Here is a 103,726-nt window from a genome sequence, read left to right as displayed (position 1 = left end):
CCTGACCATCTTGCCCCCTCATGGCGCCCTGGTCAGCGAAGGTCATCGTCACTGCTTGATCGTCCTGTCTCGCCCTGCTTCACATCAAAAGGACTCATATGTCCGTGTCTCGCAGGAGTCTGACAGAGAGGGCTCGCGTCGCGACCAGACGTGCGCGGGCAGCCCGTCCCAGACGACCATGATCGACCAGCCCAGCCGCTGGTGCGCCGCACTCAGTAGAGCGGTGAAATCCCCCGGCCCGAACCCCTTCGCCTCCCCTCTGCGGCGATGATAGGTGATCCTCCGATACATCACCGCGTGCGCGTTCCCTGCTCCACTTCCAGCCGCTTCAGTTGCTCATCGCTGCCGGCATCTGCTGCTAGGCCTGTGAGAGGACAGGGCGGCCTTGCCGCCCGCCAGCCAGGCCCGACGCCACTCACACGCCGACTTGCGGGTGATGCCCAGCAACTGGGTCACCTGCGGCTCACCCATTCCTCCGGCGAACATGTCCGCAGCCCGAAACCGCAGCTCCTCACGCTGCGACCGAGCCCGGGCGGACAAGCCCCCGCTTCTGTCCGCGTATCTCATACCTCCAGGTCTACACCCACATGGACAACGCACCGGAATCGGCCCCAAGCACACCGTTACGCCGAGATTTCAACCTCAGTAAACGCGCTGCAAGCGATCGCATGCTTGCTTGATCGTCCCGCACTGAGTTGGTATCGACGTCCCTCGGCCGCAGATGCTCGAGCCGGCTGGGCATGCGGTACTTCTTGACCGACCAGCTATTCAGCTCGGGAATGACCGGCTGACGGCGGATTCGGGACTGGCATCACGCTGGAGTATGGGAACGGTTGGACCAAGTGCTGCCCGCCGACCGTATGCCACCTCCGCCAACTCGAACCCCTTGGTTGCATCGTCGCCACCCAACCTGCCGCATAACCAGAAACCCCCAAGATCAGGCGCTATGGTGAGGGAAGATCGAAAATCCTTTTAAAGGGAATCTATGACTGAGTTGAAGACTCGCCCCCTGACGGTGGTAGGCGCTGCCCTCGACGCGCTATACGTCGAGAAGCCGTCGGCCCTCTACCGGACCTCGTTCGACCCGCGGGGCAGCGACGGCGGTGACCTGTCATGGCCCAGTCATGACAGGCTCGGCCTTGCCGACTGTCTACGGACTCAGGCGCAGCCTCCGATGACCGTCCCGCTCGACGAGCAGCTACGCCTGTCGTGAATGAGCGGAAGCGCCGGGCACTTTCGAAGTCGTCCGACTATCTTGATGCGCTTGCGACGACGCTGCGAGACCTCGGTGGGGCGACGACGATCCCTCACGAGCTCACCCAGAACGCCGACGACGCTGGCAATGCCACCATCATCAGATTCACGGTGACCGACGACGCACTCACGGTTTGGAACGATGGCACCTTCACCGACTGCGGAGAAGACGGCGACAAGTGTTCATGGACAAAGCGGTGTGACCTTCATGCCTTCCGCCGGTTCGCCGGACGTACGAAGGCGGGCGACGCATCCACAACTGGAGCTTTCGGGGTTGGCTTCACCTCGGTCTACCAGATCACGGATGCTCCCGAGCTTCTGTACGGCGATGAGCACTGGATTCTTGACGAAACTGCCCAGGAGGATCAACGCCTCCGATCATGCGACGAGCAGTGCACCAGAGCGCACGGAGGGCCAGGAACAACATTCGTTCTACCATGGGCCCGCGCCGCTAGCCCACTTCGGAAGAAACTCGAAGTCCCGCCAGTAAGTGACGACACGATCGCGGAAATTGAGACAGCGCTCCTCGATGATGCTCACGCCACGGCGCTGTTCCTGCAGCACGTGACCAGCATTGAACTCGAAACCTCGCGCGGTAGGTTCTGCATCGAGCGCGAAGATGTTGAGGACGGAGTGGTCGTCCGCGATGCGGTCTCCAGCACGTGGTGGCTTACCATCCAGTCGGACTTCCAGGCGGATGCTCGCCCATTGGTGGAGCGTGCAGCTGGCCTCATCCATCGGGAGCGGCCCACGAGGGTCACCATCGCGGTGCCGCTCGGTCAGAGCATCAACTCCGGTGTGCTCTACGCCACGCTACCGACTCAGACTCCCAGCGGGCTGCCCGCCAATGTCAATGCTGCCTTCTTTCCCAGCACTGACCGGAAGGCAGTCCGCTTCGAGTCCTCCGGGTATTACTCGGAGTGGAACCGCGCAGCGATCTCTGCGGTCGCACGAGGCATAGCGGAGGAAGCAGGCAGGGTCGCTGAGCGACTTGGCTTGCCAGCGTTCTGGGAGTTCCTTGGCGGCATCACGGATCTGGGCCGCGGAGCAAGCATCGATCAACCGAACCACTCTGCGACGTATCTCAGTGCCTTGCGCCAGGTGGTCCCGGGTCTTCCCGTCGTCGATACGATCGGCGGCACACGTGCGCTGCCGAAAAACGTGCTACTTCCGGCAGAGTCAGAGCTCTACGAGTCTGGCGAGGCGCTGGCCAAAATTGGCCTGCCGATAGTTGCGCGGCACCTGCACCGACGCCTGCACACGAACAGTGTGTACACGGCGTATGGAATAAGACTGCTGACTGGCCGGGATGTCGTCGAGCAACTCCGCTCCGAAGGCATCATCGAGGCGTTCAACCTGTCAGATGGCCCGCTCGACCGCGATGAACTGATCCAGATTCTCGACGCGCTCAAGCGCCTGCCAGGAAAGGTTGCCAACGTTGATGGCATCGGAGATGTGGCGATTGTTCCTTGCCGCAATGGCATGGTCGCGCCGCCATCTCAGGTCGTGTGGCCGACAACGGAGGACGATGGCACGCTGTTCGAGGTGTTGGTCGACGATCTGCTGATTGCGGATGTGGAGACGATCGAGAGGCACTGCCCGGGGCTCCGGGAGGCATGTTCGCCCCTGGACGTCGCGTGTGCCGCACGCATCCTGCAGGGCGTAGACCCCGAAGCACTCGGCGCATTTTCTGACAACCTTCTCGAATGGCTGAACCTAAACCTGGTGGGGATCACCAACCCCACAACTCGTCAGAAGGTCGCCGAGCTTCCGATCTTTCCAACTGCCTCCGGATTTGAGCCCTTGACGAAGTTGTCACTTCCGAACGACTTCCGCGACCCGATTGAGGTCGCGAGCCTGGTGGTACACACAACAGCACGCGACTACCACAAACTTCTGAGCACGCTCGGCGCGCGGCCGCTCGACATCGTCGATTACATCCGCCTTCATGCTCTCCCTGCAGCAGAGGCGGGGAGAATCGCCATCAGCCAGGCGAGCGAACTTCTCAAGCTCATCGCCGTTCACCAGGAGGAGCTCGCCGGACTCCGGGAGAGCATTGCATCAGCCGCGCTCGTGCCCTGTACCGACGAGCAGCTACGTCCCGCACCGGCGGTACACCTGCCGTCCTGGGAGATATCGAAGCTGGCGCCCGCTCTGCCCGTCGCACTCACTGCTGGCGTAGCTACCGCTGTCTTGGACTGGCTCGGCGTGCAGAAGATACCCTCCAATCATGCCCTTGCCGCGGCGGTCCAAAGGCTTGCCCTCGCAGACGAATATTTAGACGCCTCTGTCGTCGAGGCGGTGTTGCGGACACTCCAGGCCCAGGACGACCTGCCGAAGAGCCCACCTGAGTTTCTGACCGCGCAACGATGGCTTCCACTCAAGCGCGGCGGAAGCGCGAAGCCCAGCGAAGTGCTGCCCACCAACGCACGCCAGTTGTACGGCGTTCAGGGCAACGAACTCGGGCTGGCCGCAGACCTCCAAATCCGCTACTTCGCGCAACTGATCTGGCTTGGCATGCCGTCGGTTCCGCCGGTCGCGATAGTTGTGGCTCACCTCAAACATTGCGCAACCGCCGAGAGTGAGATGAACCCGGACGTCTACCGGGTGCTGAGCAACAACGCGGATCATCAGGCCGTAAAGCAATTGCGCGGGACGCCGTGTGTCTACGTCGGTCGAGGACGTTTTGTTGTGCCAGAAACCGCGTTCTGGCAGCAGTCGCCCTTCGGTAGGTGGGGCACAACAATCCCTGAAATCTGGCTTCCGTATAAGCCATTCTTCGACGTCGTCGGCGTGAAGCACGAACCCGGACCGACCGAGATCGCGGCCGTACTGCGATCGATCCTTCATGAATACGGCACAGACCAGGTGGACCAGGATGGGGCAGAAGCCATCCATGGCTGCTGGAGCCGGCTGTCTGAACTCCTGGAGCATGCCGAGGCCAGCAGCGTCCTTTCAGCGCTGGGGCGCATGCGCTCAACCCTTGATCCCCGCGGACTCTTGGCGCGGCCGGATCAACTGTTCTTCGAGGACAGCCGAGCACTTCACAAGCGTTTCCCGCGGCTCGCTCACAACGTGATCCCGCGTGTTCATGGCATCTGGCCGGCCCTTGCCGAAGCCGGAGTGCGGCGGGTCGAGGAACTTATCAAGGCCAAGTTGGTTGACGTCGATACCCGGGTCGATGCCGAGCTCCCCAGCAGGATCGCTGGTCGTCTGAGCGCTCTCCGGCGGGTGTTTGACGACGAGCAGGTCCTCGATGAGCTGCAAGAACTCACGATCCTGCGCGCAGCCCGACTTCGGGTTTCCTACCGCGCCGAACTTTTCGGCTACCCGCATGAGATCGACCCGGAGGATGCCGACGCGATCTACCTGCCTGACGAGGACTATCTCGTGTATGCGGACGGGGCGTCGGACCGCGCACTCGCACGAGAACTTGCCCGGGCCATCGCGCCCGACGACGACCCCGGTCCACTCGCCATGCGGCTTGAGCCCATCCTGAGTGCGACCTCGCCTCAAGAGGCACACCGCGCACTCGATGACTTCGGTATCGCGAAACTCGACACGACCGAGCATGAAGCCTCATGGAGCCCCACGGCAGACGTAGGTGACGACGCCATCGGAGCCGAAGACTTCGTGGACGATGCGCTGACGGATGCTGACGCCAAGGACAATGTAGGTGGAAGCAGCTACGGCGAAGCCGTGGAGTCAGAAGGAGACGAGGCTCCCGATGAGAAGGAGAACCGCCGCGGCACGGGCATGGGCGGCGGTGGTAGCGGTGGCGGCGGCAGGGGAACGGGCGAGCGAAGGCGCAAGGGAGGCGGATCGGATACCCGAACCGGGCGACAGACTCGCCTGCGCTCCTACGTCGTGGAGACCGACGAGGATGAGGGCGATCGCGGAGCCGTTGGCGACGAGGCTCCAGACCTGTCACCGATCGACATGGCCGGCGTCGCGCGCGTACTGGAGTACGAGCGCAACTGCGGCCGCGGTCCCCATGAGATGGCGCACAGCAACGCAGGTTTCGATGTCGAGTCGTACGACAAGCGCGGCGACCTCGTGAGACGGATCGAGATCAAGTCGACGGGCGGCCAGTGGTCCATCGCTGGCGTCATGCTGTCGCGCCGCCAGCATCAGCAGGCGGTCAAGGATGGAGACCTGTTCTGGCTCTACGTCGTAGAGAACGCGCAGGGCGATGATTTCAAGATTTACCGCATCCAGAACCCTGCGAGCCGGATCGACTACTTCGGATTCGACGGTGGATGGAAGGACGTGGCGGAGCCGGACATCGAGCGCAACGAGTCAGGAACCCCGAGCGCCCGCTCGACGAGAGGGCTGCTTGGTCAATCGCTGGGATACTCACCGACTGCCAATTAACGTCAACGTCCCGTCGCCGCGCGTCGGTCTCGCTTCGCCTTCATTGGCACGTCTCGGCAGAGTTCGGCCAGGTCGCACTTGCCGCACTGCTCGCTCCAGATGGACAACCGAGGGAGGTTGTTGTCGCGCAGTGAGTCTCCGGCTTCCTTGATCCGTGCACGCACACCGATGAGCAGCGGATCCTCGACTTCTTCGCGGATCGTCTTTCCCTCTTCATCGAGATTCAATACCTCAATGAGATCCGCGCGCTCACCCGTCAGCTCCTCATAGCCCACCACGTAGACGTGCAGCTGATCCCGGGTCACGTCCTCGTCCTGAGCTCGAGCCGTCGACTTGAAGTCGACGATCGCGAGCTCGTTGGTGTCGAGTCTGCGTACGAGGTCGATGCGGCCATCGACGATGATCCCCGGCGCCACGTGCACCTGGACCTGCTTCTCACTGTGCACTGTCTGCGTGAGGTCAGTCTCATGGTCCCTGAGGTAGCGCTGGACTGCCACGACGGCCGCGCGATGGAGGGTTGCCTTGAGCTCGGGGTAGGCATACGGAGTGTGTAGATGCCGGATGACAAGGCCCTCAGCCTCGGCAGGGGAAGCCAGATCGCCGTTGATCGCCCGCTTGTGGATCTCGGCGAGCGCGTCGTGGAGGCCCTTCCCGTAGCCGAGTGCCTCGTGGAGGGGCGGGTTGAACCCATAGAGGAATCGAAGCTTGAACTGGTAGGGGCACTCGAAGAGGTATTTCAGTTCCGAGAACGACAGCGTGACGTTGGGAGTTTCGTGCCGAGCCTGCGGTTCAAGCCGTAGCGCATCTGCTCGGATGCCCTGGTCTCGGGTCGAGAACCACTGCTGGGCCGCGCAGTGGTCGAAGAAGACCGACCGCTTTCTGTAGAGCTGGTTCGGCCCCGGCGAGAAGGAGACATACAAGTATTTCTGAGCACGCGTCACCGCTACATAGAACAGTCGCGTCTCGTCATCGAGCGTGCCCTTGTATCGGTCGGCGTCCCCCACGGCGGTCTCGGGGATGAGGTGGAACAACCCAAGTCCCCCTTGTCGCTTGGCCGGGAAGCGGTTCGCACGAAGACAAGGCAGGAAGATGGCCGGCCACTGCATGCCCTTTGCCTGGTGGACTGTGGTCAGCGTGACGGCGTCTGGCGTCGCGTAACCTACGTCTGCGTCCGACTCCGCGTAGTACCCGGGCGCCTGATGCTCAAGCCAAGCGGCGAACGCCTCGTACTTCTGCTTGGGGTCGATGTTGAAGTAGATCTGCTCGAAATCCGAGATCGCCTGGCTGAACTTGCCCAGTTGGTAGAAGACCAGTTCGCGTCGAACAGGCTCTCCTGGAAGTGTCTCCTCCCGCAGACTCAGGGCTTCCATGAACTCGAGGTAGAGACGCTGAATGTTGTACACGCCCCAACGCTCGCCGCGGTTGAAGTCACGCCCTTCGTCCAGCAGCGCCATTGCGCCGGCCCAGTCTGCGGTTGACGGAAGAAGCTTTGCGTCCGCCCAGAGATCGCGAAGGTTCGAAGCAGTCATCAGCCCAGCCATGTAGCGGAAGATGCCGACAACTGCCTGGATTTCGGGGCTGTCGAAGAGCCGATTCAGACCCTTCACCACATAGGGGATGTCACGCTGGCGCATCTCCTCCACGAGAGCACCAGCGTCATTCGCGACCGAGCGATAGAGGACCGCGAAATCCGACCACGAAAGTCCCCGTACTTCCCCGTCCGAGGTGTCCTGGAAAGCGAGACCCCTCATGGCCTTAATACGGTCGCAGATCCATGCAGCCTCGTCGTTCTCGTCGGTAAACTCGCGCGCGATCATGTCGCCCCGCTGCCACCGTTGATGCCCAGCCCGGACCATCGCCTTGGGAAGTCGCTTCGCGTCCGGAATTCGCTCGGCGACGGACCGGCCGACTTCGACGATGCCTTCACTGGACCGGAAGTTCTCGGCCAGCGTGACCTGGCGGACGCCCTCGTACCTATCCTTGAAGGTAACGATGTTGGAGACTTCGCTCCCCCGCCACTGGTAGATCGTTTGATCGTCATCACCCACCACGCAGAGGGTGGCGCCGAACTGGGTCAGGCCGCGGACCAGCCGTTCCTGAAGCGGATTCACGTCCTGGTACTCGTCGACCACCACGTATCGGATGTCGTCCCGAATGTGCTGCTGAACGACGCTGGCGCTCTCGTCTTCGTCGACGTCACCCTCAAGGAACTGGACCGCCAAGTGGATCATCTCGGTGAAGTCGAAGTAGGCATGCCCATAGAGGAGTTTCATATAGTCCTCGAAGGATGCCACCACACCGACTGGGACAAGGTCCCAGTCGACAGTGTCTTCCCGTAGAACACTCGTAGCCTGCAGGAAGAGCCGCGAGTGCAAGAACCGCCGCAGGTACGGCGTGCCGCTGGAGAGCGTCGGACAGACCGTTAGGCCCGACTTGCGGCTGTTGCGGTCGACGAACATCCGGGAAGTGATCTCGGTGAGGACCGAGAACTTGAAGGTCTCGGGGACCAGTCGCTGAAGGAGGTCCAGCGCATACCCGTGCATCGTGCCGACGTACATCTCGGCAAGACCGAACGTCTCGAGGCCTTCCTTCTCGAGGATCGAGAGGATGCGTTCCTTCAACTCGGCTGCGGCCTTCTCCGTGAACGTGAAAGCGATAAGGTTCCGGGGCTCTATGCCCGGTTGGGCAAGGATGGCAGCGATCCGCTGTGAGATGACTTGTGTCTTGCCCGAGCCTGCACAAGCGATGATCTGCAGCGGCTCGTCTAGGCAGGTAATGGCTTCGGCTTGGGCCTCGGTGTAATTAGGCAAGCGACTCACCCGGGGTTGTGAACTCATGGAGGGCGGTGGCCAATCCCAACGGCCCCCGGCAATTGTCTGATTCGGCGGTCATCATGCATGGCAGGATTAGAGCGCTTCGAAGCGTCCCTGCTCTGGCATCAAGTAGCCCGCTGTCTGGAGGATTTTCGCCAGATGGATGTTCTCCCCACCCGGGTACAGATCGTCGGCGTGGATGGGAGGAAGCAACGCACGCAATGCCCGAGTAGCGCGTAGGGCGAGGTCGGAGGCGACTTCGCCATCGAGTTCGATGACCAGGGTGCCGTATAGGAGAACATTCCACTGCTCCCATTCATCCGCTTCACTCTCGCCGAGGATGTCGACGTTGACCCGTCCGCGTCGGGCCAGCAGGAGGAGTTCGCACATGTCGGGCAGGTACTTGAGAGCATAGGAATAGCGAGCATCGAGGTTGGAAGAGCCGAGACCCGGTGCTGTGATCCGGAGGTCGAGCAGATCAGGGACACTGGCGTCGACCGATAGGTTTGCGCCTCGCTGGACCAGCAGAGCCGCAGCGGCGTCCCTCTGTTGTCCATCCTTCGTGGCAAGGCTCCACCAAGGCAGCGGTCCCCACACCCCGCGTGCCGTGTTGTTCTCGCTGAAGCCTGAGAAGGGGGGATCCGCCCAGCCGAGGTACGCCTTCAGGCAGCCGTCTTGGAACTGTTCGTCGGCGGTGCGTTCGCGGATCAGATCACACTCGAAGGCGCTGAGTCCCTTCAGCGTGTCGGCGGTCGATTCCAGATGATCGCGGACGAACGAGAGAGCGCGAGAGACTGCGCCTGCTAGAGCGGAGTCCAAAGACGTTCCGGCCAGGGTGTTGCTCAGGAGTCGCTCGGCTGCTCGACTCCGTACGAGATCGTCTCCTATCTCGAACAGATGCTGGATAGCGTTGGGATCCCAGTACAGCCGGTCGAACCACAAGTTCGCAGCATGCACCACCGTCTGGTGAGTCAATGAGCCGGCGGCGAGGTTCCGGGCGCGGATATCCGGCTCGGCCTTCAGACGGTTGAGGAGGTTCTGGTAGTCCTTCAGAGGATCGGCGGGCAGAGAGCTCAGGCCCTGAAGCACCCGCACGTCCTTCACACCCCAGAATTGAGTGAGCTCCTGCTGGATCTGCCCAGGAGTTAAGCTCCGACTCCGTTCCGCTGCCCAGTGCTCCAGGAGATGGAGATAGACGTCATCCGGGGGCAGTGGCAGTAGCGCGCCGTTCACCGGCGAAAACCGGCCTCTGAATCGGGTCTGCCGCCGCACGGCTTTGATCAGCTTGTCAAGGTCTTGCTGTTCCGGATAGGGAGTGGTGAACAGGTGACTCTCGATCAGCAGGGCGCCGATCTCAGATGCCCGGTACCCCCTTCCGTCGAGCATGGCAACTCTCGCACAGAGCAATGACCAGGCCAGCTCTGGTTCGCCCAGATCTGGTCGAACGCTGGGGACCTCAGACCGGAGTAGAAGGTCGCTAATAAAGGCTGCGAACCACTCTCTGCGGAGTTTGTCCAGATTCAGATCAGTCACCCGTCCTCCTTCGTACGGCATACGGATCACCTCGGGTACATGAGCCCATGATGCTCGCAAGATGTCTCACATGGTTGAGAGGATCTCCGCGACGAACCTGGAGACGCCCGTCTCCATCCTGCGGCCGTTTCGACTGATCCAGTGATCACCGTACACAAGGACTACTGCATAACGGGCGCGAGTCAATCCGACGTAGAACATCCGTCTTTGCGACGCGAGTTCTGAGGAAGAGGGTTCATTAAACGGACTGCAGCGGGGTATCAGGCTGTCCACGAGTCCGGGAAGGATGACGACGTCCCACTCCCGAGCCTTCGACCCGTGATAGGTCGCCAACGTTACCTTGCCGACGCGGACAAACCCGGCGGCATCATTCACCGTCATGCCCTGCACAGTCCCCGCGGCGTGGAAGGCCTGCAGTGCCTGCTTGTCGCGCTGAGCCAAGCTCTTCGCAGCAACAAGTTCGAGATCGAGCGCCTTCGATAGGCGGGACACCCATCCTGCGAGCGGCTCGTCAGTGTTGACCCGGTTGACCACGGCCACAAGGTCCCGGCTCACGGCATAGTGCGCTGTCTCGGTCAGTCCGCCCGCGACTCGAAGACGGTTGTATTCGTATATGAGTTCGTTGATGGTCCTCGGCGGGGCCGCATCATAGTCACTGGGTTGTGGACCGAAGACAGCGCGAGCCGCGCAGTCCCTGATGAAATCGGCGAGATTTCCTTCGGGGAGACGCCCGTCCTTGTCGTGGATGTAGTCCACGGCGTTCATATGGAACTCTTCCAGCAAGGCGTCCAGAATCGGGCCCTTGCTTGGATAGAGCACCGCGATGCGGTGGGCGGGGATGCCCCCCGCCGTCAGTTCACGGATCTTCCTCACCGCGGCGTGAGCATGGTGGGGAATGTCGCCTTCAACGTAGATGTGTTCGATGAGGCCAGGATCATTCCGGTTTGGGTCAGCGTGATGTGCCCGCTTCTCGTCGAGCGTGACATGGCTGGCCGCGATGATGGCCTGGCCGCAGCGGTAATTGGTACTAAGAGTGCCCGCGTGAAAATCGGGCCGGGCTGCTAGCTCACGCAGGTAGCGAGGGTCTGCACCAAGGAAGCTCATGATTGTCTGATCGGGATCGCCGAAGGCCGCGATCTTGACGCCCGCCTTGTCATGCATGTGAAGCACGAGTTGATGCAGGACAGGACCCAGGTCCTGGTACTCATCCACTATCAGCCAGGGGTATCGAACAGCCACTAAATGGGATACCCGAGGACTCAACTGAAGGATCTGCAGGGACTTGGCGACCATCGAGTCGAAGTCGAACCAGCCTCGCTCCAACAGCTTTTCGTCGAACCGGCGTGCCACCTTCACCATCGCGTTGTTCTCATCCACCGCTTCGCCTGCGGCAATGGTTCTCCGAATACGAGTGAAGATCGTCTTATCTGTAGTCGATAGATGGAGATCGTCAAGGCAACTCTGAAGAATGTTGTTCCACTCAGTGGTCCCGCTCTCGATCACCGAGTCCGGTCCAATGCTCGGAACCCCGAGCATTGGACCGTACGGGCGCAGGATGGCGTTCAAGCACCAGCCATGTACTGTCGCCGAGTTCAGTCTCCGGCCGGACTGAACTCCGAGGACGGCCAATCGATCGGTCATCTCACGGGCAGCGGGACGTGTGAAGGTGATGGCCGCGACGCCCTGCCATCTGGGCACGTGGGCTTCCAGCAGGTAGCCCACCTTGGCCACGAGCGTCCGCGTCTTGCCGGATCCTGGGCCGGCCTGCACAGCAAGGTTGCCGACATGCAGTGCCACATCACGCTGTTCGTCGTTCAGGCGGTCAAGCTCGGCGGCGAGTGCAGGGCTGAGAGTGTTCGCGGTCACGCCATGGCCTGTTCGGTATCGTTTGCCGCAACAGGAACGGGCAAGTCGAGGCCTCCTCCACGGACATGCCAGGAGATGCGGTCCAGTGCCGCGAGGAGGTAGCCATACGATCCCATAGTCAACAAATGTGCAGCCGTTCGATCAGGGGTAAGCACCTCACCCTCCTGAAGAACCAGCGGACATGCAGCGACTACATTGAGAATCTGGGCTGTCGAATCTTCGACGTGTTCCGCCAGTCGCTGCGCGAATCGGCCCTTACTGACGTGTTTGATCCGGCGAAGGAGCTCTTCGTAGCAGATGCTGGCAGCGGCGGCTTGACGACATAGGAGCATCAAGGAGACCTGGTGAGCGTGCACCCGTTCATCGAGGCGGAAAAGCAGAGCGGCCACCACGTCAAACGGGCGTATGAGCTGCTACAGGTCTCCCGAGCCGCCTTCTACGCTCGCCGCACCGCCACCCCCGGCCCGCGTTAGGTCCGCGATGTGACGTTGATCGAGCGGATCACCGAGGTTCATCAGCGCTCGCGCGGCACGTATGGAGCTCCGCGCATCCACGCCGTCCTGCGCAGTGAGGGTGGAATGGTCCCGGTTCCGGCGCCTTCACTAGACCAGAGCGCTACTCAGCCACTATCGCAACCGTGGCCCCGCCGTTCCAACGAATCTACGAATGTAGTACCGGCGTATCGCCCGCCGACGCGGTACCAAACGCGCCATCGTCGCCGTCGGCCGCTCCCTGCTGGCCATCATCTGGCACTTGCGGTCCATGGGAAGTTGCTCATTGCTGCGGCCGTCAAACTTGACTGGCACCGATATGGACCAAGATCCATATTTGTCGTAGCATAGCGCTTTTCAAGCACCTTGATTTCTTTCCGTGACGGAGGTAGACCGGCGTGCCCTCTGGCGGCGACTACGAGCAGGCTGTACGTGACGCAGTGTCAACGTTTGGTCGTGAGGTGAAGCCGAAGCTCAAAGGCGCCGGGTGGCCCGAGGACCAATTACGCGGCCCACTGGAGAACCTCGCGCGAGCAGTCGGCCAGGCCCTTGGCCTGAAGGTCACGTTGACCGGCGAAGTCCCTCTCGTCGATCTCGATGCTCGGCCCGACTTCGCCGTCGATGTAGCCGGTGCCCTGACTGGTTATATAGAGCTGAAGAAGCCGGGACTAGGAGCCGACCCGACGTCCTTCACTGGACGTAACGCTACTCAATGGCAGAAACTCGCCCTCTTGCCTAACGTGTTGTATACCGACGGTAATGAATGGGGTCTCTACCGCAACGGGCAGCGTGTGGGAGATCTTGTCCACATGGCTGGCTCAGTGCGATCCGCCGGAGACCGCCTGGCGCCTGCAGGCAGCGATCTTGCTAGCCTTTTGCACGAGTTCCTCACTTGGGAGCCCCAGCCGCCACGCACCATTGGTCAGCTCGTTAAGGCCGTTGCGGGTCTGTGTCGACTCCTGCGTCAAGAGGTCGCACGCGCGATCAGCTTGGAGAAGTTGGGTAAACGCCCGAAGGAATTCACGGTTCTCGCCGAAGACTGGCGACGTCTCCTTTTCCCCGAGAAAACCGACGAACAGTTCGCTGACCAATACGCTCAGACCGTCGTCTTCGCCATGCTCCTAGCTCGTGTCGAAGGTATCGGCTTCGAAGGCGACGACATGCATGGAATTGCTACCAAGCTCGGCAAGAAGCACTCCCTCATGGGCCGGGCACTAGACATCCTGACCGACAACCCTGTCGAAGAGCTATCAACCACCCTCCACACTCTCTTGCGTGTCATCGGCCCAGTGGACTGGTCACTTCTCGACGACGGGTCTGGGGACGCCTACCTGCGTCTGTACGAAGACTTTCTCCAAGTCTATGACCACGAGCTACGTGAGAAAACCGGCTCCTACTACACGCCGAACGGTGTGGTCGATGCCATGGTTAGGCTCACGGACGAAGTACTGAAAAAACATATCGGCGTCACAGGCGGTTTCGCATCACCCGAGGTCGTGGTCGTCGATCCGGCGATGGGAACTGGAACGTTCCTCCTCAACGTGCTCGAGCGCGTGGCTCAAATGATCGAAACAGATGAAGGCCCCGGATCAGTCGGGCCTCGCCTACGCCAAATGGTCAGTACTCGACTGGTCGGATTCGAGATGCAGACAGGCCCCTACGCCGTTGCGGAACTACGCATGCATGCCACGCTCAAGGAGCACAAGTCCCCCACCCCCGCCGATGGCTTGCGCATGTACGTCACTGACACCCTGGAAAACCCCCGTGACGACTTCGACTGGCTCCCGTCCCTGTACCAACCGATTGCTAAATCCCGGCGCCAGGCCAACAACGTTAAACGCAACGAACGAGTCATGGTCGTCATCGGCAACCCTCCACATGACGCTGTCTCCCGTGGCGCCGGCAAGTGGGTGGAGAAGGGGGATTCCAAGTCCGGAGAGGTGGCGCCAATGGAGGCCTTCCGCTCACCAGGAAACGGCAAGTACGAGTCGAAGATGTCGAACCTCTACGTTTACTTCTGGCGTTGGGCGACTATGAAAGTGTTCGATCTCCATGACGATGCACCTTTCGGCGTGGTCGCCTTCATCACCCCGAAGGCATGGTTGAAAGGACGCGGATTCGCCGGCATGCGCCGCTACCTGCGTGAAACCGCCGATGCAGGCTGGGTGATCGACGTCTCCCCTGAAGGACAGCGACCTGGGGTCAATACCCGCCTGTTCCCGGGGGTTGCCCAAGAGCTGTGCATCGCCATCTTTGTCCGTACTCGCAAAAGCAGGCGCGAACCCGCCATCGTCCACCACCTTAAAATCGAAGGCCATCGCAACCACAAGTTGGCTAGACTTTCGGCGCTGAAACTCGCTGATAAGCACTGGCGTCGCTGCGTCACCAACTGGGAAGCCCCCTTTCTTCCACCCGGTAGCGATGTATGGGAGTCCAGTTTTCGGTTTGAGGACCTGATGCCCTGGTCGTCACGTGGAGTGACGCCTGGCAGAAAATGGGTCTATGCTCCTGACAAGGCGACGTTGTCCAAGCGCTGGCAACTCTTTCTTACTGCCGACACTGAAGGACGCCGCGCAATGCTCGGAGAAGCCAGAGACCGGACGGTGGACAGCGTCGTCGACACGTTGCCGGGTATTCCTTCTCACGGTAAGACGACGCTTGCCGAAGAATGGCGCTCTCACCCTGAGCCGGTGAGAGTAGGATACCGCTCCTTTGACCGCCAATGGATTATCCCTGACAACCGTCTGATGGCGGTTGGTCGTTCTGATCTGTGGAGGGTTCGTGGCCCTCGCCAGATCTACGCCGTTGAGCAGAATGCCCATGCCGTCACGGGCGGCCCTGGCCTGGTCTTTACGGCGCTCATTCCCGACATGGACTACTACAATCTCCGCAGTGGATGTACGCGCCCCCTCTACCGTGATGCGGAGGCCACTACGCCAAACATAACTCCTGGCCTGCTTGGCTACTTATCGCAGATGCTCCAGCTCCCGGTGCAATCCGAGGATTTGCTGGCTTACATCGCTGCTGTCGCGGCTCACCCCGCCTACAGCGAGCGCTTCCGGGACGATTTGGAGATCCCCGGAGCGCGTATCCCCTTGACGGCCGAACCGGCGTTATGGAACCGCGCCGTTGAACTGGGCAGGCGCATCGTATGGCTGCACACCTATGGGGAACGGTACGTTGACCCGACCGTCGGTCGGCCAGCCGGCTGTCCGCGACTGCCTGTGGAAGACCGACCCTGGTGCTACGAGGAAATCCCAGACACCACAGTAGGCATGCCAAACGAGAAACTTCGGTACGACCCAGAGTCGGGAGATCTGTGGATCGGCGCGGGCAAGGTAGGCCCCGTACCCCCAGAAGTGCGGTACTACGAGGTGTCCGGCATGAACGTCTTGGACAAGTGGTACGGCTACCGCAAGAAAGAGCCCGCAGGTAGGACACGCCTGCCACTCGACTACGAGGTCTCTCCCCGTTGGGCACCGGAATGGACAACCGAATTGCTTGAGCTTCTCAATGTCCTGGGACTTCTGGTTCGCGAAGAACCCGCACAGCGAGACTTGCTTACCGCCATCTGCGATGGACCGCTTATTACGCCCGCTAACCTGACAGAGCGGGGTGTACTTCCCGTGCCACCTGGTGTTGCAGGAGTGCTATAGCGAGCCGAGGATTAGGGGGCACTATTCTTTCCTCCTGAGCTCACAGGGAGTACAATCGCATCCCGACGGGTGTGCTCCGTGACCTGTGGCCATCCCCGCGCAGCCTGGGCTGGTCCATCGTCGAGAACCAGCCCGACGTGTTTTCGCTGAATTCGCGCAAAGGGATGGTCTTAGTTAACCAATGCTCCGGCGCAGTGTCCTCCACGTGGTGAGTTATATCTTGCGCGATGGCATAAAAGGTGCCCTTGGGGTGAGCGGCGTAGCGGCCGGTGAGAGTTGCAAGCTTACCTTCCTATAATAGCGGAAGGTGATCCTTAATGTGCCCTTTGGGTCGAGGCCTTAGCGCCGATCATTACAAATGCAACATTTCTCATGTAGCCGCGGTGAGTCATTCGCCTTAATCTTGACTGCGAGACGTAGTAATTACGGTAAGGGAATCCGTTCGAAGGCGAACTCCTCCGCTCGGAGCAGTTCGCGTTCCACGCTTTCGGCGAGGTTCCGGTTGTCGATGAGGACGCCGAACTCGATGTTGGAGTATTCGGCGCTCCAAGAGAAGTTAGCGCTGGTCGTGAGCAGGAACCGATGGTCGACGATGATGAATTTGGCGTGGTTGCGTATATAGCCGCCGTCGAACTCCTTGCTCCTGAACACGAGCCCAGGCCGCAGGTGGGCAGCAACCTGGGCTGTTGTCGGCCCCCGGCGGGGCCACTGGTCGGCTGCCTGGGTATCGAGATAGACCAGCAGGCTGATCTCGGGCCGCTGAGCCGCCCGGTGGAGTGCTTCCCACAGTCCGGAAGAGCGCTGGAAGTTGAAGGTCGAACAGGTAACGGACTGCCGGGCGCCATCCACCAAGTGGGTGGCCGAGCTGGTGAGCGGTCCCGACTGGGCCAAGTGACCAGGCATAGTCCACACCGGGGCGACGCTGGTGGCTGCTGACCGGGCGCCCTCGATGGCCCGTAGCGCAGCTACCGCCGAATCCGGACCGATCCGCTGCAGAAGAGCCCGGATCTCAGCGCGGTGGGCCTGTGGGAGCACACGGAGTGCGGCGGTCATGGTGTCGCCATCGTTCAGCCGGTCGGCGATGCCCTTGGCCTCGGTGGCGGTGAGCTTCTGTCCCAAGTTCCGCGCCGCGCCATTGTCAGTCCCCACGGCCGAAGAAGCCAAGGTCGCTTCCCCGCAAGTTCACGAGGAACCTACGGTCGAGGAAGCGGTTGGCCCGTTCACAGGAGGTCTCCGATGCCATCACGCAGCAGTGGCAGGCGGCTCCGTGCAGGAAGTCCTCCGGGTCCTGGGGAGTGCGCGTGGCGCAGATTGGGTCGGAGGAGCACCGGGTGGCCCGGAACAGTGCGTCGCGGACGACGCGAGCGAGCCGGGCCGGTTCGCTCAACTGGACCAGGCCGCCGAGGGTTCCATCGCTGTCGGACGCCGTTGTGCAGATCAGCAAGCCAGCGGCAGCGGCGCGACCTTCGGCTTCCGGCCAGGCATATAGCCGCTCGCTGAGGCTGGCAGCCGAGTAGCCACAGGTGAGGGCCAGCTCGCGAATGAGGACGTGGGCTAGGGTATGGACCAGCCAATATCGCGGCGGTTTCAACCGGGTGTCCGGATCGATGTTCTCCGCAGTTTCGGAGAAGCGGCGGTAGAAGTTCCGGCGATGGGCTTCCCCATGTGCTGCCCACTCGGCGGTCTTGTAGATCTGCTCCTCCCAGCTGGCGATGGCGGCTTCGTCGAGTTGGAGGAAGATGCCTTCACCGCGGTCTTCGGTGGCGACGGTCCATTCCGGGCGGGGAGCGCGGGTGAGTGGGACAAGCCGGCGGGGCAAGTCGCCAACGCGATCCATGGCATCGATCCGAGTGAAGCCGACGAGGGCGTTGACCTTGCGGAGTCGTTCGATGGCGAGGACACGGGTGATCTCAGGCCGCACCTCGGGGGCGAGGTCTCGTTTGGAGAGCGTCAGGCCGCTGACAGGGTCCTCATGGCGCGCTCCAAGCGGGTCCTTCTGGAGGTAGCGCCACTCAGGGACGAGTAGGTCTACCGGGTCCCAGGTCCGAAGCCGCTCTTCCTGCTGCTCGGTAGTGGCGGGCGGTTCCGCGGCTAGGGTGACGACCTGCGCGAGCGTGTCGTCGTTGAGATCGGTGACGTTGACCTTTCCGTCGAGCAGATCGCGGAGAATATCAAGGTTGTTGCGATATTTCAGGAGCTTGTCGCCGAGAGCGATACGGATCCGGTCGGCGAGATCGCCTTCCTGCTCTTCCTGGGATTCCGGCATGACGATGATTGACTGTGTGGCGGGAAACCACAAGTTGGAGGCACCGACGAGAAGCAGGCGTGCCTCATTACGGCAGCCGCCCGGCTGGAAAGCATCTAGATGCGGGTGGCGTCCGCGGCACTTCGGCAGGTTCAACGCGCCCTGATCGCCCTGAGCCTGGTTCATGGGACGGCTCAGCCCGCAGGAGGCACACCGGATGGTCGCGGTGGCACCCCGTCCCGCCGTCCGGTCGATCATCTTTAGCGCGGGGAACTCCGCCTCGGCGCACGGCTTGCCGCGATGTACCCACAGGTCGTAGGGGAATTCATCCAGGTGCCCGTCCACGCACGCGAGCAAATAACGGGCCGGTACGGCAGACCGCCGCGTTGCCCGGCGGCTCTTGTCGCTCATCCGGCCGGTGCACCTGGCGTGTTCGAAGCAGGCCAGGTCGGCCCGGTAGGGGTGGGTGTTGGTGTAGGCGAAGGAGGCTAGCGGCGCTAGCATGTCACAGCCGGTGCACCGCAGCCACTGCGGGAAAACGCGGGCTGGCACTCCGAGGTCGTTGCCCTCGTTGGACATACTGAGCTTCTTCGGCTGCCATGGAAAAGGCCGGAGTTGCACATTGGGAGAACGCAGCAGCATGCGCACCACCTCGCGCAGCCGCGGAGCGCGGATCTCTGGGATGCCATCCCGCCGTTTCCAGATCCGATCCCAGTCGTCCAACCCGGTCGGCATAATCGTGAACTGCGGCAAGTCCATGATCGAGCCTGGCCCATAGGTGTAGATCAGCGAGGAGGGTCGCCCCGAGCCGACCTTGGCCCGGTTGTGCTTGACCCCCTTCTCGTTCTCCCGCTCGGCGTCGCCGAGCGGATCGACCGCAGAGGCAGCGTCGTAGATGAAGGAGGTGTTAGTCGTCATCGCTGCCTCCGGGCATGTCCCATTGCGGCGCATCTAGCGGCGGAATGTAGAACAGGTTCTCCTTAATCGGGCTGACGAGCAGGTTGATCTCCGGCTGAACCTCGCGCATCGAGTTGGCCACCACGAACGGCGCAGCGTCCCGGCTATCGGTGACCGACTGGGTGTTCTCCGCGCTGATCATCAGTGGCCCGTGCCGGGCATCGTCGAAGACCCGCTCATAGACCAGCGTTTTGCGCAGGTCGGCCAGATACTTCCGGCGATCGATCCACTGGGAGAGACGGTTGCTCAGCCGGTTCCTGGCTAGCTCCGCCCGGTCCTCGCCACCTGCCAGCTGAATGCGGGAGATCAAAGTGTCGATCACGTTGTCCACGAAATCCCGGTGGCTCTCGATGCGGCCCGCGCCGTCCTCGGGGGACAGCCCGGACGGCTGCGGCGCTTGGAGGACGCGTGCAGCGCTCACCAGTACGCCGTCTAGCCCGCGCTCCATCGAGGTGATCGAGAACGGCGTGACCGACAGAGCCTCGACCTGCGCGTAGAAGGTCTCGTGATAGTGGCGGAACTGCTCGTAGTGCGCCAGGTCGCGGGGGCGGGCCCAGTTGCCTAGGGTGACCACCAGCCCCGGACGCTTCGGGTCCCGGCCGACACGCGAAGACGCCTGGATGTACTCAGCGGTATTCTTCGGCTGGCCGACCACCATCATCAGCCCCAGCCGGGTCACGTCCACCCCGACCTGGAGCATCGAGGTCGCCAGCACCGCGTCGAAGGGCGCAAGCTCCCGTTTCGGGGTCGGCTTGCCCGCTTCTCGGAGCTGCCGCAGTTCACGTTTTCCGGCGGTTGAATCAAAGACCGGGTTGAAGGTCAGCGCCATCTGGTCCAGAGTCGAGGTGATGTTCGAGCTGGCCACCCGGGCGGTTAGCTCGGCGATATGCAGGGCCCCGAAGTTCGTCCCAGTACGGCGTGGCAACAGCGACCACGGTCGCCCCTTGGCCAGCGCGGTCTGTACGTCGTCGCCCATGTAGCGGGCCATGCCGGCCAGTTCTCGGGTGGCGCTGAAGTATCCGACCAGCGTCATGTACGGGTCGGCCGCCTCACCGGACCGGTCCAGAAGCAGCTGTCCGGCGGCCATCAGCACTTCGGCCACTCGGATTTCCGCCGTGGTCAGCCGGATCCCGGTGGTGCTCAACCCCACGTAGCGGCGGCCAGGGTGCTTCTCGGAGATCTCCGCTTCCTTGGAGAAGAATGTGTCACCTGCGTCTAGCACCTGCGGCGGAAAGATCGTGACATCCCGCCCATACAGGGCACGGACCTGCTCCGGGGCGTTCCGAGCAGTAGCCGTCGAGGCCACGACTAGCGGCCGCACGGCACGCCCATCCGGAGTCCGCCAGCTCATGAGAACATCGATGGCCACCTCGAACAGGCCCACCGTCGTGCCGAGCGCCCCGGTGATGAGGTGGAGCTCATCCTGAATGATCAGATCCGGTGGCCGCAGCCGGGGCGCCGGCCGGACTGAGGCGGCTGAGAGCCCGCCCTTCTTTGGGTGCTTATTGCCGTCCTTGATGTCGCAGTGCGGGTAGTCGGGGTGGACGAAACCGTGCCGGTCACAGCGGCGCGAAACATAGCCGAAGAGGGATGCGGCCTCGCCCTCGCGGGCCAGCCGGGCGAATTTGTCGACTGTGGCGATCACGAAGGCCGGAGCCAGCCGGTAAATCTCCTCATCAACAGTGAGTACTGGTAGCCCGTCGCCCATCTCGCCACCCTCGGCGAACGGGCAGCCGGACAGGTCGTCCCCGCAGAACACGTAGACCCGGCGGGTGGCCGCGTTGGCCCGTACGTTCTGTGCGTTGATCTTGCTGCCGCACCAAGGACAGCGCTGGATTTGCAGCACGGTGAGCCGGTAGCCGTGGCCCTCGTTGGCCTTCTTTAGCTGGTATTCGGCCTCGTCGAAGCGTTTGGGGCTGACGTCGGTCCCTACCCACAGGCCGATCCGGAACGGCTCGTGGCCCCAGGTGGAGGGGGCTTTGGCACGGGCCATCTCTGCGGCGCACATCAGTGCAGTCGCCCGCTGGAACTGCTGGGCGGTCAGCAGCCGGAGCGTGTACCGCATGAGCACTGCGGTCCCCGCGCTCCCGTCCAGTTGCCCGTCCAGGGTGACGAGCAGTCCCTGCCGCCTGCGCACCGCGAATGTGTAAGCGGCCAGGCCCAGGTATGCCTCGGTCTTGCCACCACCGGTCGGGAAAAACAGCAGTTGCGCCTTGGCCAGGTCACCCGAACGCCGCTCTGCCGCCGGGTCGGTCAGCAGAGGGAGCTGCATGAGGATGAAAGCGAGCTGGAAGGTACGCCAGTGTGCGTACTTCTCTCGGGCTCGTACAGCTTCGCGGGCGCTCTCAATGCTGAGCTTCGGGTTCGCCGCACGCTCCGCGGCCACCTGGGACTGGATGCGCTGATCGGCCATGACCTGGTTCATAAACCGGAAGCAGCGCAACGCCTCAGCGTCGGAGAGCAGGTGCTCAAGGCCATCGTCGAGCTGGCGCTGAACCTTTCGCGCTTCGCTGACCGCATCCAGCGCCTCATCGCGCAGGTGCTCCGGGAGATAGGTTTCGGTACGGCGCTGCTCCCGATCCAGCCAATCAGCGTATTCCCGGACAATGGGTTCGAGTCCGGCACGCAGCTTGTCAACGCCGGCTATGGCCAAGTCCTCCATACTTAGCAGGGCGTCGCCGACCTCCTCGGCGGTGACCTGCGGGGTCTCGCAGGCAGGCAGCCAGGTCGTCCAGACTTTGCTGGCCCGTCTGGTCCCTTTCGCGACCTTCCAGTCCACCGAGCAGGTACGGCCCACGGCGAATTCGAGCCGGTTGCGGTATTGCAGATTGAGCCTCCGGAGCTCGTCGTCCGGCTCGGGCCTGGTGTCGGTCAGCACGTCGCGGACCGGTAGGAAGACCTCGGCGCCGTCCGCGTGAACGGAAATCTGGGTCTGGTAGAGCCAGGCGTTCACCGGAATCTTGCGCGGCGTCACCTTGTCGTTGCAGAGGGCGATCTCGATAAGGCGGCGGCCTTCCTCGTGATCGTCATACCGATCGATCCGGAGGACCACTTTGTCTTTGAGGGCGATCGTTGTCGTCTGCTTCGGATCGAGATCGTCGACCTTGATGACGTTCGTGATCTCGATAGGGGTCCGCTTGAAGCGGCGGAGGTTGCTCTTGTCGTCTTCCGCGTTCTTGATCGGCTCGTAGACGCCCCATGAGGTCGTTACTGTGAACGCCTCCAAGTCGAACGGGACCTGACAGCGCAACCCCATCGACGCCGGAATCATCAGCCCGCGCTGCTGCGGCTGATCATCGACGTCGTCATCTTCCGACCCGGTGCTGCTGTCGTCCACAGCGGTCACCGGCACGCCTCGGCTCTCCTCAGCGTCCAGCGCGCTCCCCACATCGGTCCCGGTCTCGCCAGAGTCGGCGTCCTGAGGATCGTCCGCGCCTTTGAGTAGCTTGACGGGAGCGATCCGGCCGATCAGATAGGCCGAGTCCGGGACACCGTCCAGGATCTCCTCGGGCCCGCCCGCAGGGCCGAGAATTTCCCGCTCCAGGATGTCAACCAGGTTCTCCCGGACCGTCCAAGGCCTGCCGTCAGGCTCATGAGCCAGCCGGAAGGTCTTCTGCTCGGCATGCGGGAGCTGGGGAGTATTCACTGGTCGTAGTCCCCCTCGTCGTTACTCTCGGCCAGCGGGGGATTCTCAGCCTCCAGTGCGGCCCGGCGTAGATTTTCTGCCAGTAGCCTATCGAGGATCTCCACGCGAGCGGCGGGATCGACCGTCCACCGCGTCATCTGCCGGTAGGTGTGGAACCCATGGCCCAGCGGTAGATCGCTCCAGCCGTAGGCGTCCATCACGGCCTGATCGAGCTCGACATGGATCTCCCGCATTCGGGCCGCATCTCGGTCGGCGGCATTGGCGATGTCTGGGTCGTTGACCGCGTTGTAGAGCTTCGTCAGCCCGAAGTTGCGCCGTAGCATGATCTCTCGCCGCTCGGTGTCCAAAATGCGGCTTGCCTCGATGAGATGATCAGTCGTCTCCGGGCGGGGGAAAGTCTCAAATACATCAGAGGGAGTGTAGCGGGGATCGTTCCGCATTCCGGATCCATATTTGATCGCCCAGGTCTGGTGCAGGCTAGACGAGAGCACCGCTTGATCCGCGTACGAATCCGTCGCGAAAACCACGATCTGTTCGCTTGTAACCACCCCCGCCTGGATTCGCTGCGGCATCACCGTCTTGCTCACCCGTGCGATGACGAGCACCTCGTCGAGCTTCTTGATGGCCTTCCGCATTCCCGGACGCTTCTCCGCGTATTGCCACCATCTATCTCGCAGAGCTTTGCGGTTTACCTTTTGACGTTCACCTTTCACTCGCTCAAGCAGGCGAGCGTATGGCAAAGGATACAGCTGAGCTGTGATCTCACTGCGGTCGTAGAAATCGATAACCCACCGTGACGGTGACATGTCGGGGCGAGAATTCAGATCCTCGCCGCCGAGATAAGGGAACAGCACTTCGGCGTTCTTTTGGTCAACCTCGATCCAGGCGGTTGCCTCGTCAGGTTCCAGTACAAAACCCATGCCGAGGACTATGCAGCCCTGGAACGCGATTCCGGCGTTCTCCGCGAGCTGGACGGGATTACCGTCGACGCGTCCGGCGGGTTCCAAGAGTGTCGAGATTTGTGTCGCCACGATGTCGTCCGAGACGCGCGCCACATTCGCCGGGACCCGTTCACGAGTGCCCCATACGGCGGCATACTCAAGGTTAGCGTTGGCCGACGGCCAGGACCGGCTCTGTATTGACCGGGTGATGGTGAACCCGTCGGCGACCATCCGATCGAGACCGACCTGTCGAGTGTCACCTTGAGCGACGGTATTGGTGGCGATGAGACCGAGATTCCCGCGTGGGGTTAGCAGCGACATGGCCCGCAGCAAGAAATAGCCGACCAGGTCTGCGCTGCCTTTAGTGCCACTCGCGAGCACGTTGACGAACCAATCGCGGATGTTGGTGCCCATGGCGCCGGTGAGCTTCTGCCCGCCGAGGAACGGCGGATTACCGATGATGGCGTGGAAGCCGCCGCGTTCCATCACGTCGGGCACGGCTAGGACCCAGTGGAGGGGCTTCCAGCACTCGTAGTCGGTCAGGACGGTCGGAGTGAGCCCAGTCTTAATGATCGTGTTGAGCATGCCGCGGTCCGGCTTTTCACCGGCTGCCGCGAAGAGGGCGCCGCTGTCGTTGGGGTCGCCGGGAGAGGCCTGTTCGACCGCGATGCGCAGGTTCTCGTATGCCTCGCGGAGTTGCTTGCCCGGCTTACCGCCCCACCGTAGTCCGGCCGCCACGACACCGTCGGCGATATCGGTAAGGTCGGTGACCAGCTTTTTATAGTTGTCCCACAGCCGCTGTTTCGTCGTTGCAGAGCGTTGGGGGTCGGCGTCGTTGACCTCTGTGGCGAGCTGGCGACGGAGTCGGCTTGCTTGGGCGAGCACGTCGTCGACGTTGATGCCCAGCAGTGACATCTGCTTGTTGGCGGCGTCAGGGTCGATGTGAAGGAGCTTGAGCTGACGGACATCGGTCAAGCCGAGCAGCGAGTTGCCGTGCAGGATCTTGTCGTCGACGAAGGAAAACGGCAGCTTCGGGTTGAGCGAAACGAGCCAGAGCGAGAGCTTGCACATCTCCACAGCCATCGCGTTGATGTCCGCGCCGTACAGACAGGTCGCGACGACTGTGCGGATCGCGTGAGTCTGCAACTCATGTGGCGAGCCGTATGCGACGCTCTCACGTTGCCAGGCCTCAATCAGGTGCTTGGCCAGGTAGCGTGCGGCGGCGACGAGGAACGCGCCGGAACCGCAGGCGATATCGGCGACCTTCAGGTCGAGGATCCGGTCGGAGGAGACCGGACGCCACTGGTCCTGGTCGGCGGTCTGGTGCGGTCCCGGCTCAAAGACCAGCGGCTCCAGGGCGTACTTCACCACGTCCTCGGCAAGGGCGCGCGGGGTGTAGTGCGCGCCTGCCGAGGCTCGTGATGGGGTCTCGATGACGAGCATGCCGCCTGGCTGGACGACGAACGGCCGGTTGCGCAGGTCGCGGCGGATGAGGCCGATGAACGGGCGGAGCCGTTCGCGCAGGGCCTCATCCTTGGTGAGGTCGCGCAGCGCGTTCTCGGCGTCCTCGACCTGGTCGCCGGTACGAATCGCCTTGGCCAAAGCGGCCTTGGTGGGCGGCTTGGCGGCGGGCTGGTTCTCCTTGATCCAAGCCAGGAGAGCGTCGGCCAGGGCGGTGTCGGTCGTCTTGGCCGCGGCGAGCGACTCCAGGACGGCCAGCGAGATCTCCGGCTCCTCACCCGGGCTGCCGATCAAGCCGACCGTGGTCTCGGCCGCTTCTTCGCAGGAATAGCCGAGCAGGCCCTCGTAGATGTAGCCGATCTGCTCGACGTCGATGTCCCGGAACGAGATCCGCCGCGCGGGCTGGCCCTTGATGTGCGCGATCTGGACGGCGCGCAGCACCTCCAGCATGACCCGGTCGCTGACCGTGATCGCGAGGGGTCCCTGCTCAGTGCGCTTGGTGAGGAAGGAATAGCGCTTGGGGTCGAAGAGAGATCCACCGTAGGCAGGCAGGCGCAGGTCCTCGAAGGACGCGCCTTGGTAGAGCGCCTGCCCGGTGGCCAGCAGCCGATGCCACGCCAAGTGGGTGGCGTCGAGAGGCTCGGTGCCTTCGTCGCGGGCCCGGGCATCGAGGATATCCAGTTCGTCGCTAATACCGTAACCCATCGTGAAAAGGCGGCTCTGCGGGAGCAGGCCACGCTCCTCAGCGAAGAGGAGGAAGACGACCCGCATCATGACGGTGACGGCCGCCTCGTAGACATCGGCGCGCTTGGCGGGCAGCGGATCGGGGACGCCGCAACGCTTGGCGTCAAGTGCCGCCTCGGACATCGCTTGCACAAGGAGCTCGACGGCTCGCCGTACCTGCGTGCCCAGCGCCTCCGTGATCTCCTCGGCTGCGGCGACGGACTCGCCGAACAGTTCGCTCAGCCGGTCCTCTGGCTTACCCGCAAGCAGACGGCGCCGCTGGAGAAGCTCGATGAAGGCGTTGCGGACCTCGGGCTGACTGATCCAGTCGTGGGCGTCGACGATGCCGGAGGCGAGCATGGTCTTCTCGCGGGCGCTGGTGATTGCCCACCACCGACCGTCGGTCACAACGCCGATCGGCACGCCTGCCGTACGGAGCAGCTCCTCCATTCGGTCGATGGGGCTGGTCGCCCAGCCGTCGCCCATGGGGTCGCGGAGGAAGTCGACTGGGTCGACGACCAGGACGAGCGCCCCGGTTACCTCCCCGTGGACGAGTGCTCCTGTGGCCCGGATGGTGATCGTGTGGTCAGGGGAGCGGACCTCAGGCCCGGTCGGTCCGGCGAGGTATGTGTCACCCCAGCCCAGCACATCACGTAGGACGGTCTCTACCCAGGAGCCCCGCTCTCTCCGATACAGGTCGAGTGAGGCGTCGTCCCGGTTGCGGTCCCAGTTCTCCCACGCCTTCTCGAAGGCGGGTTTGGCGTCCTTGAGCGCGGCCAGGGCGTCCGGGCTCGGCTGTGGGATGCCCTGCGGCCAGACCCGCTTGAGGGGCGGCACCGCCAGGAACGGGCCGTCGGCGTCGACCAGCTCCAGCCAGGACCGGTGCAGGTCGGCCGTGGTGGGGACGTGCTTGCGCCTCATGCGTGGATCCTTCCGGCCTCGGCGTCCTGCGGGGTGAGGGCGAACACGATGGCGGCGGCCGATACGTGCGGTTTGATGTCGGCGTAGCGGTCCTCGATCGAGGTGATCTCGCGCCGCTCCTCATCATCCAGGCCGGCCAGCCGGTCCTCCATGGCCCGCAGGTCGATGCGGCGCTGGCGCTGCTGGTCGTCGGTGAAGAGCTGGTCCTCATCCTGGCGGCGGATCTCGGCTGCGAGCCGGTCTCGGGATTCATGCAGGTTGACGCGGAAGGCGGCGAAGATTTCGCGAACCCGGGAGACGTCGGCGTCACGGCGGGACTGGAGCGCCTCGGTGACCTTCACCTGCCGGGACTCGGCCTTACGTTCCATCGCCCGCAGCAACCGGGAGCGCAGGTGTCCTTCGTCGGCGTTCCAGATCTCCGTGAGGATGGCGCGGACCGGCTCGTCAGCGAGTGTGAGGTTCTCGACATCCAAAGCCCCGTCGAGGACGTTCTCAACCTTCTCCTCAGACAGAGCCTGGCCGCGGACCCGGATACCAGTGAGGAAGACCTCCTCGTGCAGGCGCAGCCCGCCGCGGCCGACCAGAACGAGCCGGGAGACCGCCGCCACGCAGGACTGCTCCAGGTCATCCACGATGACCGCGGTCACGCGGTGGACGGGCGAGTCGACGCTGAACAGAGTGCTGCGCAGGACCCGAGCAGACCGCTGCATGAGGGCGTGGCCAAGGTGGATGTGGACGAGATCGGAACGTTCCTTCGCGGCCTGGTCGTCAAAGGTAATCGGGCGGAGCTCGCCCGGCTTCAGCCGGGTGTCCAGGCCACGGAGCGCGGGCTGCCAAGCCCGACCAAGGCTGGGGACCTGGAAGACCTGCGCGTCGGTATCGACGTCGCCGATTTCCTTCAGGGGTGGCTGCGCGGTGATCGCGAAAGCGGCGTCGACGACCCGGCGGGAATTGGCCGCAGTCAGGTGCATCTCCTCCTTGCGCTCCTCATAGGTGCTAGACAGCTGGGTGAGCTGCCGGTTCAGCTCCATGCCGCCGGCCAGGGCCCGGTTGATGATGGCGTTACCGTCATCCGGGGCGACCTGCCGCTTCTTCCGCGAGGCGCCGGTCGGGCTGAAGTGATTCTGGATCTCAGCGTCGATGACCTGATTGACCGAGCCGAGGTCATGGGCGACGTTGCCGATCTTCTCCGCGATCCGCCGCATGAAGTCCATGTCAGCGGCATAGGTGGTGGAGTCCGCTGTCGGGGCGAATTGGTAGATCTCCGGTGCGTGGTGCTGACCGTACCGGTCGATCCGGCCGATGCGCTGCTCCAGCCGGGAGGGGTTGAACGGGATGTCGAAGTTGACCAGCCGGTGGCAATGGTCCTGCAGGTCGATGCCTTCGCCCGCAGAGTCGGTAGCGAGCAGGACCCGGACCTTGTGTTCTGGAGTCGGGGGCGCGGTGAAGCGCGCGCGGATCAGCTCCCGCTCCTCGGCGGGTGTGGACCCTTGGATGATCTCCAGGACGTCCTTGTAGCCGCGCTGAGTGAGGACCCGCGCGATCCACTCCAGGGTGGCCGCGTACTCAGTGAAGACCACCACCCGCTCATTGCTCCATGTGCCAGCGGGACGACAGATACCGTCCAGAAAAGTAAGCAGGGCTTCGAGTCGGGAGTCGGGCCGGTGCTCATAGCGCTGACCCCACTCGATCAGGCTCTCGATCTCTCCGGCACTCGCCGCGATCAGCGGGTCGGAGCCCTTGCTCCGGCGGAGCGTGGTGAACTCGGGCTGCTCGATCCGTCCCTCTTCCTCGTCAGACTGCCCGCTGCCTAGCACTTCCTGGTAGTAGGAGTCGTCGTCCTCGTCCAGGTTGAGCGGGCGGCCGGTGGCGCCAGAGCTCTCGTACTGCTCCAGGGTTAGGGCGAATGACCAGGGGCTGGAGATAAAACGCTTCTTCAGCAGCATGGCGACGATGTCGCCGGAGCGGCCTTTACCGTTGGCTCGGGCGCTCTTGGTGAGGATGTCGTCCAGCAGCGCGAAGTGCCGCTGTTCCTCTTCACCCGGGGTGAAGGGCATCTTCTTGAGCTGGCGGCGTTTAAAGGCCTTGTCCTTCAGATCGGTCTTGAGCCGGCGGACAGTGACCTCACGCAGTGCCCGTTCGTCCAGGTTCGCGCCGCGGGTGAACCGGCGGCCGTCGATCATCTCCAGGAGGGCTGTGAAGGACTCCGGGTAGCCGTTGTGCGGGGTTGCCGAGAGGAAAAGGCGGTGCTCGCACTTTTCGGCCAGGGCCTTGGTGGCGAGAGTCCGCTGACTGTCCACCGCGTACCCCCGGCCACCGGTCACTGCGGTGGGACCGGCTGGGGCGACATGGTGGGCTTCGTCCACGATGAGAACGTCGAAGGCGAACTGCCGTGTTGTACCCGGGTCCCGCACATTGGCGAACAGGTCGCGCAGGAGTCGTTGCGCGCGCAGGGACGGAAGCCAAGCCATGCTGACGATGACGCGGGGGAAGAGCCGGAATGGGTTGGCGTGCAGACCGTGGGTACGTTTGACGTGGGCCATCAGGTCGCTGTTGACGATGACGAAGTCCAGGCCGAACTTCTCCCGCATCTCGTCTTGCCACTTTAGGGCCAGACTCGGCGGGCAGACGATGATGACCGAGCGGGCCCGGTGGCGCAGCAGCAACTCCTGGACCACCAGACCGGCCTCGATCGTTTTGCCGAGGCCGACGTCGTCAGCGAGGAGTAGGTTGGTGCGGGCCGACTGCAGGGCACGGCGGAGCGGTTCGAGCTGGTAGGCCTCGACGTTGGCGCCGCTGCGGAAGGGCGCCTGGTAGGAGTTGGCGTCGGCCGAGGTGACCGCGCCCCACCGGACCGCGTCCACGAATGCGGCCAGGGTGTTGGGGTCGTCGAAGGCATCCAGGCTGATCTTCTCAGGGAGACCTTGGTCAGGGGCGACCGTGTGGCCGACCTCTAGCTCCCAGACGACCGCGAGTTCTTCGCCGAGTCGGTCCTCTTCCAGCGATTGGAGGCCCACGACGTGCGTGAGACCTGCCGTCCCCTCATCAGCGGGGCTGCGGGGCAGTCCCTGTTGCTGGACGGAGGTCACTGCCCACATCGACCCGCGCACGTTGACCACCTGGCCGGCGACCGGCAGCGGCGGCATCCGGTCGAGTGATCTCCGAACGCCAGTGTCGACCGCCATGTCCGTCTCCTTGTCCCCATGGGCCACCCGCTGCGCTTATCTTGGCGATTCTTTTCGAAAATCGCAAGACGCTTGATAGTCTGCCGATGTGTCTAGCATTGCCGACCGTGTCCGGCAGCTGATCGAGACCTCTGGCCTCAGCCAGCATGTCTTCGGTCGGCGGATCGGGCTCGATGATTCCAAGCTGTCCAAGTCGCTCGGTGGCACCCGCCGATTCTCCTCTCTCGACCTGGCTCGCATCGCCGACGAGTTCAAGGTAAGCGTCGACTGGCTCATCACCGGCGAGGAGCCACCTCTGGTAGTGGCCGCCAGGACGACCACCGGGCAGGCCAGCGAAGCCCTGGATATAGCTCGGCGGTATAGCACGATGCGCGCCGACCTTGCCGCGCTTGGCTACCAGCAACCCTGGGTGCCGCCGGATGCGGACCTTAGATTCGGGAGCTACCTCGACCGGGCGCGACGCCTTGCCGACTTTGCTCACGCCACACTCCGCGAGGAGAATCTTTCGATTCTAGACCGAGATCTCCTCTACTTGGCGGAAAATGTTTTCGGTGTCGATGTTGCCTTGGTTGAACTCGGCACAGGTTTCGACGGTCTGGCGGTGTCCTCCGAGGAGGTGAAGCTCATCGTGCTGGCGACCACCCGCGTGCCCGCGCGGCAGCGCTTCACCCTCGCCCATGAACTGGGCCACCTGATGGCCGGGGATGATCAGGCGGTGCACGTCGATCGAAATGTCTTCGACAAAGCACAGTCGCGTGAACCAAGCGAGCTACAGGCGAACGCCTTCGCCTCAGCCTTCCTCATGCCCGAAGCGCTCCTCCGTGAGCGTCTCAAACAAGGCGGACTCTCCGAAAAGACCTTCGCCGAACTGGCCTGTGACCTACGGGTGAGCCCATCCAGCCTCGCCATCCGGCTGTCCCAGCTCCGGATCATCGACTCTGGCGGAGCCGACCGGTACAAGCGCATGACCGGCGCTGACGCTGCCCGGCTCGCGGGCAAGGGTGAGTGGTATGCCCGCTGGGTGACCGAAACGGGGACACCGCGCCCGCCTGGCCTCCTGCTTCGCGACACCTATTCCGCATATGAGACCGGTCAGGCGACGCTCCGGCCGTATGCGAACCTCCTCGGTGAGGATGTGGACAGCCTGCGAGCCGCGCTGGAGTCCAACGAGGGGACGCCAGCCGCCTTATGACCACCTACCTCTTCCCCGACAACACCATCCTGTGCAACTTCGCCTGCGTTGACCGGCTAGATCTGCTGGAGGTAACGCTCAACGGCCGTGGACGGTGGACCGAGGCCGTCGCCTATGAGGCATCCCGGTCGGCTGTGCACCTCCCCGCTCTCGCATGCCTGAACGCGAACGGATGGCTCGGCGAGCCCATCGAGATCGACGACCCGGACGACGCCCACAAGATCGAGTCTATCCGCCGCGTGGTCTTCGGCGGTGACGATCTATTCCCCCTCAAGCACCTGGGTGAGGCCCAGTCCTGCTACGTCATCAAGAACTGGACTGAGCTCACCGGCTCTTGGTGGATCTCCGACGATCGAGAGTCTCTGCGATATGCCCACTTTCAGGGCATCACCACACGCGAGACGCTCGACATCATGACCATGGCCGTAGGCAACGGGGATGTCGAGGCCAAGGATGGCTTCACCCTTATGCAGAAGATGAAGTCGCACGGCCGTCACCTCCGAATGCCCTGTTCTTGGCAGGATTTGGGAGGGTGAGAGCAAAGGGCGTTTCGTTGTCCGGTGGCTCCCGGTCGTTCTTCCTTCGGTGCGTCTCAAAACGGGCACGGCGGCGACTCGAGCCCTAATATCCTCCTTGTGACGGCAGCCGAGGACTTCTACACCTTCTGCAGGACGGTCGAGGCCCGTTCGCAGGAACATCGCCAAGCCATGGACATCGCGCTGGAACGGGGCTGGTGGGCGATCGCTGGTAGCGTGCTGCGCATGGAGCTCGACTCCATGATCCGCGTTATCTACCTACTGTACAACCCGGATGTGCGGGACCGTATTTTGGCATCCTGCGTTACCGGCAAGGGATTTACGGACGACCGAGGCCGTATTCCTGATCGAAAGATGATCGATGTCGCTACCGGCGACAAGGGCTGGGTAGATGCTGTGTATAGGTTCGGAAACAGGTTCGTGCACCTGACCGACGCACACGATTACGCAGAGGTAGATCCCTTCCAGTCGTACGAGCATAAGGATGAGGTCATCAAATACCTCAACCAATACCACGGAGGCAAGCTGTCTGGTCAGCCGCTGGATGACAGCTCCACATTGCGCGACATCGCTGCGTATGCCCCGCATGTGCTGAACAAGATCACCAGGAACCTGGATATAAACATCGAACGCCTGCGTGACGAGGTCAGTCCTCTCAATGAGGGGCTGGTGTAAGCCTACGAGCGCAAGCCGTTGAACAGCCGCACATCCTATGGGGCCTGGTCCCTGGCGCCAGCGGAATGCGCAGGTCAGCCCTGCTTGCGCGGTGGGCCGGGGCGAAGCCCCGGACCTTCGATCGCCCTCAACCCCGTGCGGTGACCAGCCACAGCGCGATCGGAACCCTGTATCGGTGCAATGGCCCGCCCCTAGCTCAGCTACGACGACGGGAACTTACTGGAAACCATCCGAGCAGGGGGATGTTCTCGACGTGCCGTAGCCGACTGATCTCCGTGACGGTGGCCAGTGGGACAAGGTAGGAGGTAGTCGACGCTCAGTCGGCATGACGAGGAACGAAAGGAGCGACTCTCGCTGCCGTACAGCGGCTTCTGCTGGCATCGGGCGCGCCGGGCGGTGCGTGCCCGGACCGGCCGAAGAGCCGCAGCCGGGCACGCTTGCCGACCGGCGCGCCCGGCGGGCCGCGGAGCGGACCGCCTTTAAAGACGAACAGATAAGTTACGTTCGATCTTGAAGAGGGCTGATCATCAGGTCATCTGAGCTGCGGGTTCAGCACTGTTCCAGACGCGTTCGAAGCTGTCGAGGTAGGTCGTCGCGGTGCTGTCGCTCTCGGTGTGTGTCAGGTAGATGACGGGCGCCTCGGGGGCTCGGGTGCCGTAGGCGTGCAGATTGACCAGAAGTTCGTCGTCTGCTCGGTAGATGGAGTTGTAGAGGACGGTGCGGTGGAGTCGGATCTCGACTCCGTCGATGCCGTGCAGTGGCCGATAAAGGGTGAGGGTGTTCTTGACGCGGGCGGCCATGACGTCGCCGCCGGTGCCCTCCTCGTCTCCGCGGGCCACCACATGAGGACTGTTGGGGTCGCCGAGCAGGATGCGTACCCTCACCCCGGCGGTTGCCCGTTCAGTGAGGATGCGGAGTAGTCCGGCGTCTTCGGCGAGGAAGAGTCCGCTGTAGACGAGGATGCCGATCTCTGTACGGGCGGAGTCGAAGAAGGTGCGCCAGGTGTCGGCCGGCACGCTCCACCGGTGTGGATAGACGGCTTTGATCTCGTTGGGAAGTCCTCGGCGCTGGCGCATGGTTTCGGGCCAGAGGTCGTCTTCGGTGACGTGGAGGAGGTCGGCGACCGCCAGGCGGTGGCGGGGGTGGGGGATGCGGCCGTTCAGCCAGCGGCCGACGGTTTTGGGGTCGACGGTCAGGTGGGTGGCGATGTCGAGGGGTTGCAGTCGTGCCCGGATGAGGGCATGGCGGAGGTTCTCGTTCATGGGATTCCCTTCCGTGACACGGTCGCTGCCTGCGACGCTAACACGAGACGTCCCTAGACGTCCCCGAGTTGCGGTGTCAGAGAAGCACCCTTGAAGACGAAGCTCATCGGCACAGAGCAGACCACCCAGGCTCTGCCCTTCACACCGATGGGAGCTCAAAGTTCATGACCACTGCCCGAGAGCGACAGCGCGCCTACCAGCAAGATCTTCTCACCGCCCTGGACGGCGAACTCAAAGCGCGGGAGATCACCACCGTCCTGATCGTGGACGGCAACGGACACCCCTGCCTGGAGGTCCTCGACCGGCACTTCCGCACGCGACGCGTGTACGTGCACACGGTCTTCCACTGGTTCTACTGGGGCGCAGAGCACGACGAGCGCATCTCGTCGCTGCACCTGCTGAAGGCCGCTGAACGAATCGTCGAGGTCGCGGATGAGGGCTGGCGCGAGGGAGAGCAGGGCACGCTCAGCATCGACCTGAACAAGATCGCAGACGCCTACCGCTGCTGATCTGATGACTCCCAAGACGAGTAACTGGCTGACGGGTGGGCGGGTTCATCACCGGCTCGCCGATCGCATCCGCGCCCAGATCAGCGCGGGCGAGTACCCGCCGGGCAGCGCGCTGCCCTCTGAGTCCGCACTGGCCGCGTACTATCGGCTGGCCCGCTCCACCGTCCGGCGAAGCTTGGCCGTCCTGGCGGACGAGGATCTGATCATCACGCTGCCCGGTAAGGGCCGCGTGGTCACCGGCCCCGAGGGGGAGCCCCGTGCGGCCTACCGGTATCAGGCGATCGCCAACGAGCTGCGGGCACAGATCGGGACAGGGACGCTCGCGACGGGCGCCAAGCTCCCGAGCGAACTGGCACTGTGCAAGCAGTACGGCGCATCACGCAACACGGTCCGTCAAGCTCTCGACGAGTTGAAAGACGAGGGACTGATCATGTCCCGGCATGGCAGGGGCCATTTCGTCCAGACTGTGCGAGATTAAGACGTCTTGGGACGTCTCGTTTCGCGCTCTGGATTCACCTCGGGGATTGGCGTCTATCGTGGGCCGCATGGGACAAGCTGAGTGGGCGCGTGACCTGGCGCGGCAACTGCTGGAGAAGTCGTTGCCGCGCCGGTGGGCACACACCCAGGGAGTAGCCGCGCGAGCCGAGACACTGGCACCGATCCTCGGGAAGGAAGCCGATCTGCTGACCGCCTCGGCCTGGCTGCACGACATCGGATACGCGCCCGAGCTGGTCGACACCGGCTTCCATCCGCTGGATGGCGCCCGCTACCTACGCGACGTGCACCAGGCCGATGACCAGCTGGCCCGCCTGGTCGCGCATCACTCGTGCGCGGTCTACGAGGCGACCGAGCGCGGCCTGCTGGAGGTGCTGAATACCGAGTTCGATCGGGAACGTCCGGAGCTGGTGGAGGCGCTGACCTACTGCGATATGACCACCAGCCCGGACGGTCTCGTCTTGGACGTCGATGCCCGTCTGGCGGAGATCCACTCTCGGTACGGTCCTGAGCACCTGGTCAGCCGGTCCATCAGCAACGCGACCCCGTGCATCACCTCGGCCGTGCGAGCGGTTCAGGCCGCGCTAACCGATGTACGGTCCAGCGGCGCCGGCTAGGTAGTGGCTGAGGCGCAGCCGCATCGACCGATCCATGGTCAGTGACTCGACCTGGTCGCGGGGCACCCACCGCACTTCACGGGATTCATCGCTCGGGGTGGGCTCGCCGCTGATCGGCCGGCCACACAGCACGATGGAGAATTCCTGGCGGGCCTCGCCGTTGGAGGTGTAGAGGATGACGTGCCTGGGGTCGGTGTAGGTGCCGACCAGGCCGGTGATCTCGCAAGTGATCCCGGTCTCCTCCAACGTCTCCCGGATCGCAGCCTGAGGCAGGGACTCGCCCAGGTCGATCGCTCCGCCGGGAACGGCCCAGTTGTCGTTGTCGGTGCGGTGGATCATCAGGATGTCCCCGGCGTCGTTGACGACCACGACGTTCACCGAGGGGACCAGACTGTTGGGCGCGGGCGCTGAGGGGTCGTCGTAGAAGTCCAGCCGGCGGGCCATGGCTCAGGACTCTACCGGGGTGGCCCGGTTCCAGACGGCTTCGAAACTGTCGAGGTAGGTCGAGACCATGTCGCCACCGGTGACCTTACGCAGGTGCATGACCGGCGCATCCGCGGCGAACCTGCCATAGACGTGGGTGTTGACCAGAAGCTGATCGTCGCCGCGGTAGATGGAGTTGTACAGGATGGTGTCGTGCAGCCGGACCTCCACCCCATCACGCTGCCTCAATGACCGGTAGAGCAGGAGCGCGGTCCTAATCTGAGCGGCCATACCGTCGTTGAGGCCCTCGTCCGCGCCGCGCTGGGCGACCTCTGCGCAGTCGGGATCTCCGAGCAGGATCCGCACCCGCACGCCCGCCTCCGCCTTCTCGGCGAACAGGCGCATGATGCCGGTGTCCTGGGCGATGAAGATGCCGCTGTAGACCAGCACACCGATCTCCCGCTCGGCCGCCGAGAACAGACGTCCCCAGGTGTCCTTGGGGACGGCCCATCGATGCGGGTAGACGGTGACGATCTCGCTCTCGGACACCGCCGCCGTCTGTTTGAGGATCAGCGCGCCCGGCCACAGGTCGGCTTCCTCCAGACCGAGGAGTTTGGCGACCGCGAATCGATGCTTTCGGTACGGTATGCGGCCCTGGGTGATCCACCGTTCCACAGTCTTGGCGTCGACTCCGACGGCCTCGGCCAGCGCGTCGACCGTGGTGCCGTGTTCGAGCAGGGCCACCCGTAACCGCTCGTTCGCCATCTCACCTGCCCGTAGGAGGGGACGTTCAGGGACCTGGCAATCGTAGACCGGACGTCCTGAACATGTCCCATCCTGTAGTGATCTCGTCCTGACTCTCTGTCGCACTCTCGGTATCGCAAGGCACCACGACAGCGACCGAGAGGAGAGACAACAGTGATCAACTACATCCGGCCGATCGACGAGACCCCCGCCTGCGGGTGCGGCGCACTTTTGGAGGAGGGGCAGTTCCTGTGCCGCAAGTGCCGGGCGCGGGACCGTTGGATGCGGCGTCAGGGAGCCAAGCGCAGGACGACCAAGCGGCGCGAGGAGACACGGCGTCCAGTCGGCCGTCCGCGCGACATCACCCGGGCGGGGGTGAGCTGGACGTGACCGCGATCCCACTGATCATCGGCCTCGTGCTCGGCGTGGCCGTGTTCGTCGGCTACGTGTTCGTCCTGATCGGGATGTGCCAGGAGGACCGGCGGATGCGCCTGGGCGATGCTCCACCAAGCTGCGCCGCAGGTCTGGCCCGGCGGGTGACCGGCTGCCACGTGCGGGGGTGACCCCGCTACTGACGGTCGGCCAGCGTCGACTCGACCCGGGCGAGCCGCTCCGACAGGTCCCGGATCGTGGCGCGAATCTCAGTGAGGTCATCGGAGGCCGGTGGGGCCGGCGCAGTGTCGTCGCGAACGAAGACGCCCTTGCCCTGCTGGCCGATGACCAGCCCTTCGTTCCGTAGGACTCCGACGGCGAGCTTCACCACGCTCAGCGAGGCGTCGTAGGCGGTCGCCAGCTGTGTTGTGGACGGCAGCGGATCACCGGGCGCGAGGGAACCGCGCCGGATCTGGTCACGCAGGTCGTCGGCGATCTGCAAGTAGCCGGGTCGCCCCGTGTTCTTGACCATCCATCCCTCTTCTGTCGCCTGTGTCCCTAGTTCAGCACAGACACGCGACCAAGCCAACCACGGGAGCATTGACAACCAAGCCAACTAGGTTAACTATGTTGAGTGAGACGAAAGAAGGAGGCACACCCATGCGCACCATCCCGATCCCCGTCGACACCCACCGGCTCCGCTTCACCTGCGTCAAGGCCGCCCGTCCGCGCATCGTCGACCAGGACACCGGCAAGATCAAGACCGACAAGGACGGCAACAAGGTCTACGAATCCGTCCTGCTCGCCGAGGACGAGTTCGGCCGGATCGAACTGGTCAAGGTCGGAACCTCCGGAGAACCGCCGATCGCTCCCGGTCAGGACGTGGTGCCGACCGCGATGGTCGGTTACGTCTGGGAGATCCCGAGCAACGGCTCCTCTCGCTGGGGCATCAGCTACAAGGCCGCCTCGATCGTCCCCGTCTCCGGTGTGCCCCAGGGAGGCGACTTTGCCTAACTCCCTGCGGCTGCTGCTCATCGCCCTGTTCTGCGCGGCGGTCATCCTCTACGCCTGGCGGCACTTCCACCACCGGTCTTTCTGGCTGGTGGCCGGCTACCCGCTCACCGCGATCAGCGTCCGGGCAAGCTGGCGCAAGGTCGCCCTCGGCTGCGGCCTGACCAAGAAACGAGCACGCTGGTGGTTCACCCTCACCCCCGGCTCGATCGTATCCACCGGCACCGTGAAGGTACGGCGACGCTTCCGCCGGGTCGCCGTCGACACCAAACCCTGGATGTGGCTCCCCCGCCCGACCCGGCACGGCTGGCGCGTCACCCTCCACCTGCTGGAAGGGCAGATCCCAGGCGACTACAGCCAAGCCGCGGAACGCCTCGCGCACTCCTGGCGGGTGCATGCCGTCCGGGTCTCCTCCCCCCGCCCCGGACGGGTCGTCCTAGCCGCCACCATGCGCGACCCGCTCATCCGGATCGATCGGCTCCCACCGTCCGACGAACTACTCAAGGTCACCGTGGGTCGCCTGGAGACAGGCAAGCCCTGGGTGATCGACTTCCGGACCGTCCCGCACTGGCTCAATGCTGGAGCCACCCAGTCCGGCAAATCGAACCTCGCCAACGCGCTCATCGTCGGCCTGGCCCCGCAACCGGTCGCGCTGGTCGGCTTCGACCTCAAGGGCGGCGTGGAGTTCACCCCGTACGGCTGCCGCCTCTCAGCGTTGGCCACCTCGCGCGCCGAGTCGGTCGGCCTGCTCGACGACCTGGTAGCGCTCATGCTGGAGCGGATGGGCCTGTGCCGCGCGGTAGGAGCCCGCAATCTCTGGCAACTCCCTGCGGCGGTGCGGCCGGTACCGGTCGTGGTCCTGGTCGACGAGCTGGCCGAGCTGTACCTGATGGCCGACAAGAGCGAGAAAGACGAGATCGCCAAGACCTCGACGGCACTGCTGCGCGTGGCCCAGCTCGGGCGGGCCTTTGGGATCTACCTGTTCTGCTGCGGCCAGCGCATCGGCTCCGATCTCGGTCCCGGTGTCACCGCGCTGCGCGCTCAGTGCTCGGGGCGTATCTGCCATCGGGTCAACGACCCGGAGACCGCAACCATGACCCTCGGCGACCTCGACCCGGCCGCACTGATCTCCGCCCGTGCCATCGCCGCCGAGACACCCGGCGTCGCCATCGTCGCCGCCCAGGACGGCCAGTGGTACCGCGCCCGCTCCTTCCACGTCTCCGAGCAGGCAGCCGAACACGCCGCCCGGATGTACGCCGACCTGGCCCCCTCCTGGGGCGAGATCACCGCGAGCGCCCACACGACCGAGATGAACACCTGCGACCTGGACGAACTCCTCAACGCCTGAAAGGGGGAACACGATGCGACGCCTTGCCTGCTGGCTGCTCGACTCCGGGCCGGTCCTGGTCCTGGCCGTCATCGCAGGTGCCGGATCGTTCACCCACATCCGCGACACGGCCACCGAGCACGGACAGTCCGGCTGGATGGCCTGGGCTATCGCCGTGTGCGTCGATCTCACCTGCGTCATGGCCGCCCGCGAACGCCAGCGCGACAAGAAGACCGGACGCGTCCCGGACGGCTGGATCTCCTGGCCAACTCTCGTCCTGATCGCCGGGATCCTCCTGTCCCTGGCCGCAAACCTCAACCAGGCCGACCCCACCGCCTGGGGCTGGATCACCGCCGCGACCCCGGCCGGCGCCTTCCTCGTCGCGGTTTCCATGCTAGAGCGCCGTGCCTCAGCTCCGTCCCCCATCCCGCAGGTCGTCCCCGAGCCGGTCCCCACGCCTGCCCCGATCGTCGAGATCGAGCAGGACAATCCGTCCTCAGAGCTCCTCGACTACGCCCGCCGCGTGGCCGAGGAATACCAGACCGCGCAGGGCAGGCCGATCAGCCGCGACACCCTGCGCGCCCGTCTGGGCGTATCCCACCAACTGGCCTCCGACCTGCTGCGCACCCTGCGTACAGCCCCGGAAGCCCCGTGAAAGGAGAACCACTCATGTCCACCTCCACCGACTCCGAGCGCCGTACCGCCTTCATCTGCGGCCTGCGGGACCTGGCCACCTTCATGGAGACCAACTCCGCCGTCCCCGTCCCGACCGACCCGACGATCATCACCTACTACCCCGAGCAGAACACCGACACCGGCCTGCGCGCCGAGGTCGACCGGATCGCCGCACTGTGTGGCACGAAGGTCGACCCGCGCCTGTTGCCGCACGGCCTCTACACGGTCGCCCGCTGCTTTGGACCGATCCATTTCGAGGTGACGGCGATCCTCGAAGCCGCCCGAGACGGTGCCACCGGTGAACCGCCCCATGGGTTCTGATCCGCCCGACGAGCGGGTGACTGCGGCTGAGATCCCGCCCAAGCGGTGGCGGTGCTGCCAGTGCGGCGGCACCGGACTCGACAGCCTCGGCATCACCTGTGAATCCTGCGATGGCCTCGGCTTCTGCTGAGAGTCGTCGGCGCCCCCGGCCTGGCCGTACATCCGCCAAGACGCCTGCCAGGTCGGGGGCCATCCCCTCTCACCCAACGAGTGAAAGGAGGTCTCCATCTTGCCCGCATCCACAACCAACACGCACGCGATCACGGGCATGATCGCCCGCCTGCATGACCCGAACTACTCCCGATGGGCCGCCCAGATCCGCGCCACGGGCGGCTGCCGCCAGCCGATTCACCTGCGGGGCCGCGTCGACCACCTCGACCGGGCCACGGGGGAGCTGCTGTACCGCTACAGCACCCGCACCGAACCCGACGGCGTCCTGCGCGTCCCGTGCAAGACGCGCCGCGCGTCCCGCTGCCCGGCCTGCGCTGAGGTCTACCGCGCTGACACCTACCAACTGATCCGCGCGGGCCTGGCCGGAGGCAAGGGCGTCCCCGACACTGTCACCGGCCATCCCTGCCTGTTCGTCACCCTCACCGCCCCCTCCTTCGGCGCCGTCCACACCCAGCGGGAGAAGAACGGTAAGACCCTGCCCTGCCATGCCCGGCGCGATGCGGCCACCTGCACGCACGGGCACGTCATGTCCTGCACCGCCCGGCACGGCTCTGACGAGGCGTGCCTGGGCGAACCGCTGTGTGTCGACTGCTACGACCACGCCGGAAGCGTGCTGTTCAACGCCCTCGCCCCGCAGCTCTGGCGGTATTTCACCGATGCCCTGCGCCGCCGCGTCGCCAAATCCTCCGGTCTGACGTTGCGGGAGTTGCGCAAACAGCTGACGATTTCCTTCGCCAAGGTCGCTGAATACCAGCGTCGCGGCGTCGTCCACTTCCACGCCGTCATCCGCCTCGACGGCCCGGACGGACCCACCTCGCCGCCTCCGGCCTGGGCGGCGGCCGACCTGCTGGCCGACGCCGTACGGCATGCCGCCTCGGCCGTGTCCGTGACCGTCCCTGCCGTCGCCGACGAACCTTCCCGCGTGCTGCGCTGGGGCACCCAGGTCGACACCCGGCCGATCACCATGAACGGCGACCTCTCCGACCAGGCCGTGGCCGGCTATATCGCTAAGTACGCCACCAAGGCCGCCGAATGCGTCGGCACCCTCGACCGACGTATCAACCCCCTCGACGACCTGACCGCCTTCAACCTCCGCGAACACCCCCGCCGCCTCATCGCCGAATGTCTGCGCCTCGGCGCCCTCGACGAACTGGCCGACCTGCGACTGATCCAATGGGCCCACATGCTCGGCTTCCGCGGCCACTTCTCCACCCGCTCCCGCCACTACTCCACCACCCTCGGCGACATCCGAGCCGACCGCACCGCCTACGCCCGCGACGAGGCGATCACAACCGGCCGACTGCCCCTCTTCGACGAGGACACCGTCCTCGTCATCGCCGAATGGGAGTACGCCGGAAAGGGCTACTCGCTCGGTGACGCCCTCCTCGCCGCTGCACTGACCGGCATGGCCTTACCTACCTCGCCGACAAGCGGTGGAGGTGATGCCCGATGAGGCGGCGTGACGAGCTGCTGACCGTTCCCCAGGTCCTCGACGAACTGGGCGGGCTCTCTCGCCGGACGTTCTACCGCTGGCGCGAGCTTGGCCACGCGCCCAGGTGCATCAAGCTGCCCAACGGAGAAATCCGCGTCTGGCGGAGCGACTTCGCGACCTGGCTGGACACCCTCCGGGAGGCGGCATGAACGTCTCGTATGACGTGAAGATCTGGGATCTCCGCCGCAAGTCCTCGGGCAAGACGCTGTCCTACATCGTCCGGTGGAAGGTGGGGCCCAAGGAGAAGTCCAAGACCTTCAAGACCAAGGCCCTCGCCGAGAACTTCCTCTCGGACCTCCGGCAGGCTGCCAAGAAGGGGGAGCCGTTCGACCTTGCGACTGGCCTTCCCGAGTCGATGGCCACCTCAGAGGCTGACTCCGGGCCGACCTTCTTCGACTTCGCACGGTCGTACATGGCGGCCCGCTGGGTCCACTCGGCGGCCCGGACCCGAGAGACGATGACGTACGCCTTGTTGTCTCTCGTCCCCGTGCTCACGAAGGATCTTCCGGGCAGGCCCGATGATGAGGACCTCCGCGCGGTATTGCGGGAGTACGCCTTCCTGCCCGACCGGCGGCGCGGCGAACTGCGGCCTGAGCACAAAGCGGCGTTCAGCTGGCTTGAAGCGGCATCTCTGCCTCTCGTCGACCTGTTGGAACCGGTCACGATCCGCTCAGCCCTCGACGCGATCGCCCTCCGTTTCGACGGCGAGCCGGCGGCAGCCAACACGGTACGGCGCAAGCGGGCCGTACTCCATCACATGATGGAGTACGCGGTGGAACTCAAAATGCTGTCTGCGAACCCGCTGCACGCGGTGAAATGGAAGCCTCCGAAAGCCACCGGGACCGTTGATCCTCGGACGGTGGTCAACCCGGATCAGGTGCGGGAACTGCTCGATGCCGTGAAGCACGTGGGTTGGACGCGCGGTCCCCGGATGGTGGCCATGTTCGCCTGCATGTACTATGCGGCGCTCCGCCCGGAAGAGGCCTCGGGGCTGTGTCGGCAAAACTGCGATCTTCCCGCTCAAGGCTGGGGCCTGATCACCCTGGAGAAGGCACGTCCGCAGGCGAACAAGCGGTGGACGAACTCGGGGGAGACCCATGACGAACGCGGTCTCAAGCACCGAGCCAAGGACGACACCCGGGAGATCCCGATCCCTCCGGTCCTCGTCGCGATCCTCGGCGAGCACATCGAGAAGCACGGTGCCGAGAGGGACGGCAGGCTCTTCCGCACGAGCAAAGGCCGACCTTTCTCCTCCTCGGCGTACTCCTCCATCTGGCAGGAAGCTCGACGGTTGGCGTTCACTGTCGAACAGATTGCTTCTCCGCTGGCGGCCCGCCCGTACGATCTTCGGCACGCCGCGGTTTCCCTCTGGCTGAACGCGGGAGTCCCGCCGACCGAGGTGGCCCAACGTGCCGGGCACGGGGTTGACGTGCTTCTCCGCGTCTACGCGAAGTGCATCGAGGGTCAGCGGGCTCGTGCCAACGGGCAGATCACCAAAGCTCTAGAAATATGATTAGACGTACTTGAAGGAGCTTCAGAAACTCTGCGCCCCTTGACATTCCTATCTATGACGACTTTCAAAGCTGGCATGCCCGTGCATCTAAGATGGGACTATAGGCAATATTTTTCGCAGGTAACGGTCTCGCTGCGCTGGATCTGTGAGAGTATCTGCGATACGGCTTATGCGGACCTGGGCATCTGCGCGTAGCCAGCTAGCGGTTTCTTGATCGCCTGCGGCTTCCAGTATATCCGCAGTATGGAGGAAGATTTCTTCTGTACGCAGCGCGGGAAGATCTCCCATCCGTTGGAGAATACTAAGGCTCTCCCGAGCCAATGCCGCGGCGGTCTCAATCTCGCCATGCAGGCTATAGATCCTGCTGGATAGGGACAAGGCCGCGATCTCGCTCCGGACCATGCCCGTTCGCCGGGTCTCCTCGATCGTGTCTCCGGCCAGTCGCAGGGCCTCGTCCAGCAAAGCCGGATTGGTGTCACTCAGCAGGACTAGCACCTCGGCGTAGAGATTGCGAACGATAGGAACCAGGTTGAGCAGCCATGTTTGCTCAGTTTCCCGCCAGGCCTCGGTAAGTATCGGCCGGCAAGCGTGTCTGCGAGCCGGGTCGCATGCCATCAGCTGAGCGAGGAGAGCGCTGTTATAGGCGTGCCAACCACTAGGCCCACCTCGGTCTTCCTCGAATGCGAGTGCTTCCCGTAAGAAACTCTCCGCCGAGTTTGAATCCCTCATGGCCGAGTGCAGTTGGGAAAGATAGTTGAGCGCAATGGGGAGCTCCGCACGAAGCGGATCTTCGCGAAGCCGTTCCACGCAGGCGGTGAGATGCTCTAGCGCCGTACCGAAATCTCCTGCGTCGAAGAGATTCACCCCGAGCTGCATTTCGGTGAGGTTGCGGGCATGACGAAGAATTGGATCCGACGGATCGTGCAGCCGAAGGCCGGTCTCGTAGAGTCGTTGTGCTTCTTGGAGCACCGCAAGGCCGTCATTCAAATCGCGTTTGGACAGCTGGCGTCCATGCTCGGCGAGAGCGACGAAGAGCGCCAGAGGATCATCGGTGCCTCGGGCGAGTTCTACCGCTTGCTTTAGCTTCTCCAGTGAAGGCACCAGTCCTTGGGTATGCAGAAGGACTTTGCCATGAAGCATGACTGTCCGAGCGGTCAGTGCGGGGTCGCCGCAGCTGCGAGCCGCTGTCTCCGCCTGTGCGGCCAGTCCTTCCAGGTCATCGCCCTTGGGACGCCGCCGTGTGTGCCAGTGCACCTCTGTGAGGTTGAGCAGAAGCTCTATGGCTTGTGCCAGTAGACGGTCTCGGTCAGCAGTGTGATCAGGTAAGCGCTTGATCTCGTGAACCGCGAAACGACAAAGTGTTTCAGCCTCGGCGAAGGATAGGCCGTTGACCGCTACGTCCCGAGCCAGCTTGAGGTGCTCAGCTCCAGAAGCTGGGTGCGGGGCGCCCGCGCGGAAGTGGCGGGCGTAGTCGAGCCGGACCGCCAATGGAAGCTCATCGCCAAACGCCATGAGCGCTTTGGCAATCCGTGTATGGCGCTGCCGGCACCGGTTGGCGCTTTGCTCTGCGTACAGCTCCATCTGGAGCAGAAGGTCGTCGAACTGATAGCGGTCGGTGTTGGGTGCCCAGTCAGGATTCGGCAGCGCTGTGATGATTCCGTGCTTTCGTGATAGCCGATGTAACTGATCCTGAACTTCCTCTTCCTCTCGATCAGTCGTCCGAGCCACCACTGATGCTAGGAAGGTCACTCCCTGGCTGGCTGACGCAACTAGTAGTTCTCGATCAGAGGTCTCTAGTCGCTCCATCGAACGCCGCACCGCACGGCGCAAGACGGTTGGTAGCGGACCATCGAGTCCACCATCGGTACCGATCAGTGGCAGGAATTGAGCGACGTAGGCAGGCCGTCCACCAGTGAGTCGGTTTAACTGACCTAGAACCGCCGGGGACACGGGGCCGTCATAGTGAAGGCGCACGAGTTCAGCCACGGCGTCGTCCGATAGACCGCCAAGCGTGGTCCGCTCCAGACGCCCCCGAAGGTGCCACTGATCGAGTAGCTCTCTGATAGACGAATCGCTATCCCGGTCCGTTCCATGAGCCAGAACAAGGCCTACTGGGCTGCCCCAAAACTCCTCCATCAAGTGATCGAGGACCAGCAGGCTACTGGGATCGATCCACTGCACATCATCGATCAGTACTAATGTGGGCCCTTTTTCTGTCAGGGCACCCAGCAGTGCCGATGCAAGACCATGCGCTGCGCTTTGCCTGTATGGCAACAGACTGTCGCCCTGTACAGATCCGGAATCAATGGCTGATCGGGTAATTTGCATTGCGGCCGCAAGCGCCGGACCCACTGCAGGCAATGTACCTACGATATCTGGCAGGTACTGCACTGTCGCTTGCTTGATACGACGGGCGGCTCTTGGTGGTTGAAGAGCATCGAAGAGGGCCATCACAGGCCCGTAGGCGTTGGCCTCACCCACAAAAGCTTGACACCTAGCACGAATCACTCGGAGCGCCGGTTCCGTCGTGCGTTCCTGTATCTGACGTGAGACCTCATCGAGCAGAGCGGACTTGCCGATTCCGAGCGGACCTTCGATGGCCAGGGCCCGGCTCTGTCCTCGGTCTACGCTCTCGGCCAGCTCCATCAGTGCGCCGATATATTCCACTCGATCAACGAAGGTGCTGATTTTCACATCTCTCCCAAATGCCGGCTGCAGTCTTTCAGTGGTGCCATAGGACTCAAGGAGATAGGTGTCGTGGGCCTGATGTTAAGCGACTCGATGATCAATGCCAAGGTAGGCTCAGAAGTCGGTGATTTCGGCCGTTCCTATTATTTTTATTTAGGTGTGCAGGTGAGGCTCACGTTCCAAGATCAGGTATTCACCAACTTTCGTGAGCTCGACCTCGAGCATCACGCGTTCCGCTGGGTCGACATCAAGCGCTTCCGCCTGTTCTGGCCGGATGCCGATGACGTCCACCTTCTGGCAGAGCTGATCGGGCATGAGCAGTACAGGGACGACTGCGCCGGAGGAGGAGTCGAGGCCGGAGGGCTCCGCCAGGGTCCCTACTGGCTGCGAAACCTGAGCCCAACCGCATACGCGCACATCGACGAGGCGGGCGCGAAGACCCTTCTGCTCGGTTGGGAGAGACAGTGCGGCCCACTTCCTGCGGCCCTGTCCGGCCGGCTGAAGTGCGAGGTTCGCCCGCTGGTCGCAGAAGCCACGGGAAGATACCGGCTCAAGGATCTCGGTTGTGAGGTCTTTCACGACTGGGGTGGGGTCCACACCGACTTTCACGAGCTGATTCTCATCGATCGCGCCGCAGGGACCTTGTCGCTCTTGGTCACTGCTGATGACTGAAGCGCAGGACTCAGTCAGCTCTTCGCTCTGACGGTCTGAGACGTTCTCAACCAGATGGCCTGGTGGAACGCCGTCAAGATCAACCCGTGAATAGACCGTGACCAGTGAGTCAGGGCTGCGTTCGGTGGCCTACGGCTGCACACGGCGGAAGCCGCACCCGAGAAGAACTCCCAGGTCACACGGCAAACTACAAGGTCAACTGTGTGCCCCCGGCATGATTCGAACATGCGACACCCGCTTTAGGAGAGCGGTGCTCTATCCCCTGAGCTACGGAGGCAGGGGCTCCTAGTAAGAGTAGCGAAAGTAGCGAGTGGTTGCGCGCCCGAAGGGGGAGTTGGGGGCGGACGGCGGGTTATCGGTTCGCTGGCCCGGAGTAATAAGGGGGGCAAGTGGGCGGGTGTGTGGCGTTGGGCGAGGTTAGCGTCACGGTCTGTGATCGATAGGCGGCGGAAGCGCATTCGCGGGCATCGAGCCCTGCGACCGGTGGTGCTGTGCGGTGCGATGCTGGCGCCCGCGCTTCTGGCCGGGGGGTTGCTGGTGGCCGAGCTCACCGGGTACGAGGCCGCTGTCCAGCGGGCCGACGCCGGTGCGGAGCCTGAGGGGCCTGGGGAGGTCGAAGAGGGCGGGAGGGCCGGCGGAGTCCGGGAGAACGAACGGGCGAGAGAAGCCCAACGGCCCGGAGAGACGGCCGGAGCCGGGGAGGCTCGGAGAGCCGAAGAGGCTGAAGAGGGCGAGGAAGCCGAGAGGCTTGACGACGGTGAGGCCCTCTGGGTGGGGGACGGGGAGCGCCGGGGATTCCGGGAAGGCGGGGGAGCCTGGAGAGGTACGGCGTCTCGGCTGAGGGCCGGCGAGCCTGTGGAATCGCCGGACGACGAACCGCAGGGTGAGCCGCAAGGAGCTGCGGGGACACCGGCAGAAGCGGAAACACCGGCGGAGGTGGGAACGCCGACAGCGGTGGAGACACCGCGAGAAGCAGGGACGCCCCGAGAGGCGGAGAGGCCGCGAGAGGCGCGAGCACCGGAAGAAGTAGTGGCCGTGGTGCCGGTCGTGGTCGGATCCGTACGGAGCCGGGTGTTCGGGCCGAGGCTGATGCCTCCGCCGTTGCGGCCGGAGCGGGTGTACGGGGGATGGATGCCCGTCGCGGCGAAATCAAGGGTGCGCGACACGGACCCGGACGAGGCCGGTTGGCAAAGTAACCCGAGCGGGACTGATGGTGCGAGTGAGGCGGAGGTGGTCGTTCCCATCACACCTCGCCCGCAAGCCTCCAGAGGCCCGCGGAAGGTGGCATCTCCACCCCCTGCGGCACCTGAGCCTCGGGCGCGTCGTACGCCGCCACTCGCGCGACCTGAGCCCCGCGACGAGTGTTCGGCGGAGTGGAAGGGGACGTGGCTCTGGGGGGTCTGCAAGAAGCACGCGCGGCAAGAAGCCTGACTTGTCCGGTCCCCAAAAGGGGTGTTCGGCGCATAACGGCTGTGGAGAGCTGGCCCGTTCACTTGGTCAGCTGTAGTAGCGTGCGTGCCTGGCCCAGGTCACGAGTTCGCAAACGGAGGGGTCGAACGTGCCACCTCGTCGATCAGCGGGTCTGATCGCCGTCGTCGCGACGCTGACGTCCCTCCTGCCGGGATCCGCTGTCGCGCAGCGAGCGCCGGCGGAGGTTCAGACCGTCGTCGCTGCGGATCCGGTGAATCTCACCGAGCTGCGTCGTGAGGCGGAGAAGGCCGCGAAGGATCTGGAGGCCGCGACCAAGGCCCTGGAGCAGCGGCGGACCCAGATCCGCAACTCGGAGAAGGAGCTCTCCGCCAAGCTGCGGGAGCTGCAGACGGCCGAGCGGGCCTTCGCCCAGGTACGGCAGCCGCTGTCGGACCTCGTCGGGATCCTCTACCAGCAGCCCTCCGGTGGGGACCTGGCCGGCTTCTTATCCGGCGAGTCCAACGCCGACACCCTGCGCGCGATGGCCGGCCTCACCCAGATCGTCGCCGAGCGCGACCGCATCCTTGAGGACAGCAGTCGTCTGCAGTTGGAACGGGAGCGCCTGGCGGGTGAGGCGCAGGAACTCAGGGCGGGCAACCTCCTCGCGGAGGCGCAGATGGGCGCCGAGATCGGAACGCTCAGGGTGCGCTCACAGAAGATCGTGCAATCCCTCACCAAGGCCCTGGTGAAACTGGGCGTCAAGATCGACAAGAAGGGGCGCCCGGCTGCCGGGTGCGACCCGACCAGGGCGACCTCGATGAGCGAGTTCCCCAACGGGCTGATTCCGCAGGCCTACCTCTGCCCGCTCCAGCAGAGTGGCAACCAGTTGCGGGGGGACGCCGCACTCGCGTTCATCAGCCTCAACGAGGCGTACAAGCGGCAGTTCGGCAAGCCGATGTGCGTGACCGACAGCTACCGGAGTCTGGCCGAGCAGCAGTCGGTCTACTACCGCCGCCCTGGCCTGGCGGCGGTCCCCGGCCGCAGCAACCACGGCCTGGGACTCGCCGTCGACCTCTGTGGAGGCGTCGAACGCTTCCGCTCAGCCGAGTTCAACTGGCTGGAGGCGAACGGCAAGAAGTACGGGTGGATCCACCCCAAGTGGGCCTATGTCAGCCCCTTCGAGCCCTGGCACTGGGAGTACGACCCCGAGATCGGCTCCCTGCTTTAAAGGGTTCAACGGTTTCAGGGACAGCTGTCCCTGAAACCGGCGGTGCTTGGCGTCAGGTCAGATCTTTCCGTTGCGGATGCCCGCCAGGAAGTCGTTCCAGGCCGTGGGGGAGAAGGTCAGTGCCGGGCCGGAGAGGTCTTTGCTGTCGCGTACGACGACGAGGCCCGGCAGGTTGGTTGCTACCTCGACGCAGTTGTTGTTGGCTCCACTGAGGCTGGAGGTGCGGAACTCGGCGCCGGACAGATCAGGGGAGATCATGGTCGCTCCTCAACGCGGTGATGAGCGCCGCGGATTCTTTGGGGGACAGGCAAACCTCGGTAAGGCGCTCAAACGTCAGCATAAGTTGCTTGACCTGCTCGCTGTCTTCGACGTACACCTCGCCTGCTGGGCATTCGGCGTAACCGAGATCCGGATCGTCATCGAACAACAGCACTGAGAAGGTCCCCTCCATGCCGCCGTGCGCACCGACCTCCAATGGGAGCACTTGGACCGTGATGTTCGGTTGTTCCATTGCTTGGAGGATGTCGCCAAGCTGACGGGCCATGGTGTCGGGAGCTCCCACGGGATGACGCAAAGCGCCTTCGGCGATAAGGGCGTGCAGTGTTGTGTGAGCACCGAACAGGCTGGTCTTGCGCTGCATGCGGGCATCGACACGGCGTGCCAGCTCAATGTCTGACCGATCGGGATGACCTGCTCGGATGATCTCTCGGGCATACTCCGGGGTCTGGAGCAGGCCGGGGATCAGTAGCGGTTCCCAATGCCGGATCGTCCTCGCTGCCGCCTCGAACTCGACGTACGACCCGGTGAACACGTCCGAGTAGGCCGTCCACCAGCCGCGTCGGGCGACTTCACGGGTGAGCTGCATCATGGCCTCGGTGGTCGCCGTCTCCACGCAGTACAGGTGGCAGATGGCCGCCACGTCCCCGGGCGCTGGAGCGATCTTGCCGGTCTCGAAGCGGTTGAGCTTCGACCTGGACCAGCCGAGTTGTTCAGCGGCAGCCTCGGTCGTCAGGCCGGTGGTCGCACGCAGGGTGCGCAACTCACGGGACAGACGTCGCAGGCGGACCGTGGAGTACTTCATGCGGTCAGTTTGCCGCAGGTCAACCGCCTCTTCTCGCTCAACGCAACAAATTTGTGAGATGGGATTGTCAGCGTGAGATTCTCACGGCATCATGATGCTGGTCACATAGGGTAGCGAGGTTCGAACTTATGGTGACGGGCTTGCGTCCGTGTCACCGCAAGCAACCTTGATACAAAAAACGGACCCGCCACCGGTCTTGCACACCGGTGAAACGGGTCCTTGATCAGGAAGTGAGTCCTGACCCGTGAACAACCCTAGTGCTCCGGTGCTCGACCGGAGTGTGGTGAGCGGCTGCGGCTGTTTCGCCGATGCACCGCCGTTGCCGATGGGGTGTGCCGCCTGCGGGCACGCTCCCTACGCGCACGGTTGCCCCGGCCGGCCCGCCGATCACGAGTACGCGCAGCCCTCGGGCGCCTTGATGGACATCCGCCTGGAGGTCCGTCGTACGGGGAACCGCTCCATGCCCTGCTTCGAGCCGCTCGCCCCCGCCTGCCCTGCCGAGGTGATTCTCTCGGTGCCCGCCCAGCGGCCCGCGGAGCAGGTCCAGGTCCAGGCCGAGGTTCAAGCCCAGGCCCGGGCTGCGGAGGACATCGCGCCGGTGGCCGTTCAGCGTCTTTCCCGACTTCACGAGTCCTGTCCAACCCACCGACTCCGGTCAGGCGCCGGGCGGCCTCGCGCGGCCCACCCGAACGTGCTCCACCCGAACGCGTCTCACCCGAACGTGCCTCACCCGAACGTGCCTCACCGGAACGCGTTCTGCTCGAACGCACCACACCCGAACGTGACCCGCCCGACCCGGACACCCCCGCCCTTCAACCCCGAGCGCCGCCCCAAGCGAACAACCGCCCGCACCCCGTGCCGCGCGGCGCTCACCCCGTCTCCGTACCGGCCGCCCGGCCCGTACGGCTCACCCCTCCGTGTTCTCGCCCGTTCCACAAAGCGGGCCCGTCCACCGCTACCAACGACCGGACGGGCCCTTGATCGGATGGAGGTCCAATCAATGAACGATGGTAGGTCCAGCGCCCCCGAACCGGCCATCCCCGGCTGGCGGCTGATCCTGAGTGACGCCGGACGGCTGTGGGCCAGCCGCGAGGAGCCCTTCTCGTCGATCGCGTTTCACGCCGGAGCCGAACGGACCGTCGACGCCGACACCCTCGACGCCCTCCAGGCTGAGACCGACAGGCAGGAGAGCATCGCGAGGAAGGCCCAGGAGCAGGCCGCGGGATGGGGGATCTCGTGATCCGCCGCCTTCCGAACAGGCGGGTCTCCGCTCGCGGGCGTCACCGTGACGGCCTGATCGCCACCCCCGTCCCCCACTACACCTGGGACCACCAGGCGCGCGCGGAGGCGGCGCTGCTGCAGGTCACCTGGCCGGGCTGGGCCGTACTCTACGGCACCGGCAGCCGCCTCTTCCACGCCATCGCCACCTGGCCCACCCCGGAACCGCTGCTGCTCTGCGACCGGACCGTCGAGGGCCTGAAGACTCAGATGCGCGAGGCCGAGATGACCGCGATCGTCCAGCGCTGGGCGATCACCGGGACGACCGACCGTCCCTGAGCGGGTACGGCGGCCGGGGCAGGTCCCGGCCGCCGTACCCTCGTCGGCCGTCGTGAGGTTCACCCTGTACGGGAGTCGATCGTGATGGGGAACCGTCGGGAGACCCCCTGTGCGTGAGTCAATCATGACGGAGGGCCGTCGGGAGACCTCATCCCGCGCGGGGACCGATCGTGATGGAGAGCCGCCCGCCGGCCTGGGCGGAGGCCAACTCGGTGGCCTGGGCCGGCGTGGTGGCCAGCACGACGAGCGCGCCCCGCTCCGACTCCCCGGCCGGGGTGGCGAGGACCGTGACGTCCTCGGCCACGACGGTCGCCGGGGCGGTGCCCTCCCACGCCGAGGTCGCGGCGAGCACGTCCACCACGTCACCCGGCGAGAGCAGGCGCGCGGTCTCGGGATCGGCGACCCGTACGGGGGTGGCGACCGTTCCCCGGCCGTGGGCGGCCAGCAGGCCGGGGCCGAGCAGGCGGACGTCCGTCAGCGGCTCCCCTCGCCTCGCGGGACCCGTCAGGACCTTTCCCGCGAACGGCGTGCCGGGCCTCAGGACGCCGTCGGGGACCGTACCGGGTCTCAGTGGAGCCGGTATCAGGTCGGCCGCCCCCAGCACGCCTCCGGACAGATCCCTCGCGGCGACCAGGACGGTCACCGAGGCGGTGTCCTGGCGCAGCGCGAGGATGGCGCAACCCATCGCCGAAGCGGCGACGACGGTCGCGATGAGACGGTGACGACGGCCGAGGAAGCGGCGCAGAGCGCGCATGGCTGACTCCAGGAGTGGGGAGTCGGGCGGCGCGGTGCCCGCGATGGGTGGGATCGCTCCGCGAAGTGGCGGAGTGGCGGTGGACCAAGGCCAGGCCGCTGCGGCCCGGCGCGACTACGGCCCGGCCGCCACGGCACAGCACGGCACGGTCAGCCGGGGAGCTCGAAGGGGAGCTTGAGGCCGTCCAGGACGTTGGGGCAGGGGCAGGTGCGTTTTTCCGGGAGGGCGGCCACGACGTCGCCGATGAGGGAGCGCATGCGGCCGACATTGGTGGCGAAGAAGGAGAGGACCTCCTCGTGGGTGACCCCCTCACCCGCCTCCACCCCGGCGTCGTGGTCGGTGACGAGGGAGAGCGTGGTGTAGCAGAGGGCGAGCTCGCGGGCGAGGATCGCCTCGGGGAAGCCGGTCATGCCGACGATCGACCAGCCGTTGCCGCTGAACCAGCGGGACTCGGCGCGGGTCGAGAAGCGCGGACCCTCGATGACGACGAGGGTGCCGCCGTCGACGGTCTCCCAGCCCTCGGCGGAACGCGCGGTGGAGATGGCCGCCGCACGGCCCAGAGGGCAGTAGGGGTCGGCGAAGGAGACGTGGACGACACCGCCCTCGTCGTAGTAGGTCTGCGGGCGGCCGATGGTGCGGTCGACGAGCTGGTCGGGCACGACCAGGGCGCCGGGACCGATCTCGGTACGCAGGGAGCCGACCGCGCTGGGGGCGAGAACCTGGCGGACGCCGAGGGAACGCAGCGCCCACAGGTTCGCCCGGTAGGGGATGCGGTGAGGTGGGAAGCGGTGGTCGCGACCGTGGCGGGGCACGAAGGCGACCGAACGCCCTCCGATGCGGCCGACGGTGACGACGTCGCTGGGCGGGCCGTACGGCGTGGTGATCTCGACTTCTGTGGCGTCGTCGAGCAGGGAGTAGAAACCAGAGCCGCCGATGACCCCGATGTCCGCGCGAGTGACCATGAAGCTGAGGCTAGCGCCACGAACCGACCCCTGAGGACCCCCGATGACGGCCTGTGGATAACCGAGTTCGCCGGGTAATCATCGGGGGTTGAAGAGGCTGAGGGGGTTGAGGGCGGGGAGGGGGTGAAAGGGCTGGGGACGGGGGCAAGAGGGCTGGGGAACGGCTCCGGGCGGGTGGCTCAGGAAGCCGCCGCGGCCGTGCTGCTCGCGGCCTTGGCGGGCTTGGAGTCCGACGAGGTCGAGGAGCTCGAAGAAGACGAGGACGACGAGTCGGACGAGCTCGACGAGTCGGAGGACTTCGAGGAGCCCGAGTCCGAGGAGCCCGAAGCGCTCGACGAGCCGTTCGCGGAGGCCACGGTGCTCGACGACGACGATCGGCTGTCGGTCCGGTAGAAGCCGGAGCCCTTGAAGACGATGCCGACCGCGGAGAACACCTTGCGCAGGTCGCCCGCGCAGCTCGGGCACTCGGTGAGAGCATCGTCGGAGAACTTCTGGACGATTTCGAACTGGTGGTTACAGGCAGTGCAGGCGTACTGGTAGGTGGGCACGCTCTCCTCCTCGTGTGATCCGCGCCGATTGGCACTCTAGTGGCGCGACTGCTAATGGTATGCAGCTGACAAGCTTAAACGCGAGCCGGAGTCCTCGCATTCCGTAGCCCGATTCCCATCAGATGTGACCGAATTCGAGGCGAACCCCCTGGTCAACAGGTCTATCGGGGTATCAAGTTCCCTGTTCGCCGTACCATCCGGCGAGCTTGCCCCTGCGGCTGATCGCCCGCATCCGGCGCTCGACCACGTCCCGGCAGGCGGCCGTGGCCACGACGAGGAGCTGATCGTCGACCCTGATCCTCGTGGAGTCGGCGGGGACGAACGAACGGCCTTCCCGCACGATCAACGTCACCTGGGCGTCCCTGGGCAGCCGCAGCTCGAAGATCTCCACGCCGTGCAGCTTGGACGTCGGCGGCACCTTGACCTGGAGCAGGTCGGCGTTGAGCTCCTCCAGCGGCGCCGACTCGACCTCCAGGTCACGGGCCTCCTCCGGCCTGGTCAGCTTGAGGAGTTTCGCCACGAACGGCAGCGTCGGCCCCTGCAGCAGGGTGTAGACGATGACGATCACGAAGACCTCGTTGAACATGAACTTGGCGGTGCCCTCGGGAACGGAGTCGGCCGCCCACGGGATGGTCGCGAGCACGATGGGCACCGCGCCGCGCAGCCCGGCCCACGACAGGAACGCCTGTTCCCGCCAGCCCAGCCGGTCGATGCGGAGCAGCCGGGTCAGCAGCGAGGAGACGATGATCGACGCGGGGCGGGCCACCGCGACCAGGATCAGCCCGGCCACCAGGCCGGGCACGATCGAGGACGGCATCTCGGAAGGGCTGGCCAGCATCCCGAGCATCACGAACAGGCCGATCTGCGCGAGCCAGGCCACGCCCTCGGCGAAGCCCCGCGAGGCCGCGCGGTGCGGCATCTGCGAGTTGCCCATGACCAGCGTCGCGAGGTAGATCGCGAGGAAGCCGCTGCCGTGGAGCAGCACGGCTCCCGCGTAGGCGACGAACGCGAGCGCGAGCACCGCGATGGGGTACAAGCCGGAGATGGGCAGCGCGATGCGGCGCAGCGCGTACGCGCCGAGCGGGGCGACCGCGAGGCCGACGGCGGCGCCCACCGCCAGCTCGAAGAGCACGTCGACCAGCGCCACCCCCAGGCTGGGAGAGGCGGCGGTGCTCAGCAGCATGACGGCGATCACCGTGGGGGCGTCGTTGAAGCCGGACTCGGCCTCCAGGATGCCCGCGAGGCGCGGCGGCAGGGGCAGGCGGCGCAGTACGGAGAAGACGGCGGCGGCGTCGGTGGAGGCGAGGATCGCGCCGAGCAGGAACGCGGTCCGCCAGTCCATGTCGAGGATGAGGTGCACCGGGACCGCGACGGCCGCGATGCTCACCCCCACGCCGACGGTGGCGAGCACCAGGGAGGTGGGGATGGCCTCTTTGACGTGGCTCCAGGTGGTGGTCAGGCCGCCCTCGGCCAGGATGATCGCGAGCGCGATCATGCCTATCTGCTGCGCGAGCTGCGGGTCCTCGAACTGTAACCCGAACCCGGTCTCGCCGACGATCAGCCCGAAGCCGAGGAAGATGAGGAGGCTGGGCAGTCCGCTCCGATGGGCGACGCGCACCGCGACGATGGCCGCGATGACGATCCCGGCACCGAGAAGCAGCCAGACGTCCAGTCCCATCTGGCCCCCTCTCTCACTCCGGGGACCATTGTGTCGTATTCGAAAAGGCCGTCACGCCCTTGCGGCGGCGGTCCTGAAGATCCCCGAGGGGGTCGCGGCGTAGCGGACCGGGACGTCGTGGGGCTCGGCGGGCACACCCTCGAAAGCGCCCTCGAAAGCGCCGTCGAGAGCATCGTCGAAACCACTGTCGCGAGCGCCGCCGAGCAGCTCGCCCTCGTGGAGCAGCGCCACCGTCGGCACGTTCGGGCCGACCCTGGCCAGTGCCCGGTCGTAGGAGCCCCCGCCCCTGCCCAGCCGTACGCCGGTGGAGACGTCCACCGCGAGCGCGGGCACGATCACCAGGGCCGCGGTCCTGACGGCGTCGACCCCGCGCCTGGTGTCGACCGGTTCCATGATCCCGAAACGGCCGGGGGCGAGGGTGTCCGGGCCGTCGTACACCGCCCAGTCGAGATCGTCGTCGTCGCGGAGCACGGGCAGGATCACGGTCGCGCCGTGTTTCCACAGGGCGAAGACGAGCCCGTGCGTCGCGGGTTCGGTCCCGATCGACCAGTAGCACGCGACCAGCCCGGCCATCTGGACCCAGGGACGGTCCAGCAGGGACTCCCTGATCTGGACGGAGGCCGCATGCCGCTGCTCGTCGGACATCGAGGCGCGTGCCCCCTCGATTGTGGTACGCAGCGTCTGCTTGTCCACAGGTCCCTCCACTATGGTTTTGGTTATGGCCGACTTCGAAGCTGTGACGAAAGCCGTCGTTCCCGCAGCGGGTATGGGCACCCGTTTTCTCCCGGCGACCAAGGCGACGCCCAAGGAGATGCTGCCCATCGTCGACAAGCCCGCGATCCAGTATGTCGTCGAGGAGGCGGTCTCCGCCGGACTGCTCGACGTCCTCATGGTCACCGGGAAGAACAAGCGTTCCATCGAGGATCACTTCGACCGGGCCCACGAGCTCGAGGAGATCCTGGAGGCCAAGGGAGACGACGAGCGACTCTCCCAGGTGAGAGAGCCCGCCGACCTGGCCATCCTCCACTACGTACGGCAGGGCAAGCCACGCGGCCTCGGCCACGCGGTCCTGTGCGCCAAGCAGCACGTGGGGAACCACCCCTTCGCCTGCCTGCTCGGCGACGACCTCATCGACCCCCGAGACGAGCTCCTCAAGCGCATGATCGAGGTGCGTGGCACGTACGGCGGCAGCGTGATCGCCCTCATGGAGGTCCCCCAGGAGCAGGCCTCCCTGTACGGCTGCGCGGCCATCGAACCCACCGGCGAGGACGACGTGGTCAGGGTGACCGACCTGGTGGAGAAGCCCCCGGCGGACGAGGCACCGTCCAACTGGGCCATCATCGGCCGGTACGTGATCGACCCGGCCGTCTTCGAGGTCCTGGAGAACACCCCGCCGGGACGCGGCAACGAGATCCAGCTCACCGACGCCCTGCGGACCCTCGCCGGGCGCGGCAGCGACCAGGGCGGCCCGGTGCACGGCGTGCTGTTCAGAGGCCGCCGCTACGACACCGGTAACAAGATCGACTATCTGCGTACGGTGGTGCAGTTCGCCGCCGAACGCCCGGACCTGGCGCCGGAGTTCATGCCCTGGCTCAAGGAGTTCCTGGCCTCGCGATGAGTTCCATGAAATCAGTCGACGACCACCTTTCCGACATCCTGGGCACCGTGCGGGTACTCGCCCCGCTGGAGTTGGAGCTGGAACGGGCACTGGGCACCACGCTGGCCGAAGAGGTCACGGCCCCGATCCCGTTGCCTCCCTTCGACAACTCCGCGATGGACGGCTACGCCGTGCGGGCCGAGGACGTCGCGGACGCCCCGGTGACGCTCCCGGTGATCGACGACATCGCGGCCGGAGACGGCCGAGTGCAGGCCATCGGCCCCGGCATGGTCATGCGGATCATGACCGGGGCCCCGATGCCCGCCGGGGCCGACGCGGTGGTCCCGGTCGAGTGGACCGACGGCGGCACCGCGCAGGTCACGATCAGCCGCCCGGCCGAGAAGGGGAACGCCGTCCGCAGGTCCGGAGAGGACGTGCGGGCGGGTGACGTCGTCCTGCCGGAGGGCACCCCGATCGGGCCCGCGCAGCTCGGGGTGCTCGCCGGTGTCGGCCGCCGCAGGGTTCTCGTACGGCCACGCCCGAGGGTGGTCGTGATCTCCACGGGGGCCGAGCTGGTCGAGCCCGGCCTGCCCCTGGGAGACGGCCAGATCTGGGAGTCCAACAGCTTCACCCTCGTCGCCGCCGTCCGCGAGGCGGGCGGCGAGGGCTACCGGGCGGGGATCGTCGGCGACGACGCCGCAGAGTTCCTCGACCAGCTCGACGCGCAGCTCCTGCGAGCCGACCTCGTGATCACCAGCGGCGGCGTCTCGATGGGGGCGTACGAGCCCGTCAAGGAGGCGCTCGGCCCGCTCGGCACGGTCCGCTTCGAGCGGGTCGCGATGCAGCCGGGCATGCCCCAGGGCTTCGGCGTGGTCGGCGAGGACCAGATACCGATCTTCGCGCTGCCCGGTAACCCGGTCTCGTCGTTCGTGTCGTTCCTGCTGTTCGTCCGGCCCGCGCTGCGCAAGATGAACGGCCTGCCCGATGAGCCCACGCCGACCGTACGGGCGGTCACCACGAGCCCGATCCGCTCACCCGCCGGCAGGCGCTCCTACCTGCGCGGCGTGCTCGGCCGCGACGGTACGGTCGGCCCGGTGCGCGGGCAGGGCTCCCACCAGCTCGCCGCCCTCGCAGCGGCCAACGCGCTGATCGTGGTACCCGAGGACGTCACCGAGCTTCCCGAGGGTGCGGACGTGGAGGTCATGCCCCTGTGAACGAGCGGGAGCGGAGCTTTTGAACGAGCAGGACCGTGGAGGTCACCTCTCCCCGAACGAGCGGGAGTGGAGCCTTCTGAGAAGCGGGGAGCGGAGCGAAGTGACTGGATTCACCCACATCGACGAGACCGGCGCGGCGCGCATGGTGGACGTCTCGGCCAAGGACGTCTCCCTCCGTACGGCGACCGCGACCGGCAGGGTGCTGCTCTCCGCCGAGGCCGTGGCGCTGCTGCGCTCGGGCGAGGTTCCCAAGGGCGACGCGCTCGGCACCGCGCGGATCGCCGGGATCATGGGCGCCAAGCGGACCCCCGACCTGATCCCGCTCTGCCACCCCATCGCGCTGCACGGGGTGAAGGTCGAGCTGACCGTGGCCGACGACGGCGTGGAGATCATGGCGCGGGTCAAGACCGCCGACCGTACCGGCGTCGAGATGGAGGCGCTGACCGCGGTCTCCGTCGCCGCGCTCGCCCTGATCGACATGGTGAAGGCGGTCGACCCGGCGGCCGTGATCACCGATGTCCGCGTCGAGGAGAAGACGGGCGGCAAGACGGGGATCTGGACCCGTCCCTGAGAGACCGGACCCCCGAGATCCTGGGAGAATGACCCCATGAGAGCTCTGGTGATCACCGCGTCCAACCGGGCCGCCGCGGGGACGTACGAGGACACCTCGGGGAAGCTGCTCGCCGAGCTGCTCGCGGCGGCCGGGTGCGACGTGGACGGCCCGAGGGTGGTCCCCGACGGCGATCCGGTCGAGGCGGCGCTGCGCTCGGGGGTCGCCGAGGGGTACGACGTGATCGTCACCACCGGCGGCACCGGTCTGACCCCCGCGGACCTCACCCCGGAGATGACCCGGCGGGTGATCGACAGGGAGGTCCCGGGCATCGCCGAGGCCATCCGCCACGTCAACCGGGACAAGGTGCCCACCTCGATCCTGTCCCGTGGGCTCGCCGGGCAGGCCGGCGGCACGTTGATCGTCAACCTGCCGGGCTCCTCGGGAGGGGTACGCGACGGTATGGGGGTGCTGTCTCCCGTGCTCAGGCACGCCGTGGACCAGATCAGGGGAGGAGATCACCCCCGCTGACCCGTCTGCCCGGCTCACATGGCACGACGGGCACTCTTGGGGGGATGATGGAGGGCGTGGATCGACTTCGTGGCTGGCCGGTGACCCTGACGGAAGGCCCGGTAGGACTTCGGCCGCTGCGACTGCGGGACGTACGCGTCTGGCGGGAGTCGCGGCTGCGCAACGCGAACTGGCTCCGTCCCTGGGAGCCGAGCAACCCGGAAACCCCCCTCTTCAAGACCGGTCTCGGTCCCTACGTCTCCATGGCCGGAACCCTGCGCAGGGAGGCCAGGCAGGGGCTCGCGCTGCCGTGGGTCGTCACCTACGAGGGCGCCTTCGCGGGGCAGCTCACGGTGGGCGCCATCGTCTGGGGTTCGGCGAGGTCGGCCCAGATCGGCTACTGGGTGGACGGCGCGTTGGCCGGTCGCGGGATCATCCCCACCGCGGTCGCGCTGGCCGTCGACCACTGCTTCTTCACCACCGGGCTGCATCGTGTCGAGGCCAATATCCGCCCAGAGAATCACGCAAGCCGCAGAGTGGTTGAAAAGCTAGGTTTTAGGGAAGAAGGGGTCAGACGTCGACACTTGCACATCGATGGCGCCTGGCGTGACCACATCTGTTACGCGCTCACGGTCGAAGACGCGCCAAGAGGGCTGCTCGTACGGTGGCGACGGGACCGTGAGGCAGCCGCCCACGGCGGCACTCCCCACGAAGAGGTTTGAAGATCTCGCGACACACCGCATCGAATGCTCGTCAAATAGTGACACGCGGTCTTACGGTGCGTGACATGAGCAGATTGAGGACGCCGGGAGACCACCCGTGTCCTCACGCTGCCCGGAGGTGGTCGTGAGCAGCGGCGTCGTTCTCTATCTGGCCATTGTCGTCATGTGGCTGTGCGTGCTCGTGCCCATGTGGCTGCACCGCGACCGCAACACCCTCGTCGAGACCCACAAGGACGCCGAGCCGTACGCCTACGACGAGCGGGTGATCGACGAGGACTCCGCCGAGACCCTCGCAGAGCCCCTGCCCGTCCCCTCCGCAGACCCGTCCTCTCCGCCCCCTTCGCCCTTGAAGGAAGACGACGCCGCGTCGTCCGGCGCCGAGGAGGTGCGCGCTGCCGAGGATGCCCCTGCGGGCGCCCAGGCCGCATCGGAGCCCGCGGCCTCCGGGGCCGCGGCGACGCCCGTCGGACCCTCGACAGGGAAGCCCTCGACCGGCAGGGCCGCCACCGGTGGCGGTGTCTCCGAGCGTCGCCGTGCGGAGCTGCGCCGCAGGGGCAAGCAGGTGGCCAAGCGCAGGCGCCTCACGCTCTGGTGCGTGCTGCTCCTGCTCGCCTCCGTGGTGACGGCCGCCGTCCAGGTCATCCCCTGGTGGGGCGTGGCGCCCTCAGTGGTGCTCCTGGGGATCTACATGGCCATCCTCAGGGTCACGGTCCAGATCGACGTCGAGCGGCGCGCAGCCATCGCTCAGGCCCACGCGGAACGTGCCAAGCGTGCCCGCCGCCGCGCCGCCCTGCTGGAGGCCCAGCGCCCCGTGGCCGAGATCATCGACCTCGCCGCGCACCGCGACGAGCTCTTCGACCAGTACGCGGAGACCCCCCGCCGCGCGGTCGGCGACTGACCCGCGCTCCGGATGGCGCGAGTGCTCTCGGAAGTTTGCTAATCTAGTCCACGTCTTGGGGATGTAGCGCAGTCCGGTAGCGCACTTCGTTCGCATCGAAGGGGTCAGGGGTTCGAATCCCCTCATCTCCACAAGACGAAAGGCCCGATTCCAGATCATGGAACCGGGCCTTTCGCCATTTCCGCAGGTCAGGTCCACCAGTCTCGTTTGGGCAGCCTGAGCCACGTGGCGGACGAGCCGATGATCGGCCCGGCGTGGGCCAGGCGCAGATCTGCGCCGGCGCAGCAGAACGCCACGGGGTGGCCGCGGTAGAGATAGGCGGCGAGGATCTCCTCGGCAAGAGCGTCAGTGGGAACGGTGTAGGCAACGCACGGTTCCCAGGCCGTGATGACGGCGCCGTCTCGGGCGACGTCTCCGCTACTGCCGCCCTTGGGATTGGCGTACATGCTGTAGCAGACCGTGCCCGGTGAGACGCGCTTGATGACGCCGGGAGTGGACGCGGTGTTTCCCCAGGGTTGGGTGATGACGCAGCCGCCCGGCACGTCCGTGATGCCGATGATCAGATCGGCGTCCGGGGTGTTCCACCAGGCCTCGTAAAGCGCTTCTATGTCCACGTCGTCGGCAGGTGCGGCTTCCAGTCGCGCTGTCGCCTCGGTCGCGCTGACGTCGGCCACGCAGGCCAGGCTCAGGCCGTCGTAGTAGAGGTCTCCCAGCGCGGGGATCAGACGTCCGGCTTCGGCCACGGCGGCTGCCTCGGCTTCGGACAGACCGGCATCCGGTGAGGGGAGGGGGAAGAGGTGGGGAGTGGGGCCGGCCAGGCTGAGGCGGCCGGGGGACCAGCCTGCCATCATGGGGCGCCACGGGTCCGCCCCGGCGGAGACGAGGGCTCGGGCGTTGTCCGTGCGGCCTTCGAAGACGGCCATCCACAGGGCAGTGCGGCCTCGATTTTCCGCGTCGACGTCATCGACGCGCGTGGCCAGCTCGGCGACCACTTCAGGCGAGCCGCGATCAGCCGCGGCGTGTAGCGGCTTTTCGAAGACGGGCACGTCGGAGTTCGGATCGGCACCCGTGGCGAGCTCGGCGCGGACCAGGTTGAGATCCGTCCAGTCGTTGACGCCCCACCATCTGACATCGTCGGTAGCAGCCATGACCCTCCTTGAGCGAACATACGGGACGTATGAACACCGATCATGACGTGCGAGGCCGACACATTCAGGCCGGTGCCGCGGTCGGTCTACGGAGGGTGCCCTCCGGCGGTCATGGCCATACCGGCCTGTGGGCGGCTGGGAGAGTCAGCGAAAAGTCAGCGAACCCGCTGACACGAGGGCGCACCGTCAATCAACGGACGTCATCGTCACAGCACCTGACGGCACCTGACGGCATCCGATGACCGGAAGCGGGACGCCCCACCGGGGTTCGCATCGAAGGGGTCAGGGGTTCGAATCCCCTCATCTCCACAGGGGGCCGTTCTCGAAACGGCTGGACTGAAGTTGACGGGATCCCGTCTGATTATCGCGATCGGGCGGGGTCTCGTCGTTTCAGGGGTTTCCGAATCGGGTTCGCCCTGGTTTGGGAGCTGCGGAGCAGGGGTCCGGGAAGGCCCGGGTGATGTCAGGGCGCTGGTGGAGGCCGAAGTTCGCGTCGCTGGGCATGGCGAAGTCGACGCCGGGCTGGGTGTTGCGACACGGTGATCTGAAGTGCGGGTTATGGGACGGGTGGTGGCCTGCTCCGGCCCGTGAGCGGTGAACCTGGGGAAGCGAAATCCGAGTGCACGCCGGGATCTCCACCGGTCACTCTCTTTGAATGCAAGAACACGCCGCGGAGCCGGACCCGCTCTCGTTTCCCTCGACTCAGCTACTGGGCTTTCCCGCGGATGCGCGGGTGCTCTTCGTCAACTGCGACGACCTGGGCATGCACCACGACATCAATATTGCGGTGATCGACTCCATCGAAACGGGAATCGCCACGTCCTGCAGCCTGATGACACCCTGCCCGGCCGCGCACCACGCCATGCAACTGCTCAGCCGGCGGCCCGAGATCCCCTTCGGTGTTCACCTCACCTTGGTCTGTGACACGCCCCACTATCGGTGGGGACCGCTGGCGTCGAAAGAGAGGGTTGCCTCGCTGCTCGATGAGCAGGGACTGCTGTTCACCGCCACACCCGCCGGACGTGCCGCGCTGCTCGCCGGCGCCCGCCTCGACGAGGTCGAGATCGAGTTCCGAGCACAGATCCAAGCAGCCTTCGACGCCGGGCTCAGTCCGACACATTTGGACTTTCACTGCTTGGCCGACGGTGGCCGCGACGACATCTTCGACCTGACTGTCGCACTGGCCGCAGAACACGGCCTGGCCGTACGAGCCTGGTTGCAACCCGCGCGGCAGAAGATCCGCCAACAAGGCATGCCTGTTATTGACCACCCTTTCCTGGACAGCTTCTCCCTCTCCACCGACGAGAAAGGGGCCCAGTACTCCCACCTGTTGCGCGACCTACCGGCTGGACTCAGCGAATGGGCGGTACACCCAAGCCTGGGCACCCGCCAGACCCGCACGATCGACAGCGGCTGGCTCGTGCGGCGAACCGACTACGAATTTCTCACCTCGGCGGCTGCCCGCGACCTCCTCCATCAGCACAACATCACCCTGATCGACTCCCGCCTGATCCAGCAGGCCTGGTCACGCTCCAGCCGCCCCAACCGATAGTGGCGGGAAGCGATCGGGAGTATCGTGTGAACATAAAATCACATTGTTCATATGGAGATGCTATGCCACCGGCGTTCTCCGAGGAGGAGCGGGCGCGGATCACCGAGCGGTTGCTCGACACCGCTACCCGCCTCTTCTCGACCCAGGGCCTGCGCAAGACGTCACTGGAAGAGCTGACGACCCCTGCGGGCATCGCCAAGTCCTCGATCTACGCCTTCTACGACTCCAAGGAGGAGCTCTACTTCGAGGCCATGCTGCGGCAGTACGAGGGGGTGCGGCGGCGCGTGATCGACGAAGGGCTCAACCGCGGTACCGACACCCGCGACCGCCTGCGGCGCTTCCTGCGCGCCACGGTCGCCGAACTCGACACCAACCCGCTCTACCGGCGGCTGATGTCCCACCCCGAGGAGATGGCCGTAGTCGCCGCCAAGCTCACCCCCGAGCGGATGGCCGCCGCCGGGGGCGGCCCGATGGCCGAGCTGCTCCAGTTTCTCGGCACCCATCTGGAAGGCGATCCGCAGGTACTACTCGGCGTGCTGCGCGCGGTCCTGCTGACCCCGCTGTACGCCGAACACCTGGGCGTCGACATCTATCCGGCCGTGATGGACCGCCTGATCGATGCTGTCACGGAAGGGCTCACCTCATGCTGAACGACCTGCCGTACCTGTCGGCCGGCAAAGGACCACCCCTGGTCGTCCTGCTCTACACCCCGCAAGCGGCCAACCCGAGAGGTTTGGCACGCTGGTCCACGATGCGGCTGGTGCAACCGTTCACCGAACATTTCACCGTCTACGTCGTCAATCGCCGGCCCGGGCTGCCATCGGGCACGACGATGGCCGACCTCGCCGCCGTCTACGCACAGGCGATCAGAGGCATCTCTGAGGGCCCGGTGAACATGCTGGCCATCTCCACCGGCGGATCCATCGCCCTCCAACTCGCGGCCGACCATCCCGGCCTGGTCGACCGCCTCGTCCTGGCCGGTACGGCCTGCACCCTCGGCCCCATCGGCAGGCGAGCCCAGCGTGCCTACATCGAGCGCTCACGCCAAGGCAGGCGGCCGAGCCCCGCGCTGGCCGAGGTCGTCACGGAATCGACGATCGGCCGAGGCTGCTCGAAGGCCTGCTGCGGCTGTCTGACAGCGGTCACCAAGACCACACCGACGCCGTCGTCGTCCTCGACGCCGAGGATGGCTTCGACCTGCGTGAACGGCTGCACGGCATCAAGGCGGTCACGCTGCTGATCCAGGGTGACAGGGACCTGGTCTATCCGCTGGCACTGGCCCGGCAGACGGTGAAAGGCATCCCGGACGCCCAGCTCGTCGTCTACCCGGGCCGAAGCGACAGCGGCACGTTCACCGACCAATGGTTCGCTCCGGACGCCTTGGCCTTCCTGACGGACAGTTGATCAACGCACGCTGAACCCCCGAGGGCTCGGCTGGGAAAAGATCACGGCCATCTCGGGAAGCGATCTTGAAGCTCTGCCTCGACCGCAGATCACACCCGCTCGTGAACACCCCACAGGGGGCCGTTCTTGAAACGGCTGGACTGAGGTTGACGGGATCCCGTCTGATCATCGCGATCAGACGGGATCTTGTCGTTTCAGGGACCTCCGAATCGGGTTCGTCCTGGTTTAGGAGTCGCGGAGCAGGGGTCCGGGAATGCCCGGGTGATGAGGTCGCTGGTGGAGGTCGGAGTTCGCGTCGCTGGGCATGACGATGCCGGCTCTGGGCTGGGTGTTGCGACCAGGTGAAGCGTTCTTGCTGCCATCAGCGTCCAGGGCCTTCGGCCTAACGTCACCGAGCGCTACTCGACTTCAGCAGGTTGTTCTGGCCTGACCGACAGGCATTCATGACCACCAGATGTGCAGCACTCAGGGGGAAGCTCAGTCTCTGAGAAGGAACGCAGAAAGCCCGAGTCCGCAGAACTCGGGCTTATCTGTCAATGACCTGCCGCAGCGGAAGGAACCCGTTAGGCGACGCGGGACACCGGTGCGGTCCAGGTGTTGCACGCGGCAGGGGAAGCGCTGGCGAAACCTCGCTGCAGCCAGGCGGCCCGGTTCTTGCCCGTGCCGTGACTGCGTTCCTTGTTGACCTTCTCATCACCACTGCCCCGGTAGTGGTCCACGACCTCCTTCCAGTCCTGGTCCCGGTAGTTCTGCGACGACCAGACGCTGGCCATGAACACCGCTCCCAGGCAGTCGGCCTGCAGTTCCAGACGGCGGCTCTGCGCCAGCGCCTGCGCCTTGCTGCGGGCAGGCATTTCTTTGTAGGCGGTCCACATGCCGGTGAGGTTCTGTACGTGGTGGGCGTACTCGTGTGCGATCAGGTGCAGCATCACCGGGTCGGCCGGTGCTTTGACGGCGTAGTCGCTGATCATGATGACCAGCCGCTGCTCGCTGGTGCAGTAGCGGCCGGTGTTGTACCTGCTCCATGCTGACCCACACGCGCGGCCGGGTTTGGTCATGAACTGGATTGTCGGCTTCTTGAAGGCCAGGCCCGTCTTCTTCAGCTGCTTGGACCATGAGGCGTTCAAGCAGCCCAGCATCGCCGTCAGGTGCTTTTTCGTGGCGGCGACGCTGCCGGAGGCTTCGGGGTGCTGAGCGCAGGGCAGCGTCAGTTTGCCGCTGCGATACAGCGGATTATGGGTCAGCGCCTTGGTGCCGGTGGGAGCCGGCGTGCCGACACTGGCGTCGGCTTGGGCGGTGCCGGTAAGCAACAGGCCAACCAGAACCCCGGCCAGCAGGGCGATATGGGGGGTACGCATGAAGCAGAACTGTATAGAAGGGGCGATAAACCCTGGAGCCGAAAGGTGCACCGTTCTTGATTCCATCCCGATGGATCGTCGGGAGCAAGCACCGCACGCTCCTCACTGGAACCGGTCAGCGGGGCATTGAGCAGCCGTGCATACCACCTCGCGTCGTGTTGGCTGACCTTCCGATTGAACATCGAACACCGGGATGTGTAACTCGCTTAGCGAGATGACGATGGGGGTCCCGGCGGTGACGGGGAGCGCTTTTCCGCCTTCCGACGCTGCCGGTGTGGAGAAGGCCGGCCTCGGGCTTGCCGACGATCTGGACAGTGTCGGCGGCTGCCTACGCCCGCCCTGACGTGCGGGCGCACCCACATGTCCAAGCCGCCCTCCATGAGCAGGTGCCTGCCTGCCCTTCGGAGTCGGCATACGGTACGGACTGTTCACTCGCGGTGTCCCCGCAAAGGAGGAACATTCCATCTGCCCCGTCACCGGCAATCGCCTCCGGGGCATCACCTGATCGCGGCCTGACCACTTCGACGTGCTCGGTGCGGGAGACGTCGAAGTCGAACGGCCATGTCAGTGACTCGGCGGCCGCCGGAGTGTGGTGAATGAGGTCGAGAAGGAGGTTCGGATGCGCCACGGTGAGCACTCTGACAACTCGCTGCTCCTCGACTTCAGGGAAACGATCATCTTCATTTCGGGAAGCGATCTTGTAACCCCCTGTTCCGCCCCGGATCACCCGTACTCGTGAACACCCCATAGGACGAAGGACCCGATTCCAGATCATGGAACCGGGCCTTTTTGCTGTTCAGAGGTTATGAGGTCGCCTCGTTCTCCGGGGGGCGTACGGCCTCCGAAGGAACTTCGCGGACCGGGATCAGCGAAAAGTCGACGACCACCGTGCGAACCTTGTTGATGTCAGGAGGAGAACAGCCTCCAGTGCCCCTCGGACACGACGTCGACGGTGCCCTCGGTCACTCTGATGGCGGTCTCGTCGTCGATCGCATACGCCGGACCTGAGATTCCGGCCGCCCATCTTTCCGCGTCGGCCATGGTGTTCTCCGGCAGGAGCTCGTGATCCAGGTGCGGGAAGATCGAGAAGTCGACGATGCCCAGTGTGCTGTCGCTCCCGGCAGGCGGTTCCCAGCCGACGAAGGTCTCTCCGATACGGGGGGTCATCACCATGCTTCCGGCGCTCAGTCCCACCCAGACCGTCTCGCGCAGCGACGGCAGGAGATCCGCCAGCCCCGACTGCCGCATCCAATGGCACAGGTACAGGGCGTCGCCGCCATTCACCAGCAGGACGTCTGTCTCTCGGACCCAGGAGACCCAGCGTCCTTCGTCGATGCTGGGCAGCGCGGTGAGTTCCAGCACTCCCAAGGACTTCCAACCCAGCTCGCACATGGGGGTGGAGGACTGACCGCTGATGAAACGCCATGCCCCACCGGGATTGCCCTGGGGGTGCCCGTAGCTGGCGGTGGGGATACAGAGGGCGTTGGAGTCGGCGATCGGTTTGCCCAGTAAGTCGACCAGCGCGCTGTGGATGCTCGGGTTCTTGACGCCGGCGGAGGTGAGAAGAAGCTTCATGCTTGCCCCCTGTACATAGCGGTCATGACGCTCTCGTCGAAAGTCGAGAGATCGGTGCATAGGAAGGTTGATGCGGTGTTCGGTCGTGTTGAGCTGTTCACAGAGCTCTGGATCGTGGCTGACCGGGCAACCGCTTCAGGCGAGCCGCGCTCGGCTGCTTGGTGGAGAGGGCGTCCATGGAGGTCTGTTCCCGAATTCGGGTCGGCGCCCGCGTCGAGCTGGGCACGGAGCAGAGCGAGATGCGTCCAGCCGTTCCAGCCCATGCCGGACTATCCGGCTCTGTCGGTGACGTCCATGGCACTCCCTGGGAGGATGTATTAATACGAGCGCTGATCATGCCGTACAAGACTGACAAATTCGGGCCGACCGCGGGAAACGCAACTTCCCGTAGCCATGGTCGCCCCAGGTCGGGCGGCTGGGCGGAGTCCGCTAAAAGTCAGCGAACCGGCTGACACGGGAGCGCAGCCGGGACCGATGGACGTCATCGTCGCGGCATCTGACGACACCGAACGGCATCCGTTGATCGGAAACGGTGCGTCCCACCGGGGTTCGAATCCCCTCATTTCCGTGCTCCCCCCAGCTTCAGTTGGCCATCGCGCCGGCGCGGATCCGGATACAGGTCGGCGAACAACCTCTCGGCACCGCCCGCAGCCATTTGCTCGGCCCGATGGACGACATTCGCATCGAGTACGGCCCGCATCCGTGACCAGTGTGGCGCGGTGAGCCGGTCATGTGCCGCACGCAGTTCCGCGGCGATCGCACGCGGTCCTGCCGCCGGCTGTTCAGCGAGCGCGGCGGCCGGGGCGGAGAGGCCTTCGCCGAACAGGCGCCGGAGGCTGATTCGCACTTGGGGTGCGGGTGTCCTGCGCAACACGGCAAGGTCGTCGTCGATGGACGTCCCCGAGCCGAGCAGGGCAGGAACGAGGAACTCCGGCCAGTTTGGCCGGTCGCTGACGATCAGCGGCCATGTACGTGAGAGATCCAGGGGATCTCTGGCGAGCTCACCCGCCGCCCGCCGCAGCTACCGCAGGTGGAGCGGGTTCCGATCAAGATTACCCAGCTGCTGCAGGCGGGCCACAGTCTCCGACAGCGGCGAGATCGCGAACCGGGTCGCCGCCAACTATCTCGACGTAGTCCAGCTCGGCCGCGAACGGTCCGTCGTCGTGCTGGAATCGCAGCGTGTTCCATTTGTGGTCCAGCTTTAGGGTGGCCGACGCGTGCGACCAGGTTGTCCAGGTGGGGCTACCCGGATAATGCACTACGATCTTGCGCGAGCCATTCACCGTCAGGTACTGCCGCGCGTCGCCATCGGCGGCGCTATACCGCACGTTCACCTTATAGATGTCGGCCCTGGGCGCGTACACCTTGATTTCGACCCAGCTGTCCGGGTAGTTCAAATGGCCCATCGAAGCGTTGTTCGATGCGTCGTCGATATTGTAAAGGCGTCTGGCATTGTTGCAAGAGCCGTCCTCAGCCTCGTAGCGGACCGACGCATCTGATACGACGGCCAGGGCGATCAGGGTGGTCACCACGACAGCCGACACGGTCGTGATCAGCAGGACCGTACGACGTCGCGGGCCACGGGCGTGGGCGGACTCTGCCTGGCCGGACCCCGGTGTCCCCGTGGTGGATGCGATGTCGTCGACGGGCCGGCTTCGCAGTTGCGCGCGTAACGCCAGCATCGCGACGACCAGCCCGGCCGCGCCCGTGAACGTGCCGATCACGCTGGCCCGTTGGCTCAGCATTTCCAGTATGTCCTTCTGCAGATCGAGTGGGTCGACCAAGACCCAGGCCAGCCCCATTCCCAGTAAGACCGGCAACGCCACGCTCGCGGCGATCCGCACTGCCCGCCACTGCCGCGAACCGGGTGCTCGCTCCTGCTCTCCCACCGCCTTTGACATGGTTCCAGGGTGGCCTCTCGATCACCTCAGGCGGACACCGGTAAGGAAATTGTTGCCCTTGTGCTCAGAATTGGTCGCGTTGTAGTCGGCGTCCGCAGCCGGGCGGGGACTGATTGTGAAATGTGTGGAATAGGGGCAAATTCGGCTAGTGGTTCCTGATTAACCGACAGGTGCCATAGACGATGATCGTGCTGTCGGCGCACCGATCAGCGTCAATTGCCCGGTGGCCGCACCGTCCGTTCCCGACAGGCATGTTCCGCCTGTCCCGCCGATCTGCGCCGGCGCCCGTTGGGCGTCCGTTTCGCCGCCGATGGGGGCACGGTGTCGGCATCGGAGGAGGACGAGAAGTTCTGGAGCTCACGGTGCCGGAAGCGGACGTTCTCACTTCACCAGTTCGGTGCGCAGCTCGTGGCTGTCGTCGGGCAGCCGGGCCTCGTAGAAGATCCGGTGAGCGCCGCTGGGAAGGGGCAGTACGTCGAGGTAGCGGACGTCCGCGACGGGAGGGCCGTCGACCGGCGTCAGCGGCGCGCCTCCGGCGCCGCTGGACGGCGTCACCAGCCCAGTGCGTTCACGCCAGTTCTCCGCCGCCGAGGCGCGCCCGTCGTAGCAGGCGCGGCCGTCGGGCAGCACACTGGTCAGACGCGCGCCGCGGGCGTCCCATGAGCCGGGCCGGCCGGTGAGGACGACGCCGTGCCATCGCCAGCTCAGCCCGTCCTGGCTGGTGGCGTATGCGGTGCTCATGCGGTCTTCCGCGCCCGGCACATCGAGCGGGTGGCAGCAGATCCAGGCCCGCCACTCCGTGCCGTCGTAGCGGATCACCGGGTCCTTGACGCCGGTGCGGACGTCGCCGGCAAACACCACTCGCACGTCCGCTTCAGCCAGTCCCTCCGGGGACGCGGCCTCGATCGCCCCGATCCACCAGTGCTTGGTTCCGGGCGTGGCGCAGCTGACATACAGCCGCCAGCCGCCGGACGGGGTGCGGACCAGGGCAGGGCGCTCCACCATCGCCGCGCCGAAGCGGTGGCGCGGCAGGACGGTGACGGTGGTGAAGCGCTCGCCGTCCGCGGAACGGGCCACGACGTTGTAGTCCTCGCCACCCTTCCGCACGCGGTAGGCCAGGACGAACGTGCCGTCGGCGTCCAGCACGGCGCTCGGTGCGCCGGCCCAGCGCTGCGGCCCGGCACCGGGCGCGTGGACGGCGACCGTGAAGCGCTCCTGCGACGGCAGGGGGAAAGGGCGCGCGAGTGAGGGACGGCAGTGTGTGCTCGATGTCATGCCCCGAGTCTGTGAGAGCGGATGATTCAGGAGGAGTGGCAGCACTGCCCGGTTACCGGAAAATCCTGCCATCCTCGTGGTCGTGCCCCGAAGCCCCGAACCCGGGACTCCTCACGACCGACCTCGCCCAGCCGCTCGGGGAGCGACATGCCCGTCACCCGTGGCAGAGGCGTAGAGGGAGCAGCCGGTACGCCCGTGTCGGCGGCCGGTTACGTACTGTGGCGGAAGGCGCGGCGGTAGGCGGCGGGGGCGATGCCGCGGCGGGCGGCGAAGTGGTGGCGCAGGGTGTCGGCGCCGCCGAACCCGGCCCGCGTCGCGACGGCGTCCACACTCAGATCGGTGGTCTCCAGCAGTTCCTCGGCGAGTTGGAGCCTGCGTTCGAGCAGCCAGCGGTGCGGGGTGGTGCCGGTCAGCGTCTTGAACCGCCTGGCGAACGTGCGCGGCGACATGGCCGCGCGTGCAGCCAGCGCCTCCACGGTGAGTGGCTGATGGAGGTGCTCCATGATCCAGTCGAGCAGCTCCGACAGCTCGTACGGGGTGCGCGGTGGCGGCATGGGCGCCTCCACGTACTGGGCCTGCCCGCCGGCCCGGTGGGCCGGTACGACCAGGCGCCTGGCTAGGGCGTTGGCCATGGCGGCGCCGTACTGCAACCGGATGAGGTGCAGGCAGGCGTCGATCCCGGCGGCGGCCCCGGCGCTGCTGAGCACCGGGCCGTCCTCGACGTACAGGACGTCGGGCTCGACGCTGACCCGCGGGTGGCGGCGGGCGAGCAACTCGACGAACTGCCAGTGGGTGGTGGCACGCCGGTCGTCGAGCAGCCCGGCGGCTGCCGGCAGGAAGGCGCCCGTGCAGACGGTCAGCACCTTGGCGCCTCGCGCGACGGCTTCCCGCAGGGCCGCCAGCAGGGGAGCGGGAACGGGCGCGTCGAGCTGAGGCCAGGCGGGCACGGTGATGAGGTCGGCGTCAATCAGGCGCTCCAGCCCGTGCTCGACCTGGATGGTGTACCCCGAGGTCGTCGGGATCGTGCCAGGCCGCGGTGTGCAGAGCGTGAAGTCGTGAAGCGGCAGCCCGTCGTCGGAGCGATCCAGGCCGAACACCTGGCAGACGATCCCGAGCTCGAACGCGGCGGCCCGGTCGCCGACGACGGCCACGACCTTGGGGATCATGATTTCATTATGGCGGCTTTTTCCCGCTTATTGTCATTGCTGCCATTGACGTGCAGGTCGTCAGTGGCCGGGGCCGCAGGGGGTAGCGTCCGCGACTTCCGGGAAACGATCACCTTCATTTCAGGAAGCGATCTTGTAGGCCCCTGTTCTGCCCCAGGTCACCCGTACTCGTGAACACCCCCTCTTCACCGCAACCGAATCCGATCCACAGCCGGTCGTACTCCTGCGCCAGACTCGACGGACACGGGTGCGCGGTGAGGTCGATGCGCTTGGTGATGGCGAGCGTGGCGGTATCGATCTCGATCACTTCGTGCGAATCGCGCAGCGCCGCGTACACCTTCCTGCCGACCCCCGGCGAGGCCAGGGCGACAGCACCGGACAGGCCGGGGATCGTGTCGATGACCTTGCCGTCGATGGGCGCGACCACGATCTGATCGCCGGCGGCGACGAAGACCTTGCTGCTGCGCGCCACCACGTCTCCGCCCTTCCCGGCGACGCCGAGGTCGGTGACGGTCACGGCGGCCGTGGCGGTGGGCGCCTGAGCGACGAGCGGGGCCGCCGTCAGGAGCAGGGTCCCGGCCCAGGCGACTAATCGGCGGGACAAAGGAGCCCGGGCAGAGGTTGATGGGCGCACAGGCACTCCGTTCTGGAGAGGAAGGGGAGAGTCGAGCACCCGGGCATGGCTACGGGACCCGCTCTCGTTGACGGCCTTCGTAAATCGAACACATATTCGCATAGTGTGAGATTGTCGTCTAGAACACTGGTCGGTTGAGCTGATCGGGGTGCTCGCACTTGCGCTGGACGCAGCATCGGCAGGACTCGTTTGACGCAACGTGCGATCTGATTCTCCAGCCAGGTTTTGTTGGTAGAGATCCGGCCGGGCGCGCTCGCATCCGGTTCCGGTCGTCCTCAACGTCGGCCCCGCTGTGCAGGGGCCTTGGGGGTCGTTTCCCGGGAAGCCATCGGGGATGTCTGCCGACCCCGAAACCCGGTAGCGTCAAGCCATGCCCGCCTTTGCGATCACAGGCCTGATCCTGCTCGTGATACTCGCCGCCCTCCAGATCGCCCTTGCCGCAGGAGTGCCCTTGGGCCGCTTCGCCTGGGGCGGCCGGCATGACGTGCTGCCTCGAAACCTGCGGATCGGAAGCGTGGTCGCGGTCTTGATCTACGTTGTGTTCGCGCTGTTCCTGCTGAGCAAGGCCGGCCTGGTGTCGATCATCGGCGAGCCGCTGTTGACGATCGGGATGTGGGTGATCGTGGTTTACCTGGCGCTGAGTTCGGTGTTGAACCTGTTGTCGGGCAGCAAGTTCGAGCGCTCGGTGATGACGCCGGTCGCGCTGGTGATGGGGGTGGCGTTCCTGGTGGTGACGTTGACCGCGTAGCAGCGGGCACGTCGGCGCGGCGTCGACGTTCGAGTGACTCCGCGACTTGCGACATCGCTCGGGCGGCCCCGACGCTCTCCACCGACGTGTGGGGTGCGAAAACCCGGATGCGGCCTTGGTCTGCGGTTATCCGCCCCGTCCGGAAGGTCCGGCGTGAGCAGCCCGGCCGGCGAAGTACGGCACACGTCAAGATCGATACCGTTGTCGGCGTACTCCCGCTCCATTTCTGAGATCATCGATCGCGTCGCATCCAGGCTTTCTGTACGGCATGGTGCGGGTCGCCCAAGGGGGTGACTTCTGCTTCTCCTGGGACGGGAGCCCATCGAGTACCGATGGATCTTCACAGATGAGGGCGACGGCACATCACGACGGCCTCCCGCCCGGGTCGTCGTCAGCCACGCGGATGGCCAGGCCCCCGCACCCGCTGACTCATCCGGGTAGCAGGCCGATCGCCGCCTTGGCCTGGCGTACCTTCGCGCCGGCCACCCCGCGGGCACGGCCGGCACCGGCCCGCAGAACCGCCTGGACGTGCCGCGGGTCCTCGGCCAGTCGCAGGTAGCGGTCCCGGAGAGGGGCGAGGGTGGCCACCACCGCGTCGGCGACCGCTTCCTTCAGCTCGCCGTACCGGTCGAACCGCCCGGCCAGCCGCTGAGGCTCGTCGCCGGTGCAGGCGGCCAGGATGGCGAGCAGGTTGGACACTCCCGGTTTGCGTTCCGGGTCGTAGCTCACCACGGTGTCGGTGTCGGTGACCGCACGCATCACCTTGCGCCGCAGGACGTTCGGCTCGTCGAGCAGTCGAAGCACCCCCGCCGCCGAGGGGGCCGACTTGCTCATCTTGTCGCCGGGTGACGCCAGGTCCATGATGCGGGCGGCGACCGGCGGGTTGACCGCACGGGGGACGGTGAAGGTGGGGCCGTATCGGGTGTTGAACCGCTGGGCGACATCGCGGGCCAGCTCCACGTGCTGGCTCTGGTCCTCGCCGACCGGCACCTCGTCGGTGTCGTACAGCAGGATGTCGGCGGCCATCAGGATCGGATAGGTCAGCAGCGACATCCGGACCTGGTTCTGACGGCCGGACTTCTCCTTGAACTGGATCATTCGCTGGGCCTCGCCGTACCCGGTGGTGCACTCCAGCAGGTAGTGCAGTTCGGTGTGCTCGGGTACGTGCGACTGGACCAGGAACAAGGACGCGTCGGGGTCTGCGCCCGCGGCCAGCAGGATGGTCGCGAATTCCAGCGTCCGCCGCCGCACCTCGGCCGGATCGTGCTCCAGAGTCAGGGAGTGCAGGTCGGAGATGAACACCACCGTGTCCGTGACGGCCTGCTTGGCGATTATCGGGGCGATCGCGCCGATGTAGTTGCCCAGATGCAGGTCGCCGGACGGGGTGAAGCCGGTGAGTCGTCGTGGCATCGGTTTGGCTCCCTCAGGATCGGGAGGCCGCCCTGGCCGGGCCACCGAGGTGCGAACACACGAAACGGCCACCCGAACCGGGCGGCCGCGTTGTCGGTTACGCGGATGAACGGTGCCGCCCGTCAGGGGCGCCACCAGCCAAGGAACAAGAAGATCATCCGCATGTTGAGACCATACCATTCGGCGGGCGGAGATCGCAGTCAAGCCGGTGATGATCCTTGTGTGATCTTTCATGCCCACCGCGGCCGGAGCGATTCGACGACTTCGCGTAGCCGGGTCATCCCGCTCCATGCCTTGATGTCCTTGGCGGAGGCCGGACCGAATGCGGTGAGATAGCGCAGGACAAGTTCCCGCGCCGGCGGTTCGTCGGCCGGTGGCCGGTCGAGCCACCGGTCGGCGAGCGTGAACCGGCTGACGCGACTCCTCGGCGAGGCCATGGCGTTCGAGGTCCCCATATCTCGTGGTCGGCTGGGAAGTCTGAAGGCGCCGCCAGGCCAGGCGGCATGTCGAAACGGACGGACGCGACCTCTTAGAAGGGCGGTTGCGCACGCAGCCATTGAGGATCGGGGTTGACGTGTGGCTTGCCGGCCACCACCACGGTCGGCACCGTCTCGTCGCCGCCGGTGGCCGCCCGGACCGCCGCGGCGCCTTCCGGATCGCGCCAGATGTCGACCCAGTGCATCCGGTGGGCGTGGCGGCCGAGCCGGATGCGCAGCCGCAGGCAGAAGCGGCAGCCAGGGCGCCAGTAGACGATCGGGCGGCCGTCGGCCTCGCTGCGGCGTAGCGCTTCCGCCGCGCCGATGGACTTCGGGAACATCAGTGGGGACAGCAGGACGGCGCCCAGCAGGAATATCAGGAGCGGCGCGACGGCGGCGCCCGGGGACCCCTGAGCGGTCTGCCGGGCCGCTGCGGCGAGTCCGAGGGCCAGGAAGAAAATCGGTAGCATCCATCGGCGCAGCATGTGATGACGCTAGCGCACCGGACGGGGGCGTCAGCGGTCGAGGGCGGTAGCGGCGGACCGGCAGCGAGAAGAAGATCGCGACAAGCAGCAGTGGCCAGGCCAGGGTCGGCACTGCGGAGTGCTCGGCGATCCTCGCCGCGTTGGACTGCCTGCCCCGGTGGTGTCAACGCTCGGCGGCGCCGGCCGGAGTGTGCGGGCGCGGCGGGCTAGGGTTTGCCCGTCGCGTGGCACAGCCGGGCGAAGGCGTGGTCCGCGTCGGCGACCGCCTCGGGTCGCACATCGTGTGCGGTCCGCCCGTCGGCGATCTTCTGCCAGTTGGTCCTGGCCAGTACGCGTTGGACCGCGATCACCTGGGCTGCCTGCAGCCGGCCCCGGACACCCGGGTCGAGGACGGCGGCCAACGCGTCCTCGTCGTCGAGCATGTACTGCAGGAGCCGTCCCGCCAGAGTTGGCGTGGTGAACACCAGCCGATGGAACGCCACCACCTCAGGATGATCGTTGAGGCCGGTGACCGGCTCGAAACGATCGAGACCGGCCAGGAAATGCCGGTGCAGCGCCGTTATCGGTGTGATCCCCGAGGGCCGGTCGCGGACCACGCGTGCGGCTTCACCGTTGTGGTCCGCGAAGCGGTGCAGGATCAGATCTTCCTTGGTGGCGAAGTAGCGGAACAGCGTCGGTTTCGACACCTCGGCCGCCGCGGCGATGTCGGACACCGATACCTGGTCGAACCCGTGCGCCAGGAACAGCGAGATCGCCGCCTCGGCGATCGCGTCCCGGGTTCGTACCTTCTTGCGGGCCCGCAGCCCGACCGGCTCGCTCACCTCGTCAGGGTAACATTTGTTACTGAGTTGCTTTTTTAACTCGGTAACGAAAAGATGCGCCCATGGAACAGACAGACACCTCGCCGCACCCCGTCGACGACGGCGAGACTGCCATGACACCTGCGGGAGGGCCTCCGGTGCTCGTCACCGGGGCGACCGGACGCATCGGCCGCGCCGTGGTCGACCTGCTGACCGACGCGGACGTGCCGGTCCGCGCCCTCGTGCGCCGCTCCGAGTCGGCGGCGACACTGCCCGCCGACGTCGAGATCGCCACCGGCGATCTCACGGTGCCCGAATCGCTCGACGCCGCGCTGCACGCCGTCAGCACGGTCTTCCTCGTCTGGACCGCCCCGCCGCAGACCGCGGCGGCCGTCGTCGACCGGCTGGCCGCCCACGCACAGCGGGTCGTCTACCTGTCCGCACCGCACCGGACCCCGCACCCGTTCTTCCGGCAACCGAACCCGATGGCGGCGCTGCACGCCGAGATCGAGGAGCTCATCGCGGCCACCGGACTCGACTCGACGATCGTCCGGCCGGGGATGTTCGCGTCGAACGCCCTGTTCTGGTGGTCCGCCGCGATCCGTGGCGAAGGAGTGGTCCGCTGGCCGTACGGCGCGGCCGAGACGGCCCCGGTCGACGATCGGGACGTGGCCGCGGTCGTCGCACGGATCCTGCGCGAGGACGGACACGCCGGCGGCGACTACGTCCTGACCGGCCCCGAGTCACTCACCCAGGCCGAGCAGGTAAGCGTCATCGGAGACGTGCTGGGCCGCCGGCTGACGTTCGAGGAACTGGCGCCCGACGACTTCCGGCGCGAGACCCCGGAAGCCTCGCGCCCGGCCGTGGACATGCTCCTCGCGGCGTGGAACGCCACGATGGGACGCCCGGCGTACGTCACCTCGACGGTGTCCGACCTCCTCGGAAGGCCGGCACGAACCTTCCGCCAGTGGGTCACCGACCACACCGCATCGTTCACCGAGAACCCCACCCGATGAACCGGCAAATCTCTTTCTGACAGGCTTTCGGCGTTGAGTGACCTTTCACCTCAGGCCCGAAGGAACTCGGCGATCGGCTCGGCCTGGCCGAAGATGGCGTGACCGGCTTCGGGGAGCAGGTTCACGGTCGAGTGCGGGATGCACTCACGGACACGCCGGGCGGTCTGGTGGGAGTCGAACATGGCGTCGTGGCCACCGACGATGACGAGTACGGGCATGGCGAGGCCGCGCAACGCCTCATCGGGGAATACCGGCAGCTTTTCCCTGCGCGGGTTGAAGTGCGTGAACGTCAGGACGACGGCGTCGAGCGCCTGCCGGTCCTTCTCCCCGTCCAGTCCTGCGACGGCCATCGCCGACTCGCGTAGTCCATCGCGTCGGAACGGGCGGGTCAGCAGGGCCTTGAAGATCCAGCCGACCTTCTGTCGTCCCACGCCGCCGGGGCACACCAGCACCAGGCGGGTCACTCGTTCTGGACGGCGGATGGCGTAGTCCAGGGCCGTCCAGCCACCCAGAGACGTGCCGACGAACGCGGCGTCGGTGATCTGGAGTCCTTCCCGCACGTCGTCCAGCCACCGGGATACCGCATCAGAGTCCAGGGCAGGGCGCGAAGGCGCGCTCAGGCCGGGCTCGCCGACGAGGTCGACGGCGTAGGTGCGGAAGTGCTGAGACCAGGTGGCGATATCGCCTCGCCACATCGACGTGTTCGCACCCGAGCCGTGCAGCAGCACCAGGGGCGGTGCGTCCTGCGGGCCACAGGCCAGGACGAAGGTCTCGCCCTCGCGCGTCGGCACCCACAGGTGCTCGGCGGGAACCGGCCAGGCCTCCAGCACCTGCCGATAGTGGTCGCGGAGCTCGCGTTCACCGGCCTCGGACCTGTAGATCATGGTCATGACGGATCGCACCCCCTCCTCGCGCGTCGAGCGCGTTGAAATGTGGAACGAGCCGGCCGGACCTGTTCGGCGCGCCGACGAGCGCGCGGAGCAGGACCGGCCACCGGACATGAGGAGAGGTCGCCGACGACCACGGGCTTCAGCCGGTAGGTGACGACCTTCTGCGTGGGCTCGCCCGCCAAACGGGAGCTCTGCGAGAAGAACCGCTGTCGCAGGCGTGCCATGGGCGGCGCCACCACGTCCCGTTCGAGCATGGGACCACCTCCTTGGCAGCAGTGAAAGCCTTCTCACCGTGTCAAGGTCAAGCGCGGTCACGTCGCGAGACGGTCTGCCCCGTGTCCGGCGGTGTCAGGGGGCTGGTGGAGGTTGGAGTTCGCGTCGCCGGGTCGGCCGGGCTGGGGCTGTGTCACGGTTATGCGGCGGATGGGTGGCCTGCTTCGGCCCATGAGCGGTGTGCGGTCAACGGACCCTGCTGGAGTTTCGAGGTTGTCAGCAGGTGCGTCGGGCTCGTCGTGAGGTTCCCCGTGGACGCGTCCTCCACCTGGCGCCACTCTTCATGATCGACTATAGGGTGAGGCGTTCGCTCCCATCCCCCCGAATCCTCAGGAAGCGTCCCGTGTCACGTCGTCACCGTTCAGCCCTGCCCGCCCTGCTCGTCGCCGGTCTGTACGGCGCCGCGCTGACGGTCGCCGTCGTCGTCGCCCTGACCTCTGGCGACCTCGGTCCGCTGTGGTGGCTGACGATGTTCGCGACCATGCCCGAGGGCGTCGCGGCGACAGGGCAGAACCTGCTCTTCCTGGTCCTGGCCGGGATGTCCTGGGCGTGGGGGATCTGGCAGATCCTGCGCGGGCCGTCGGCGGGACCGCCGCCCCAGCAGGACCGGAACACCCTTCGGGTGCGCGTGGCGCTCTACGTCGCGGTGGCCACGATGTGGCTGCTCGATGTCACCGCGTCGTTGATCTGGGCGGATACGACGGTGATCCACTCTGCGGTGATGTGGGTGGTCGTGCTGCTGTTCGCGCGGGTGCTGGGCCGCGACCGTGAGTACACGCGAGGCGCGGGGGTGCTGGGGTACGGCGGTTTCACCGTCATCGGCGTGCTCGACCTCGTCGGCCAGCCCGTCCCGGGTTGGGCGGAGATGGTCTGTGGCCTGGCCGGCCTGGCCTGGACGGTGCTGATCCTGCGGGTTCAAGCGGGCGACGACCGCTGGGAGAAGGCGACCGTCGCGTACGGTGTCGCCGCCCTGGTGGTGCCCATCCTGCTGCTACTGGCGGCATCGCCGTTCCGGGATGAGGGAAGCGCTGTCGAACCACTCGGTGTGGTCTCGACCGTCCTGGTCATGATCTGGCTGGCCCGCTCCGCCCACGACCTCGCCGCCCCGCGCCACCAACCGGCCGCCCAGACCATGTCGGAGGCATGAGCCGACGAGCAGCCGCGGTGTCGGCCGTTGTCGCCGCGCTCGTGTGGGCGGCGATCGCCATGGTGATCATTCGTCCGGACGATCCTGAGGGGACCGCCCCAAGATTGTGCTCCCCAGGATGTCGCGTCCCAGCGGACCATCGAACGCGTGCGTGAGGCAGACCTCGGCTGAGGGGCGGGATCAGCGGACCGAGGAGACGTCGTTGAAGGCGTTGACGGCGCCGTCGCCTTGATCGCCGACTTGGTGATGATGTCGACGGAAGCACTGTCGGTGAAGTCGCGATGGCCGTAGGCGAAGGCGGTGGGGAAGCCGGGCGTGACCAGGGGTTTCACGGTGGTGACGGAGTTGGCGTCGACGCGGAGGACTTCCGTTCGGGGGAAGGAGCGCGGCTGCTGTCGCGGTCGTTCTATGACGCGGCGCGTCGCAGGCCGCGCAGAACCCACGGCGGGCAGTTCGCGTCCGCTTCGGCCTCGGCGACGGTGAGCCAGACGAGCCCGGCCACTTCCTGCGCGGAGGCGGCGATGGGCTGAGCGTGCGCCGGCAGTTCACCGCGGAAGACCACGTTGATCACCGGGTCGCCGTCGTCGGTCGTGAAGAACGCGCTCTCCACGTAGGTGAGCACGACGTCCGTCACGTCGACGCCGATCTCCTCGGCCACCTCCCGCCGTGCGGTCTCCTCCAGGACGTCGGCTCCGGCGCCGTCGATCTCGACCTTGCCGCCGACACCGGCCAGCGCACCGGGAGCGTGGGCCTCCTGTGCCCCGCGCTGGATGAGCAGCCAGCGGTCGTCCCGCTCCAGGAAGACCTCGACGTTCACGACGAATGCCGGTCGGCCCCTTCGCGTCGTGCAGGCCGACGTGTCAGGTGGGTGAATGTCCATGCTCGGTGACTTTACGCGGAAGGATCCTCAACATGATCGTCCATGTGTCCAGGGCGGGGATTTCGTACGTCGAGTCCGGGAAACGATCAATGCCGTTCCGGGAAGCAATCTTCCAGCCTCCGCTTCGACATATGTCAGGGGTATTCGTGAACATCCTGCAAAAAGGAGCCGTTCACGAGATGGCCTGGGAAAGTCTCATGAGGTGCCCTCCTGATCTTGGGATCAGGAGGGCACCTGTCGTTTCGGAGGGTTCTGGCCGAGATTCCAGCCGAGCTGTGCGGCCGCATGACGGTGGCGGGGCGGGACTTGAGTCTCAAGCCGCTTGAGACACCATAGTGACGGCATGGACGACAACGAGCTGTATCCGATCGGGGACGTGGCACGCCGGACCGGTCTGAGTGTCAGCGCCATCCGCTACTACTCCGACGCCGGGGTCATCGCGCCCACAGGTGTGACCGGGGCGGGCTACCGCCTGTACGACGTCCGGGCGATCGCCCGGCTGGAGCTCATCCGCACCCTCCGTGACCTGGACGCCGGCCTGGACGACATCCGCCAGCTACTCGACGGCGAGACGTCGCTGCACGATCTTCTCGCAACGCACCTGGAGCTCGTCGAGCGTCAGGAGCGAGCCCTTCGGGCCAGACGGGCCGTGCTGAGAACCCTGGTCAAGCAGGACGGCACGGTCGCGCAGGTGACCCTGATGCACAAGCTCGTCTCGATGCCCGACGAGGAGCGCGAGCGGCTCGTCGACGACTTCTGGAACGAGGTCGGCGAAGGCCTCGACGTACCCTCCGGTTTCGTCGAGCGGTTGCGGACGATGCGACCGATCCTGCCGGAGGACCCCAGCGCAGCCCAGCTCGAAGCCTGGATCGAGTTGGCCGACCTGCTGCGGGGCGAGGAGTTCCGTGACGCGGTCCGCTCCTATCTCCGGGACACCTACGGCACGTTCCCCGGACGGCGCATGGCCGCCGCACCGGTGTGGGACTTCATCCACGAGGAGGGGGCGAAGGTCGGGGAGGAGATCGTGGAGGCGTATCGTTCCGGGCTGCCGGCGGACTCTCCCCGAGCGCGGGAACTGGTCGTTCGGATGGCGAACGCGTCCGCCGAGGCCGTCGGCGGGCAGGCCACGGCCGAGTCGCGGGAGCGACTGGCCACGGCCTTCCTCCTCGTCGAGAGGATCCAGCGCGAGAATTCCGATAAGGAGGCCCGCTACGACGCGACCCACGGCAGGTACCTGTCCCTGGTGGCCGTGATCAACGGGACGCCGCCCGCTACGGACGAGGAGGGGCCCGAGCTCTTCGCGTGGATCGCAGCGGCCCTTCGCGCTTCGGCCCGGTGAGACGGCGGACGGACAGGCCGGAAAATCGAGGTTCGCTCGCGCGTCGAGTCGCGGATCAGGCTGAGGTCGGTCCGATCGTTCCAGCTGATCGCGGTATGTGGTTCTGCGGGGGGGTCTTGGGGCGTTGTCAGATCAGGAGCAGGGTCTTGCCCAGGGCGGTGCGTGACTCGATCGCGGTGTGTGCGTCCGCGGCGCGTTCCAGGGGGAAGGTCTGCCCGACGACAGGCCGGATCCGGCCCGCCACCGCTTCCGACATCACCTGCCTCGTCCACTTCTCCATCTGGGGCCCGAAGCCGAAGAGCTGCTCGATCCCGATCACCTCGACCCCGCGCCGTCGCGCCCGCGCGGGGTCGATCGTCGTGACCTGGCCGCTGGAGGCGCCGTGGACGGAGAAGCGGCCGCCGTCCGCCGTCACCTCGAACGCGGCCTGGCCGATCTCGCCGCCGACCCCGTCGAACACCACATCGGGGCCCGCACCACCGGTCGCCTCGCGTACCCGGTCCGTCCAGCCGGGATCGGAGTAGTCGATCGCGACCTCCGCGCCCAGATCGCGAGCCAGTTCCAGCTTCCGCGCGCCGCGCGCGGCTGCGATGACCCTGGTGCCGGCCGCCCGGGCCAGTTGCACCAGCAGGCTGCCGACACCGCCACCCGCGGCCTCGACCAGCACCCACTCACCAGGACGGATGCGGGCTCCCTCCACCAGGCCCAACGCGGTGCCGCCGTCGGTGTACAGGGCGACGGCCTCGGGCAGTCCCAGCTCTTCCGGTACCGGGATCAGGTCGCCCACCGCGGCCACCGCACGCTCGGCGAAGCCGCCGCTCTCCCCGGTGCCGGCGAGTACACGTCGTCCCGACCAGGCCGGATCCACGTCCTTTCCGAGCGAGGCCACCCGGCCGGCCACCGTACCGCCCGGCACGTACGGCAGTTCGGGCCTGGCGTGCCACTTGTCGACGCCACGCCGGATCTGCGTCTCGACGAAGGTGATGCCCGCGACGGACACGTCGACCACCACCTGGCCGGGCCCGGCGACCGGCTCCGGCGCCTCGCCCGCGACCAGCACCTCCGGACCTCCGAAATTCATGACCCTCACCACTCGCACGTCAGTCGCTCTCCCGTACTCGGCTGTCCGACACCGGCGCGGAGCAGTCTCCAACCTCAACCTCGATAGAGGTCAAGCGACCGCGAGCCACGCCCCCGAACTCGGTGCGGCCAGAGGCCGTCGCCGTCGGTTCGGTTGGTTGCCTGCGCGGTGCCGTTCCCCGATGATCCAAATGGGGGATCACACACCGAAGGGCGACGATGAGGGTATTGCTGATTTTTCTGGGGGTCACCGCGGTGAGCGCTCTGGTCGCGGTCGTCCTGCTGTTGCGGAGCCCGGCGGACGGAGGGCTGAGAGAGGAGCGGGTGGCCTCGGACTCCACCGCCACGGCCCCCGCAGCCCCCGTGGCGGGAAAGAGCGTGTTGCTGGACGTCGAGGGCGCCGTCCTTGAGGAGTTCTCCGGCGACTGCGCGGGCGTCGGGTATCCCTACCTGTGCCGGCAGGTCAAACAGCAACTTCTCGCCCAGGATCCGCAGTTGCTCAACCGCAGGGGCCTGACGATCCGCACGACGATCGACCAGCGGCTCCAGCGGGCGGCGCAGCGGGCCATCGACGCCCACGTCCACCGCGACGACCCGCAGGTCGCCACCCAGGTCATGATCGTCCCAGGTGAGGGCGCCATCAGGGCCATGGCCACCAGCCGCGACGCCGCCGCCGACAGGGCCGCCAACGGGGTCGCCTTCCAGCAGGGCACGACGGCGATGCCCTACGTCCTGGCCGCCGCGCTCGCCGCCGGTCTGCGCCACGACGACGGCTTCCAGATCTCGGACGAGTACCGCGCTCCGAGCTACGCGGCGTTCAGGAACTGCGCGAACGAGGCGGTCGCCGACCCGACCCACACCGTCGTGAACCGGGAGAAGCGTGGGGACCGGTTCGTCACCCTGCGCTCGGGCACCCGGGAGGTGGTGAATACCTTCTACATGCGCCTGACGGAGAAGGTCGGGCTGTGCGAGACCGTCAGGATGGCCGAGCGTCTCGGGCTCGGACGCGCCGACGGGACGCCGCTTCTGGAGTTCGAGACGTTCCCGCTGGGCATCAACGAGGCCGAGCCCGTCTCGGTGGCCAACTCCTATGCCAGCCTCGCCGCCCGCGGCCGTTTCTGCGAGCCGACGGTGATCACGGAGATCCGCGACGGCTCGGGTGCGCCACGCCCCTTTCCGCCGCGTTGCCGGCAGGTCCTGGACCCGGCGGTCGCCGACGCGGTCACCGACGTGCTGTCGGAGGCCCTGGGGGAAAGCGCGCTCGGCGGCATCGGCCGCGAGGCGGCGGGCATGCCCGGCACGACCGACGCCTTCACCGCCGCCTGGTACGCCGGATATACCCCCGGCCTGGCCTCGGCCGTCAGCCTCGGCGACTCGCGCGGCGCGTTCCAGCACGACCTGAGCGACGTCACCATCGGAGGCCGCCACTATCCGTGGGTGGACGGCATGTCGCTTCCCGGCCTGGTCTGGAAGGAGGCGATGACCGAGGCGGTGAGAGGAACGGAGGAGACCGGCTTCACCCGGCCGGACATCGGGCGCTTCGGCGCCTGCCGCGATGCCTGCCCGAACTGACCGCCGCGGCCCACCCGCCCGGCCACCGCCGCCGTCCCGCCTGCCGCGTCGTGCCCGAAGGCTCCGGCGAGCAGTCCGGTGGCCGGTAGCGGGGCCCGTGGACGTACCTGGCCGGGGTGCTCATGGCCGTAGTCGTCGCTTGCCCGCCAAGGCCGGTCGTCCACTGCGGGAGACTTCCCCCCGGACGGCACAGGGAGGAGGAATCGTCCCGCTACGACACCGGGAATGGGCGCGCGCCATGGCGCCACGCGGATGAGGAGGGCGCGATCTCGCCCGTGAGGTCGAGCCGAGCGGACGCGCCGAGGTGTCCGGCTTTCTCGGGGTGCTAAGCCCTGGTGAGCCAGGTGACCTGGGTGCCGTTGTCGAAGGACTCGCGCCGGGTGGGGGTGAACAGGGTGGGGCGGAATTGTCCGGAGAACAGGGAGATGCCCGCGCCCGCCACCACGGGGTAGCTCTTGAGGATGATCTCGTCGATCTCCGGGAGCAGGGAGCCGGCGAGCCTGCCGCCACCGCAGAGGTAGATGTCCATGCCGGTGTCCTCGGCCTTCAGCCGCCGGACGAGCTCGACCGGGTCGCCGGTCTCCACCCGCACCGTGGGATCGTCGATCGTCAGGGTGCTGGAGACGACGTACTGGCGCAGGTGGGCGTACGGGCTGGTGGTGGGGACGTCCAGGGCCGGCTCGTAGGTGCCTCGGCCCATCACCAGCGTGTCGAAGACCTTGTTTGGCGCGTCCTCAAGGCCGACAAGCCTGCGGACATGGGTGGGGAGCGTCTCGGGGTAGCGGTCGTTGATCCAGGCGGCCATCTGGTCCGACACGGGGTAGAAGTCGAACTCGGCGTTGGGGCCCGCGATGTAGCCGTCGAGCGAGACGGCGACGTAGTAGACGAGCTTTCGCATACCAATCAACTCCAAATATAGTACTCTACTTGTAGTGGTTGGAACGTAGTACTACAGATGGAGTGGTGTCAAGTGCGGAGGAATCCCGAGCGGCGGCAGGCGTTGATCGACGCGGCCATCGAGGTGCTGGCCAAGGAGGGGGCGCGGGGGCTGACCTTCCGGGCCGTCGACGCGGAGGCGGCCGTGCCCCCGGGCACGGCCTCCAACTACTTCGCCAACCGCGACGACCTGTTCACCCAGGCCGGCGGACGCATCTACGAGCGGTTGCTGCCCGACGAGGCCACGATGGCCCGCAGCCGGGAGGGTGTGCAGGACGCGACCCGCTATGCCGAGCTCATGCACGAACTGGTGGATCGGGTCTCCGCCTTCGACTCCGGCTACCTGGCCCTGCTCGAACTGCGGCTGGAATCCACCCGGCGCCCTGAGCTGCGCGCGGTGCTGACCAAGCGCATCCGCGAGGACATCGACGCCAACATCGGCCACCACGCCGCTTCGGGCCTGCCCGGTGACTCGACCTCGGCGGTGCTCCTCTACCTCGCCCTGAACTGGCTCATCGTGGAGCGGCTGACGCTGCCCGACATCTTCACCGAGCAGGAGGTCCGCGAGCTGGTGGACGCCGCCGTGCACAGATCGCTGAACGCCTGACCTGTGAGGCCGCCCGAGGGCTCCGGGAAACGATCGTCCCTTACGCGAGAAGTGATCTTCTGACTCTCCTGGTCCTCAGGCGCCGGTTGGCATTCGTCGATCGGAGGCGATGCGTCTCACCGAGGGGTCGCATCGGAGGGAGCGGGGGTGCGCGGTGCCGCCGGGTGCGAACCCGCATGGAATCATCGACAGGTGTTTCCAGTATTGGGGTGAAAGGCGGGCGTCTTGTGACCGATCGGGGAACGTTGGACGCACTGCGGCAGGCGGTGCAGGTGTCGCCGGACAATCTTCCGTTGCGGCGCCACCTGGCAGAACAGCTGCTGAGTGCGGGGTTGCTCATGGATGCCGAGGCCGAGTTCCGTGCCGCGCTCGCCCTGGTTCCCGGTGACGCCGAGTCGGCGACCGGGCTCGCCGAGGTGTTTCTCAGGCAGGGCAAGAGCGGTGCGGCCCTGGCGGCGCTCGAACGCGTCGCGGCCGGGCAGGGGCCGCCTCGGGCCGGGGTCATCGTGGCCAGGGCGCTGGCCGCGGAAGGGGATGTGGCGGCCGCACGACTGCGCTACCGGGAGGCCGTGGCACGGGACGTCTCGCTCGCCGATCCCGTGTTCGAGGCCGAGCTCGCGAACTCCGTGCCGAGCCCCATCCTCGACGAGGCGGTGGCGAACGTGGCGTCGCCCCTGAATCCGGGCGCCGACAGGCTGCGCACGAGCTTCGCGGACGTGGCCGGGATGGAGCAGGTCAAGCAGTCCCTGCGGATGAAACTGCTGCTGCCGGTCCAGCAGCCGGAGATGTTCGCCGCCTACGGCAGGCGTGCCGGCGGCGGGGTGCTGCTGTACGGGCCACCCGGCTGTGGGAAGACCCACCTGGCGCGGGCCGCCGCCGGAGAACTGGGCGCCGACTTCATCAGCGTCGGACTGTCGGACATCCTTGACATGTACGTCGGGTCCAGCGAACGCAACCTCCACGCGACGTTCGAGAGGGCCCGCCGCAACAGCCCGTGCGTGCTGTTCTTCGACGAGGTCGACGCGTTGGCGGCACGCCGCTCGGACATGGGCCAGGCGCACAACCGGCAGATCGTCAACCAGTTCCTCGCGGAGATGGACGGTGTGGAGGGCGGCGCCAACGAAGGGGTTCTGATCCTCGCGGCGACGAACGCCCCCTGGTACGTGGACGCGGCGTTCCGTCGTCCCGGTCGGTTCGACCAGCTGGTGTTCGTGCCGCCGCCGGACGCGGCGGCGCGGGCGGCCGTTCTGTCCCTGCTGTGCAGGAAGGCGCCGCTGGCCGAGGTGGACTTCCGGATGATCGCCGAGGCCACCGAGGGGTTCACCGGTGCCGACCTCAAGGGGGTGGTGGACCGGGCCGTGGAGGCCAAGCTCCAGGACGCGATACGCGTTGGCCGCCTCCTGCCGCTGTCCACCGCCGACCTGCTGGGCGCGGCCCGTTCGGTCCGCCCGACGGCGGTCGCCGAATGGATGGCCACGGCCCGCAACTACGTCACGTACTCCAACGAGAGCGGAGCCTGGGACGACCTGCTGCCCTGGATCGGCGGCAGGCGGCGATGACCTCCCAGGTCGACGCCCGGGTTCAGGCTCTGGCGGAGCGGGCGCGGATGCTGGTGATGCTGCGCCGCGGCCCCGACGCCGAGCGGGAGGCCCGTGCCGCGCTGGCCGAGGATCCGCAGAATCCGGCCGCGCATCTCATGCTCGCCCTCGCGCTTTTTCTCCAGAAGGACCTGGACGAGGCACTCGTGGAGGCGAACCGCGGGACCGGACTGATCCCCGATCACTGGTTCGGGCACTGGGTGGCCGGGCTGATCCTGAACAAAACCGGCCGGGAGCGCGAGGCGTTGGGGGCCTTCCAGAACGCGCTGGCACGTGGCCCGGACGAGCCGTTGATCTACGAACTGCTGGCCCGCACCCACTTCAACCTTCGCGAGTTCCCGGCCGCCGCCGGAGCCGCGGGCCATGGACTGCGGCTGGCACCGGAGGACGGCGGGCTCGCCCAGATCATGGGTATCGCCCTGGCCGAGCTCGGCGACGCGGACGGCGCACGCGAGCACGCCTCGCGGGCGATCCGGCTGGCCCCCGAGAGCGCGGACGCGCACCGTGCGTACGGGCTGGTCATGATGACGACCGGCGACCACAGGGCCGCCGCCGGCGCGTTCCGCGAGACACTCCGGCTCGCGCCCGAGTACGAGGAGGGCCGGAACCTGCTCCTGGAGGCCCTCAAACAGCGCAATCCGCTACGTCGTCTCGACGGTTGGCTCGCGTCTCTGCGTCTCCTCACCCGCCGACGGATCCTGCTGTGGCTCGCGCTGTGCCTGCTCGTCCCCTGGTTCGTCTACATGGTGCTGATCACACTGGCGACCTGGGTGAACTGGGTGGGCCAGGCCGTGACCACGCTGGTTCTGCACCGGGACCTTCGCGACCGGCAGTTGTTCGACACCGCCGAGGTGTGGGCCGCCCGGATCTCCGCGGGCCTCTTCTGCTGCGGGATCGTGCTGCTGGTCTCGGCCGCCGTGGCACAATCGCCCGGCACCGTGATGGCGGGTGTCGCCGTGCTCGGGCTGATCACGCCCGTCCAGGAGACGGCACGGCTCAGCGGGGTGCGCCGCCACGTTTTCGGCGGCATCACGGGCACGCTGGCCGCGACGCAGGCGGCCCTGATCCCGATGTCGTACTTCGGTCAGTCGCTGGTCCCGGTGCTGCTCGTCTTCTACGCCTGCCTGGCGTCCACCTGGGTCGCCAACCTCCTGCACCCGCGCTGACCCGGCTGGACCGGGGCACACCGGCGGATGTGCTCGGTGCCGGCCGGGGCGGAGGGCGCGGCTCTCTCGGCAGGGGAGCCGAGTGTGGCGACGGTGTGAAGGTATGGGGCAGGTAGCGTGCAAATCGTCGTATGGCTGAGGCACCGCCCTTACCGTCGCGAAGTATGCGAACAGTGGATGTACTGGTCGTGGGTGCGGGCCTGGCCGGTCTGCGCACAGCCCGCCTGCTCGCGCGCCGGGACCTGAACGTGCTGGTGGTCGACCGTCGAGGATCGTTGTCGGCCGGGATCCGCACGACGGGGATCTTCGTGCGCCGCACCCTCGACGACTTCGACATCCCCGATCACCTGCTCGGGCCGGGGATCCGGGACGTGCTGCTGTATCCGCCGTCGCGGCGGGCACCGATCCGGTTCACCAGTGACCGGGACGAGTATCGCGTGGCCGACATGGCGGCCGTCTACGAGCACGCGCGCGGCGCGGCGGAGTCGGCCGGGGCACGGGTCCTCCTGGGCGTACGGTACGTCGACGCGTCGAGGGGGTTCGTGCGGTTGGAGGGCGCGGAGCCGGTGAGGACCCGGTTCGTCGTCGGCGCGGACGGTGCCCGCTCCCGGGTGGCCCGTGATCTCGGTCTCGATGTCAACCGGCGCTTTCTCGTCGGCGCCGAGATCGTCCACCCGATCGCGTCGGGCACGGCCACCCCGACGTTCCACTGCGTGCTGGACCCCCGGATCGCTCCGGGGTATCTGGGATGGGTGATCGACGATGGCCGGCACGCGCATGTCGGTGTCGCGGGCTACCCGAACGCGATGCGCGCCGGTATCCGCCACCTGCTGGACGCCTTCGTCGCGGACGCGCCCGGCCACGTGGCGCCGGTCGGGCCGGTCGAGCGTCGAGGTGGTCCGATCCCGGTCGGCGGGGTACTGCGGCGGCTGGCATGTCCCGCCGGGCTGCTCGTCGGGGACGCGGCGGGCGCGGTGTCACCGCTCACGGCCGGTGGGCTGGACCCTTGCCTGCGCATGTCCGAGCTGGCCGCGGCGGTCACCGCCGGATACCTGCGTACCGGCGACCAACGCGTGCTGAGCCGGTACGACGGGGGCGCGTTGCGAAACCGGTTTCTGGGCCGGTTGTCGCTGCGCCGCGTGTTCGCCGGTATCCGGTCCCCCGCCGCGGCGGAGGCGGCGGTGACCGTGCTGCGCGGTCGCGCCGGTCGCGCCCTGGCGGCGCGGATCCTGTTCGGCGACGGCTCGTTTCCCGACATCGACCAACGACTCGCGGACCCGGTGGCCGACCACCCCCGCCGGTGACGGCGCGGGCCCGGCCGCCGTCCCGTGGCGGGAAGATCGGCCGGCAGCCGGGTCAGGCGTCAGGGGTGTCGAGGATCCGGCAGAGTCCGGTCAGCCACCGGTGCCGTTCGAAGAGGCTTCGGCAGTGATCGATCACATGATCATTGTGCCGGAGGTCGAGTGGCAGGGGGAGGTACGACCGTTGTCGCCCGGTGAGGCGGCCGAGTTCGACACGTCCTTGCCGCACCAACGGCAGGCAAGCTCTGGTCGCGGGCGGATCCGGCGTCATGCTCGTGCCCACACTGGTGCGGGGCGCCGTACACCCGGGGGTGGTGAGAAGATCGACCGCGCCTTCGCTCCCTTCCCGCCGGTTGTACGCGGCCTCCCTGGCGCCGCCTTTCCGCCTCCCTGCCGTGACCGCACTGCTGGACGTGATCGCCCGCGTGAGCCGCGAGCGGATCCCGGCCTGATCGACCGGACCAGGGGTAACGAGGATGTCGGAGGTTGAGCGGTCATCGGCGCGGAACTCGGTCTCCGGCGGTTGGCCTTTCAGAGGGCCATCCCGTGGATTCCGCCACGCCGGCCCAACCTCGCACATCCATATTCGGGTGACTGACCCGATCAGGCAGAGCAGGAATTGCTTCCTTTGAGGGCCCCGTGTCCCGGGTGAACATCGACTCTCCGCTGATCCCGTCGGTCACCCATTCTGGGCTCGAGGGCCGGTCTGACAGGATCGTCTGCGTCGCGGCGAGAGATTTCTCCGGGACGGTGTCGATTGGCGGGCCGCTCGTTCGACGTGTGGTGCGAGGGCCGAGAGGCGGTCCCGCCGGACGAGGAGAACGCGATGTCGAAATACCTGCTGATCATGCGAGGCACCGATGAGACGAACGCGGCCATGATGGCTGATCTCGACGAGATGATGGCCATGACCCACCGGTTCATCGAGGACATGATGAAGGCCGAGGTTCTCGTCGCGGCCGAAGGGTTGGACGATCCGGGTCAGGGTGTCGTGGTCGACTTCAGCGGCGAGGCTCCGGTGGTCACGGACGGACCGTACGGCGAGACCAGGGAACTGTTCGGCGGCTACTTCCTACTCGACGTCGCTACGAAACAGGAGGCGGTCGAGTGGGCCAGGCGGGTCCCGGCGGTCCGCGGGTCCAAGATCGAGGTCCGGCGGGTGGCCGAGGTCGACGAGGCTCCGCTGGGCAGCGAGAGCAACGGCCGGATCTGATGGGTACGGCCGACGTCGAGGCCGTCTGGCGGATCGAGTCGGCCCGGATCGTCGCCGCGTTGACCCGGCTCACCGGCGATTTCGGGTTGGCCGAGGACGCGACCCAGGAGGCGGTCGCTGAGGCGCTGGTGTCGTGGTCGCGTGTCTCTCCGGCCAATCCGGCCGGCTGGCTGATGGCCACGGCCCGGCGGCGGGCGATCGACGCGATCCGCCGCCGGACCGCCCTCCAGGACCGATACGCCCTGTTGGCGGCAGCCCCTGCGGTCGACCAAGAGGTCGATCCCGACAAGATCGGCGACGATGTTCTGGCGCTGATGTTCATCGGCTGCCACCCGGTGCTCTCTCGCGAGGCCCAGGTGGCGCTGACCCTGCGCGTGGTCGGTGGCCTGTCCAGCGAAGAGATCGCTCGCGCGTTCCTGGTACCCGTCCCGACCGTGCAGGCCCGCATCACCCGGGGCAAGAAGGCGATCGCGGCGGCACGGGTGCCGTTCGAGTTGCCACCGGCCGACAAGCGCCGGGAACGGCTGGGCGGAGTGCTCAGCGTCCTCTACGTGATCTTCACCGAGGGGTCGACGGCCACATCGGGTGACCGGCTGCTGCGCCCTGACATCGCGCACGAGGCGATCCGGCTGGCCCGCACGCTGGCCGCGCTACAGCCCGAGGAGCCGGAGGTGCACGGCCTGCTCGCGTTGTGCGAGCTGACGGCCGCACGCTTCCCGGCCCGGACCGGCCCGGACGGCACGCCGGTCCTGCTCGGGGACCAGGACCGGAGGCTGTGGGACTTCTCGGCGATCCGCCGAGGGCTGGCCGCGCTGGCCAAGGCATCGTCCTGCGGCCTCGGTCCCTATGGCCTGCAGGCCGCGATCGCCGCCGCCCACGCGTCGGCGCCCTCGGTCGAGGCGACCGACTGGGACCGGATCGTGCTGCTTTACGAGGCGCTCGGCCGGGTCGCGCCCTCGCCGGTGGTCGAACTCAACCGGGCCGTTGCCGTGGCCATGGCCTCGGGGCCGACGCAGGCCCTGGCCATCGTGGACGAGCTGATCGCCTCGGACCGGCTGCCCGGTTCGCATCTGGTTCCGACCGTACGCGGGGAACTGCTGGCCCGCCTCGACCGACGACCGGAGGCGCGCGCTGAGCTGGAGCTGGCCGCCCGCCTGTGCGCCAACCAGTGCGAACGCTCGGTGTTGCTGCGCAAGGCGGCCGCGCTGGACTGACTTCCCCAACGCGGCCGACGCGGATCCGAGTGGTGGGACTCAGCTCCTCGGCCGGCTTCCCAAGACGCGCCGCGGGGTCAATCGACCGTGATGACGAGCTTCCCCGGCGCGTTGCCCGCGGCCAGGTCGCTCACCGCGGTGGAGGTCTCCGCCAGGGGGTACGTGCGCCCGACGGCCGGTCGCACGGCCCCGGCCTCGATGAGGTCGCGCAGCGTGTCCAGGTCGGCGGTGCGGGTCAGCGCGATCAGCGCGTCCAGGCGTTGGCGCGTGAACGGTGTGATCAGCCGGACGGCCAGCATCCGGCCGAGCCCGCCGAACCACCGGCCGCCGCCCTCGCCGCCGACGATGACGAGCCGGCCGCGCTCGGTGAGCAGCCCGCGCAGCAGGGGCAGCGGTCGGATGCCCGCGATGTCGATGATCAGGTCGTACGTTCCGGTGAGCGGCTCGCGCGTGTAGTCGATGACGGCCCGGGCGCCCAGCGACCGGACGAGATCGGCCTTGGCCGTGCTGCACACGGCGGTGACGTGGGCGCCGGCGGCGGTCGCGAGTTGCGTCGCGAAGCTGCCCACTCCGCCGCCCGCGCCGATGACCAGCACCTTCTCGCCGGTGGTGACCTGGCCGAGGGCCCGCAACGCGGTCACCCCCGACACGGGTACGGCCGCCGCTTCGGTGAAGCTCAGGTTGGCGGGTTTGCGGGCGAGCTTGCCCGGGCGGGCGAGTGCGAACTGCGCGTACGCGCCGGTCGCCTCGCCGTACACCTCGTCGCCGGGGCGAAACGCGGTCACGTCGGCGCCGACGGACTCCACGACGCCGGCCACGTCCATGCCCGGCACGCGGTTGCGGGGTCGACGCAGGCCGAGGCCGGGGCGAGCGATGAGCGGCAGCCCGGTCATGATGTGCCACACGCCGTAGTCGACGCCGGCCGCGTGCACCCGGATCAGCACATCGTCGGCGCCGGGCGTCGGGGTCGGGACCTCGCCGAGGCTCAGCATGTGCGGCGGGCCGTACTCGTCCTGGACGATCGCCCTCATAGGGGGTCTCCTTCGGTGTCGGGGGAACCGGAAGACGTCATCGAGTCCGCCCCGGAACACCCGGGCGATGCAGATGTAAAACAAAGCTGACATTGCTTAATGTAAAAGGTCGCGGACATCATGTCAAAGTTTATTTACAGGTGCGGTCGCTGTCGCGGTGGCGTGCGCTGTTCGGCACGCGGGTCCGACACCCGCTCATGCCGATGAGGGATAGCGGTCGTCACCGGCGTGCTGGCATGCTGTCGGTATGATCGGACGCCTCGAAAAGACCGTGATCGACTGCCCCGATCCGCGCGCTCTCGCGGAGTTCTACTGCCAGGTGCTGGGGATGAGGATCAACGAGGACGCCGACGGCTGGGTGGTCATCGGCGCGGAACCGGGCCTTCGGCAGGTGGCCTTCCAGCGGGCCGTCCCGTGGATTCCACCACGCTGGCCCGACCCCGCGCATCCCCAGCAGATGCACCTCGACATTCGGGTGACCGACCCCGATCAGGCCGAGCGGGAATTACTCGCCCTGGGCGCCACCCGTGTCCCGAACGAACACGAGTCGGTCTTTCGCGTCTTCACCGATCCCGTCGGTCACCCGTTCTGCATCGTCTTCGGTCGGTCGGTGCTTTGACGGCATAGTCGCTGATCATGATGACCAGCCGCTGCCGGCCGGCGCAGTGGCATTCCTCACCTTGGCGGTCGCCCTCGATCTCCTGCACCGTTACGACATCACCCTGATCGACCACCGAGTGATCCAGCGGGCTTGGACACCATCACGGCTGGAAGGACAGGGAAGATCATTCGGGCGACCACGCCGCGGAACGGGCACGGTAGGGCCCGCCCTACCTGTGATGACCTGCCTCCTTCATCGTGCACACGGCGCGACTCCAGAAAGCTGGTGAAAACCAACGGGGGCAGGGAGTTGCACGATGAAGAGGGATGTTTCCCGGCGAAGTGTGATCGCTGGGGCGGCTGTGACCGCGGTCGGGGCGCTGGTAGGGGGCGGCCGGACCGCGCAGGCGAGCACGGGAGCGGTCGGGGGCGCGGCGGGTAAGGTCACCGCCGTCGTACGGGTGACGGTCATCGACGCGACGGGACGACCGGCGGCCCGTGACATGACGGTACTGGTGCGGGGTGAGCGCATCGTCGCGGTGGGCCCGGTCCGGTCGGTGCCCGTTCCGGCGGGGGCGACCGTGGTGGACGGCACGGGTAAGTTCCTCATTCCCGGCCTTGTGGACATGCATGTGCACTCGACGGAACTGGAGCGCACCTATCCGCCGCTCTACCTCGCCAACGGCGTCACCACCGTGCGGGAGATGAGCGCGAACCCGGCGATCAGTTCCTGGCGGCGTGAGGTGGAGGCCGGTACCCGTCTGGGTCCCCGGTACGTGATCGGCAGCCGCATGATCGACGGTGCGCCGTCGCTGTGGGAGGGGATCGGGCCGCCCTTCGTCAGCGTGGCCGGTCCGGAGCAGGCCCGTGCCGCGGTACGGCAGGAGAAGGCGGCGGGCGCCGACTTCATCAAGACCTACACGCGGCTCAGCCGGGCGTCCTTTCTCGCCCTGGCCGACGAGGCGCGCAGACAGCGGATTCCCATCCTCGGCCATGTGCCGGATTTCGTCCGCTTCACCGAGGCGAGCGACGCCGGGCTGCGGACGATCGAACACCTGTCGGCGGTCTGGTACAACACCTCTGACCAGGAGCGGAAGTTGCGTCAGGCGATCGCCGCGGTGCCGATCGGACCGGGGGAGTACGCCGGCTGGTACAACCGAATGCATCCCGTAGAGTACGCCGCCGCGCGCAGCTACGATCGGCGCAAGGCCGCCCGCGTCTTCGACCGCCTGGCGCGCAACCAGACCCGGTTGACGCCGACGCTGACCAACCACCGGGTCGTCGACACACCGTCGAGTGTGCGCACCGATGATCCGCGTCACCGCTATTTCCCCGCTCAGATACGGCAGTTGTGGGAGATGACCATGCGGGAGGTGTATCTGAAAGACCGTCCTGCGGAGCAGGCCGCGTCACGCAGGGAGCTTTTCGAACGCCGGCTGCGGCTGGTCGCCGAACTCGATCGCGCCGGGGTGCCGCTGCTGGCGGGCACCGATACCGGCACCTCGTATGTGATGCCCGGTTTCGGCCTGCACGACGAGCTGGAGCTGCTGTCCCAGGCGGGGCTCAGCGGCATGAGCATCCTGCGGGCGGCGACCCTGGAACCGGCGAGGCAGCTCGGGCTGCGTGACCACGGAACCGTCGAGCGCGGAAAGGTGGCGGACATGGTGCTGCTGGACGCCGACCCGCTGCGCGACATCCGCAACACGACGCGCATCAACGCGGTGTTCGTTCGAGGCCGGTTGATCGATCGCGCACAGCGGCAGCGCATGCTGGACGACGTGATCACGGCGGCTCGGGAGCCCGTCCCGGCCGCGGCGCGGGTGGCCGGCTGCGCCTGTCATCCCAGCGCTTCACACGCGCTTCATCACTGAACATCCCAGCGCTTCACACGCGCTTCATCACCGGACGTTCTCCACCTTCCCGGGCCGCGCGTCGGTTCGCCCGCCCGAGCTCGCGGCGGTGGGCGTCGATGCCGTCGAGCAGGCGTTGCAACCCGTACTCGAAGACCGCGTCCAGGTCGAAGTCAAACGGTTTCCGTACGACGTAACCGAGTCCGGGGTTGCCGGTGGACGTCCACCGGCGCAGGCCGTCCTGGAGGTTCATCCAGTCGTCCGCCGACATCCCGGTGTCCTCTTCCGCCTGCGTCTCCGTGAGACGGACGAGTGCCATGCCGCGTACGTGCCCGAACAGGTTGATGTGCGTGCACAGCATGTCGTGCGCGTCGAATCCCATCGTGCGCAGTGTGCTGAGCGACCACTCGGCGATCGGCAGCACGTTGGGCATGAGTTGCGGGCGGCTCAGCGAGAACACCTCGGCGGCCCACGGGTGGCGGCCGAAGACGGTCCAGAACAGGTGCGCGGCCGCTTCGAGGCGTCGTCGCCAGGCGGTTGTCGGGATGTCGGGCAGCCTGGCGCCGGCGAACACGCTGTCGGCCATCCGCAGCGTCAGGTCGTTCCTGTTCGGGACGTGGCGGTAGAGCGCCATCGTGGAGACGTCCAGGGCGACGGCCACCCGCCGCATCGTGACGAGCGGCAGCCCGTCGGTGTCGGCGATCCGTACGGCGGCCTCGACGATCTCGCGCCGGGTCAGCCCGGGGCGCCGTGCCCGCTCGCCGGTGGACGGGCCGGTCCTCCCGGTCGCCGGCTCGTCTCGCCGCCGGACGACGGTCCCGCGGCCCGGGATCGTCTCGACCAGGCCCGCCTCGCGCAGGGCGCCGAGGACCTTGGTGGCGGTGGCCATCGCGACCCCACGGTCCCGGACGATCTGCCGGGTGGACGGCACCGGCCGGCCTTCCGCCAGTCGTCCGCTCCGGATGTCGTCGGCGATCTCATCGGCGATGCGCAGATAGAGCGGTCGGTCTGTCATGACTCTCCAGTGCACTAGTGCGGTCGTGAGTCGGCGGATCGCCGTACTACCCCGTTGTCCTGCGACAACATGCGAAGTGCACTAGCTCGCGGCAGTGCGAGGTGGTGGGATTTCTTCGCTGCTGCGTACATTGTAAGCACTGCTTGGGACGGGTCCGGGCGACGAGAGAAACGAGAACACCATGCCTGATCTGGACACTCGGTCGGTGACCTCGGCGGACGGCACGCCCGTCGAATACCTCGGCGTGGGGTGTGGGCCCGATGTCATCGTGGTCCCCGGAGCGCTCGCGGTGGCGTCCGACCTCGCCGTCTTCGCCGGACTCCTGGCGGCCCGGCACACCGTGCACATCGTGCAGCGGCGTGGCCGTGGCGGCAGCGGCCCGCAGGGTGATCGGTACGGCATCGCGCGGGAGTGCGAGGACATCGAGGCGGTACGCGCACGAACCGGTGCGCGGCTGATCTTCGGGCACAGCTTCGGTGGACTGGTGGCCCTGCGAGCCGCGTGCGAGACCTCGGCGTTCGACGCGGTCGCCGTCTACGAGCCCGGAGTGTCGGTCGACGGGTCGGTCCCGGTCGACTGGATCGAACGAGCGCGCCATGAGATCTCCGAAGGTGCGGACTTCGAGGCGTTCGTCACCTTCGTTCGCGGGGTCAACCCTGATCAGACCGGACGCCTTCCACGCGGGCTTCTCCGGATCATCCTGCGGTACGCGATTCCCCGCGCGGAGCTGCGGCAGAACCTTGCGCTCATGCCCCAGGCGATCAGCGAGCACGCCGAGGTGGGACGACTCGACGGCCGGCTGGCCGACTACCGCGAGATCTCCGCGACCGCCCTGATCATGCGAGGCAAGGGGCGTGACACCGCTCGGCAGGGCGTCGCCCTCGCCCGATTGGCCGAGACGATTCCGCGCTCCGAGACCGCGACGTTCCGTACGCTCGACCACTTCGCGCCGGAGAAGAAGCCCGGCGAGATCGCGGATGCCGTCCTGCGGTTCTTCGCCGCGTACGTCCGGCCGGGTGTCCAGGCCGAAGGGTGACCCGTGGCTTCGGGGGAGCCGGGCGCACCGCCCGCGTCGCCGCCTGCGGAGAGAACGCCGCCTACAGAGAGAACGTCGCCTGCGACGGGAACGCCGCCTGGCCGGGGGTTATGGCGCGATCGGAGCCGAGGGGGGCGTGCGGCCCTTGCGGGAGGCGGCGGAACGGGGTGGCTGGGCGCGCAGGTGGTCTCGGACGCGGGTCATGATGTCGCCGAGGTGGTGCAGGTCGTCGTTCGCCAGGGGGTCGAAGAGCAGGCGGACGACCTGGATGTGGCCGGGCAGGACACGTTCGACGAGAGCCCGGCCGTCGCCGGTGATGGCGACCAGGGTGGCGCGCTCGTCGTCGGGGCTGGGACCGCGGGTGATGAGGCCGGCCTTCTCCAGCAGGCCGGCCTGGTAGGTCAGGCCGCTGCGGCTGTAGACGACGCCGTCGGCCAGCTCGGTCATGGTCAACGGGCCGTCGTGATGGGCGAGGCGGGCCAGCACCTGGAACTGAACGTAGCTGATGCCGCCCTCGGCGCGTAGCTGCTGCTCGACCTGGTGCTGAAGCAGGCTGACAGCCTCCATGAGCACGAAGTACGCGCCCAGCTGGGCGGGATCGAGCGGCTGGACGTCCTCGGTTCCCGCACCGGCCTCCGGCTGGCTGTCGTTCATGTCCTCACGCTACATGTTGCGAATTCGAAGCAGTGTGACGGTCGTCACACCCCTGAGGGTATCGCTTTGAATTCGAAGCGAGTTACCGTTCTTCCGGTGTTTCGACCTCGGTCCGCAACCTGTCCTCACAGGACGGCCGGTGGGTGAAACCGTCCGCGTCCCCTGACCCGCGAAGTGGCTGTCGGTGCTGCTGGTGGAACCGTACCGGGCCAACCGGTCCCGCGGCGATCATCGGGCCGCTCCGGCGGAAGACGAACCGCCGCTCGAAGACGTCCGGACACCGCGTCGCGGATCGATGCGGGTGACAACAACACTGAAAAGCCCTGCGAGATCCCGTCCGATCAGGCGATCGGACGGGATCTCGTCGTTTCCGAAATCCCGATGCGCCGGATCGACCGGGTGCGGGAAAGCGGAGGCCCGGGGCGGTCTTCGCCGCCCCGGGCCTCCGACTCGGTCCGCCCGCACCGGCCGACAGGCGGCCGCGGGCGTTCATCCGAGGTGGTTCACCGCTTCGCGCCCGCCGGTTCGAGGATCTCCCGCGTGCGCACGACCCCTTCCGGCCACCGGGCGTCGAAGTCGTCGAGCAGCGGTTGGAGCGTCGGGGACCCGACCATCCGTACCAGGGAGTCGAGGTCGTCGAACTCGTACTCGGCGAAGTGGACACCGGGGCTGGTCACGCTCCAGCAGCGTCGTCCCGACCTGGCCCCGAGCGTCTTGATCACCAGTGGGAGGTGGTCGGTCTCGTACCAGTGGTCGAAGTCGTCACGCAGATCGTCACGAACCTCGGCTCGCACCAGGAACACTCCCGGCTTCGCGGTGCCGATCTCAGACATTGTTCAGGTCCTCCTCCTCGTGGGACAGCCCACGACGCGTGAACAGGATCGTGAGGAACGCGATGATCGAGATGGCCGCGGCGAACAACGAGATCGGGATCGTGCTGTCGTAGCTGTCCATCAGCGCGACGGCGAGCGCCGGCGTGATGCCTCCACCGATGACGGCCGCGATGGTGTACCCGAACGAGATGCCGGTGTAGCGGACCTGCGTTCCGAACAGTTCGGCGAGCCAGGTGCTCATCGGGCCGTAGAGCAACCCGAGGAAGATCAGGCCGACCGAGAAGCCGATGCCCGCGAACAGGGGGTTGCCGGTGGCGATCAGGGGGAACAGCGCGAACACCCAGACGGCGAAGCCGATGACGCCGATGAGCATCGGAGGCTTGCGGCCGACCTTGTCCGAGATGTGGCCGGAAATCATGATCGCGCTGAAGTAGAAGACGGACGCGATCAGGACCATCACCAAACCGGCCGTCGCACTGAAGCCCACCTCGTTACGGGCGTACGACAGGGCGAAGATGATGGACAGGTAGTAGCCGGCGTGGATGCCGAGCGAGGCGCCGATGGAGGAGAGGACGCTGCGCGGGTAGCGCTTGAACATCTCCATGAGGGGGATCTTGACGACCTCCGTGGTCTTCGACTGCTCGACGACCTCCTTGAACGCCTGCGACTCCTCGAGTGACAGGCGGATGTACAGGCCGACGATGACCATGATGGCGCTCAACAGGAACGGGATGCGCCAGCCCCACGAGTTGAAGGCGTCCTCCGGCATGAACGCCGAGGTGAGGGCGATCAGTCCTGCGGCGAGGATGTATCCGATCGGTGAGGCGCTGCCCATCCAGGCTCCGAAGAAGCCGCGACGCTTGGCCGCCCCTTCGTGCTCGACCACCATCAGCACCGCACCGCCGTACTCGCCGCCCAGTGCCAGACCCTGGATCAGGCGGAGCGTGACGAGGAGGATCGGGGCCGCGATCCCGATCGAGGCGTAGGTGGGGAGCAGGCCGATGGCGAACGTGCCGATGCCCATCATGAGCAGCGCGAGGACCAGCATCTTCTTGCGGCCGTACTTGTCGCCGAAGTGGCCGAACACGATGCCGCCGAAGGGCCGCGCGACGAACGCGACGCCGAACGTCGCCAGGGAGAGCAGTGTGCTGGTGAGCGGGTTGTCCGAGGGGAAGAAGAGCGGCCCGAGAACCAGCGCGGCCATGGCGCCGAAAAGATTGAAGTCGAACCACTCGATCACGGTGCCGACCATGGAGGCGGTGGTGACTTTGCGGATGGAGTTCTTGCTGGCTTGGGGGGCGCCCTTGTTGGTGGCGGCGACAGCGTCTTGTGTCATACCGGATTCCTAATGTTCGACATTCGACCTGATGGACGGACGATACCGGTGGGTCGTGATGAAGGCAACAGTCTTATTTGTCGTGCTCACCGGCTCGCCTCGGCCGAAGTGAGGGGATCGGCCGGGTTTTCCGGTGATGAATCGGGGTGTCATGCCCCCTGCGGCAGGCACCCCTTGTGGGGGTGTTCGGTGTCGTGCGGCCGGGGTTGTGGTGGCCTGACCGGCGTCGCGTGTCGGCGGCGGGGTGGGCCGCCGGAGGTGGCCCTGGACGGTGTCTTCGGCTTCGGGGTGCCCGGGAGGGCTTCGGGGTGCCCGGGAGAGAAGGCCGAGGCGAGGAGTCGTGATCGCCGGGGGCGTGCCCCCGCCACGTGCCGGTCGGTAGCCGGGAAAGTGTGGCGGGTGCCTAATCTGGCCGGCGGCCAGGGAGGCAGGCGCCTGGCTCTGTCTGGTCGCCGATCCGGAGGCGCTCTGGGTGTTCGGCCGGGGGCTCTCTGTGAAAGTCCCAGGTCGTGGAACTTTACCGCATGGTTTCCGGTTAACGTTCGTTACGAAATGTGATTGATTCGTAACGTTCGAGCACGGTGTGGCGGTGCCGTCGCCGCTATCGCCGAGCCTCCGTGGAACGCAGGCGATCCGCGAAGAGCGCGGGCTGGGGGGCCGAATGGCCGCCGTACTGATCCGCGTGACGCTGCACATGCATCAGCGGGGCGGACAGGAACCCGCCGTCGACCACCAGTTCCTGGCCGTTGACGAACGCGGCGGCGTCGCTCGCCAGGTAGGCGACCACGCTCGCGATGTCGGACGCGCCGCCGATGCGGCGCACCGGGGTGAGCTGGGTGCGCAACGCGAGCAGATCGGGGTCGGCGTAGTGGGCCGCCGACATCTCCGTGCGCACGAACCCGGGACTCACCGCGTTCGCCCGCACTCCCAGCGGGCCCCACTCCACGGCGGTATGTCGCGTCAGTGCGACCAGGCCCGCCTTGGAGACGCCGTAGGTGGGGGAGGTGTTCGGCGAGTGCGCCCCCACCGAGGCGATGTTCACGACGGCGCCGCGGCCATTGTCGATCATGAGACGGCCCAGCTCGCGAGTGCAGAGCATCGCGGCCGTCAGGTTCACCGCGATCGTCTCGTTCCACGCCGCCGTGGAGAGCGACGCCAACGGCCCGGGGGTGCCCAGGATGCCGGCGTTGTTCACCAGCACGTGGCAGGTCCCGAACCTGCCGGCCGTCGCCTCCGCGAGGCCGACGACGTCCTCCTCGTCGGTCAGATCCCCGGCGTGGACCATGACGCGGTCGGGGAGGCCGAGCCGCAGGGAGACCTCCTCCAGGCGGCCGGCGTCCCGATCCGTGAGCACCACGCTCGCGCCGGCTTCGAGGAACTCGCCCGCGATCGAGCGTCCCAGACCTCCCGCCGCACCGGTCACGACCACTACCTGCCCCTCGAAACCCATCGTGCACTCCCTGCGTCGGCTATTTAAGGACTAGCCGATTATTGTCGGACAGTTCGGAGTGCGGCAAGGGGGAGAGGACTGCGACGTGTTCTCGGCCGCGCGGGCCGGAGTCGGGATGCGCCGAATCGCCGTACGGGCCGGGGGTTGGGGGCGCCGGGTCGGAGGCGCTCCGTGCGGGCCGGAGTCAGGGGCGCCCTCAAGGAGACGCCCCGTGTGGGCCCGAAGTCAGGGGCGCACGATCGAAGAGACGCCCCGTGCGGGCCCGAAATCAGGGTCGCACGGGGGTG

91 protein-coding genes, 2 tRNA genes and 1 pseudogene are annotated in these 103,726 nt (G+C 66.4%); 49 read left to right on the top strand and 45 right to left on the bottom strand.

Annotation, left to right across the window (positions count from 1 at the left end; translation table 11 throughout):
* Nucleotides 1-336: 336 nt before the first annotated feature.
* Nucleotides 337-567 (bottom strand): helix-turn-helix domain-containing protein, encoded by a 231-nt coding sequence (locus ABZ664_RS29930; protein WP_362516901.1) that lies wholly within the window; start codon nt 565-567, stop codon nt 337-339.
* A 418-nt stretch (nt 568-985) separates the two neighbouring features.
* Here ABZ664_RS29930 and ABZ664_RS29925 point away from each other — a divergent pair, with 418 nt between their 5' ends.
* Both ABZ664_RS29925 and ABZ664_RS29920 read left to right on the top strand, forming a co-directional pair.
* Nucleotides 986-1,213 (top strand): hypothetical protein, encoded by a 228-nt coding sequence (locus ABZ664_RS29925; RefSeq protein ID WP_362516898.1) that lies wholly within the window; start codon nt 986-988, stop codon nt 1,211-1,213.
* Entirely contained in the window at nt 1,210-5,628 is a 4,419-nt protein-coding gene (locus tag ABZ664_RS29920) for a DUF3883 domain-containing protein (protein ID WP_362516896.1), read from the top strand. The genes ABZ664_RS29925 and ABZ664_RS29920 overlap by 4 nt, the downstream gene beginning before the upstream one ends.
* 2 nt (nt 5,629-5,630) lie before the next feature.
* On the opposite strand, the gene ABZ664_RS29915 is transcribed toward ABZ664_RS29920, so the two are convergent.
* The 3 genes from ABZ664_RS29915 to ABZ664_RS29905 all read right to left on the bottom strand — a co-directional run bounded on the left by ABZ664_RS29915 (nt 5,631) and on the right by ABZ664_RS29905 (nt 11,840).
* Nucleotides 5,631-8,438 (bottom strand): ATP-dependent DNA helicase, encoded by a 2,808-nt coding sequence (locus ABZ664_RS29915; RefSeq protein ID WP_362516894.1) that lies wholly within the window; start codon nt 8,436-8,438, stop codon nt 5,631-5,633.
* 96 nt (nt 8,439-8,534) lie between these two features.
* Nucleotides 8,535-9,974 carry a hypothetical protein gene (locus tag ABZ664_RS29910; protein WP_362516892.1) on the bottom strand — a complete coding sequence of 480 codons (1,440 nt, stop codon included), beginning with the start codon at nt 9,972-9,974 and terminating at the stop codon, nt 8,535-8,537.
* Between the two features lie 66 nt (nt 9,975-10,040).
* On the bottom strand, nt 10,041-11,840 hold the full coding sequence (locus tag ABZ664_RS29905; protein WP_362516890.1) for an ATP-dependent helicase: 1,800 nt from the start codon (nt 11,838-11,840) through the stop codon (nt 10,041-10,043).
* 344 nt (nt 11,841-12,184) lie between these two features.
* Here ABZ664_RS29905 and ABZ664_RS29900 point away from each other — a divergent pair, with 344 nt between their 5' ends.
* The 3 genes from ABZ664_RS29900 (at nt 12,185) to ABZ664_RS29890 (ending at nt 15,987) form a co-directional block, all read left to right on the top strand.
* Entirely contained in the window at nt 12,185-12,313 is a 129-nt protein-coding gene (locus ABZ664_RS29900; protein WP_362516887.1) for a hypothetical protein, read from the top strand.
* Nucleotides 12,314-12,322: 9 nt separating this feature from the next.
* On the top strand, nt 12,323-12,682 hold the full coding sequence (locus ABZ664_RS29895; protein ID WP_362516885.1) for a transposase: 360 nt from the start codon (nt 12,323-12,325) through the stop codon (nt 12,680-12,682).
* Nucleotides 12,683-12,792: 110 nt separating this feature from the next.
* Complete coding sequence (locus ABZ664_RS29890) at nt 12,793-15,987, top strand: type ISP restriction/modification enzyme (protein WP_362516883.1); 3,195 nt, start codon at nt 12,793-12,795, stop codon at nt 15,985-15,987.
* A 423-nt stretch (nt 15,988-16,410) separates the two neighbouring features.
* Here ABZ664_RS29890 and drmC read toward each other — a convergent pair whose 3' ends face one another.
* Genes drmC through drmD form a run of 5 tightly spaced genes read right to left on the bottom strand, consistent with a single transcriptional unit; the run spans nt 16,411 to nt 30,066 of the window.
* Nucleotides 16,411-17,106 (bottom strand): DISARM system phospholipase D-like protein DrmC, encoded by a 696-nt coding sequence (drmC, locus tag ABZ664_RS29885; RefSeq protein ID WP_362516880.1) that lies wholly within the window; start codon nt 17,104-17,106, stop codon nt 16,411-16,413.
* Between the two features lie 19 nt (nt 17,107-17,125).
* Nucleotides 17,126-19,150, bottom strand: coding sequence for a DUF1998 domain-containing protein (locus ABZ664_RS29880; RefSeq protein WP_362516878.1), 2,025 nt, complete (start codon nt 19,148-19,150; stop codon nt 17,126-17,128).
* Nucleotides 19,140-22,835 (bottom strand): DISARM system helicase DrmA, encoded by a 3,696-nt coding sequence (gene drmA / locus ABZ664_RS29875; protein ID WP_362516876.1) that lies wholly within the window; start codon nt 22,833-22,835, stop codon nt 19,140-19,142. Before drmA ends, ABZ664_RS29880 begins: the two co-directional genes overlap by 11 nt.
* Complete coding sequence (locus ABZ664_RS29870; protein WP_362516874.1) at nt 22,832-26,881, bottom strand: DNA methyltransferase; 4,050 nt, start codon at nt 26,879-26,881, stop codon at nt 22,832-22,834. Before ABZ664_RS29870 ends, drmA begins: the two co-directional genes overlap by 4 nt.
* Nucleotides 26,878-30,066 (bottom strand): DISARM system SNF2-like helicase DrmD, encoded by a 3,189-nt coding sequence (gene drmD / locus ABZ664_RS29865; protein ID WP_362516871.1) that lies wholly within the window; start codon nt 30,064-30,066, stop codon nt 26,878-26,880. Before drmD ends, ABZ664_RS29870 begins: the two co-directional genes overlap by 4 nt.
* A gap of 88 nt (nt 30,067-30,154) precedes the next feature.
* Between drmD and ABZ664_RS29860 the strand changes: the two genes are divergently transcribed.
* The 3 genes from ABZ664_RS29860 (at nt 30,155) to ABZ664_RS29850 (ending at nt 32,469) form a co-directional block, all read left to right on the top strand.
* Complete coding sequence (locus ABZ664_RS29860) at nt 30,155-31,258, top strand: XRE family transcriptional regulator (RefSeq protein ID WP_362516869.1); 1,104 nt, start codon at nt 30,155-30,157, stop codon at nt 31,256-31,258.
* Entirely contained in the window at nt 31,255-31,794 is a 540-nt protein-coding gene (locus tag ABZ664_RS29855; protein ID WP_362516867.1) for a hypothetical protein, read from the top strand. Before ABZ664_RS29860 ends, ABZ664_RS29855 begins: the two co-directional genes overlap by 4 nt.
* Nucleotides 31,795-31,893: 99 nt before the next feature.
* The gene (locus tag ABZ664_RS29850) at nt 31,894-32,469 is read left to right on the top strand and encodes a hypothetical protein (protein ID WP_362516865.1); all 576 of its coding nucleotides are present in this window, start codon (nt 31,894-31,896) and stop codon (nt 32,467-32,469) included.
* Nucleotides 32,470-32,996: 527 nt separating this feature from the next.
* Here ABZ664_RS29850 and ABZ664_RS29845 read toward each other — a convergent pair.
* Nucleotides 32,997-33,731: a helix-turn-helix transcriptional regulator gene (locus ABZ664_RS29845; protein WP_362516863.1), complete on the bottom strand. Its 735-nt coding sequence runs from the start codon at nt 33,729-33,731 to the stop codon at nt 32,997-32,999.
* A 164-nt stretch (nt 33,732-33,895) separates the two neighbouring features.
* Between ABZ664_RS29845 and ABZ664_RS29840 the strand changes: the two genes are divergently transcribed.
* The 3 genes from ABZ664_RS29840 (at nt 33,896) to ABZ664_RS29830 (ending at nt 35,352) form a co-directional block, all read left to right on the top strand.
* Entirely contained in the window at nt 33,896-34,240 is a 345-nt protein-coding gene (locus ABZ664_RS29840; protein ID WP_362516861.1) for a hypothetical protein, read from the top strand.
* A 4-nt stretch (nt 34,241-34,244) separates the two neighbouring features.
* The gene (locus tag ABZ664_RS29835) at nt 34,245-34,718 is read left to right on the top strand and encodes a GntR family transcriptional regulator (protein ID WP_362516858.1); all 474 of its coding nucleotides are present in this window, start codon (nt 34,245-34,247) and stop codon (nt 34,716-34,718) included.
* A 67-nt stretch (nt 34,719-34,785) separates the two neighbouring features.
* Nucleotides 34,786-35,352, top strand: a complete 567-nt coding sequence (locus tag ABZ664_RS29830; RefSeq protein ID WP_362516856.1) for an HD domain-containing protein — start codon at nt 34,786-34,788, stop codon at nt 35,350-35,352.
* On the opposite strand, the gene ABZ664_RS29825 is transcribed toward ABZ664_RS29830, so the two are convergent.
* Both ABZ664_RS29825 and ABZ664_RS29820 read right to left on the bottom strand, forming a co-directional pair.
* A complete protein-coding gene (locus ABZ664_RS29825) occupies nt 35,320-35,796 on the bottom strand; it encodes an NUDIX domain-containing protein (protein WP_362516854.1) in 477 nt (158 codons plus the stop codon). The two genes, ABZ664_RS29830 and ABZ664_RS29825, sit on opposite strands and share 33 nt — an antisense overlap.
* A 3-nt stretch (nt 35,797-35,799) precedes the next feature.
* Nucleotides 35,800-36,540, bottom strand: coding sequence for a helix-turn-helix transcriptional regulator (locus ABZ664_RS29820; RefSeq protein ID WP_362516852.1), 741 nt, complete (start codon nt 36,538-36,540; stop codon nt 35,800-35,802).
* A 153-nt stretch (nt 36,541-36,693) separates the two neighbouring features.
* On the opposite strand from ABZ664_RS29820, the gene ABZ664_RS29815 reads away from it, so the two are divergent.
* Together ABZ664_RS29815 and ABZ664_RS29810 are read left to right on the top strand one after the other, a co-directional pair.
* Nucleotides 36,694-36,909, top strand: coding sequence for a hypothetical protein (locus ABZ664_RS29815; RefSeq protein ID WP_362516850.1), 216 nt, complete (start codon nt 36,694-36,696; stop codon nt 36,907-36,909).
* Nucleotides 36,906-37,082: a hypothetical protein gene (locus tag ABZ664_RS29810; protein ID WP_362516848.1), complete on the top strand. Its 177-nt coding sequence runs from the start codon at nt 36,906-36,908 to the stop codon at nt 37,080-37,082. The genes ABZ664_RS29815 and ABZ664_RS29810 overlap by 4 nt, the downstream gene beginning before the upstream one ends.
* Before the next feature lie 5 nt (nt 37,083-37,087).
* Here ABZ664_RS29810 and ABZ664_RS29805 read toward each other — a convergent pair whose 3' ends face one another.
* Nucleotides 37,088-37,423 (bottom strand): winged helix-turn-helix domain-containing protein, encoded by a 336-nt coding sequence (locus tag ABZ664_RS29805; protein WP_362516846.1) that lies wholly within the window; start codon nt 37,421-37,423, stop codon nt 37,088-37,090.
* A gap of 128 nt (nt 37,424-37,551) precedes the next feature.
* On the opposite strand from ABZ664_RS29805, the gene ABZ664_RS29800 reads away from it, so the two are divergent.
* The 7 genes from ABZ664_RS29800 (at nt 37,552) to ABZ664_RS29770 (ending at nt 43,401) form a co-directional block, all read left to right on the top strand.
* The gene (locus ABZ664_RS29800) at nt 37,552-37,905 is read left to right on the top strand and encodes a hypothetical protein (RefSeq protein WP_362516843.1); all 354 of its coding nucleotides are present in this window, start codon (nt 37,552-37,554) and stop codon (nt 37,903-37,905) included.
* Nucleotides 37,898-39,250, top strand: coding sequence for an FtsK/SpoIIIE domain-containing protein (locus ABZ664_RS29795; RefSeq protein ID WP_362516841.1), 1,353 nt, complete (start codon nt 37,898-37,900; stop codon nt 39,248-39,250). Before ABZ664_RS29800 ends, ABZ664_RS29795 begins: the two co-directional genes overlap by 8 nt.
* Nucleotides 39,251-39,263: 13 nt before the next feature.
* The gene (locus ABZ664_RS29790; protein WP_362516839.1) at nt 39,264-39,884 is read left to right on the top strand and encodes a DUF2637 domain-containing protein; all 621 of its coding nucleotides are present in this window, start codon (nt 39,264-39,266) and stop codon (nt 39,882-39,884) included.
* A 14-nt stretch (nt 39,885-39,898) separates the two neighbouring features.
* On the top strand, nt 39,899-40,225 hold the full coding sequence (locus tag ABZ664_RS29785) for a hypothetical protein (protein WP_362516837.1): 327 nt from the start codon (nt 39,899-39,901) through the stop codon (nt 40,223-40,225).
* Nucleotides 40,226-40,454: 229 nt separating this feature from the next.
* Complete coding sequence (locus tag ABZ664_RS29780; RefSeq protein ID WP_362516835.1) at nt 40,455-41,849, top strand: replication initiator; 1,395 nt, start codon at nt 40,455-40,457, stop codon at nt 41,847-41,849.
* Complete coding sequence (locus ABZ664_RS29775; protein ID WP_362516833.1) at nt 41,846-42,037, top strand: helix-turn-helix domain-containing protein; 192 nt, start codon at nt 41,846-41,848, stop codon at nt 42,035-42,037. Before ABZ664_RS29780 ends, ABZ664_RS29775 begins: the two co-directional genes overlap by 4 nt.
* Nucleotides 42,034-43,401: a tyrosine-type recombinase/integrase gene (locus ABZ664_RS29770; protein WP_362516831.1), complete on the top strand. Its 1,368-nt coding sequence runs from the start codon at nt 42,034-42,036 to the stop codon at nt 43,399-43,401. The genes ABZ664_RS29775 and ABZ664_RS29770 overlap by 4 nt, the downstream gene beginning before the upstream one ends.
* Before the next feature lie 87 nt (nt 43,402-43,488).
* On the opposite strand, the gene ABZ664_RS29765 is transcribed toward ABZ664_RS29770, so the two are convergent.
* Entirely contained in the window at nt 43,489-46,095 is a 2,607-nt protein-coding gene (locus tag ABZ664_RS29765) for an AAA family ATPase (RefSeq protein WP_362516829.1), read from the bottom strand.
* Between the two features lie 63 nt (nt 46,096-46,158).
* Here ABZ664_RS29765 and ABZ664_RS29760 point away from each other — a divergent pair, with 63 nt between their 5' ends.
* Nucleotides 46,159-46,761 (top strand): hypothetical protein, encoded by a 603-nt coding sequence (locus ABZ664_RS29760; RefSeq protein WP_362516827.1) that lies wholly within the window; start codon nt 46,159-46,161, stop codon nt 46,759-46,761.
* Nucleotides 46,762-46,965: 204 nt separating this feature from the next.
* On the opposite strand, the gene ABZ664_RS29755 is transcribed toward ABZ664_RS29760, so the two are convergent.
* Nucleotides 46,966-47,038, bottom strand: a tRNA-Arg gene (locus ABZ664_RS29755).
* A gap of 1,281 nt (nt 47,039-48,319) precedes the next feature.
* Between ABZ664_RS29755 and ABZ664_RS29750 the strand changes: the two genes are divergently transcribed.
* Nucleotides 48,320-49,399 (top strand): D-alanyl-D-alanine carboxypeptidase family protein, encoded by a 1,080-nt coding sequence (locus ABZ664_RS29750; RefSeq protein ID WP_362516825.1) that lies wholly within the window; start codon nt 48,320-48,322, stop codon nt 49,397-49,399.
* A 57-nt stretch (nt 49,400-49,456) separates the two neighbouring features.
* Here ABZ664_RS29750 and ABZ664_RS29745 read toward each other — a convergent pair whose 3' ends face one another.
* Together ABZ664_RS29745 and ABZ664_RS29740 are read right to left on the bottom strand one after the other, a co-directional pair.
* Nucleotides 49,457-49,657 carry a DUF397 domain-containing protein gene (locus ABZ664_RS29745; RefSeq protein WP_362516823.1) on the bottom strand — a complete coding sequence of 67 codons (201 nt, stop codon included), beginning with the start codon at nt 49,655-49,657 and terminating at the stop codon, nt 49,457-49,459.
* On the bottom strand, nt 49,644-50,480 hold the full coding sequence (locus ABZ664_RS29740; protein ID WP_362516821.1) for a helix-turn-helix transcriptional regulator: 837 nt from the start codon (nt 50,478-50,480) through the stop codon (nt 49,644-49,646). The genes ABZ664_RS29745 and ABZ664_RS29740 overlap by 14 nt, the downstream gene beginning before the upstream one ends.
* Nucleotides 50,481-51,480: 1,000 nt before the next feature.
* Between ABZ664_RS29740 and ABZ664_RS29735 the strand changes: the two genes are divergently transcribed.
* Together ABZ664_RS29735 and ABZ664_RS29730 are read left to right on the top strand one after the other, a co-directional pair.
* On the top strand, nt 51,481-51,720 hold the full coding sequence (locus ABZ664_RS29735; RefSeq protein WP_362516819.1) for a hypothetical protein: 240 nt from the start codon (nt 51,481-51,483) through the stop codon (nt 51,718-51,720).
* On the top strand, nt 51,705-52,037 hold the full coding sequence (locus ABZ664_RS29730; protein ID WP_362516817.1) for a hypothetical protein: 333 nt from the start codon (nt 51,705-51,707) through the stop codon (nt 52,035-52,037). Before ABZ664_RS29735 ends, ABZ664_RS29730 begins: the two co-directional genes overlap by 16 nt.
* Nucleotides 52,038-52,185: 148 nt before the next feature.
* Here the strand turns inward: ABZ664_RS29730 and ABZ664_RS29725 are convergent, their stop codons facing one another.
* From ABZ664_RS29725 to ABZ664_RS29705, 5 genes are all read right to left on the bottom strand, one after another.
* Complete coding sequence (locus ABZ664_RS29725; RefSeq protein WP_362516815.1) at nt 52,186-52,791, bottom strand: RcpC/CpaB family pilus assembly protein; 606 nt, start codon at nt 52,789-52,791, stop codon at nt 52,186-52,188.
* Between the two features lie 149 nt (nt 52,792-52,940).
* Nucleotides 52,941-53,753, bottom strand: coding sequence for an S-methyl-5'-thioadenosine phosphorylase (locus ABZ664_RS29720; protein WP_362516813.1), 813 nt, complete (start codon nt 53,751-53,753; stop codon nt 52,941-52,943).
* 179 nt (nt 53,754-53,932) lie between these two features.
* The gene (locus ABZ664_RS29715; protein ID WP_362516811.1) at nt 53,933-54,301 is read right to left on the bottom strand and encodes an FmdB family zinc ribbon protein; all 369 of its coding nucleotides are present in this window, start codon (nt 54,299-54,301) and stop codon (nt 53,933-53,935) included.
* 172 nt (nt 54,302-54,473) lie between these two features.
* Nucleotides 54,474-55,979, bottom strand: coding sequence for a potassium/proton antiporter (locus ABZ664_RS29710; protein WP_362516809.1), 1,506 nt, complete (start codon nt 55,977-55,979; stop codon nt 54,474-54,476).
* Between the two features lie 51 nt (nt 55,980-56,030).
* On the bottom strand, nt 56,031-56,672 hold the full coding sequence (locus tag ABZ664_RS29705) for a 5-formyltetrahydrofolate cyclo-ligase (protein ID WP_362516807.1): 642 nt from the start codon (nt 56,670-56,672) through the stop codon (nt 56,031-56,033).
* A 25-nt stretch (nt 56,673-56,697) separates the two neighbouring features.
* Here ABZ664_RS29705 and galU point away from each other — a divergent pair, with 25 nt between their 5' ends.
* The 7 genes from galU to ABZ664_RS29670 all read left to right on the top strand — a co-directional run bounded on the left by galU (nt 56,698) and on the right by ABZ664_RS29670 (nt 61,601).
* Nucleotides 56,698-57,597 carry a UTP--glucose-1-phosphate uridylyltransferase GalU gene (gene galU / locus ABZ664_RS29700; RefSeq protein WP_362516805.1) on the top strand — a complete coding sequence of 300 codons (900 nt, stop codon included), beginning with the start codon at nt 56,698-56,700 and terminating at the stop codon, nt 57,595-57,597.
* Between the two features lie 5 nt (nt 57,598-57,602).
* A complete protein-coding gene (gene glp, locus ABZ664_RS29695; RefSeq protein ID WP_362516803.1) occupies nt 57,603-58,790 on the top strand; it encodes a gephyrin-like molybdotransferase Glp in 1,188 nt (395 codons plus the stop codon).
* 100 nt (nt 58,791-58,890) lie between these two features.
* Nucleotides 58,891-59,361, top strand: coding sequence for a cyclic pyranopterin monophosphate synthase MoaC (gene moaC, locus ABZ664_RS29690; RefSeq protein ID WP_362516801.1), 471 nt, complete (start codon nt 58,891-58,893; stop codon nt 59,359-59,361).
* A 36-nt stretch (nt 59,362-59,397) separates the two neighbouring features.
* Nucleotides 59,398-59,871 carry a MogA/MoaB family molybdenum cofactor biosynthesis protein gene (locus tag ABZ664_RS29685; protein ID WP_362516799.1) on the top strand — a complete coding sequence of 158 codons (474 nt, stop codon included), beginning with the start codon at nt 59,398-59,400 and terminating at the stop codon, nt 59,869-59,871.
* Nucleotides 59,872-59,918: 47 nt separating this feature from the next.
* A complete protein-coding gene (locus tag ABZ664_RS29680) occupies nt 59,919-60,572 on the top strand; it encodes a GNAT family protein (RefSeq protein ID WP_350945798.1) in 654 nt (217 codons plus the stop codon).
* A gap of 124 nt (nt 60,573-60,696) precedes the next feature.
* Nucleotides 60,697-61,470, top strand: coding sequence for a hypothetical protein (locus ABZ664_RS29675; protein ID WP_362516797.1), 774 nt, complete (start codon nt 60,697-60,699; stop codon nt 61,468-61,470).
* Nucleotides 61,471-61,527: 57 nt separating this feature from the next.
* Nucleotides 61,528-61,601 (top strand) — tRNA-Ala (locus ABZ664_RS29670).
* A 57-nt stretch (nt 61,602-61,658) separates the two neighbouring features.
* Here the strand turns inward: ABZ664_RS29670 and ABZ664_RS29665 are convergent.
* The gene (locus ABZ664_RS29665) at nt 61,659-62,618 is read right to left on the bottom strand and encodes an ankyrin repeat domain-containing protein (protein ID WP_362516795.1); all 960 of its coding nucleotides are present in this window, start codon (nt 62,616-62,618) and stop codon (nt 61,659-61,661) included.
* A gap of 655 nt (nt 62,619-63,273) precedes the next feature.
* Here ABZ664_RS29665 and ABZ664_RS29660 point away from each other — a divergent pair.
* The 3 genes from ABZ664_RS29660 to ABZ664_RS29650 all read left to right on the top strand — a co-directional run bounded on the left by ABZ664_RS29660 (nt 63,274) and on the right by ABZ664_RS29650 (nt 65,410).
* Nucleotides 63,274-64,170, top strand: a complete 897-nt coding sequence (locus tag ABZ664_RS29660; RefSeq protein ID WP_362516793.1) for a polysaccharide deacetylase family protein — start codon at nt 63,274-63,276, stop codon at nt 64,168-64,170.
* Between the two features lie 62 nt (nt 64,171-64,232).
* A complete protein-coding gene (locus tag ABZ664_RS29655) occupies nt 64,233-64,820 on the top strand; it encodes a TetR/AcrR family transcriptional regulator (protein ID WP_362516791.1) in 588 nt (195 codons plus the stop codon).
* Complete coding sequence (locus ABZ664_RS29650) at nt 64,814-65,410, top strand: alpha/beta hydrolase (RefSeq protein WP_362516789.1); 597 nt, start codon at nt 64,814-64,816, stop codon at nt 65,408-65,410. Before ABZ664_RS29655 ends, ABZ664_RS29650 begins: the two co-directional genes overlap by 7 nt.
* Before the next feature lie 727 nt (nt 65,411-66,137).
* Here ABZ664_RS29650 and ABZ664_RS29645 read toward each other — a convergent pair.
* From ABZ664_RS29645 to ABZ664_RS29615, 7 genes are all read right to left on the bottom strand, one after another.
* On the bottom strand, nt 66,138-66,932 hold the full coding sequence (locus tag ABZ664_RS29645) for a neutral zinc metallopeptidase (protein ID WP_362516787.1): 795 nt from the start codon (nt 66,930-66,932) through the stop codon (nt 66,138-66,140).
* Between the two features lie 906 nt (nt 66,933-67,838).
* Nucleotides 67,839-68,507 (bottom strand): Type 1 glutamine amidotransferase-like domain-containing protein, encoded by a 669-nt coding sequence (locus tag ABZ664_RS29640; RefSeq protein WP_362516785.1) that lies wholly within the window; start codon nt 68,505-68,507, stop codon nt 67,839-67,841.
* Between the two features lie 559 nt (nt 68,508-69,066).
* Entirely contained in the window at nt 69,067-69,354 is a 288-nt protein-coding gene (locus ABZ664_RS29635) for a hypothetical protein (protein ID WP_362516783.1), read from the bottom strand.
* A 205-nt stretch (nt 69,355-69,559) separates the two neighbouring features.
* Nucleotides 69,560-70,408 (bottom strand): hypothetical protein, encoded by an 849-nt coding sequence (locus ABZ664_RS29630; protein WP_362516781.1) that lies wholly within the window; start codon nt 70,406-70,408, stop codon nt 69,560-69,562.
* Between the two features lie 381 nt (nt 70,409-70,789).
* Nucleotides 70,790-71,683, bottom strand: coding sequence for a hypothetical protein (locus ABZ664_RS29625; protein ID WP_362516779.1), 894 nt, complete (start codon nt 71,681-71,683; stop codon nt 70,790-70,792).
* Between the two features lie 209 nt (nt 71,684-71,892).
* A complete protein-coding gene (locus ABZ664_RS29620; RefSeq protein ID WP_362516777.1) occupies nt 71,893-72,849 on the bottom strand; it encodes a helix-turn-helix domain-containing protein in 957 nt (318 codons plus the stop codon).
* Between the two features lie 115 nt (nt 72,850-72,964).
* Nucleotides 72,965-73,453 (bottom strand): hypothetical protein, encoded by a 489-nt coding sequence (locus ABZ664_RS29615; protein WP_362516775.1) that lies wholly within the window; start codon nt 73,451-73,453, stop codon nt 72,965-72,967.
* Between the two features lie 400 nt (nt 73,454-73,853).
* Here ABZ664_RS29615 and ABZ664_RS29610 point away from each other — a divergent pair, with 400 nt between their 5' ends.
* Nucleotides 73,854-74,231, top strand: a complete 378-nt coding sequence (locus tag ABZ664_RS29610; RefSeq protein ID WP_362516773.1) for a hypothetical protein — start codon at nt 73,854-73,856, stop codon at nt 74,229-74,231.
* A 429-nt stretch (nt 74,232-74,660) separates the two neighbouring features.
* Here ABZ664_RS29610 and trpS read toward each other — a convergent pair whose 3' ends face one another.
* The 4 genes and pseudogenes from trpS to ABZ664_RS29590 all read right to left on the bottom strand — a co-directional run bounded on the left by trpS (nt 74,661) and on the right by ABZ664_RS29590 (nt 77,423).
* Nucleotides 74,661-75,641 (bottom strand): tryptophan--tRNA ligase, encoded by a 981-nt coding sequence (gene trpS, locus ABZ664_RS29605; RefSeq protein WP_362516771.1) that lies wholly within the window; start codon nt 75,639-75,641, stop codon nt 74,661-74,663.
* A 239-nt stretch (nt 75,642-75,880) separates the two neighbouring features.
* Nucleotides 75,881-76,198 (bottom strand): annotated as a pseudogene (locus ABZ664_RS29600) (crosslink repair DNA glycosylase YcaQ family protein); the annotation flags it as partial.
* Nucleotides 76,171-76,587: a glutaredoxin domain-containing protein gene (locus ABZ664_RS29595; protein ID WP_362516769.1), complete on the bottom strand. Its 417-nt coding sequence runs from the start codon at nt 76,585-76,587 to the stop codon at nt 76,171-76,173. The gene ABZ664_RS29595 and the pseudogene ABZ664_RS29600, both read right to left, overlap by 28 nt.
* 221 nt (nt 76,588-76,808) lie before the next feature.
* Complete coding sequence (locus ABZ664_RS29590; protein WP_362516767.1) at nt 76,809-77,423, bottom strand: TetR family transcriptional regulator; 615 nt, start codon at nt 77,421-77,423, stop codon at nt 76,809-76,811.
* Nucleotides 77,424-77,485: 62 nt separating this feature from the next.
* Between ABZ664_RS29590 and ABZ664_RS29585 the strand changes: the two genes are divergently transcribed.
* Entirely contained in the window at nt 77,486-78,418 is a 933-nt protein-coding gene (locus ABZ664_RS29585; RefSeq protein WP_362516765.1) for an NAD(P)H-binding protein, read from the top strand.
* A 50-nt stretch (nt 78,419-78,468) separates the two neighbouring features.
* Here the strand turns inward: ABZ664_RS29585 and ABZ664_RS29580 are convergent, their stop codons facing one another.
* Together ABZ664_RS29580 and ABZ664_RS29575 are read right to left on the bottom strand one after the other, a co-directional pair.
* On the bottom strand, nt 78,469-79,308 hold the full coding sequence (locus tag ABZ664_RS29580) for an alpha/beta fold hydrolase (protein WP_362516763.1): 840 nt from the start codon (nt 79,306-79,308) through the stop codon (nt 78,469-78,471).
* On the bottom strand, nt 79,305-79,562 hold the full coding sequence (locus tag ABZ664_RS29575; RefSeq protein ID WP_362516761.1) for a DUF4180 domain-containing protein: 258 nt from the start codon (nt 79,560-79,562) through the stop codon (nt 79,305-79,307). Before ABZ664_RS29575 ends, ABZ664_RS29580 begins: the two co-directional genes overlap by 4 nt.
* Before the next feature lie 362 nt (nt 79,563-79,924).
* On the opposite strand from ABZ664_RS29575, the gene ABZ664_RS29570 reads away from it, so the two are divergent.
* Nucleotides 79,925-80,728, top strand: coding sequence for a hypothetical protein (locus ABZ664_RS29570; protein WP_362516759.1), 804 nt, complete (start codon nt 79,925-79,927; stop codon nt 80,726-80,728).
* 406 nt (nt 80,729-81,134) lie between these two features.
* On the opposite strand, the gene ABZ664_RS29565 is transcribed toward ABZ664_RS29570, so the two are convergent.
* A complete protein-coding gene (locus ABZ664_RS29565; protein WP_362516757.1) occupies nt 81,135-81,608 on the bottom strand; it encodes an NUDIX domain-containing protein in 474 nt (157 codons plus the stop codon).
* Between the two features lie 343 nt (nt 81,609-81,951).
* On the opposite strand from ABZ664_RS29565, the gene ABZ664_RS29560 reads away from it, so the two are divergent.
* Nucleotides 81,952-82,947 carry a MerR family transcriptional regulator gene (locus ABZ664_RS29560; protein WP_362516755.1) on the top strand — a complete coding sequence of 332 codons (996 nt, stop codon included), beginning with the start codon at nt 81,952-81,954 and terminating at the stop codon, nt 82,945-82,947.
* Nucleotides 82,948-83,074: 127 nt separating this feature from the next.
* Here the strand turns inward: ABZ664_RS29560 and ABZ664_RS29555 are convergent, their stop codons facing one another.
* The gene (locus tag ABZ664_RS29555) at nt 83,075-84,028 is read right to left on the bottom strand and encodes a zinc-binding dehydrogenase (protein WP_362516753.1); all 954 of its coding nucleotides are present in this window, start codon (nt 84,026-84,028) and stop codon (nt 83,075-83,077) included.
* A 227-nt stretch (nt 84,029-84,255) separates the two neighbouring features.
* On the opposite strand from ABZ664_RS29555, the gene ABZ664_RS29550 reads away from it, so the two are divergent.
* Nucleotides 84,256-85,599: a hypothetical protein gene (locus ABZ664_RS29550; protein ID WP_362516751.1), complete on the top strand. Its 1,344-nt coding sequence runs from the start codon at nt 84,256-84,258 to the stop codon at nt 85,597-85,599.
* Nucleotides 85,600-85,924: 325 nt separating this feature from the next.
* On the opposite strand, the gene ABZ664_RS29545 is transcribed toward ABZ664_RS29550, so the two are convergent.
* Nucleotides 85,925-86,497 (bottom strand): dihydrofolate reductase family protein, encoded by a 573-nt coding sequence (locus ABZ664_RS29545; RefSeq protein WP_362516905.1) that lies wholly within the window; start codon nt 86,495-86,497, stop codon nt 85,925-85,927.
* Nucleotides 86,498-86,569: 72 nt separating this feature from the next.
* Between ABZ664_RS29545 and ABZ664_RS29540 the strand changes: the two genes are divergently transcribed.
* From ABZ664_RS29540 to ABZ664_RS29510, 7 genes are all read left to right on the top strand, one after another.
* A complete protein-coding gene (locus tag ABZ664_RS29540; protein ID WP_362516749.1) occupies nt 86,570-87,142 on the top strand; it encodes a TetR family transcriptional regulator in 573 nt (190 codons plus the stop codon).
* A 227-nt stretch (nt 87,143-87,369) separates the two neighbouring features.
* On the top strand, nt 87,370-88,701 hold the full coding sequence (locus ABZ664_RS29535) for an AAA family ATPase (RefSeq protein ID WP_362516747.1): 1,332 nt from the start codon (nt 87,370-87,372) through the stop codon (nt 88,699-88,701).
* Nucleotides 88,698-89,906, top strand: a complete 1,209-nt coding sequence (locus tag ABZ664_RS29530) for a tetratricopeptide repeat protein (RefSeq protein ID WP_362516745.1) — start codon at nt 88,698-88,700, stop codon at nt 89,904-89,906. The genes ABZ664_RS29535 and ABZ664_RS29530 overlap by 4 nt, the downstream gene beginning before the upstream one ends.
* 164 nt (nt 89,907-90,070) lie before the next feature.
* Nucleotides 90,071-91,210 carry an NAD(P)/FAD-dependent oxidoreductase gene (locus tag ABZ664_RS29525; protein WP_362516743.1) on the top strand — a complete coding sequence of 380 codons (1,140 nt, stop codon included), beginning with the start codon at nt 90,071-90,073 and terminating at the stop codon, nt 91,208-91,210.
* A gap of 266 nt (nt 91,211-91,476) precedes the next feature.
* The gene (locus ABZ664_RS29520; RefSeq protein ID WP_362516741.1) at nt 91,477-91,659 is read left to right on the top strand and encodes a hypothetical protein; all 183 of its coding nucleotides are present in this window, start codon (nt 91,477-91,479) and stop codon (nt 91,657-91,659) included.
* 374 nt (nt 91,660-92,033) lie between these two features.
* A complete protein-coding gene (locus ABZ664_RS29515; protein WP_362516739.1) occupies nt 92,034-92,420 on the top strand; it encodes a YciI family protein in 387 nt (128 codons plus the stop codon).
* Complete coding sequence (locus ABZ664_RS29510) at nt 92,420-93,634, top strand: DUF6596 domain-containing protein (protein WP_362516737.1); 1,215 nt, start codon at nt 92,420-92,422, stop codon at nt 93,632-93,634. Before ABZ664_RS29515 ends, ABZ664_RS29510 begins: the two co-directional genes overlap by 1 nt.
* Before the next feature lie 77 nt (nt 93,635-93,711).
* Here the strand turns inward: ABZ664_RS29510 and ABZ664_RS29505 are convergent, their stop codons facing one another.
* Nucleotides 93,712-94,665, bottom strand: a complete 954-nt coding sequence (locus ABZ664_RS29505) for an NAD(P)-dependent alcohol dehydrogenase (protein WP_362516735.1) — start codon at nt 94,663-94,665, stop codon at nt 93,712-93,714.
* A 247-nt stretch (nt 94,666-94,912) separates the two neighbouring features.
* On the opposite strand from ABZ664_RS29505, the gene ABZ664_RS29500 reads away from it, so the two are divergent.
* Entirely contained in the window at nt 94,913-95,284 is a 372-nt protein-coding gene (locus ABZ664_RS29500) for a VOC family protein (protein ID WP_362516733.1), read from the top strand.
* A gap of 298 nt (nt 95,285-95,582) precedes the next feature.
* Nucleotides 95,583-97,136 (top strand): amidohydrolase family protein, encoded by a 1,554-nt coding sequence (locus tag ABZ664_RS29495; protein WP_362516731.1) that lies wholly within the window; start codon nt 95,583-95,585, stop codon nt 97,134-97,136.
* 13 nt (nt 97,137-97,149) lie between these two features.
* Here ABZ664_RS29495 and ABZ664_RS29490 read toward each other — a convergent pair whose 3' ends face one another.
* Nucleotides 97,150-98,130: a TetR/AcrR family transcriptional regulator C-terminal domain-containing protein gene (locus tag ABZ664_RS29490; RefSeq protein ID WP_362516729.1), complete on the bottom strand. Its 981-nt coding sequence runs from the start codon at nt 98,128-98,130 to the stop codon at nt 97,150-97,152.
* A gap of 181 nt (nt 98,131-98,311) precedes the next feature.
* On the opposite strand from ABZ664_RS29490, the gene ABZ664_RS29485 reads away from it, so the two are divergent.
* Nucleotides 98,312-99,166: an alpha/beta hydrolase gene (locus ABZ664_RS29485; RefSeq protein ID WP_362516727.1), complete on the top strand. Its 855-nt coding sequence runs from the start codon at nt 98,312-98,314 to the stop codon at nt 99,164-99,166.
* A 108-nt stretch (nt 99,167-99,274) separates the two neighbouring features.
* Here ABZ664_RS29485 and ABZ664_RS29480 read toward each other — a convergent pair whose 3' ends face one another.
* The 4 genes from ABZ664_RS29480 to ABZ664_RS29465 form a co-directional block, all read right to left on the bottom strand.
* Nucleotides 99,275-99,820 carry a MarR family transcriptional regulator gene (locus ABZ664_RS29480; protein WP_362516725.1) on the bottom strand — a complete coding sequence of 182 codons (546 nt, stop codon included), beginning with the start codon at nt 99,818-99,820 and terminating at the stop codon, nt 99,275-99,277.
* Between the two features lie 503 nt (nt 99,821-100,323).
* Nucleotides 100,324-100,653 (bottom strand): hypothetical protein, encoded by a 330-nt coding sequence (locus ABZ664_RS29475; protein WP_362516723.1) that lies wholly within the window; start codon nt 100,651-100,653, stop codon nt 100,324-100,326.
* A complete protein-coding gene (locus ABZ664_RS29470) occupies nt 100,646-101,989 on the bottom strand; it encodes an MFS transporter (protein ID WP_362516721.1) in 1,344 nt (447 codons plus the stop codon). The genes ABZ664_RS29475 and ABZ664_RS29470 overlap by 8 nt, the downstream gene beginning before the upstream one ends.
* A 601-nt stretch (nt 101,990-102,590) precedes the next feature.
* Nucleotides 102,591-103,439 carry an SDR family oxidoreductase gene (locus tag ABZ664_RS29465; RefSeq protein ID WP_362516719.1) on the bottom strand — a complete coding sequence of 283 codons (849 nt, stop codon included), beginning with the start codon at nt 103,437-103,439 and terminating at the stop codon, nt 102,591-102,593.
* Nucleotides 103,440-103,726: the final 287 nt, after the last annotated feature.

The organism is Streptosporangium sp. NPDC006930 (genome assembly GCF_040635605.1).
Lineage (GTDB): Bacteria > Actinomycetota > Actinomycetes > Streptosporangiales > Streptosporangiaceae > Streptosporangium.
This window is presented reverse-complemented; position numbering and strand designations above follow the sequence as displayed.

Bases quoted from the DNA above. Each gene is read 5' to 3' on its own strand.
- ABZ664_RS29595 (WP_362516769.1), bottom strand. From the start codon at position 76,587: ATGCTACCGATTTTCTTCCTGGCCCTCGGACTCGCCGCAGCGGCCCGG.
- ABZ664_RS29525 (WP_362516743.1), top strand. From the start codon at position 90,071: ATGCGAACAGTGGATGTACTGGTCGTGGGTGCGGGCCTGGCCGGTCTG.
- ABZ664_RS29925 (WP_362516898.1), top strand. From the start codon at position 986: ATGACTGAGTTGAAGACTCGCCCCCTGACGGTGGTAGGCGCTGCCCTC.
- ABZ664_RS29930 (WP_362516901.1), bottom strand. From the start codon at position 567: ATGAGATACGCGGACAGAAGCGGGGGCTTGTCCGCCCGGGCTCGGTCG.
- ABZ664_RS29465 (WP_362516719.1), bottom strand. From the start codon at position 103,439: ATGGGTTTCGAGGGGCAGGTAGTGGTCGTGACCGGTGCGGCGGGAGGT.
- ABZ664_RS29510 (WP_362516737.1), top strand. From the start codon at position 92,420: ATGGGTACGGCCGACGTCGAGGCCGTCTGGCGGATCGAGTCGGCCCGG.
- ABZ664_RS29840 (WP_362516861.1), top strand. From the start codon at position 33,896: ATGACCACTGCCCGAGAGCGACAGCGCGCCTACCAGCAAGATCTTCTC.
- galU (WP_362516805.1), top strand. From the start codon at position 56,698: ATGGCCGACTTCGAAGCTGTGACGAAAGCCGTCGTTCCCGCAGCGGGT.
- ABZ664_RS29720 (WP_362516813.1), bottom strand. From the start codon at position 53,753: ATGGTCACTCGCGCGGACATCGGGGTCATCGGCGGCTCTGGTTTCTAC.
- ABZ664_RS29735 (WP_362516819.1), top strand. From the start codon at position 51,481: ATGAACGATGGTAGGTCCAGCGCCCCCGAACCGGCCATCCCCGGCTGG.
- ABZ664_RS29800 (WP_362516843.1), top strand. From the start codon at position 37,552: ATGCGCACCATCCCGATCCCCGTCGACACCCACCGGCTCCGCTTCACC.
- ABZ664_RS29505 (WP_362516735.1), bottom strand. From the start codon at position 94,665: ATGAGGGCGATCGTCCAGGACGAGTACGGCCCGCCGCACATGCTGAGC.
- ABZ664_RS29585 (WP_362516765.1), top strand. From the start codon at position 77,486: ATGGAACAGACAGACACCTCGCCGCACCCCGTCGACGACGGCGAGACT.
- ABZ664_RS29830 (WP_362516856.1), top strand. From the start codon at position 34,786: ATGGGACAAGCTGAGTGGGCGCGTGACCTGGCGCGGCAACTGCTGGAG.
- ABZ664_RS29725 (WP_362516815.1), bottom strand. From the start codon at position 52,791: ATGCGCGCTCTGCGCCGCTTCCTCGGCCGTCGTCACCGTCTCATCGCG.
- ABZ664_RS29565 (WP_362516757.1), bottom strand. From the start codon at position 81,608: ATGGACATTCACCCACCTGACACGTCGGCCTGCACGACGCGAAGGGGC.
- ABZ664_RS29515 (WP_362516739.1), top strand. From the start codon at position 92,034: ATGTCGAAATACCTGCTGATCATGCGAGGCACCGATGAGACGAACGCG.
- ABZ664_RS29655 (WP_362516791.1), top strand. From the start codon at position 64,233: ATGCCACCGGCGTTCTCCGAGGAGGAGCGGGCGCGGATCACCGAGCGG.
- ABZ664_RS29490 (WP_362516729.1), bottom strand. From the start codon at position 98,130: ATGACAGACCGACCGCTCTATCTGCGCATCGCCGATGAGATCGCCGAC.
- ABZ664_RS29650 (WP_362516789.1), top strand. From the start codon at position 64,814: ATGCTGAACGACCTGCCGTACCTGTCGGCCGGCAAAGGACCACCCCTG.
- ABZ664_RS29640 (WP_362516785.1), bottom strand. From the start codon at position 68,507: ATGAAGCTTCTTCTCACCTCCGCCGGCGTCAAGAACCCGAGCATCCAC.
- ABZ664_RS29730 (WP_362516817.1), top strand. From the start codon at position 51,705: ATGGGGGATCTCGTGATCCGCCGCCTTCCGAACAGGCGGGTCTCCGCT.
- ABZ664_RS29680 (WP_350945798.1), top strand. From the start codon at position 59,919: ATGGAGGGCGTGGATCGACTTCGTGGCTGGCCGGTGACCCTGACGGAA.
- ABZ664_RS29495 (WP_362516731.1), top strand. From the start codon at position 95,583: ATGAAGAGGGATGTTTCCCGGCGAAGTGTGATCGCTGGGGCGGCTGTG.
- ABZ664_RS29475 (WP_362516723.1), bottom strand. From the start codon at position 100,653: ATGTCTGAGATCGGCACCGCGAAGCCGGGAGTGTTCCTGGTGCGAGCC.
- ABZ664_RS29520 (WP_362516741.1), top strand. From the start codon at position 91,477: ATGCTCGTGCCCACACTGGTGCGGGGCGCCGTACACCCGGGGGTGGTG.
- ABZ664_RS29785 (WP_362516837.1), top strand. From the start codon at position 39,899: ATGTCCACCTCCACCGACTCCGAGCGCCGTACCGCCTTCATCTGCGGC.
- ABZ664_RS29545 (WP_362516905.1), bottom strand. From the start codon at position 86,497: ATGCGAAAGCTCGTCTACTACGTCGCCGTCTCGCTCGACGGCTACATC.
- ABZ664_RS29610 (WP_362516773.1), top strand. From the start codon at position 73,854: ATGCCCGCCTTTGCGATCACAGGCCTGATCCTGCTCGTGATACTCGCC.
- ABZ664_RS29880 (WP_362516878.1), bottom strand. From the start codon at position 19,150: ATGACGACTAACACCTCCTTCATCTACGACGCTGCCTCTGCGGTCGAT.
- ABZ664_RS29630 (WP_362516781.1), bottom strand. From the start codon at position 70,408: ATGTCAAAGGCGGTGGGAGAGCAGGAGCGAGCACCCGGTTCGCGGCAG.
- ABZ664_RS29845 (WP_362516863.1), bottom strand. From the start codon at position 33,731: ATGAACGAGAACCTCCGCCATGCCCTCATCCGGGCACGACTGCAACCC.
- trpS (WP_362516771.1), bottom strand. From the start codon at position 75,641: ATGCCACGACGACTCACCGGCTTCACCCCGTCCGGCGACCTGCATCTG.
- ABZ664_RS29770 (WP_362516831.1), top strand. From the start codon at position 42,034: ATGAACGTCTCGTATGACGTGAAGATCTGGGATCTCCGCCGCAAGTCC.
- ABZ664_RS29855 (WP_362516867.1), top strand. From the start codon at position 31,255: ATGACCACCTACCTCTTCCCCGACAACACCATCCTGTGCAACTTCGCC.
- ABZ664_RS29620 (WP_362516777.1), bottom strand. From the start codon at position 72,849: ATGATCCCCAAGGTCGTGGCCGTCGTCGGCGACCGGGCCGCCGCGTTC.
- ABZ664_RS29740 (WP_362516821.1), bottom strand. From the start codon at position 50,480: ATGAAGTACTCCACGGTCCGCCTGCGACGTCTGTCCCGTGAGTTGCGC.
- ABZ664_RS29645 (WP_362516787.1), bottom strand. From the start codon at position 66,932: ATGCGTACCCCCCATATCGCCCTGCTGGCCGGGGTTCTGGTTGGCCTG.
- ABZ664_RS29835 (WP_362516858.1), top strand. From the start codon at position 34,245: ATGACTCCCAAGACGAGTAACTGGCTGACGGGTGGGCGGGTTCATCAC.
- ABZ664_RS29820 (WP_362516852.1), bottom strand. From the start codon at position 36,540: ATGGCGAACGAGCGGTTACGGGTGGCCCTGCTCGAACACGGCACCACG.
- ABZ664_RS29685 (WP_362516799.1), top strand. From the start codon at position 59,398: ATGAGAGCTCTGGTGATCACCGCGTCCAACCGGGCCGCCGCGGGGACG.
- ABZ664_RS29555 (WP_362516753.1), bottom strand. From the start codon at position 84,028: ATGAATTTCGGAGGTCCGGAGGTGCTGGTCGCGGGCGAGGCGCCGGAG.
- ABZ664_RS29470 (WP_362516721.1), bottom strand. From the start codon at position 101,989: ATGACACAAGACGCTGTCGCCGCCACCAACAAGGGCGCCCCCCAAGCC.
- ABZ664_RS29870 (WP_362516874.1), bottom strand. From the start codon at position 26,881: ATGAGGCGCAAGCACGTCCCCACCACGGCCGACCTGCACCGGTCCTGG.
- ABZ664_RS29575 (WP_362516761.1), bottom strand. From the start codon at position 79,562: ATGCTCGAACGGGACGTGGTGGCGCCGCCCATGGCACGCCTGCGACAG.
- ABZ664_RS29500 (WP_362516733.1), top strand. From the start codon at position 94,913: ATGATCGGACGCCTCGAAAAGACCGTGATCGACTGCCCCGATCCGCGC.
- ABZ664_RS29790 (WP_362516839.1), top strand. From the start codon at position 39,264: ATGCGACGCCTTGCCTGCTGGCTGCTCGACTCCGGGCCGGTCCTGGTC.
- ABZ664_RS29560 (WP_362516755.1), top strand. From the start codon at position 81,952: ATGGACGACAACGAGCTGTATCCGATCGGGGACGTGGCACGCCGGACC.
- ABZ664_RS29580 (WP_362516763.1), bottom strand. From the start codon at position 79,308: ATGACCATGATCTACAGGTCCGAGGCCGGTGAACGCGAGCTCCGCGAC.
- ABZ664_RS29625 (WP_362516779.1), bottom strand. From the start codon at position 71,683: ATGACATCGAGCACACACTGCCGTCCCTCACTCGCGCGCCCTTTCCCC.
- ABZ664_RS29805 (WP_362516846.1), bottom strand. From the start codon at position 37,423: ATGGTCAAGAACACGGGGCGACCCGGCTACTTGCAGATCGCCGACGAC.
- ABZ664_RS29775 (WP_362516833.1), top strand. From the start codon at position 41,846: ATGAGGCGGCGTGACGAGCTGCTGACCGTTCCCCAGGTCCTCGACGAA.
- ABZ664_RS29710 (WP_362516809.1), bottom strand. From the start codon at position 55,979: ATGGGACTGGACGTCTGGCTGCTTCTCGGTGCCGGGATCGTCATCGCG.
- ABZ664_RS29665 (WP_362516795.1), bottom strand. From the start codon at position 62,618: ATGGCTGCTACCGACGATGTCAGATGGTGGGGCGTCAACGACTGGACG.
- glp (WP_362516803.1), top strand. From the start codon at position 57,603: ATGAAATCAGTCGACGACCACCTTTCCGACATCCTGGGCACCGTGCGG.
- ABZ664_RS29660 (WP_362516793.1), top strand. From the start codon at position 63,274: ATGCAAGAACACGCCGCGGAGCCGGACCCGCTCTCGTTTCCCTCGACT.
- ABZ664_RS29485 (WP_362516727.1), top strand. From the start codon at position 98,312: ATGCCTGATCTGGACACTCGGTCGGTGACCTCGGCGGACGGCACGCCC.
- ABZ664_RS29825 (WP_362516854.1), bottom strand. From the start codon at position 35,796: ATGGCCCGCCGGCTGGACTTCTACGACGACCCCTCAGCGCCCGCGCCC.
- drmD (WP_362516871.1), bottom strand. From the start codon at position 30,066: ATGGCGGTCGACACTGGCGTTCGGAGATCACTCGACCGGATGCCGCCG.
- ABZ664_RS29530 (WP_362516745.1), top strand. From the start codon at position 88,698: ATGACCTCCCAGGTCGACGCCCGGGTTCAGGCTCTGGCGGAGCGGGCG.
- ABZ664_RS29480 (WP_362516725.1), bottom strand. From the start codon at position 99,820: ATGAACGACAGCCAGCCGGAGGCCGGTGCGGGAACCGAGGACGTCCAG.
- ABZ664_RS29745 (WP_362516823.1), bottom strand. From the start codon at position 49,657: ATGATCTCCCCTGATCTGTCCGGCGCCGAGTTCCGCACCTCCAGCCTC.